Source organism: Bradyrhizobium sp. AS23.2, assembly GCF_001908185.1.
In the GTDB taxonomy this organism is placed as follows: domain Bacteria; phylum Pseudomonadota; class Alphaproteobacteria; order Rhizobiales; family Xanthobacteraceae; genus Bradyrhizobium.
On sequence record NZ_LGHM01000042.1, the window covers coordinates 1 to 87,878 of the forward strand.

80 protein-coding genes, 4 pseudogenes and 1 riboswitch are annotated in these 87,878 nt (G+C 63.0%); of the genes and pseudogenes, 26 read left to right on the plus strand and 58 right to left on the minus strand.

From position 1 onward, the window contains the following. Positions 1–160: pseudogene (locus AC630_RS43595) on the plus strand (IS3 family transposase); the annotation flags it as partial. Positions 161–681: 521 nt separating this feature from the next. Here AC630_RS43595 and AC630_RS09255 read toward each other — a convergent pair. Next, positions 682–1,869, minus strand: coding sequence for a 6-phosphofructokinase (locus AC630_RS09255; protein ID WP_083636167.1), 1,188 nt, complete (start codon positions 1,867–1,869; stop codon positions 682–684). Between the two features lie 66 nt (positions 1,870–1,935). Next, positions 1,936–3,081: a fructose-1,6-bisphosphatase gene (locus AC630_RS09260; RefSeq protein WP_074118168.1), complete on the minus strand. Its 1,146-nt coding sequence runs from the start codon at positions 3,079–3,081 to the stop codon at positions 1,936–1,938. 476 nt (positions 3,082–3,557) lie between these two features. Between AC630_RS09260 and AC630_RS09265 the strand changes: the two genes are divergently transcribed. Further along, positions 3,558–4,007, plus strand: coding sequence for a YbhB/YbcL family Raf kinase inhibitor-like protein (locus AC630_RS09265; protein WP_074118277.1), 450 nt, complete (start codon positions 3,558–3,560; stop codon positions 4,005–4,007). Positions 4,008–4,117: 110 nt separating this feature from the next. On the opposite strand, the gene AC630_RS09270 is transcribed toward AC630_RS09265, so the two are convergent. Beyond that, on the minus strand, positions 4,118–4,315 hold the full coding sequence (locus tag AC630_RS09270) for a hypothetical protein (protein ID WP_074118169.1): 198 nt from the start codon (positions 4,313–4,315) through the stop codon (positions 4,118–4,120). 557 nt (positions 4,316–4,872) lie between these two features. On the opposite strand from AC630_RS09270, the gene AC630_RS09275 reads away from it, so the two are divergent. From AC630_RS09275 to AC630_RS09290, 4 genes are all read left to right on the plus strand, one after another. Beyond that, on the plus strand, positions 4,873–6,114 hold the full coding sequence (locus tag AC630_RS09275; RefSeq protein WP_245330317.1) for an ABC transporter substrate-binding protein: 1,242 nt from the start codon (positions 4,873–4,875) through the stop codon (positions 6,112–6,114). Positions 6,115–6,216: 102 nt separating this feature from the next. Continuing rightward, positions 6,217–7,161 (plus strand): carbohydrate ABC transporter permease, encoded by a 945-nt coding sequence (locus AC630_RS09280; RefSeq protein ID WP_074118174.1) that lies wholly within the window; start codon positions 6,217–6,219, stop codon positions 7,159–7,161. 3 nt (positions 7,162–7,164) lie between these two features. Then, entirely contained in the window at positions 7,165–8,016 is an 852-nt protein-coding gene (locus tag AC630_RS09285) for a carbohydrate ABC transporter permease (protein WP_074118176.1), read from the plus strand. A gap of 3 nt (positions 8,017–8,019) precedes the next feature. Next, positions 8,020–9,114, plus strand: coding sequence for an ABC transporter ATP-binding protein (locus tag AC630_RS09290; RefSeq protein WP_074118177.1), 1,095 nt, complete (start codon positions 8,020–8,022; stop codon positions 9,112–9,114). A 6-nt stretch (positions 9,115–9,120) separates the two neighbouring features. Here AC630_RS09290 and AC630_RS09295 read toward each other — a convergent pair whose 3' ends face one another. Beyond that, positions 9,121–9,606 carry an adenosine-specific kinase gene (locus tag AC630_RS09295; RefSeq protein WP_074118179.1) on the minus strand — a complete coding sequence of 162 codons (486 nt, stop codon included), beginning with the start codon at positions 9,604–9,606 and terminating at the stop codon, positions 9,121–9,123. 270 nt (positions 9,607–9,876) lie between these two features. Between AC630_RS09295 and pdhA the strand changes: the two genes are divergently transcribed. The 5 genes from pdhA to AC630_RS47765 all read left to right on the plus strand — a co-directional run bounded on the left by pdhA (position 9,877) and on the right by AC630_RS47765 (position 13,900). Next, complete coding sequence (pdhA, locus tag AC630_RS09300; RefSeq protein WP_074118181.1) at positions 9,877–10,941, plus strand: pyruvate dehydrogenase (acetyl-transferring) E1 component subunit alpha; 1,065 nt, start codon at positions 9,877–9,879, stop codon at positions 10,939–10,941. Further along, a complete protein-coding gene (locus tag AC630_RS09305; protein ID WP_074118279.1) occupies positions 10,934–11,914 on the plus strand; it encodes an alpha-ketoacid dehydrogenase subunit beta in 981 nt (326 codons plus the stop codon). The genes pdhA and AC630_RS09305 overlap by 8 nt, the downstream gene beginning before the upstream one ends. Before the next feature lie 20 nt (positions 11,915–11,934). Further along, the gene (locus AC630_RS09310; protein ID WP_074118182.1) at positions 11,935–13,035 is read left to right on the plus strand and encodes a dihydrolipoamide acetyltransferase family protein; all 1,101 of its coding nucleotides are present in this window, start codon (positions 11,935–11,937) and stop codon (positions 13,033–13,035) included. A 246-nt stretch (positions 13,036–13,281) separates the two neighbouring features. Continuing rightward, the gene (locus AC630_RS09315; RefSeq protein ID WP_074118280.1) at positions 13,282–13,566 is read left to right on the plus strand and encodes a GYD domain-containing protein; all 285 of its coding nucleotides are present in this window, start codon (positions 13,282–13,284) and stop codon (positions 13,564–13,566) included. A gap of 211 nt (positions 13,567–13,777) precedes the next feature. Next, positions 13,778–13,900 (plus strand): hypothetical protein, encoded by a 123-nt coding sequence (locus AC630_RS47765; protein ID WP_283808403.1) that lies wholly within the window; start codon positions 13,778–13,780, stop codon positions 13,898–13,900. A 39-nt stretch (positions 13,901–13,939) separates the two neighbouring features. Here AC630_RS47765 and AC630_RS09320 read toward each other — a convergent pair whose 3' ends face one another. From AC630_RS09320 to AC630_RS09365, 10 genes are all read right to left on the minus strand, one after another. Continuing rightward, positions 13,940–14,935, minus strand: a complete 996-nt coding sequence (locus AC630_RS09320; RefSeq protein ID WP_074118184.1) for a formate dehydrogenase subunit gamma — start codon at positions 14,933–14,935, stop codon at positions 13,940–13,942. Between the two features lie 42 nt (positions 14,936–14,977). After that, entirely contained in the window at positions 14,978–15,574 is a 597-nt protein-coding gene (gene fdh3B / locus AC630_RS09325; protein WP_035983358.1) for a formate dehydrogenase FDH3 subunit beta, read from the minus strand. Between the two features lie 12 nt (positions 15,575–15,586). Further along, positions 15,587–18,535, minus strand: a complete 2,949-nt coding sequence (locus AC630_RS45330; RefSeq protein WP_074118282.1) for a formate dehydrogenase subunit alpha — start codon at positions 18,533–18,535, stop codon at positions 15,587–15,589. Positions 18,536–18,546: 11 nt separating this feature from the next. Continuing rightward, the gene (locus tag AC630_RS09335) at positions 18,547–18,756 is read right to left on the minus strand and encodes a twin-arginine translocation signal domain-containing protein (RefSeq protein WP_074118186.1); all 210 of its coding nucleotides are present in this window, start codon (positions 18,754–18,756) and stop codon (positions 18,547–18,549) included. A gap of 28 nt (positions 18,757–18,784) precedes the next feature. Next, positions 18,785–19,564, minus strand: coding sequence for a Cro/CI family transcriptional regulator (locus AC630_RS09340; protein ID WP_074118188.1), 780 nt, complete (start codon positions 19,562–19,564; stop codon positions 18,785–18,787). 123 nt (positions 19,565–19,687) lie between these two features. Further along, the gene (locus AC630_RS09345; RefSeq protein ID WP_074118190.1) at positions 19,688–20,350 is read right to left on the minus strand and encodes a DUF3306 domain-containing protein; all 663 of its coding nucleotides are present in this window, start codon (positions 20,348–20,350) and stop codon (positions 19,688–19,690) included. Beyond that, positions 20,347–20,862, minus strand: a complete 516-nt coding sequence (locus AC630_RS09350) for a DUF3305 domain-containing protein (RefSeq protein WP_074118191.1) — start codon at positions 20,860–20,862, stop codon at positions 20,347–20,349. Before AC630_RS09350 ends, AC630_RS09345 begins: the two co-directional genes overlap by 4 nt. Then, on the minus strand, positions 20,859–21,866 hold the full coding sequence (locus tag AC630_RS09355; protein WP_074118193.1) for a DUF6352 family protein: 1,008 nt from the start codon (positions 21,864–21,866) through the stop codon (positions 20,859–20,861). The genes AC630_RS09350 and AC630_RS09355 overlap by 4 nt, the downstream gene beginning before the upstream one ends. Further along, positions 21,863–22,402: a DUF6505 family protein gene (locus AC630_RS09360; protein ID WP_074118195.1), complete on the minus strand. Its 540-nt coding sequence runs from the start codon at positions 22,400–22,402 to the stop codon at positions 21,863–21,865. Before AC630_RS09360 ends, AC630_RS09355 begins: the two co-directional genes overlap by 4 nt. After that, the gene (locus tag AC630_RS09365; RefSeq protein ID WP_074118285.1) at positions 22,399–23,106 is read right to left on the minus strand and encodes a biotin/lipoate--protein ligase family protein; all 708 of its coding nucleotides are present in this window, start codon (positions 23,104–23,106) and stop codon (positions 22,399–22,401) included. Before AC630_RS09365 ends, AC630_RS09360 begins: the two co-directional genes overlap by 4 nt. A gap of 211 nt (positions 23,107–23,317) precedes the next feature. Between AC630_RS09365 and AC630_RS09370 the strand changes: the two genes are divergently transcribed. Continuing rightward, positions 23,318–25,288, plus strand: coding sequence for a 4Fe-4S binding protein (locus AC630_RS09370; RefSeq protein ID WP_074118283.1), 1,971 nt, complete (start codon positions 23,318–23,320; stop codon positions 25,286–25,288). A 145-nt stretch (positions 25,289–25,433) separates the two neighbouring features. On the opposite strand, the gene AC630_RS09375 is transcribed toward AC630_RS09370, so the two are convergent. From AC630_RS09375 to AC630_RS09420, 9 genes are all read right to left on the minus strand, one after another. Further along, positions 25,434–26,732, minus strand: a complete 1,299-nt coding sequence (locus tag AC630_RS09375) for a c-type cytochrome (RefSeq protein WP_074118197.1) — start codon at positions 26,730–26,732, stop codon at positions 25,434–25,436. A 550-nt stretch (positions 26,733–27,282) separates the two neighbouring features. Further along, positions 27,283–27,495, minus strand: a complete 213-nt coding sequence (locus AC630_RS09385; protein ID WP_074118200.1) for a hypothetical protein — start codon at positions 27,493–27,495, stop codon at positions 27,283–27,285. 269 nt (positions 27,496–27,764) lie between these two features. Then, entirely contained in the window at positions 27,765–28,241 is a 477-nt protein-coding gene (locus AC630_RS09390; RefSeq protein WP_074118202.1) for a hypothetical protein, read from the minus strand. Next, on the minus strand, positions 28,225–29,142 hold the full coding sequence (locus AC630_RS09395; RefSeq protein ID WP_074118204.1) for a DUF2950 domain-containing protein: 918 nt from the start codon (positions 29,140–29,142) through the stop codon (positions 28,225–28,227). Before AC630_RS09395 ends, AC630_RS09390 begins: the two co-directional genes overlap by 17 nt. Then, positions 29,139–30,839, minus strand: a complete 1,701-nt coding sequence (locus AC630_RS09400; protein ID WP_074118287.1) for a DUF3300 domain-containing protein — start codon at positions 30,837–30,839, stop codon at positions 29,139–29,141. Before AC630_RS09400 ends, AC630_RS09395 begins: the two co-directional genes overlap by 4 nt. Before the next feature lie 287 nt (positions 30,840–31,126). Continuing rightward, entirely contained in the window at positions 31,127–33,028 is a 1,902-nt protein-coding gene (locus tag AC630_RS09405) for a sensor histidine kinase (RefSeq protein ID WP_074118206.1), read from the minus strand. Positions 33,029–33,115: 87 nt separating this feature from the next. Then, positions 33,116–33,478 (minus strand): hypothetical protein, encoded by a 363-nt coding sequence (locus tag AC630_RS09410; RefSeq protein WP_245330320.1) that lies wholly within the window; start codon positions 33,476–33,478, stop codon positions 33,116–33,118. 60 nt (positions 33,479–33,538) lie between these two features. After that, on the minus strand, positions 33,539–34,771 hold the full coding sequence (locus tag AC630_RS09415; RefSeq protein ID WP_074118208.1) for an HlyD family secretion protein: 1,233 nt from the start codon (positions 34,769–34,771) through the stop codon (positions 33,539–33,541). Then, positions 34,764–35,219: a hypothetical protein gene (locus tag AC630_RS09420; protein ID WP_245330321.1), complete on the minus strand. Its 456-nt coding sequence runs from the start codon at positions 35,217–35,219 to the stop codon at positions 34,764–34,766. Before AC630_RS09420 ends, AC630_RS09415 begins: the two co-directional genes overlap by 8 nt. A 155-nt stretch (positions 35,220–35,374) precedes the next feature. Between AC630_RS09420 and AC630_RS09425 the strand changes: the two genes are divergently transcribed. Continuing rightward, entirely contained in the window at positions 35,375–35,830 is a 456-nt protein-coding gene (locus AC630_RS09425; RefSeq protein ID WP_074118210.1) for a hypothetical protein, read from the plus strand. A 25-nt stretch (positions 35,831–35,855) separates the two neighbouring features. Continuing rightward, on the plus strand, positions 35,856–36,656 hold the full coding sequence (ppk2, locus tag AC630_RS09430) for a polyphosphate kinase 2 (RefSeq protein WP_074118213.1): 801 nt from the start codon (positions 35,856–35,858) through the stop codon (positions 36,654–36,656). Positions 36,657–36,700: 44 nt separating this feature from the next. On the opposite strand, the gene AC630_RS09435 is transcribed toward ppk2, so the two are convergent. The 5 genes from AC630_RS09435 to AC630_RS09455 form a co-directional block, all read right to left on the minus strand. Continuing rightward, a complete protein-coding gene (locus AC630_RS09435) occupies positions 36,701–37,135 on the minus strand; it encodes a hypothetical protein (protein WP_074118215.1) in 435 nt (144 codons plus the stop codon). 31 nt (positions 37,136–37,166) lie between these two features. After that, the gene (locus AC630_RS46195; RefSeq protein WP_208866988.1) at positions 37,167–37,571 is read right to left on the minus strand and encodes a hypothetical protein; all 405 of its coding nucleotides are present in this window, start codon (positions 37,569–37,571) and stop codon (positions 37,167–37,169) included. Positions 37,572–37,590: 19 nt separating this feature from the next. Continuing rightward, positions 37,591–40,344, minus strand: coding sequence for a decarboxylase (locus AC630_RS09445; RefSeq protein WP_074118218.1), 2,754 nt, complete (start codon positions 40,342–40,344; stop codon positions 37,591–37,593). A gap of 143 nt (positions 40,345–40,487) precedes the next feature. Next, positions 40,488–42,191 carry a SulP family inorganic anion transporter gene (locus AC630_RS09450; RefSeq protein ID WP_074118220.1) on the minus strand — a complete coding sequence of 568 codons (1,704 nt, stop codon included), beginning with the start codon at positions 42,189–42,191 and terminating at the stop codon, positions 40,488–40,490. Then, positions 42,188–42,478, minus strand: coding sequence for a YoaK family protein (locus AC630_RS09455; RefSeq protein ID WP_083636168.1), 291 nt, complete (start codon positions 42,476–42,478; stop codon positions 42,188–42,190). Before AC630_RS09455 ends, AC630_RS09450 begins: the two co-directional genes overlap by 4 nt. Before the next feature lie 130 nt (positions 42,479–42,608). Between AC630_RS09455 and AC630_RS09460 the strand changes: the two genes are divergently transcribed. Continuing rightward, entirely contained in the window at positions 42,609–43,193 is a 585-nt protein-coding gene (locus AC630_RS09460) for an invasion associated locus B family protein (protein ID WP_074118222.1), read from the plus strand. Positions 43,194–43,202: 9 nt separating this feature from the next. Here AC630_RS09460 and AC630_RS09465 read toward each other — a convergent pair whose 3' ends face one another. Continuing rightward, on the minus strand, positions 43,203–43,667 hold the full coding sequence (locus AC630_RS09465; RefSeq protein ID WP_083636170.1) for a response regulator transcription factor: 465 nt from the start codon (positions 43,665–43,667) through the stop codon (positions 43,203–43,205). Between the two features lie 96 nt (positions 43,668–43,763). After that, positions 43,764–44,387 (minus strand): response regulator transcription factor, encoded by a 624-nt coding sequence (locus AC630_RS09470; protein WP_074118223.1) that lies wholly within the window; start codon positions 44,385–44,387, stop codon positions 43,764–43,766. A gap of 309 nt (positions 44,388–44,696) precedes the next feature. Between AC630_RS09470 and AC630_RS09475 the strand changes: the two genes are divergently transcribed. Next, the gene (locus AC630_RS09475; RefSeq protein ID WP_074118225.1) at positions 44,697–45,380 is read left to right on the plus strand and encodes a helix-turn-helix domain-containing protein; all 684 of its coding nucleotides are present in this window, start codon (positions 44,697–44,699) and stop codon (positions 45,378–45,380) included. A gap of 15 nt (positions 45,381–45,395) precedes the next feature. On the opposite strand, the gene AC630_RS09480 is transcribed toward AC630_RS09475, so the two are convergent. The 6 genes from AC630_RS09480 to AC630_RS09505 form a co-directional block, all read right to left on the minus strand. Further along, positions 45,396–46,082, minus strand: a complete 687-nt coding sequence (locus AC630_RS09480; protein ID WP_083636171.1) for a MarC family protein — start codon at positions 46,080–46,082, stop codon at positions 45,396–45,398. Positions 46,083–46,214: 132 nt separating this feature from the next. After that, the gene (locus AC630_RS09485; RefSeq protein ID WP_074118227.1) at positions 46,215–46,700 is read right to left on the minus strand and encodes a potassium channel family protein; all 486 of its coding nucleotides are present in this window, start codon (positions 46,698–46,700) and stop codon (positions 46,215–46,217) included. Positions 46,701–46,738: 38 nt separating this feature from the next. After that, on the minus strand, positions 46,739–47,878 hold the full coding sequence (locus tag AC630_RS09490) for an acetate kinase (protein ID WP_074118229.1): 1,140 nt from the start codon (positions 47,876–47,878) through the stop codon (positions 46,739–46,741). 197 nt (positions 47,879–48,075) lie between these two features. Beyond that, entirely contained in the window at positions 48,076–49,164 is a 1,089-nt protein-coding gene (locus AC630_RS09495; RefSeq protein WP_074118232.1) for an AI-2E family transporter, read from the minus strand. Between the two features lie 174 nt (positions 49,165–49,338). Beyond that, on the minus strand, positions 49,339–50,364 hold the full coding sequence (locus AC630_RS09500; protein WP_083636169.1) for a glycoside hydrolase family 5 protein: 1,026 nt from the start codon (positions 50,362–50,364) through the stop codon (positions 49,339–49,341). A 20-nt stretch (positions 50,365–50,384) separates the two neighbouring features. Continuing rightward, on the minus strand, positions 50,385–51,671 hold the full coding sequence (locus AC630_RS09505; RefSeq protein ID WP_074118235.1) for an O-antigen ligase family protein: 1,287 nt from the start codon (positions 51,669–51,671) through the stop codon (positions 50,385–50,387). A 212-nt stretch (positions 51,672–51,883) separates the two neighbouring features. On the opposite strand from AC630_RS09505, the gene AC630_RS09510 reads away from it, so the two are divergent. Continuing rightward, the gene (locus AC630_RS09510; RefSeq protein WP_074118237.1) at positions 51,884–53,230 is read left to right on the plus strand and encodes a lipopolysaccharide biosynthesis protein; all 1,347 of its coding nucleotides are present in this window, start codon (positions 51,884–51,886) and stop codon (positions 53,228–53,230) included. A 156-nt stretch (positions 53,231–53,386) separates the two neighbouring features. Here the strand turns inward: AC630_RS09510 and AC630_RS09515 are convergent, their stop codons facing one another. Beyond that, positions 53,387–55,483 (minus strand): GumC family protein, encoded by a 2,097-nt coding sequence (locus AC630_RS09515; protein ID WP_074118239.1) that lies wholly within the window; start codon positions 55,481–55,483, stop codon positions 53,387–53,389. Positions 55,484–55,767: 284 nt separating this feature from the next. Here AC630_RS09515 and AC630_RS09520 point away from each other — a divergent pair. Next, positions 55,768–56,944: pseudogene (locus AC630_RS09520) on the plus strand (glycosyltransferase family 4 protein). A gap of 29 nt (positions 56,945–56,973) precedes the next feature. Then, positions 56,974–58,509, plus strand: a complete 1,536-nt coding sequence (locus tag AC630_RS09525; protein ID WP_074118295.1) for a glucosamine inositolphosphorylceramide transferase family protein — start codon at positions 56,974–56,976, stop codon at positions 58,507–58,509. 64 nt (positions 58,510–58,573) lie between these two features. Here the strand turns inward: AC630_RS09525 and AC630_RS09530 are convergent, their stop codons facing one another. Continuing rightward, positions 58,574–58,816: a LysR substrate-binding domain-containing protein gene (locus AC630_RS09530; protein ID WP_349538276.1), complete on the minus strand. Its 243-nt coding sequence runs from the start codon at positions 58,814–58,816 to the stop codon at positions 58,574–58,576. On the opposite strand from AC630_RS09530, the gene AC630_RS09535 reads away from it, so the two are divergent. The 5 genes from AC630_RS09535 to AC630_RS09555 all read left to right on the plus strand — a co-directional run bounded on the left by AC630_RS09535 (position 58,736) and on the right by AC630_RS09555 (position 63,932). Continuing rightward, positions 58,736–59,026 (plus strand): Dabb family protein, encoded by a 291-nt coding sequence (locus AC630_RS09535; protein ID WP_074118297.1) that lies wholly within the window; start codon positions 58,736–58,738, stop codon positions 59,024–59,026. The genes AC630_RS09530 and AC630_RS09535 overlap by 81 nt on opposite strands. Continuing rightward, positions 59,023–60,102, plus strand: a complete 1,080-nt coding sequence (locus AC630_RS09540; RefSeq protein ID WP_074118240.1) for a maleylacetate reductase — start codon at positions 59,023–59,025, stop codon at positions 60,100–60,102. The genes AC630_RS09535 and AC630_RS09540 overlap by 4 nt, the downstream gene beginning before the upstream one ends. Before the next feature lie 144 nt (positions 60,103–60,246). After that, entirely contained in the window at positions 60,247–60,534 is a 288-nt protein-coding gene (locus tag AC630_RS09545; protein ID WP_074118299.1) for a YciI family protein, read from the plus strand. Between the two features lie 413 nt (positions 60,535–60,947). After that, a complete protein-coding gene (locus AC630_RS09550; RefSeq protein WP_074118242.1) occupies positions 60,948–62,690 on the plus strand; it encodes a class I adenylate-forming enzyme family protein in 1,743 nt (580 codons plus the stop codon). Between the two features lie 33 nt (positions 62,691–62,723). Further along, entirely contained in the window at positions 62,724–63,932 is a 1,209-nt protein-coding gene (locus AC630_RS09555) for an ABC transporter substrate-binding protein (RefSeq protein ID WP_074118245.1), read from the plus strand. 29 nt (positions 63,933–63,961) lie between these two features. On the opposite strand, the gene AC630_RS47770 is transcribed toward AC630_RS09555, so the two are convergent. The 9 genes and pseudogenes from AC630_RS47770 to AC630_RS45335 form a co-directional block, all read right to left on the minus strand. Next, positions 63,962–65,941, minus strand: a complete 1,980-nt coding sequence (locus AC630_RS47770) for an ABC transporter ATP-binding protein (RefSeq protein WP_208866989.1) — start codon at positions 65,939–65,941, stop codon at positions 63,962–63,964. A gap of 19 nt (positions 65,942–65,960) precedes the next feature. Continuing rightward, the gene (locus AC630_RS09570; protein ID WP_074118248.1) at positions 65,961–66,884 is read right to left on the minus strand and encodes an ABC transporter permease; all 924 of its coding nucleotides are present in this window, start codon (positions 66,882–66,884) and stop codon (positions 65,961–65,963) included. After that, on the minus strand, positions 66,881–67,822 hold the full coding sequence (locus AC630_RS09575) for an ABC transporter permease (RefSeq protein WP_074118249.1): 942 nt from the start codon (positions 67,820–67,822) through the stop codon (positions 66,881–66,883). The genes AC630_RS09570 and AC630_RS09575 overlap by 4 nt, the downstream gene beginning before the upstream one ends. A gap of 17 nt (positions 67,823–67,839) precedes the next feature. Continuing rightward, positions 67,840–69,444: an ABC transporter substrate-binding protein gene (locus tag AC630_RS09580; RefSeq protein ID WP_074118251.1), complete on the minus strand. Its 1,605-nt coding sequence runs from the start codon at positions 69,442–69,444 to the stop codon at positions 67,840–67,842. 577 nt (positions 69,445–70,021) lie between these two features. Beyond that, positions 70,022–71,473: pseudogene (locus tag AC630_RS09585) on the minus strand (NAD-dependent succinate-semialdehyde dehydrogenase). Positions 71,474–71,628: 155 nt separating this feature from the next. Further along, the gene (gene hydA, locus AC630_RS09590; RefSeq protein WP_074118301.1) at positions 71,629–73,038 is read right to left on the minus strand and encodes a dihydropyrimidinase; all 1,410 of its coding nucleotides are present in this window, start codon (positions 73,036–73,038) and stop codon (positions 71,629–71,631) included. An 11-nt stretch (positions 73,039–73,049) separates the two neighbouring features. Continuing rightward, positions 73,050–73,790, minus strand: a complete 741-nt coding sequence (locus tag AC630_RS09595; RefSeq protein ID WP_074118252.1) for a maleate cis-trans isomerase family protein — start codon at positions 73,788–73,790, stop codon at positions 73,050–73,052. Positions 73,791–73,892: 102 nt separating this feature from the next. Next, complete coding sequence (locus tag AC630_RS09600; RefSeq protein WP_074118254.1) at positions 73,893–75,326, minus strand: PepSY domain-containing protein; 1,434 nt, start codon at positions 75,324–75,326, stop codon at positions 73,893–73,895. A 12-nt stretch (positions 75,327–75,338) separates the two neighbouring features. Next, positions 75,339–77,702 carry a TonB-dependent receptor gene (locus tag AC630_RS45335; protein ID WP_074118256.1) on the minus strand — a complete coding sequence of 788 codons (2,364 nt, stop codon included), beginning with the start codon at positions 77,700–77,702 and terminating at the stop codon, positions 75,339–75,341. Positions 77,703–77,818: 116 nt separating this feature from the next. After that, a riboswitch (cobalamin riboswitch) is annotated at positions 77,819–78,020 on the minus strand. A 72-nt stretch (positions 78,021–78,092) separates the two neighbouring features. Between AC630_RS45335 and AC630_RS09610 the strand changes: the two genes are divergently transcribed. Next, positions 78,093–78,665 carry a histidine phosphatase family protein gene (locus tag AC630_RS09610; protein ID WP_074118302.1) on the plus strand — a complete coding sequence of 191 codons (573 nt, stop codon included), beginning with the start codon at positions 78,093–78,095 and terminating at the stop codon, positions 78,663–78,665. Between the two features lie 6 nt (positions 78,666–78,671). Here the strand turns inward: AC630_RS09610 and cobT are convergent, their stop codons facing one another. From cobT to cbiT, 7 genes are read right to left on the minus strand one after another with little or no spacing between them, the layout of a single operon-like run. Then, positions 78,672–79,724 carry a nicotinate-nucleotide--dimethylbenzimidazole phosphoribosyltransferase gene (gene cobT / locus AC630_RS09615; RefSeq protein WP_074118257.1) on the minus strand — a complete coding sequence of 351 codons (1,053 nt, stop codon included), beginning with the start codon at positions 79,722–79,724 and terminating at the stop codon, positions 78,672–78,674. A 15-nt stretch (positions 79,725–79,739) separates the two neighbouring features. Further along, positions 79,740–80,489: a precorrin-6A synthase (deacetylating) gene (gene cobF, locus AC630_RS09620; RefSeq protein ID WP_074118259.1), complete on the minus strand. Its 750-nt coding sequence runs from the start codon at positions 80,487–80,489 to the stop codon at positions 79,740–79,742. Further along, positions 80,486–81,217, minus strand: coding sequence for a uroporphyrinogen-III C-methyltransferase (cobA, locus tag AC630_RS09625; RefSeq protein ID WP_074118261.1), 732 nt, complete (start codon positions 81,215–81,217; stop codon positions 80,486–80,488). Before cobA ends, cobF begins: the two co-directional genes overlap by 4 nt. Continuing rightward, positions 81,214–82,524, minus strand: a complete 1,311-nt coding sequence (locus AC630_RS09630) for a cobyrinic acid a,c-diamide synthase CobB (RefSeq protein ID WP_074118262.1) — start codon at positions 82,522–82,524, stop codon at positions 81,214–81,216. Before AC630_RS09630 ends, cobA begins: the two co-directional genes overlap by 4 nt. Further along, the gene (cobM, locus tag AC630_RS09635) at positions 82,524–83,306 is read right to left on the minus strand and encodes a precorrin-4 C(11)-methyltransferase (protein ID WP_074118264.1); all 783 of its coding nucleotides are present in this window, start codon (positions 83,304–83,306) and stop codon (positions 82,524–82,526) included. The genes AC630_RS09630 and cobM overlap by 1 nt, the downstream gene beginning before the upstream one ends. Continuing rightward, positions 83,303–83,671, minus strand: a complete 369-nt coding sequence (locus AC630_RS09640) for a cobalamin biosynthesis protein (RefSeq protein ID WP_074118266.1) — start codon at positions 83,669–83,671, stop codon at positions 83,303–83,305. Before AC630_RS09640 ends, cobM begins: the two co-directional genes overlap by 4 nt. Next, complete coding sequence (gene cbiT, locus AC630_RS09645) at positions 83,668–84,849, minus strand: precorrin-6Y C5,15-methyltransferase (decarboxylating) subunit CbiT (RefSeq protein WP_074118268.1); 1,182 nt, start codon at positions 84,847–84,849, stop codon at positions 83,668–83,670. Before cbiT ends, AC630_RS09640 begins: the two co-directional genes overlap by 4 nt. Here cbiT and AC630_RS09650 point away from each other — a divergent pair. Next, positions 84,848–85,594, plus strand: coding sequence for a cobalt-precorrin-6A reductase (locus AC630_RS09650; protein ID WP_074118270.1), 747 nt, complete (start codon positions 84,848–84,850; stop codon positions 85,592–85,594). The two genes, cbiT and AC630_RS09650, sit on opposite strands and share 2 nt — an antisense overlap. Here the strand turns inward: AC630_RS09650 and cobJ are convergent. The 4 genes and pseudogenes from cobJ to AC630_RS09670 form a co-directional block, all read right to left on the minus strand. Further along, positions 85,570–86,304: a precorrin-3B C(17)-methyltransferase gene (cobJ, locus tag AC630_RS09655; RefSeq protein WP_074118272.1), complete on the minus strand. Its 735-nt coding sequence runs from the start codon at positions 86,302–86,304 to the stop codon at positions 85,570–85,572. The genes AC630_RS09650 and cobJ overlap by 25 nt on opposite strands. Then, complete coding sequence (locus AC630_RS09660) at positions 86,301–87,032, minus strand: precorrin-2 C(20)-methyltransferase (RefSeq protein WP_074118273.1); 732 nt, start codon at positions 87,030–87,032, stop codon at positions 86,301–86,303. Before AC630_RS09660 ends, cobJ begins: the two co-directional genes overlap by 4 nt. 2 nt (positions 87,033–87,034) lie before the next feature. After that, positions 87,035–87,664 carry a precorrin-8X methylmutase gene (locus tag AC630_RS09665; protein WP_074118275.1) on the minus strand — a complete coding sequence of 210 codons (630 nt, stop codon included), beginning with the start codon at positions 87,662–87,664 and terminating at the stop codon, positions 87,035–87,037. Next, positions 87,664–87,878: pseudogene (locus AC630_RS09670) on the minus strand (precorrin-3B synthase); the annotation flags it as partial. The pseudogene AC630_RS09670 and the gene AC630_RS09665, both read right to left, overlap by 1 nt.

Consider the following 87,878-nt stretch of genomic DNA (forward strand, 5'->3'; position numbering starts at 1 on the left):
CGAGCACTACAATCACGCCCGCTTCCATGAGAGCATCGACAACCTCACGCCCGCCGACGTCTACTTCGGCAGAGCCGAGACAATCCTGGCCGAACGTCAGCGCATCAAGCACGACACCATCGCAATTCGTCGCTTGCAGCATCGACTGCAGGCCGCTTAAACTCTAACCCCTGATGAGCCAGAGCCTCCCTTCGCAGCCCGCCTAATCAGTCTCAAATCATCTGACGACGAACAAAGTCACTACATCTCGGATAGACACGACCACGCGACTGGCCCACGAGAGGTCTGTTGGTTTCAAAGTCAGCTCGATGTGGTTTGCCACGAAAGAGAATCTATCGACGATGTTCGGCACGCGCGCCTCCGCCATCTATAGGCTGAAGGCCTGTGGTCATTGCCACGAGAAACCATTCGAAAGATGCGCGTCACGCTTGATACCGAATGTCCCAGATTCGCTCATTGTCAATTTTTTGCACCTCACGGTGCACACGTCGTGCACTCGCCGCCCTCTAACCGTTTGAAAAAACCTGAACAGTCGCTCCAATCCATCATGGGGGCGGTAGAGAACGGCCGCGCTAACCCCTCGCCCGCAATCCCGAGCGTTTTGAAGAAAACGGTATTGCTGGATCCTTGAGGATAACAGTGCAAACGCGTAACCGGCTATCGGGATTCTCACCTGCCGCCCTATGACGCGCGGTTGAGAAAGATCGGCAGCCCGAGCTTGTTGGCGTAGGTGGGGCGGTAGCGCTCCGTGTTGTAGGTGCCGGCGACGTCCAGTTTGCGCGGCCCGAGCTTGGCGTCGGGGATGGGCACGAGTTCGTAGCGGCCTTCTACCAGCGCCGACATGAGGCCGGTCTTGCCTTCCAACATGGCATCGTAGGCCATGTTACCGAACGTCAGGGCCACAAGCTTGTCGATGAAGTCCGGGTCGCCCGATCGCAAATCGTAAGTGAGATCAGAGGTGATCGTCTCCTCGCCGGCGCGCCGCTTGATCTCGTCGGCAAGCGATTCCGCTACATTGGCCTTCCTGCGGTGACCGTAGGCGTCAGGCTCGCCATACTCCTGCAGCTTGTAGCCTTCCCATTCGGCCCCTTCACTGAGCACGACCAGCGCGTAGTTGCTTGGGTTGCCGCGCTTGTCCTCGAGGAGCAACTGGATCAGCTTGTCGAGGTCGACCTTGTACTCCGGTATGACGCATCGTATCGAGGTCGCGTACGCGGTGTAGAGTGCCGTAAATCCGGAATCACGGCCAAAGACGCGGAAAATGCCAATTCGCTCATGCGAGCCGACGGTCGTGCGTTGCCGCTGGATGGCATCGCTGGCGCGGGTGATCGCGGTCGAGAAGCCGATGCAGTACTCGGTGTTGCGTACGTCGTTGTCCATCGTCTTTGGGATGGCGATGATCTTGACGCCGAGTTCGTTGAGCTTGGCCGCATAACTGAGCGTGTCGTCGCCGCCGATGGCAATCAGGTGTTCGATACCCAGTCCCGAAAGGTTCTCCAGCACCTGGCCGGTGAGGTCCCATGTCTTTTGCGCGATGCCGTCCTTGGTGCTCAGGGAGACTGGAACACCCCTGTCGACGAGATGATCGGGCAGCTTTTTTATCTTGGACGGGTTGAGACGGCTCGAGTGTAGCACGGTGCCGCCACGCCGATCGATGGTGCGAGTGTTCTCACGGTTCAGCGGGACGACGTAGTGGGACCTGCTGTTAGGATCCTCGACGTTCAAGTGCGTGAGGGCCTCCCAACCACGGCGCAGACCGACGACCTCGATGTCGTCCTCACTGCCGCGGTAAGTCACGCTCTTGATGACTGCATTGAGGCCGGCAACGTCGCCGCCGCCCGTGAGTATGCCGATGCGTTTCCGCGCCACAGCGCCTAGCTCCATCAATTAGATGCACGGTGAATGCGACCACCGGGTTCAGATTGGAGGCGGTCGTTACTCGGCTGCTTCCGGTTTGCGCTCCTCGCGCAGCCGAAAACGCTCCAGAAGTGTGGATACGGTATCCCGGAAGCCTCCATACTCCAGTTCGGAATAGGGCAGCATCGCTGCACCAGACCACCCTTGACTGCGCATCTCGAGGGCCTTGCGCTGGGCGCGCTGGCGGACCTCGTCCCACGCCGGGTTATCAAAGAAGTCGGTATAGGACTCGGAAAAGCGGCCTTCCTTGTCGATCGAAAAGCCGACGCAAGAAACGATTGGCAGGCAATACATCCCTGTCACGGGTGTATTAAGTGGCACGGGCATGAGCGGCATCACGTGCGAGCCGCGCGCATCTCCGCCCACGAAGTGTGCTTTCGCGAAGGGCGAGATGATTTCCTCGGGCGCCGGGAATATCCCCTGGTTTCTGAGGATAGCGACAGGATCGTCCTTCCCGGTGTACTTGCCTGCGATCGTGTGAAGACGCTGCGCCGAAACAGCTGCAGCGACCTCGTCATGGGTCCGGGAAATGATGCGATCGATGCCAAAGCGCTCGTTGTCGCGGAGCAGCGCGGCAATATGGTAGCTGTCCGCAGGCGCGTCGAGTTCGATCACGCTGTCGCCGGTCGTGTTGTCCATGTCGATAATATCGAAACGGAATCCCCTGATCATCGGGGGCAGCATCAGTCCGGCGCAGTACATTGGATCAGCAAAGGCAAGGTAGAGTGGCAGGTTGTAAGCGCCGGGGCCGCATTTGTCGGCGGCGAACACCATAAAGGACTCCGCGGGTCTTGGACCCGAGAGGCTGTGGTCGAAGCTGAGCTCGGCAACACCCGGGCCGGCACCGCGAATGTTTCCGGAGGGTGCATCTGCGAGAAGATCCTGGCCCGCGCCGTAGAGACCGGACGTCTTCGCAACCGAAGTGGCGGCGAGAAACGCCTTCCAAGCGAATTGATGGACCTCGGGGCTGCCTTCGCCCCGCGTATGCGTCATGATGATCGCGATGTCGTCGCCGGTGTGGCAAATGAAGCCGTCGATCAATAGACCTTTGCAGATCGCTTTCGCGACCTCGCCCTCGACGGCCGCCATCATGCGTGAAGACGGTTTCGTGTGTCCGCCGACGGAGCCAATGTCAGCCTTGATGACTGAAAGGGTGAGTTTCATGAGCATTCCCCCGCGCTACTCAGCGCCTCGGCCTCGGCGCTCGTCACGCCGGGGCACGGCGCTGCTGGTTCGGGGAACGCCTGTGGCCTCGATAGGTTCCACAGATCCGGTCCTTGCTTGAAAAGCTCATCCGACTGCCGGGGTCAGCCAGCATCCGCAGCTGCTCTCCGATATGGCGTGGAGAGAAGTGAAACGGCTCGACTGCGCGCACAATGGCTGTTCGCGCAATTTCTCCAGCAGCCGTGGTCGTGAAACGAGCCGGCCTCGCGAGTGCATCGTCTGTCCCAGCGAACGCCACCTCTTGGGGGCCAATCTACCGCAGTGCGGTTCGCACCCGCCAAAATCGAGCTATACTGCCGTGATCGCCAGCGGGCTCTACCGATCCAGCGTGGTCCCCCCCCCGCGCCCGGAGGACTCATCAAGCCCGAGCCCAGCGGGCCTACGCCTAGGTCTCCTGCAACCTGATGGAGGGAGCCATGAAACTCGTTTCAAGCGCGTTCGCCGATGGAGCGCAAATTCCGAGACGGTTCACTTGCGATGGAGAAGACCTTTCGCCACCTCTGAAATGGTCCGATGCACCAAGTGGAACGAAGAGTTTTGTCTTGCTGTGCGACGACCCAGATGCGCCCGCCGGCACGTGGCACCATTGGGCGGCTTACGATCTTCCGCCAGTTTTAATGGAGTCTGCGGAGGGGGCCGCGCGGAACAAGAATGTGAAGCAGGCGGTCAACGATTTTCGGAAGGTAGGCTACGGCGGCCCGTGTCCACCCCCGGGCCACGGGCCTCATCACTATCACTTCCGGCTGCTTGCCCTCTCGACCGACCACCTTCAGGCCAAGGCTAACGCCTCCTGTCGCGAAATTGAGCGAGAGGCGCGCAAGTCCCTAATCGCGGAAGCGATCCTCGTCGGCTGGTATGAGAGATAGCGACCGCTGGCGGCGCTCAGGCCGTCTCCGACGATTCAGCTGTCATCTGCCCAGCCATTTGCCGCGCTTCCAGTTACCTCCGGCGCGGCACAGCGCCAACCAATGGAATGCTAGGTCATTTTCTTGTTCTGCATCGCGTCATGCGGGTGACGACGGTCACCACGGCGATTCGACTTGCGAACATACGTGATGAGCGCCTCGGGGTTCTCAAGCTTCATCTTGAGAGCTGCGAGCAGTGCGTCCTCAGCCTCGATCGTGAGCGCCTTGGTACGCTTCGCGAGTTTCAGCCCGACCGTGTAGGTAATCATGGCAATTTCCCTGATCCGAGTTCTAACGATACCTCAAGCGGCGCTTGCCTGAAACAGCAAGCGACCGCGACGATTGAGGACGTGTTGCCCGACAAACAGATAGGCGGTTTTGGGAATAGTTGTTGCCACATTCATCGGTTCGCCCCCTCGATCGCGGTTGCGAGAGGCCAGGAGATAGCTGCTTCGACATCATCAAAAGGGCAGCGTCGCGCAGCCATGCTGGTCTTGTTGCATTGCGGCGGAGGCCAAGACGCGCGCCTTCGTCTTCGTTTCGACCGACTCGATCTTTGGCTTCTGCCCTTCGCTCCTTCGACCGGCAGAGAGCGTCCCTGGAAATGGTGCCCGCCGCCCCCTGCTACGCCGACAAAAGGATTAGCGGCACATTGAATAGCAACTTCTTCACGCCCAAATCTTTATGGAGTTCCAAGAGAGGAGAATTCAGCACAAAATAATAGGGAGGACATACCATGACGCGCATAAGTCGGCGTGAGCTTCTTAGGCTTTCCGGCGGCGGTGCACTTGCGGCAAGGGCCGGAGGAATAGCGTCGATCGTTGCCATGAAGCAGGCCCCAGCCTACGCCCAGTCCACCACCCTCCACTGGTTGCGATGGAACGATTTCGTCCCAGCCTCCGACGCCCTTCTCCTGAAGGAGATTGTGCCGGAATGCGAGAAGGCACTCGGCATCAAGCTCGTGATCGAAATGATCAACGGCAACGACATCCAGGCCCGCACCACCTCTGCGATCCAATCCGGCTCCGGCCCGGACATCATTTGCGCTCTCAACAACTGGCCCCAGCTCTACCCCGAGAGCGTTGTCGACGTCAGCGACGTCGCCGAGGAGATCGGCAAGGCCCAGGGGGGCTACTACGATGAATCGAAGGTCGTTGCCAACGACGGCAAGAAATGGCTCGCCCTTCCCTGGTGCATTGTCGGAGCCCTATTGGCCTACCGCAAGTCATGGTTCGAGGAGGCCGGCTATCCCGCCGGCAAGTTCCCGCAAGACTGGGAGCAGTATCGCGCTGCAGGCAAGGAGCTCAAGGCAAAGGCGCGTCCGATGGGCCAGACACTCGGCCACACCTTCGGTGACGCGCCAACCTACGCCTATCCCTACATGTGGTCGTTCGGCGGCAAGGAATTGCTGGCCGATGGCAAGACCGTCGTGCTGAACAGCAAGGAGACGGTCGAGTCGGTCAAGTTCATGGCGGGTTTCTGGAAGGACGCCTATGATGAAGGCGGGCTCGCCTGGGACGATTCCAGCAACAACCGCGCGTTCCTCGCGGGCACTTGCAGCTGCACGCTGAACGGCGCCTCGATCTATCTCGAGGCCAAGCGCAAGCCAGAGGTCTACATGACCGAGAAGGGCACGCCGCTTTGGCAGGATATTCTGCACGCGCCCCTGCCGAAGGGCGCGGCGGGTCAGTTCGGCTATCACCTGCCGATGTCGAATATGCTGCTCGCTTATTCCAGCAATCAGAAGGCGGCCAAGGAGTTCCTGCGTTGGATCACTTCGAAGGAGGTCTACCAGAAATGGTTCGACACCCAGCAGGGCTATACAGTTGGTGCAACGACGATCTGGGAGAAGGACAAGCTGTGGGACAAAGACCCGGTCATGCTGCCCTTCCGAACCGCGGCACGCGCCGGCCGCTTCCCCGGCTACGAGGGACCGGCTGACCGGCACGCCGCCGAGGTGCTGAGCAAGTACATCATCATCGACATGTATGCGAAGGCGGTGCAGGGAATGCCGGCCGACGAGGCCGTGAAGTGGGCGCATGAAGAGGTCGCGAAGATCCACGCCTAGAACCTGTCCCCGTGCGAAGGCGGAGCCGCACGATCTTGCCTAGCGGCCGGACGGAAAAAAGAGGGCGGGAGCGAACCGGCCGCGGTCGAGAGAGGACCCGAAATGGCCGTCAGCGAGGTCGCAACGACTTCGGACACTTACACGGCCTCCGTGCGCCGGTGGCCGATCACGCGTCTTCTCGAGGACGAGCGCTGGCTTTCGTTCGTCCTACTGCTGCCGACGCTGGTGCTGCTCAGCCTCTTCATCGCCTACCCGTTCGTCAAAGGCGTGGAGTTATCGGTGACAGACGCCAAAGTCGGTGTACCCGGCAATTTTGTCGGGATGCAGAACTTCGCTGCGCTGCTGAATGACAGCATCTTCCGGATCGCGGTGTGGAACACGATCGTCTATACGGCGGTGACGACGGTCTTCAAGCTCGCTTTTGGCCTTTGGCTCGCGCTTCTCCTCAATCGTAACTTCAAGGGAAAAGCCTTTACGCGCGCCTTCATCCTGCTGCCGTTCATCATCCCAACGGTGCTCTCGACCTTCGCATGGAAGTGGATGTTCGATCCCACTTTCAGCGTAATCAACTGGACACTCTTCAGGCTCGGCCTCATCACGAGCCGGATCAATTGGCTGGGTGATCCGAACCTGGCGCTGATCTCCGTGATCATCGTCAACATCTGGCGCGGCGTGCCGTTTTACGCGATCAGCCTGCTGGCTGGCCTGCAGACGATCAATCCGGAGTTGCAGGATGCCGCGGCAATCGACGGCGCAAGGCCCTGGCAACGTTTCTGGTATGTGACGTGGCCGCTGCTCCTGCCGGTCACGATGGTGGTGGTTCTGTTCTCGGTCATCCAGACCTTTGCCGATTTTCAGCTCGTCTATGTGCTGACTGGCGGCGGGCCCGCCAACGCCACCCAGCTCTTCGCGACCTATGCCTACCAGATCGGCGTCGGCACCGGGCTGTTAAGCCAGGGCGCGGCGATCTCGCTCGCCATGTTCCCGGTGCTGCTCGTCGTCGTGATCGTGCAGCTCCTTTACATCCGCAGGGTGGAGACCCTTTGAGCCATGATCGAAGGTGCAAAATGGCGGCGCTGGGTATTCTTCTACATCCCGTTGAGCGCCTTTGTCTTCACGCTGCTGTTTCCGTTCTACTGGATGCTGGTCACCGCGGTGCGGCCGGACAGCGAGCTATACCGCCCCTGGAGTGCGCCGAACTACGCTCCGTTCTGGACCGCGCATCCGACCCTCGATCACATCACCTATCTGCTGCAGGAGACGTTGTTCAGCACCTGGATGCTCAACACCCTCTTCATCTCGATCACTGCGACACTGATCTCGCTGTTCTGCGGGATCTTTGCCGGATACGCGCTCTCGCGCCTCAAATTCCGGTTCGCCGGCATGCTCGGGACCGGCATTTTCATTACCTATCTCGTGCCGCAAACGCTGCTCTTCATTCCACTCGCCGACGTCGTGCGCAACTTTCACCTCGGCGATACGCCGTGGGCGCTGATTCTGACCTATCCGACATTCCTGATTCCATTCTGCACCTGGCTCTTGATGGGTTACTTCAAGGCGATCCCGCGGGAGCTCGAGGAATGCGCCCGCATCGACGGCGCCGCCCGCTGGCAGGCAATGCTCTACATCATCTTCCCGATCGCCGTACCCGGAATCCTCTCGGCTGGGATCTTCGCGTTCACGCTGTCGTGGAACGAGTTCATCTATGCTCTGGTCTTCCTGTCCTCCCCCGCGCAGAAGACCGTTTCGGTCGGCGTCACGTCGGAGCTGATCCGCGGTGATGTTTTCTACTGGGGCTCGCTGATGGCAGGCGCCCTTCTGGGGTCTATACCGGTCGCCTTCGTCTACTCCTTCTTCGTCGAGCACTACGTCGCTGGTCTCACGGGAGCCGTCAAAGGGTGAACCATGGCGCGGGTCGAGATACGCAATTTGAACAAGACGTTTGACGGGGTCCACGCCGTCAAAGACGTGAACCTCGATATCAACGACAAGGAGTTCGTGGTTCTCGTTGGTCCTTCGGGCTGTGGCAAGACCACGACGCTGCGCATGGTGGCCGGACTTGAAACCATCTCCTCGGGCGAAGTCCTGATCGGCGACAAGGTCGTCAATGAGCTACCGCCGATGGATCGCGACATCGCCATGGTGTTTCAGAACTATGCCCTCTACCCGCATATGAATGTCTACGACAACATGGCGTTTGGCCTGAAGATGCGCCGGTTCGGTCGCGCAGAGATTGACGCACGCGTGCGGGCTGCAGCAGAGATCCTTGGCATCCAGGCGCAGTTGCAGCGCAAGCCGCGGCAGCTCTCTGGCGGCCAGCGGCAGCGCGTCGCCTTGGGCCGGGCCATCGTCCGGCATCCGAAGGTGTTCCTGTTCGACGAGCCGCTGTCGAACCTCGACGCCAAGCTACGCGTCCAGATGCGGGTGGAGATCAAGAAGATTCACGCCCGCCTCGGCACCACCGCCATCTACGTGACCCACGATCAGGTCGAAGCGATGACACTCGGCGATCGCGTCGTCGTCATGAAGGATGGTGTCGTTCAGCAGGTCGGCGAGCCGCTCGAGCTCTACAATGCGCCCGCCAACCGCTTCGTTGCGGGCTTCATCGGATCGCCAGCGATGAATTTCGCGACGGTGACGATCGCCGCTGACGCGGACGGCTTCCTGTGGGCCAGCAACGAAGGCATCCACATCAAACTGCCGGCCGAGGTTGCTGGCCGGCTTCGTAAGCATGTGGGAGAAAGCGTCACACTTGGAATCCGCCCGGAGGACCTGCGCGCGGCCACCAGCAGCGACGCAACAGATCTCGTCGTCGATGTCATGGTCGAGGTCGTCGAGAAGCTCGGTTCTGAGATTCTCCTCGATGTGAAAGTCGGCCCTAGCACGATGGTGGCCGCCGTAGAGCCGACCGTCGGGGCGAAAGTCCGTGACCGGCTTCGCCTCGCGCTAAATCCCGACCGCCTGTACTTCTTCGACGGTGCGTCGCAAGCGGCGATCTGACGGCCACTACAGCTTGTAGCCGATCTTGCGCAACAGGTCTTTCCGCCACGCAATGTCGGCGTCGGTTTCGACACCCAGCGGCGAGGCGCCGTCCACCACGCCGAGCACGCCGCGGCCCTGCTCGGTCTGGGCGACGATCACCTGGGTCGGGTTGGCAGTCGCACAATAGATGCGGCAGACCTCTGGCACCGCGCGCACCGTAGCCAGCACGTTGACGGGAAAGAATCCGTCGCCGAGGAAGATCAGGAAAGTGTGGCCGGCACCGATGGCCAATGCGTTGTCACGTGCGAGGACGAGAGCAGCTTCGTCATTGCCCGACCAGCGCACCAGCCGCTTGCCGGAGGCCTCGCAAAAGGCCAACCCGAAGCGAATGCCCGGAACCGCGCCGACCAGCGCCTCGTGAAGGTCTTCCACGGTCTTGATGAAATGCGACTGGCCGAAGATGAAGTTGGCGGCATCCGGCTTGACGATGGGTACCACGGCAAGTTCCATGGCTGCGCTCCTGTAAGGTGAGCTGCGCAATCCATGGTAGGCCGTCGGAAGGCGATTGCAAGTCGAACGACGCGGCGTCCAAGAAATCCAGTGCCACCGAGCACGATTGCGGTGCGATCGCTCGCGATGCAGCAAAGCCAAACGCACGCCAGAGCGTCTCCGCCACGGTATTGCAAAGCGCGCGCGCAAGCACCAAGTCATGCACTGTGGGAGGCAGCGTCGCTCGGGAGTAAGGGCGTGGCCAGTAACAGGGCAAATCAAGAGCTCCCCGTGATCGCGCGCTTCGAAGTGCGCCACCGCAATTACCTCGCGCCCGACGGCTCGATCAACCGTCCACTTCCCGCCTTTGCCTCCGACGCGAGGCTACTCGTTGCGCTTTATCGGTCCATGATGCTCCTGCGACTGTTTGACCGAAAGGCCGTCGCATTGCAGCGCACGGGCCGGCTTGGAACGTATGCCGTTTCGCTCGGCCAGGAAGCGGTATCGGTGGGGATTGCCAGTGCGATGCAGGAGGAAGACGTACTGCTTCCCTCCTATCGCGACAATGGCGCGCTGATCTGGCGTGGCGTCAAGCTGGAGGAGATCCTGCTGTTCTGGGGCGGGGACGAGCGGGGCAACGACTTCTCGGGACCGGTGCATGATTTCCCATTCTGCGTCCCCGTCGGATCCCAGGCGCCACATGCCGCCGGCGTGGCCTATGCGTTCAAGCTGCGCAAGGAGCCGCGTGTCGCGGTGTGCATCTTCGGCGACGGTGCCACCTCGAAGGGCGATGTTTACGAGGCGATGAATTTCGCCGGCGTGCACCGACTGCCGGTCGTGTTCGTCGCCACCAACAATCGATGGGCAATATCGGTACCGTTACGACTGCAGACTGCTTGCGAAACGCTGGCTCAGAAGGCAGTCGCCGCCGGATTCACAGGCGAGCAGGTCGATGGCAACGATGTGCTGGCCATGCGCGCGGCGGCTGAAGAGGCCATTACGGCGGCCCGCGACGGCAAGGGCCCCCGCTTCATCGAGGCGGTCACCTACCGACTCGGCGATCATACGACCTCCGATGATGCATCGCGTTACCGTTCGACTGACGAAGTCCAGGCCTGTTGGAAAGAGGAGCCGATCGCACGCTTGAGAAGCTATCTCGTCGGCCAAAAACTGTGGAGCAAAGCAGACGAGGAGCAGCTCGCTGCCGAGTGCAATGAGCGCGTCGAGGCGGCGGTCGAGCGCTATCTGGCCACCCCGCCGCGCCCGCCCGAAACCATGTTCGATCATCTCTATGCGAACCTGCCGGAGGCCTATGCCGCGCAACGCCATGAGCTTGCGGGAGAGCGCGATGCCTGAGATGACCTTGGTCGAGGCCCTCAATCTGGCGCTCGCACGGGCGATGGCGGATGATCCAAGCGTGGTCGTGCTTGGCGAAGACGTCGGCTTGAATGGCGGCGTCTTCCGCGCAACTGTCGGCCTAGAGAAGCGCTTTGGATCCGAGCGCGTGCTCGATACGCCGCTTGCTGAACTCCTCATCAGCGGGCTCTGCGTCGGCATGGCGGCGCAGGGACTGAAACCGGTCGGAGAGATCCAGTTTATGGGATTTATCTATCCCTGCCTCGATCAGCTGGTGAACCACGCATCTCGAATGCGCAACCGTACGCAGGGACGGCTCACCTGTCCAATGGTCCTGCGCGCTCCGCATGGGGCCGGCATTCGCGCGCCCGAGCATCACTCCGAAAGCACAGAGGCGATGCTCGCTCATATTCCTGGCCTGCGTGTCGTTATGCCTTCATCGCCGGAAAGCGCATATGGACTTCTCCTCGCCGCGATCCGCGATCCCGATCCGGTCGTGTTTCTGGAGCCAACGCGCCTCTACCGTGCGGCGAAAGGCGAAGTGGAGGACAACGGCGAAGCCCTGCCGCTGGATCATGCCTTCGTGCTGAGGGAGGGGCGCGATATCACGATGATCAGTTGGGGCGCGGCGCTGAAGGAAACCGCTGCTGCCGCCGATGCACTCTCTGCCGAAGGCATTCTTGCCGAAGTCGTCGATCTTGCCACGCTCAAACCCTATGACGAAGAGACCATCCTGAGTTCGGTCGCAAAGACCGGGCGCTGCCTCATTGTGCACGAGGCGGCGCGCACAGGCGGCTTCGGAGCCGAAATCGCCGCTACTGTCGCGGAACACGGCCTCAGCTCGCTACTTGCGCCCGTGACACGCGTCACCGGCTACGACACGATCATACCGATGGCTCGCCTCGAGCAGCACTATATGCCGTCGGTCGAACGCATCGTGACCGCCGGGCGCAAGATGTGTCAGTTCAGCTAAATCGCAACGGACTCTGTCCCATGCACCGGTTCGCGCTGCCAGATCTGGGAGAAGGTCTCGAGGAGGCGGAGATCGTCACCTGGTATGTGAACGAAGGCGATCACGTCGTCACCGATCAACCGTTGCTTTCCGTCGAAACCGACAAGGCGGTTGTCGAGATACCCTCACCGTCAAGTGGACGCATCGCGCACCTCTTTGGCGCCAAGGGAGATCTCGTGAAGGTCGGAACGCCGCTGGTGGAGTTTGCCGAAGGCGTCGAGCAGGATACCGGCACAATTGTCGGCGAGTTGCGCAGCGGCGAACAGCCACCGGAAGCCGGAATGCCTTCCGCGCGGCCGGCCGGTCTGGAACCTCAGGTATTCCCCGCGGTGCGCGCACTTGCACGCAAGCTCAACGTCGCTCTTGAATTCGTCGAGGGCACGGGACCGGGCGGCACTATCACGCGCGCCGACGTCGAGCGCGCTGCGAGGAGCACGTCCCAAACCGGCCCCGCCGAGCCGCTCCGCGGCATGCGGCGCTCGATGGCCCAACGCATGATGGCAGCCCATTCCGAGATCGCCGCCGCCACCGTCACCGATGAAGCCGATATCAACGATTGGCGGCCGGGCGAGGACATAACAATCCGCCTGGCTCAAGCCATCGCTGCCGCCTGCAAGGCAGAGCCCGCACTCAATGCCTGGTATGATTCCCGCACTCGGGAGCGGCGTCTGATCGAGCGCGTCGATCTCGGCATCGCCGTCGATACCGAGGGAGGCCTGATCGTTCCTGTGTTGCGCAATGTTGCCGAGCGGAACGTATCGGACCTGCGCGCAGGCCTGGAGCGGCTGCGCGCCGACGCCATTGCGCGCTCGATACCTCCGGAAGAATTGCGCGGCGCAACCATTACGCTGTCGAATTTCGGTATGATCGGTGGCCGCTTTGCCAATCTGATCATCGTGCCGCCGCAAGCGGCTATCATAGGCGCCGGCCGGATTTCCGAGCGGGTGGTCGCCCATCGAGGCCAGCCTGCAGTGCGGCGCGTGCTGCCGTTGTCGCTCACTTTTGACCATCGCGTGGTGACGGGTGGCGAAGCCGCCCGCTTCCTGGTCGCACTCAAGCAGGACCTTGAGCGGACTTCGTGAGCCGGAAGGATATCCGGATCACTCGCACGATGTCTGAACGATCCGTATTCGAAGTGAAGGAACAAGCTTGACGCGCGTGCTGGCACGCGGCGGCGGCCTAGCGCATCACTTCCGACGGGGCGCGGCTCGCTTCAAGCGACCGGTTACACAACTCCGTGACGCGGAACGGCGTAGGCGTGGCTCGCCAGCCGACGTATAATTGCGTTGTCCTTCGCGCTAGACCATCAACGTACGGTGGAGGTGGCCATGAAATATGTATTGCTCGGAAACCTGAGCCCGGAGTGGGCAAAGAAGCAGTCGGACCGGGTCGGCAAGGCCAAGGCAAAGCTCGACAAGCTGGGCATCAAGATCGAATCAATCCACTACACGCAAGGCCACTACGATTTCGTCGACGTTGTCGATGCCCCGAAGCCGGAGGCGGTCCTCGCGTTTTCCGTCTGGTACTCCACCCACGGTTTGGGGCGGATCCAGAGCATGCCGGCCTTCGAGCCAAAGACCTTCGAAGCTGCGGTCAAGGACGCATCGGACTAAGTGCCCAGACAGAAGGTGAACCATGCTCACGACCAAACGAACGTTGCCGGCTACGCCCCCTTGGCCGCGGGTGGCTCCGGCAGGCTCGCGCGTCGTGAATCAAAATTGCGAAGGCGGGCCTTTGCCCCTCACCGGCAAAGGATAACGCTGTTCGCGACGAGCTGTCTTCTGTAGACTCTCACGGCGTCCCGATCTCTTTCGGAGAACTGCAATGAGAGCTTTCTTGCTCGCCTGCGTCGTCGCCATCGTCGCGGCGGTTGCCTGGGCCGAGGTTTTGAACCTCGTGCAGGAGCCGGTCCAACAAGCCTTTGCAACAACGGGCGTGCGGCTTTAATAGCGAGCGCGCTTTGAACGCCCGAGACCGTGCGTTCCCCTACTCCGCCGCACTGGCTGAGGGCTGGGGTCGCGCGCTGGTACGTGCATTTTGCTCTTCAAGCCACAGCGCGTGATGTTCCCTGGCCCAGTTGACATCGACGGTGCCACTGCCCATTGCCTCGAACGCGCCTTCCATGCCGATCGTGCCGATATAGATGTGCGCCAGCATCGCGGCGATAAACAGCATCGCCACGATGGAGTGCACGATCTGGGCAAGCTGCATCCCTTCGATACCTGACAGGTAGAACGGGAACATCAGCGCATATCCGGTCGCTGCGACCAGACCTCCGCCGATAACCACGATCCAATAGATCGCCTTCTGGCCAGCGTTAAAACGATAGGCCCGTGGATGATCGTGACCCACGAGACCGCCACCGCGCTTGATCCAATCGACATCCACCTTGTTCGGGATGTTACCCGCTATCCACATCAGGAAGATCAGAACGACCCCAATGGTGAACGGGAAGCTCAGAAAGTTGTGCGCATACTTGGCCCACTGCGACCAATCAGAAAACGCCTCGTGGCCGATCAAGGGCAGGAGCAACGGACGGCCGAAGGTGATATTCAAACCGGAAATCGCGAGAACGATGAAGCAGGTCGCAGTCATCCAATGCACGAAACGCTCGAATGAAGTGAAACGTACGATGGTTCGGCCGGAACGACCGCTCTCCAGTCGCACCATGCCGCGGCTGAGATAGAAGATGATCAGCACCGCGAGCATGCCAAGAATGGTGATGCCGCCGATCCAGCGCAGCGTCAGGTCTCGAAACTCGCGCCATTCGCGGCCCGCCGGCTGGATAAGGATGCCGGACCGCTGGTCGGGAATGCTGACCCGCCCCTGGATGCGATCGAATTCCTGCAGGAGCTGCTGCTCCTTCACGGAGCTGGCGGTCGGATTGATCTGCTGTGCACCGCATGGTCCGGCCATGGAGATGACCAGCAGGAAAGCCAACGCACCGAGGGTGAGGCGGATGAATCGTGCAAAAGAGGCCATGAATTCCTCCCGGTTTTACGCGATCGCTGGCGATCTCGCCTCCTACGACTCGATCGTCTCGCGATAGGCGGTCTTCCAGCCCCAGGCGCCAGAGCCGTAGCCGCGCTTCATCACGCGCTCCTTGTAGATCTGGGCAATGATTTCACCGTCGCCGGCGAGCAGCGACTTGGTCGAACACATCTCGGCGCATAGCGGCAGCTTGCCCTCGGCAAGACGGTTCGCACCGTATTTCTCGTACTCCTCCTTGCTGCCGTCGGCCTCGGGCCCTCCGGCGCAGAACGTGCACTTGTCCATCTTGCCGCGCGAACCGAAATTGCCGACCTTCGGATATTGCGGCGCGCCAAACGGACAGGCGTAGAAGCAATAGCCGCAGCCGATACACAGGTCCTTAGAATGAAGCACGACGCCGTCAGCCGTCGTGTAAATGCAATTCACCGGGCAGACCGCCGCGCATGGGGCGTCGGTGCAGTGCATGCAGGCCATGGACACCGAACGCTCGCCAGGTTTGCCGTCATTGATGGTGACGACGCGACGCCGGTTGATTCCCCAGGGCACTTCGTGCTCGTTCTTGCAGGCCGTGACGCAGGCGTTGCATTCGATGCAACGGTCGGCGTCGCAGAGGAATTTCATGCGTGCCATGGTCGTTGCTCCTTATGCCGCTGCGATCTGGCAGAGAGTGACTTTGGGCTCCTGCATGCCAGTCGCCGGATCGTACCCGTAGGTGGTGATCGTGTTCGCGCTTTCACCGAGCACGATCGGATCGGTGCCCTTCGGATAGTTGTCACGGAGATCCCGGCCTGCATACCAGCCGCCGAAGTGGAAGGGCATCCAGGCGACGCCCTTGCCGACGCGCTCGGTAACGAGCGCCTTCATCCTGGCCTTGGAATTGCTCTCGGCGCCCGTCACCCAGACCCAGCCGCCGTCCTTGATGCCGCGGTCGGCGGCATCGCCAGGGTTGATCTCGATGAACATGTCCTGCTGCAGTTCGGCAAGCCACGGATTGGTGCGCGTCTCTTCGCCGCCGCCCTCATATTCGACAAGACGACCCGAGGAGAGGACGAGCGGGAATTGCTTCGCGATGCCCTTCTCGACCGCCGCCTTCTGCACGGAGAAACCGATGTTGGGCATGCGGAACTGCTTGGCGTCCGGCAGTGTCGGATATTTCGAGACCAGATCCACGCGTGGCGTGTAGATCGGTTCGCGGTGCACGGGAATTGGATCCGGTAGTCCGAATGCATTCATGCGCGCCTTGCCGTTGCCGTAAGGAACGCAGCCGTGCATCAGCGCCACCCGCTGGATGCCGCCCGACAGGTCGAGCGACCAAGACACCGCATCGGGATTGGCGGGATTGACCCGGTTGATCGTAGCCATTTCCTCTGCCGTCAGATCGGTGTCCCAGCCGAGCTTCTTCAAACTCGCGAGCGTGAACTCCGGATAGCCGTCCTGGATTGCCGACCCCTTGGAATAGGATCCGTCTGCAAGCAGGCTGACCTTCCGCGTCGTACCATCAGGAAGCTTCTCCTCGCGCTCGAGCCCGAAGCGCGGTCTGAACGTACCACCGCCATCCATCACGTGGAGATTGGTGTTGTAGAGCAGCGGCGTGCCGGGATGGCGCACTTCGGGCTTACCCCAGCAGGGCCAAGGCAGGCCGTAATAGTCGCCGCCGACTTCCGGATCGTCCTTGGGCGCACGCATGCTCAGAAAGTCGAACTTGGCCTGGTTCTTCATGTGCGCCTTGAGGCGCTCGGGCGATTGGCCGCAGTAACCGGTCGACCAGCTGCCGCGGTTCATCTCGCGCAGGATATCCTCGGCCTCCGGCAAATCGTTTTCCACTTTGATGTTCTTGAACATCTTGTCGGCGAAGCCGAACTTCTTCGCCATCAGATAGGTGACTTCGAGGTCATCCTTCGATTCGAACACCGGCTTGACGATCTGCTCGCCCCATTGCAGCGAGCGGTTCGAGGCGACGCGCGAACCCTTGCATTCGAATTGCGTGCTGACCGGGAGAATGTAGAGGCCATCCCTGCGTCCCGCCTCCACCGCGAGCGAAGCCCAGGTGGTCGGATGCGGGTCGGCGATCACGAGCAGCTCGAGCGCCTTCAGCCCCTTCAGGGATTCGGGGATGCGCGTGATGCTGTTGCTGGCGTGTCCCTGCACGAACACGGCTCGCACATTGTCCTTCTGCGCGACCTGATCCTTGGGCAGTGTCACCGCTTCGAACCAGCGGGTGAGCGGGATGCCTGGGGTTTCCATGATCTGCTTGGAGTCGAAGCGCGACTGCAGGAACTCGTAGTCCACTTCCCAAACCCGCGCCCAATGCTTCCAGGCGCCCTCAGCGAGGCCGTAGTAGAATGGCAGCGTGACGATATCGAGCCCGACGTCAGTCGCGCCTTGCACATTGTCATGGCCGCGGAAGATGTTGGCGCCCGTGCCGGGCGCACCGACGTTGCCTGTCAGCAGCAGCGCGATGCAACTCGCCCGCACGTTGGCCGTGCCGACGGTCTTCTGGGTCTGTCCCATGGCCCAGATCAGTGTTGCCGGCTTCTCGGTGGCAAGCATCTTCGCGACGCGCTTGAGCTGCTCGCCGGGAACGCCGCTGACGCGCTCGACCTCTTCCGGATTCCACTTCTCCACTTCCTTGCGGAGATCATCGAAACCGTAGACACGCTGCTTGATGAACTCCTTGTCCTCCCACCCGTTCTGGAGGATGTGCCACATCATGCCGTAGAGGACCGGGATATCAGTACCGGGCCGCATGCGCACATATTCGGTAGCATGGGCCGCGGTACGCGTCAGGCGCGGATCAATGACGACAAAGTTGGCCTTTTGAAGCTCCTTGCCCTCGAGCAGATGCTGAAGCGATACCGGGTGCGCCTCGGCTGGATTGCCGCCCATGATGATCTGGGTCTTGGCATTGCGAATGTCGTTGAAGCTGTTGGTCATCGCACCGTAGCCCCAGGTGTTGGCCACGCCCGTGACGGTTGTCGAATGGCAGATGCGTGCTTGATGGTCGGTGTTGTTGGTGCCCCAGAATGCGCCGAGTTTACGGAACAGATAGGAGCCCTCATTCGTCATTTTGGCCGATCCGAGCCAGTAAACCGAATCCGGCCCCGACTTCTGGCGAATTTCGAGCAGCTTGTCGCCGATCTCGTTGATCGCCGTGTCCCATGAGACGCGCGTCCACTGTCCGCCAACCAGCTTCATCGGATAGCGGAGCCGGCGTTCGCTGTGCACGAGCTCGCGCACGGACGCGCCCTTGGCACAATGCGATCCACGATTGATCGGGGACTCCCAGCTCGGCTCCTGGCCGATCCAAACCCCGTTCAGAACCTCCGCGGTCACGGTGCATCCGACCGCGCAATGCGTGCAAATGCTCTTGCGAACGGTCGCCCCAGATGTGAGGGGACCTGCAGCTGCAGCTTTCGCCTTGCGTACGCCGGCAAGCGGCAGCGTGCCTAACGCAGCCAGCGCGCCACCGGCAAGGCCCGATCGGCGCAGGAATGTGCGACGGTCGAGATCATTGGTTTGCCCGGACATGCCTGCCGCAATTGATCCGCGTGAAGCGATTTGGGAACGCTGTTGTGTTCTCTTGATCAGCACGGCCGCCTCCCTCAACTGGGATAACGATTGACGCGGTAATAGGTTTTCACATGTTCAGTTTCCTTGTAGCGCGCCTTGCGTTTCTCCTGGTCGGTCTCGCTGTCGGCTTGCGCCGGCGTCATCAAGGGTGTTGCCAGCGTCACTCCCGCGCCGACCGTGCCGATGCCGACCTTGCGAAGGAAGTCGCGTCGGCCGGCTGTCGATTTCTTCTCGTCTCTCATCGCATCTCTCCCGGACCAGCGGCGCCGGTCAGTTGGCGAAGGTGAAAGCCTCGGATTCTATTGCCAGAAACACTCGTCCAAGCATCCCGACCGACCGGTAGAATTTCGCGTTTTCCGCCTTCTCCAGATCGGCAAACAAGCGCCCCATCCAGTGGGACACATGTTTGTCGAAGAAGGCGCGCTGCGCTTCCGGCGATACGTGGAAGCGCGCAGCTGCAAGACCCGCCATGATTTCGCACAGCGTCGCCGCGTGATCCTCGGGCTCACAATTGCTCTCGACCCGCTCGATGCCGAGTGCGGCGAGATCATCTCGCAAACGGGACAATGGGCGTTCGTTGAGAAATCCTGTCAGGTAATAGGAGGCGTAAGGCAGCAATTCACCACGGCCGAGACCGACGAACAAATCGAAATATTCTCGCTCGACCTCGCCTGCGACCGCAATCGATGCAGCATCTGCAAGGGCCGCGTGGGCGCCACCAAGCGCCGTCGTATCACCGTTCAATTGCGCGATTTGTTCGAGCAATGCAGCCGATGGCGCCGACGAGAGCAAGGTTGCGAGCAGCGCGTATTCCTGTGCGCGTCCGCCATCGATCGGATCAACCACGTTGTCCGTCACAGTAGGCTCGCTATAGAGATCGGGACGAAGCACCATGCGCAACACGCCAGTTGCGCGTTCGACCGCAATCACACGCTGCGCGGGCACCCGGTTCCAGTTCGACACCGAGGGTTGGGCAATACCGATTTTTCGGGCAAGCTCGGCAACGCCGCCTGCCGCATCGATGGCACGTTCAAGGCCCGCATCGCGCACGCTGCCCTCCCATCCTAGGAGCCAAGCGCTTGATTTGCGTTTGCATACGAGAAAAGATTACGGCGCGGGTCGGGAGCGGTCAACTAACAGCCATAGCTTGAGGCTATCCCATTTAGTCGCAGTCTAGCGAGGCAACGCTCCGCCATGTGTGCGGCGCGGAAGAGGAGTCTCTTCAGTCGCATCACTCGCGGCTGCGGGTTGCGATGCAGCAGAATTTGACGGCAACTCTCGGGCTGCGGACTCGTCGAACAGTCGAGGTTTCGTGATCGCCTTCGCTGGATCTGATAGTTGAGTGACACGGGCGTCGGCGGAAGCCGACTGTGCAGCGTCTTGGGCACGCTCTGCCGGCGCATTGGGAACCGTCTCAGCGGCCTCCGCGACGCCACCCACAATGCGGCGGACGAGTGCGTCAACCTGTTCAGCGGAATAGTCAAGCGGACCGAAACCAGCCATCGCGTTCGGATCATTGAAGTCCCAGGCGTTTTCCGCCAATCCCACGAAATCACGGATAGCAGGATCGGCGCTCCAGGCACGACGAAGCGCCGCCCGGCACAACTCCTGCGGAATGCCTTGGCGCAGAAAAGCCGTGACATCTGTAGCAGCATCAATCGAACCAATGGGGGGCAAGTTCGAAAGTTCCATCTCAGGCGCGCCCCGCTCTGCCGCGGCAGGCTCTGACGTCGCCGTTCCAACCGCCTCGGCAGTTTTTTCTGACGCCGGTTCAGCGCGACCGGCCGCCTCCTGCTTACGACGCGACCAGCGCGCCAAAAACCGCTCGTCGCTCATTCGTGCCCACCTTCGTGGTGACGCCGCGCGAGCGCCTCCGGATTGGCACGGCCCCGCTCGCGCTTGACGAACTCCACCTCGACGTGGTGCTCGGCAATGAAGTTTTCAATCGCCCGATGCAGCGCCTCAGGCATTGGAACGGCTTCGACCAGATTGGCGCCTGCCTCCGTGAATGCCTCCCCCTCTGCTGGATCCGCCGTGACGGCGCCGACCGCATAGGGCCAGGTGCCCTCGGAAGGGATCAATACGACCCAGATACTGGGAGCCCCCGTGGCAAGATTGTCGCGATAGCGCGCTGTTTCCGAACGATAGAGATCGACCGTCGCACTCCCCGCGTAAAAGAGCGTCGTTCCCTCCTCCTCCCGTATGATGGTCCACGGCGTCATCTCCGGCTCATCCGGCAGCACTCCGATGCCACGCCAGACAAAATCGATCCATGGGGAATCCGCTCGCCGGCGCTCGACCACGACACCGACCGGAATACGCAACAGCGGCAGAGCGGCGGGGCTCACGTAGCAGCCTCCAGATGTTTGATCGGCAGTCCCGTCAACAGATTTTGCGGCTTCATCCGCACTAGCCGATCGGAGGTCATTGCAAGGATCAGGTAGACCGGCTCGCGCCCTGCGGCATCGACGACCAGACCGGCATCGGCGAAAGTCACACGGAACAACGCAAGCACGCGTGCCATTGTTCGGTCATCGAGCGTCTCTCCATGCCAAAGCCAGTCACCTATTCGCGTGCCGTCAGCATCGAGTCCAACATACCAGGTGAGCTCCGCATCGCGCAGGCCGGTGAGCGGTTCAATAACGACGTCAACTCCGAGCAAATGTGAAATCCAGCGCCTCATGGCCCCTGCCAGTTCAGTCGGCCCCCGCGTTCCGACGCTGAAATCGAGCGCAAGATCGAACCGATCGCTGCGCCTCCAGTAGCTGTCGGCATTAGCCTCGCTTAATACGTCAAGCTCGGCGCTGGTCGCGCCCCCCAACAAGGATATCAGCGACAACACCGGCGTCGGGCTTTCCCAGCGGCCAACTTCCTCGTCTCCCAACAGCAGCGAATGTTCGTGCGGCACTATACGCTGTGGCCGAAAGAACAATTCGGATGCGCGCAGCACGAACGGGTCCTCACAGCCATCAAGCGCGTTTCGCAGGATCACCTGCACCAGTTGGTTCACAAATAGCGGCGGCAAGTTGATGGATCCCGAACGAACCAGTGCAAGGTACGCCGCTTCCAGCGTAGGCTCACGCATGAGGAGCTGGCGAAATGCCAGCACGAATTGCCAGTTCTCTCGTGCATCCGCATCGGCAATCGCGGCCACCTCCTCTGCAGCGACTATCCGGCGCGGGTCTACGAGCAGTTGCTGGTGCAGCCTGCGTTCGACCACGCATGCATTGTCTGGCGGCATCAGCTCCGGACGTGCCAAATAGGCCTTCAAGAACTCATCCGTGACCACGAGCCCGCCGCCCGCGTTGTGATCGAGCAGGTGATAGCCGCAGGCGGTCCAAAACTCCTTCATCGGCGCCACTGCTCCTCACTCACCTTCGCGGGGTTGAGCGTGCTGTCGGTCTCGGCGTCATCCTCCACTTCCATGAACGAGAACGCCTTGCCATGACGCTGACCCTCGCGCAGTTGCAATCTGCGGAATGACTCGCGGATCTCGCCATCGCTCGCGGCACGGTGGACCGCGATCAGCGCGCTGAGGGGATGCGTGCAGAGCGATTGCGCAAAGGCAACCTCCTCTTCTGCGGCAAGTCGCGCAGCAGCGAGATCCGGAGCCCCGAACCGTTCGACCAGCTGCCTTGCAAGGAGCTCTACCACCGCCCGCCGATCGTCCTCGGTGGCGCGGACGATTTGCACCAACGTCGACCAGCCCCAGGACCGCACTCCGAGAAAGCCGCTGCGGAACGCCGAACGATCCTTGCCGATCAGCTTCGCCGGATCGCGATCGCAAAAGCGGAACGCGCCCGACACCGCCCAATCGCCCGGCTCCGCCGGCACGTCGAACACGAACGTATCGGAGGGGTCGAGCGCGATGGTGCGCAGGAGCTTCACAGACGCGGTCCTCCAAGCTTCGGATCGAGCCACGAGGGCAACAGCAAGCTCTTCCTCAAATCGTGCCGGTCGGTCCTGTCTGTCCCGATCCGGCGTTCCAGAAGATCACCGTTGTCGGCGATCACACGAGAGGTATTCCGCTCGCGCACCAGCCTATTCAGGAAATCGCGTGCAATGCCGTCGAAACCATCGGTCTGCCAGGCGTCGAGCGCGCGCATCAGATGCCGCGCAAAGCCTTCCGTCACCTGAACAGCGCCTGCCTCGCCAAAGCCCTCCTGATCCAGTGCGGAAGCAAGCGGATACAGGCCGGCTTCCCGGTCGGTCATCGCAACTGTCCGGATCATGGCGCCGAATACCAGCCAGCGCGGAGGCTCACCTTCTTTCGCGGATGAGGGCCAGCCAAGCTGCCCGCCACCAACGAGACCACCGTCAACACGGATTGCACCCGGCCAGTCGATCGTGATCTCCTTGTTCGGCGGCGCATAGGCACGCAAGGCGTCGGTGAGTGCCACCATTCCCGCATAGAAAGCGCGGCGCGCGGTGCGCAAGGACTCCCCGGGCTCAAGCACAACCGCGAACTCGGCGAGATCGAACCGTCCCACATAGGTCAGCGTACCTGCCCCGCTCTCTTCTGCAATCTCCATGGCGCGGGCGAAGGCGTCACGACTTTCGCGCAGCCTCACCAGCGTGAACGGCGGAGGCAGATTGATCGGCTCCGAGACCGACGAGCGGGTGAGGGCTGTTGATGTCAGTCTGACCTCCAGCTTCCATTTCGCCACGCGCGAGAATAACTTAATCGAGCAGAGGAGGCGACGCGAGTCCGCTCAATATCGTTCCCTGACCTCTTCGGGAGGTAGATGATTGCGTATGACCGATCCCCCGAAAACGATCCTGATCTGCTCGTGCGAGGACACGATGCGCCTCGATACGGCCGCCCTTAGGCGAGGATGCCGCAAGAGCGAGATCGCCGAGTTCCGCCAGCTTTGTCGGGCCGAGCTTGATCATTTTCGCAACGCCACGAAGGCGGAAGGCTCCCTCATCGTCGGCTGCACGCAGGAGGCACCGCTGTTTGGCGACGAGGCGAAGGAACGTTCCGGAAAGCTGGAATTCGTCAATCTTCGCGAGACGGCGGGCTGGTCGGTGGATGGGGCCAGGGCAGGTCCCAAAATGGCAGCGCTGCTCGCATCTGCGTCCGAGATTGCGCCTGCCTTCCCATTTGTCACCCTATCGAGCGAAGGTGTAATCCTGATCTACGGCCGCGACGAAGCTGCGGTCGAAGCCGGTCGACTGCTTGCAGATCATCTCGACGTGACGGTCATGCTCACAAAGCCGGCGCAGCTGATCCCCCCGGCAACGACATCTTTTCCGATCGTCCAGGGAACGGTCCGCAACGCCAAGGGCCATTTGGGGACGTTCGAGCTTGCAATCGACGATTACGCTTTGCCCCGCCCCTCCTCGCGCGACACACTGGTCTTCGAGGCTCCCCGCAGCGGCCTGACCTCGCGCTGCGACATCGTCCTTGATCTTTCCGGCGGGGCGCCGCTTTTCCCCGCTCACGACTTGCGCGACGGTTATCTCCGGGCAGATCCGCGAGATCCGCCGGCTATGCTGCGCGCAGTACTCAAGGCCCGCGACCTTGTCGGCAGCTTCGACAAACCGAAATACGTCAATTTCACCGCAGATATCTGCGTCCATTCGCGCTCGAAGCAGACGGGCTGCCACCGCTGCATCGATCTTTGTCCGACCGGGGCAATCACCCCGGACGGCGATCACGTCAAGATCAACGCGGAGGTCTGCGGCGGGTGTGGCCTATGTGCCGCGGTCTGCCCGACAGGCGCAGCCTCCTATGCTCTGCCGCCGGCGGATACGTTGCTGCACAAATTGCGCGCCATGCTGCTGACCTATCGGGAAGCCGGTGGTGCGAATGCCATTGTACTGTTTCACGATGACCAACATGGCACTGCGCTGATCGACGCGCTTGCTCGTCACGGCGATGGGCTTCCGGCCAATGTACTACCGTTCGCAGTCAATGAGGTGACGCAGATTGGCCTGGAAGCCGTCGCGGCATCTTTTGCCTATGGCGCGGCGGCGATCCGCCTTCTTCTGCGGGCAAAGCCGCTGCATGACCTTACCGGTCTCTCTCAGATGATCGCGATGGCCAATACGATTGTTACCGGGCTCGGACTTTCCGGCCAGCGCGTTTCAGCCATCGAAACGGACGATCCGGATGTTCTGGCGGAGGTGCTGCGGGCGATCGAGCCCGCACCGGCCGTGCAGATTCCCGCAACCTTCAAAACAGTCGGCAAGCGGCGCGACCTGCTTCGCTTCGCTCTTCACGAACTGCACCGCGTCGCACCTGCGCCGACCAACGTGATCGCTCTGCCTGAAGGCGCACCGCTCGGAACGATCAGCGTCAATGTGGATGGGTGCACCCTGTGCCTCTCCTGCGTCTCGGTCTGTCCCACCGGCGCCCTTCGCGACGATCCCGAACGGCCCGTGCTCAAATTCGTCGAAGACGCCTGCGTGCAGTGCGGATTATGCCAAAGCGCCTGCCCGGAAAAGGTGATTACACTGAAGCCGCAGATCGATTTCGGTGCAGCCAGAGCGGCCGCCCGGATCATCAAGGAAGAAGAGCCGGCGCTTTGCATCCGCTGCAGCAAGCCCTTCGGCGTGAAAAGCACGATCGACAAGATTGCCGCAAAGCTCGAAGGACGCCACTGGATGTTTCCGGTAGGCGACAAGCGACTGGACGTGGTCAGAATGTGTGCGGATTGCCGCGTCATCGCCATGAGCGAGCAAGAGTTCGATCCGTTCAAGGGCGTTCCGGAGCGAACGCCGCCGCGTACAACCGACGATTATTTGCGCCAACGGGAAACCAAGGACTAGAACGCGGACTCTCGAAAGCAGCTATTCAACGAACCATCCAAATATGGACATCACATCTTCACTCAAGGACCATCCGAACTTGACGGATCTTCCGGTCGAGCAACGGCCGGGGTTTTAGATCCGCGCCGCCGATTGACGCAAAGAGTTATTTCGACGTCGCGCGTCCCAGAAAATCCGTGAGCGCCTTGCGATCCTCCGCCGATCCGATCCGCTGGTCCGGCATTTTTGTGCCGGGCGTGTAGGCGTTTGGACCGAGTTCGAACAATTTCGATACGGTTTCAGGCGTCCAGACGATGTTCATCCCTTTCAGGGCGTCGGAGAAGCGATAGCCAGGCAGGGACGCGATCCTGCGGCCGTACAAGCCAGCAAGCGTGGGGCCGGCGCGTTGCACGTCCTTCTCGGACAGGGTGTGACAGGCAACGCACGCCCTGAACACCTCGGCGCCGTGATCTCCTGCATAGGCGGCAAGCGGATCGCGCGGCGCGGCTTGCAACGATGAGCCCTTGGGCTCGCCAGTCAGCGCATTCCAGCGTCGGATTTTGCCGTCAGCGCCGCCCGTCAGCAATGCTGCGCTATCAGGCAAGAACGCGACCGCCCACACCGGCGAACCTGGATCGACCAGCGTTCGCGCGATGCTTCGCGCCTTTCGGTCGATGATCGCCACGCCACCGCCAATTCCTGCAGCAGCGACCGACGTGCCGTCTGGAGATATCCCCAGCGCGACGATCGGCGTCTGGCCGGCCTGAACCTCGCCGCTTTCCTGGCCCTCCGACGTCAGGAAGCGTAGTTTCCCGTCGGCACCACCCGTTACGATCTCGCCATCCGGAGCCACCGCCACGACGTTGAGGGGCGAGGCCAGTGTCGTGACACTTGGGGCGCCCCCCACCAACCGCCAGATCCTCAGCTCACAATCGTAACCCACGCTCACCAGCGATCGACCATCCAGTGTGAATGCGACGCCGTTGACGTTCTGCACATGCCCTTCCAGCACCTGCTGCGCGCCGTCGCCAAGCGACCAGACGCGAACCGTATGGTCCCAGGAGGCAGAGGCCAGTCTTGCACCATCCGGCGAGACAGCAAGCGAAACGATCGGCGCGGTATGGCCCTCGAAAACCCGATCCGGCTGCTGCCGGCCGACCGTCCAGATCGCTACCTTCGCATCCGCACCAGCGGTCACCATTTGCCCATCCTTCAGGAAGGCAACCGCGTTCACCGCATCAGAGTGAAATCGAAGGACCTGCTCAGCGGCTTCGGTCTTGAGCGACCACCGGATGGCGGCGGTATCGAAGCTACCCGACAGAACGCTGTTGCCATCCCTGGACACCACAATCGCCCGCACGGGTCCACCGTGACCTGTCAATTGCGCCTGCACGGGCGATGAATGGATCGCCAGCAAGGCGGCAACGATGTGGAGACTGGTGCTGAGACTCGGGACCCAATTCATCTGTGGTTTACAGTAGATCCGGCCGGTTACCGGCGCTCATGCGGGATATCTGCGTTCTTTCGGTCGCGTCAACGATTGAAGCCGCTGTTCGGTTTCCGTGCTGCGCACGCATGACAGAAAGCGCCCGCTACTCAATGCCGCAGTGGCTGCTCTCAGCTTGAACCGGATCTAGCCTGATCCTATCTCCGATTGAAGTGTCGAGGGCGACGTCATGCAAATACGACCTAAGACGTATCTGCATTTCATCTCGATGTGGCGATCACTTCGCGATGCGATACCGCCACACGATGAGGCCGCGCCCGCCAAAGCGTCACGATCCCTGATCTATACCTCGGTCGTGCTGGCGCTTCTCCTGACGATTCTGGAGATAGACGCTCATCGAAGCGAACTGCAATCGCTTGGTCTTATGGGGAGCGGCTATCCCATCCAAGCTGTTTTTCTGAGCCCATAGCCCTCGCCGCTCGACCAGGCTACCGATCGACCTCGAAGGCTCTTTGAGACACGGACTTTTTGCGCGCCCTGGCTGAAGGTCTGGTGCGCGACCCTGTGCTTAGCGCTTTGCTTCCCTCGGAAAGACCAATGACCGATCATCAAAGTCCTCGACCGGCAACCTGTCGGAGTTCCCCGGCATGTCTTGCAATGTCGCCGCGCTTGATGCTCCAGCGCGCCCAATTGTCGAGATCGATTCTGATCGCGGGATGCCGGTCACAGCAGCGAGCAGACCAGCGGCGGCAATCAAGAGAGCAATAGCCAGAGGCTTCATGTGAAATCTCCTGGGCGGCCGAAATACAGGAAGCTCGCTGCAATCTGATTACTGCGAAGCGCGACGTGGGCGTGTGAACCGCCTCACACCACGTGGGATTCTTCCGCTAGCGCTTTGTCAAGTTCCCGATTTGGAACAGCGAGGGACGATAAGGCTTGTAGCCGGCTCGAGGCATCGCGAAACAACACAGGATTCGCGCACCTAGGTAACGAGCACGATCAAACGCGACCAAAACGCGATGTGATCACCGGAGCCGGCCATTATCGACATCATCTGAAGGCAATCGCGATCTGGCTAATGTTGGCCGCAAGCTCCATTCCCGCCTTCGGACCCTGAAGCACGATGGTGACGCCCTTCTCGTTGCGGAGTTGAACGCCGTTGACGCCGCCGACTAGCGCAAAGCCTCCGCCAACCGAGCTGTAGGTGCCAGCGAAGTCACTGACCTCGCTTATGCCCGAGGCCCAGCCGTCGAGCCGGGCAACGGTAGCTCCCACCGTGATGCCGAAGCTTATGCCGGTGATCTTGAAGGGATAGTTCTTGCCGCGGTAGGTGAGCACGCCGCTGCCGCCGCCACCGCCGATCAGAAGGCCGGCCTTGACGATCTTGGCGTGGACATGGCCGGCGGCCTGCGCAAAGGATGGCGTGACTGGCGTCGCGAACGCCAGCGCCAGCGCCATTAAGAGGATCACGATCGGCCGGGACGCGCGCAGGTACGACGCCCCAGCCTGTTCACGGTTTTGCGGCATCAACCTTCTTCCAGGTCTGGTCGGGATCGAACAGCGTGGTGCGCTCGGCGATGAACTCCGTGCGCTGGCCGAGATCCTTCTGGTAGACGTCGCCGGCATGGTTGACCAGGAAGGTCATGACGCCGGAATTGCCGTACTCCGCGGGCCAGGCGATCAGGGCGAAGCCGCCGATCATCTTGCCCTTGACGACATAGTTGAGCGCGCCGCCGGGCGCATCCGGGCCCTGCCCTTTGAGGATATGGAAGTAGTAGCCGTGATAGGGCGTAGGCCCGACATCGCCTCCGCGATAGCCCTCCTTCGAGGCCTCGGCCGCCAGCGCACCGAGCGGGCTCGGATCGCTGTCGTCGCGCCAGAACAGGCCGTCCTTCTTGCCGGGCGACGAGACGATGCGTTGTGCATAGACGCCGGCGCCCTCGCCCCGGTCCTTGTCGGCATATTCGTTCTGCGCATCCACATAGGCGAGCGCGGTCTGGATCGCATCGAGCTCGTTGCGGCCGATGCGACGGCGGAGCACCTCGATCCGTCCCTCGGCCGTGTCGAACTCCCAGCCAGTCTTGGTGTTGACCAGCGGGATCGGGAACGGGAAATCGTCCGGTCCCAGCATCAGGGTCGCAGTCTTGTTGCCCTCCGCCTTGATGCCGTGCTTGACGTCATACATCGACGTGAATCGCTGGCGTATATCGTTGTCGGCGATCTCGTCGCCGGAGGAGACGATGTCCTCGGCGTCCCTGCCGAGCACCTTTAGGATGTCGCCCGGGCCGCTCTTGACCGCCGCGGCGAGCGCGGCCGCTGCATCCTCCGGTGTCTTGTAGGACACCTGTGCCTGTGACGCCGATCCCATGAGCGCCAGCGCCATCATCCCCGGCACGACCGCGCGGCGGAACAATTTCAAGCCGGTCATGGCGTCACCTCCGCAGGGATCTTCGCGCCGCCCGCGAGCCAGTCGCGGTAGGTGCGGAAAGTCAGTCCGAGCTTTTCATAGTAGACACGCAAGTAACCATCGCTGCCGCGGGTCACAGCGTCAGGCATCACCCGCTCGACCTCCTGCGCCATGACGCCGACATAGGCCTTGTCGCTGCCGATGTAGCTGAAGCGATAGTAGCCAAGGCCGTTGGCGAGATGGCCGAGCAGGACGATGTCATGCTTCAACGCGATATCGGAGCGCCGGCCACCGCCGCCGCCGCGGCCGCCTCCACCGCCTCCGCCACGGAAGCCGCCGCCACCACCGCCACGCATCGCCATTCCGCCACCGCCGCCGCGCCCGGCCATGCTCGGTCCGCCGCCGCGCGGCATGCTCGCCATGCTGGATCGTCCGCGCGCGGATGCTGCGGCCGCCGACCGGCCGGAGGAGACGTTCATTGCGCCGCCGCGATTGCCACCGCCACGGTTGGCATTGGCGGCACGATTGCCGCCGCTACCGGCGCGGTTCGCCGCCTTTGCGCGATCGCCGCCGCCCTTGGCACGGTCACCGCCACCCTTGGCACGATCTCCGGCGCCAGCCCGATCGCCGCCGCCGGGCCGATCGCCACGATTGCCCGCACGGTCGCCCGCGCGATCTCCGGCACCAGCACGGTCACCTGGGCCACGATTACCGGCGCGATCGCCCGCCCGGTCTCCCGCGCCTTGACCGGGACGCAGCACCTGGTTGCCGTCACGGCCGCGGAAGTCCATCCGGTCCGAAGCGCCGGCCTTGATATTGTTGTTGCCGAAACGCTGCTGAACGTTGACGTTATTATAGCGCACGCCCTGGCGATGCGCCGGATTGTGCTGCCAGCCTGTATTGATGTTGGCAGTACGATGATTGACGTAGACATTGCGGTTGCCCCAGTTGCAGCCGCCGCCCCAGTAGTTGCCCCAGCGTCCGATGGCCCAGGCGGTGCCGAAGGCGATACCAGCGGCAACCACGCCCGCGCCGATATAGGACGGATAGCCCCAATAATACGGCGGATACTCCGCATAGGGCCAGGAGCCGTAGACCGTCGCCGGATCGTAATAGGGCACGTACATCGCCGCGGGATCGGCCTGCTGAATGACAACGACCTGCTTGCCTTCCTCGGTCTGGACGCTGACCTTTTGCTGCTTGGTCGTGACCAGCTTCTTGTTGTCATAGGCCTTGTTGCGCAGGCGCTGGATCGCATCCATCACGTCAGGCTGCTGCGCAAGAAAGGCGTCGCCGAGCTTCTTGGTCCAATCAAGCTGGTCGCTCATCATGGTCAGAACATCAGCGGTGCTGGCGAGCGCCTTGACACTGTCATCCCAGCCTTGCTTGTCGACCTCCGCCTTCAGCGCATCGCCCTTCAGGGTCTTGCGCTCCTTCAGCCAGCGGTCGGCCTGCACCACTTCCAGCGGATAGGTCGAGGCGGCCAGCACGTTGGCAAGGAGCTCGTCGGGATAGAGCGCGATCGGCGCGACCAGCGCCTCGAGCTGCTCGGGCTTCAAAAGCTCGGCAGCCGGCGCCGGCGGGTTAGCCGGCTGCGCCTGCGTACTTGGTGTCACAGGCGCGCCAGGGGCCGCCGGCGTGGTGGCCTGCGCCATCGCTGCGGCGGGGATCGCCAGCAGCAGCGCAAGCGCCATCAGGGTCTTGCCGCAGCGAAACATCACAACCTCCCAAAGCTTTCCGTCCGCGACCATCGGGCCGGACCATGGGCGTTTGTTGATCGAGATCAACGAAACGCACTCGCCGCCTCTGCTGCAGCGCGCGGACGAGGTGTCGTTCGATCAGTTCAGCTTCCATCATCAGCCGGCCGGGAACGCAGCCGGTGCAATCAACCAGCGACATGAACTCGCGGCGTCTCATGGCTACCCACGCCCCCCAGTCATCACGCAACCGCGAAAAGGAAGAGTCTCGCCACGCGGAGATTCGATCAAAATCAAGACACCTGCTGTCAGCGGATGATCGGGAGCCGTATCGTGAACAGCGCGCCACCCGCGGGCTGGTACGACGCGGCAATCGTGCCGTGATGGGCCTCGATGATGGTTTTGGCGATCGCGAGCCCCATGCCCATTCCTTCGGGCTTGGTCGTGAAGAACGGATTGAAGACGTTTGCGAGATCGGAAGCGTCAATCCCGGGTCCAGTATCGGCGACCCTGATCTCGGCCTGATTGCCGGCGCGCATGGTCGAGACGCTGACCTCTCGTTTCCCGGTGTCCGCGTCGGAGATCGCATCCATCGCATTAATGATCAGGTTGAGAACGACCTGCTGAATCTGGACCGGATCGCCCCTGACGTGGAGATCGGCCAGAACCGGCATGTAGGTCAACGTAATCCGGCGTCCATCGGCGACGGCTGTCACCAGGCCGATCGCTTCGCGCACCGTGTCGTTGAGCTCGATGTCCTGGATTTCAAACGGCGTCTTCTTCAGGACGCTGCGCAGCCTTCGGATCACCTCGCTCGCGCGCTGATCGTCGCGCCTGATGTCGGCGAGAATCTGCCGGATCTCGTTGATGTCGGGCGAAGTGGCCTTCAGCATGAGCTCCGCCGTTTCGGCGTTGGTCAGGATGGACCCGAGCGGCTGGTTCAATTCGTGAGCGATCGACGTCGTCAGCTCGCCGACGGCCGAATAGCGGTTGACGTGAGCGAGTTCGGCCAGGCGCTGGCGCGACTCGATCTCGGCGATCTGGCGGCGGCGGCGCTCATGCAGCAGACCGCTGATCAGGCCCGCCTGCACCAGGATCACGGCCGCGATCAGCAGCATCTGCCAGCGATAGATTTCCCAGAGGGGCGGTTCGCGAAACACGACTTCGCTGCCCGGCGGCAAGCGGCTCTCGCTGATGCCCCAGCGCTGCAACTCGCGCCAATCATATTTCGGCGGCGCAAATCCGATCGGATCGTATTTGACGTTGGCCGGCTTCTCGCCGCCGAGGATGCGGATGGCGGCGCTGACGGTCTTGGCGCTGGTTTCGGCGACCGAATGCATGGGGCCGCCGACGGTGCTGCCGCCGAAGAACGGCTCCTGGTAAGAGAAGATCGGCGCGTTCGCGACCGCATGCAGACTGCGGAGCGCAATGTCGCCCTCGTGGACGACGCCGGAGGCATCGACCGACATGAGGCCCCAGAACAACATGGTGTGCGGCGGAAGCGTCGATGCGCGCTTCAATATCTCGTCGAATGAAAGGTCGGAGTACCAGGTGAGAGCGACCCGGCCTTCCAGCGGCTCGAGTTCCCGTTTCATCTCATCGATCCAGAATTTTTCATGGGGTGATGCGCCGATCACGACGGCGATCGCCTTGGTGTCCGGCAGGACCTGCAGAATGTTCTCGAAGGCTGCCAGGAAATCACTGCGGACCGCCACGACGACGTCGTTGTCAGTGAGGTCGAAGCGGCTCACCAGCCGCTGCTCGACCGCGGTCAGCACCATCGGCGTGTTGGGAAAGAGCTTGCCCCGATATCGTTGCGCGAACCGCGCGGCAGGCGCGCCGACGCTCAGCACGATGTCAGGCAGTCCACCCTGGTAAAGTGAAGCCAGATATTCGACGAAGGGCGCTTCCGGGCCCGGACCATTGGAGCGCGCAGAGATCAGCGTATGTTCCTGAATGTCGACCGGCCATGGCGATCGCCGTTCGAGCTCAACCTTGATGCTTCGCGCATACTCGCTCCAGGGCCGGAACTCGCTCCCGAAGGAATGCAGCATCAGCACCCGTTTGGGCTGGCTGCGTGCGGTCGCGGCCGGCTCGGCGGCACTCATTGATCTGGGCAGCGGGCAGGCAGCGAGCAACAAGCCAAGACAAAGCAGCACGGCCCTTGCCGGCCACAATTTGACTGACGCAATGGTCACGCGCCCGCTCATCTTCCTCCGGCAGCTTCGACGGCCGCTCTCGGGGCAATTCTAGCTGGAATTGCGCAGCTCCGACAGCCCGCTGAGTGGCAGCGTCCCTCAGCAACGCGTCATCACCCTGCCGTAGGCATCCACGACCTGCACGCAGGACGATTCGTAATGGGCGCCTGCCGCGCCCGCGGCGACGCCGGCTCCGACAACTGCCCGCCGCGTCGTCCGCCGGGCGACACCGGCATAGCTCATCGGCGTTAGCGGCCGGCCGATCACGGCCTGGGCTTCGGAGGCAAAGCCACCGCGAACGAGGCTTGTGCCGTTCCTGGACAGGCCGGCGCAGACGAAGATATCGTTACTTTGCCGGGCAGCAGTGGTAGCGGATTTCATATCTTCCATGCCAGGGACATCGCTGGCCCATGCACCGTCGAGGTCGAGCGCATTGGCGCGAACGGTCAATGACGTAAGCATTACTGCGCTGAGTGCGATCGCATTCAGTGAGCCGATCGCGTCAACCCCTCCCTCTCGCGCTCAATGTCCGCTCAACACAAGTGTCTTGATCGGCAGCAGCAACGCCTGAATGCGCAGCAGCAGCGCATGCACGAGGCCGACACCGTCGACGACGTGAAGCGCAATCGCACGGCCGGTGCTGGTGTCTGCGGCAGAAATTTCCTCGTGATTGCTGGTATACGCGTTCACGATGCAGCTGCTTCCCGGCGTAACGCCCTCGAGCCCGTTCTTGTAGAGCGGTTCGAGAAACACGAGGATGGTGCCGGGCCTTGCAGCGTTCTGTGCTTCGACCAGTTGCTGTCCGGCCTGGAACTGTCCGGCGGCGATGTAGTCCTGCACCGTGGTGATGATCATCGGAATGATCACCCACGGACGTGAGTTACAAGCCGCTTCGGCCACCATGCCTTTCTTCAGCACGCCGGCCTCGATCTGGCCGAAGCCAGCCTGGAGCGCGGTTCGGCCCGCCCCTTCCGGAATAAGCACGCCAGCAGGTCGCATCAACTGGTTGACGACATCTCCGACGCGAATCAGGAACTGCTCGACGCGACCGTCGACACCAGCCCGCACGATGGTCTTGTCGAGGTCGACCTGGGCTTGATCGAGGGCGGCCTGGGCGCTCGCCTTCTGGGCCGGCAGCAGCGTCGAGACCTGCAAGGCCGCCGTTTCCTTTGCCGCGGTGGCGGCATCGATCCCCGCCTGGCGCTGGTCGACCAGCACACGGAGCTTATCGATGTCACGTTGCGGCACGATGCCGGGGTTGCGGCTCTGGAGCTCACTCTTGACGTCGAGCTCGTCCTTGGCCTGCTGGTAATTGGCCTTGGCTTCCTGGATCTGAGCTTCCGCCTTGACCACGTCGGACTGCGCGCTCGTCATCGCGGCATCAACTTCGGCGACCTTGCGCTTCGCGGTCTCAAAGGCGGCTTGCTGCTTGGAGCTGTCCAGCGTGAACAGCACATCGCCCTTCCTCACCGGCTGGCTGAACCCGACCTTCACCTCCGCGACCCGCCCCGACCCTTCCGGCAGGATCGGCACGGTCCGGAAATAGAGCGTCGCAGAGTCCGTCGACGGATGGAAATAGAAGATCATCGTGATCAGCGAAACCGTGAGCATCAGGCATCCGGTGATGCCCCATCTCAGTTCGTACCACACCGAGAAGAACGTAATCTCCTTGCCGATCCGCTTGCCCTGGACGTAGCGACGGTAGAGGTAGTCGGGGACGATGGTGAGGAGCGAGCAGAACATCAGCTCAAACATGGCTGCGCTCCTTCTCCTTGGCGGAACCTGGTTTTTCCCCGGGCGGTGGTTCGGTCTCGCTGGCAACCTGGGCTGCACCGTTCGTGCCGTCGGCTCCGCCCGGCGCCGCGCCGGCAATTCTCTCGACGGAATCCGCAATGCTGCGGAGCGGAGTTCCGAAGTCCGGTATGTCAATCAGCGCAAGCAAGAGGCCCGCGACCCAGAAGATATGCATGTGCGTAAAGAGCGAGATCAGGCCGAGCACGGCGACGAACTCGAATTGAAGCTTTTGCGACTTGTGCGCCATCCGCTCCGGAAGACTGTGCAGTTTCCAATAGAGGGTACCGACCCATAGTACGGTCCCGACCAGGAAAATGCCCATGACGACCATGAGCGTATCTGTTCCACTTCCCGGCGCGAGATAGAAAGGCAGGTGATGCGGGGCCAATGGATGAAGCTGCTCGTTCAACGTTCACTCTCCAGAAGGACTAAACTCGACGCGGATCGGCAAACAAAGGCGCTCCCCAATACGGACCTGCTTGATTTGGATCAAAGGTGGGCCCGGGGCTGCTCCTAGCCTTTCACGGATGCGGAGCCGGAACAAGCGAGCAGGAGACGCAAGTCATGTCCAGCAACATCGACGATCTCATCCCAAACGCCGCGAAGATTCGCAAGGAAGCCGCCCTCAAGGAGGCCGAGAAAGCCGACGAATACGTCCGCCTCGCCGCCGCCGCCGAGGCCGAGAAGCACGCGCTGATTGAGCGCCTGAGCAAGCCTTCCGGCAAAAGCGAGGAGGAGAAGATCAAGCTCGCCTCCACCATCATCCAGCGTGCGGTGCGAAACGGCCTGACCGAGGTGCTGGTCTATCGCTTCCCCAACTCGCTCTGCACGGACAAGGGACGCGCCATCAATCAGATGGAAAAGGGCTGGGAAAACACGCTGACCGGGATCCCCAGGGAGATCTTCCAGCTCTGGACCGACTATCTGAAACCGCGAGGTTATCGCATCGCCTACCAGGTCATCGATTTCCCGGGCGGCGTGCCTGGCGATATCGGCGTGACCATTTCCTGGGACGAGTGACGAACGCAGCAGCGAAGGGGCAGGCATGGCCAAGGACGAACCCGCGGAGCGGATGAAGCGGAAGGACTACGAGAAAGAACTTCAAAAGCTCCAGGTCGAGCTATGCCACCTTCAGGAATGGGTGAGGGCAGAGAAGCTGAAGGTGATCATCATCTTCGAAGGCCGCGACGCCGCCGGCAAGGGGGGCACGATCAAGGCCCTGACTGAAAAAGTGAGCCCGCGGGTATTCCGGGTCTGCGCCCTGCCCGCGCCCTCCGACCGGCAGAAATCCCAGCTATTCATGCAACGCTATATCGAACAATTCCCCGCCGGCGGAGAAATCGTGATCTTCGACCGCAGTTGGTACAACCGCGCCGGCGTTGAATATGTCATGGGATTCTGCTCTCCCGCCGAGCACAAGCGTTTCCTGCAATTGTGTCCGTTGGTGGAAGAATTTGCCGTGGACGCAGGCATCATCCTGATCAAGCTGTGGCTGGAGGTCGGGATGGAGGAGCAGGAGCTCCGCTTCAAGGCACGTATCGAGGACCCGCTGCGGCAATGGAAGCTGAGTCCGATGGACACCGAGTCGTTCGGGCGCTGGTACGATTACTCGCGGGCGCGCGACATGATGTTCGAGGCGACCGACACGAAACATGCGCCGTGGCGACTGATCCGCTCCGACGACAAGCGGCGAGCGCGGCTCAACGCCATCTCGCACATCCTGCGGACGATCCCTTACAAGAAGATCGCGCGGAAAACGGTCAAGCTGCCGAAACGATCCCGCAAGGGACGCTACAACGACCAAGCGAGCCTGCGCGCGATGAACTTCGTCGAGGAACGATACTGAAGCAAGTCAGGCCACGCGCCGAGCGCGGCCTGATGTGCTTGCGTTCACTTCAACCGGATGGTGACGCCACCGACCGCAGCCGATACTTCCGCGCCGACCTTCGGTCCGCTGAGCTGGAGGATCACGCCATTGCTGTTCTGCAGCTGCACGGCGCCGGCGCCCGCGGCAACCGCACCGCCTGCGCCGCCCGCCGCATAAGAGCCTTCGATCGACTGCGGCCCTCTCAGATTGATAGCGCGACCGACCAGCTTGGTCGTCGAAGCTCCCACCGTGAACCCGACGCTCATGCCCGAGACGGTGAAGGGATATCTTTTGCCGTGGTAGACGAGAACGCCCTCCCCGCCGCCGACGCCGACAATGAAGCCGCCCTTGGTGAAGACGACGGCGACCTGGCCGGTATCGGCATGCGATGGCGTGGCGAAGCCGGTAAATGCCGCGAGCGTGGCAACCAGGACGGCACCGGTGGCAAATTTCCTCATGACGTTCTTTCCCCTTTCGTTATGGCGCCTGCTATTGCGCCAGCAGCATTGCGAAGTTGCCGAAGATGGTAAGCAGGATGCCCAAGACGGCGTAGCCGACCGGGAATCCGATCCAGGGCACGGAGCTCCGGATTTCGACTGCGGCCTCACGGCAAGGGCCGGAATGCGACCGCGCACCGGCAACGCCGCCCATCAGCACCGCCGGGTTGATCTTGAAGACGTGGAAGCCGATCGCCCAGACGATGAATGGCGGGATCGTGCGAGCTTCACGCCATAGGTCGATGACCATACCGACAGGCTCGCGCCGACCACGATGGCACCGGCGACCATGCCGAGGCGGTAACCCTTGATACTGCCCCGTCCGATCCAGACCGCCAGGCCGACGACGAAGAACAGCAGCAGGATACGGCTGCAGGAAGGTGAAAAACGCCTTCATGTTCGCCCCCCTTGGCGACTTATGACGCGGCCTTGAGCTTCGGCTGCGCGCCGGGCTTGGCCCGCCCGAGCTTCGCCAAGGCTTCCGTGCGCACGAGCTTCAACCCCTCCTTGGCATCGTAGCCATGGATTTCCTTCACGTCGAGCTTGCGCATGAAGTCGATGGTCTCCTGCGTGATGACCTGGCCGGGCACCATGATCGGGAAGCCCGGCGGATACGGGATCACGAAATTGGCGGAGACGAGCTCGGGACCCGCCTTCAGCCGGCGGTCAATCTCGGGATCGTTGAGGCGGATGTGTTCGCAGCCTGCCACGTCGTAGGCGGCATAGAAGCCGGCGCGGATGTCGCCTTCGTTGGTCTTCTTGCCCGCATCGCCACGGAAGCTCGGGTGGAAATGCGAGAAGTTCGGCAAGTCGGGCACGTCCTTCATCAGGCTCGTCACCCGCGACTCGAACGTCTTCTTCGCGTTGGCGCCCCCCTGAGCCAGACCACGATCGACCTCGCCTGCAATCTCTGCCAACACGCGGACCAGATGCGCGACGTCACTGCGGGTGTTGTTGATGTTGGACTGGATCAGCACCGAGTTGCGCGAGGTCTTGTTGACCTGGATGTCGTACTCATTGGCCAGAATGCCCTTGAACTGGGTGCCGTCATAACCGGCCATGCCGCACACCAGCGTCATGCGGGTCGGGTCGAGGCAAAACTCGTCCTCGTCGAGGCTCTTGAGCGTATTCACCCAGTTGACGCCGGCCGAGAGATAGTCGGTGAAGCCGCTTTGGCGATATTGCGCGGGCACCATGACATCGGCGCCAAGAATGCGGAAGTATCTCGAGATCAGCGGATTGTTGTTGACCGCATGGCGGATGGCGAGCGCGATCTCCATCGCGTTGGCGACGAGACCGTAACCTTCCAGCTCCATCTGCCGCCGCGAGATATCGAGGCTGGCGATGATCTGCTGGTTCGGGCTGGTGGAAGCGTGCGTGAACACGGCCTCCTTGAACTGCTGCTCGACCGTGTGGAATTCGACGTCCTTCACCGAGAGCATGGAGCCCTGCCGGAGTGCCGACATCGACTTGTGAGTCGAGTTCGTTTGGTAGACGCGCAGGCGGATCTGCCGCGGGTCGGGAACGAGCCGGGTCTTGAGCAGAACCTCGTCCGACGGATTCTTGCCGAGCTCGGCTTGCTGCTTCTCATAGGCCGCGACCGACTTGGGATCGTGCATCCACGCCTCGATCTCGTTGGCGGCGCCCATCGCGGTGCGCCGGCGGAGGAACGGCGAAAAGCGCGCGAAGCCGAACCAGGCCTCGTCCCACAGGAAGATCAGGTCCGACTTGATTGCGAGACATTCCTCCATGACCCGGCGGGTGTTGTAGATGTGGCCGTCGAAGGTGCAGTTGGTGAGGTCCAGCATCTTGACGCGGTCGAGCCGGCCGTCGGCCTTGGCGCTCAGGAGCGCCTGCTTGATCGTCTTCAGCGGCACCGCGCCGTACATCGAATATTCCGTCAACGGAAAGGCTTCGACATAGAGCGGCTGGGCACCGGCCAGCACCATGCCGTAATGGTGCGACTTGTGGCAGTTGCGGTCGACGATTGCGATGTCGCCCGGCGCCAGCAGCGCTTGCACCGCCATCTTGTTCGAGGTCGAGGTGCCGTTGGTGACGAAGAAGACGCGGTCGGCGCCCAGCGCCCTCGCCGCCTTGTCCTGCGCCTTTTTGATGTTGCCGGTCGGCTCCAAGAGGCTGTCGAGGCCGCCGGTGGTCGCGCTGCTCTCGGCCAGGAACAGGTTCGGGCCGTAGAATTCGCCCATGTCGCGGATCCAGTCGGACTTGAAGATGGATTTGCCGCGGGCGATCGGCAGCGCATGGAACGTCCCGATCGGACGCTGCGCGTATTTCTTGAGATTGTCGAAGAACGGAGTGTCGTACCGATCCTGAATGCCCTCGAGGATCGACAGGTGCAGTTCCAATAGCTCCTCGACCGAATAGAAAATGCGGCGGACGACATTGGCCTCGGGATTGCCGGCCAACTCCTCGACGTCGCGGTTCGATATCATGTAGAGATCGAGCTCGGGACGGACCCGCTCGATGATCTGCGCAAGCCGCAGCGCGGACGCGTCGGATTCGTCGTTGAGGCCGGCCGCCGCCGTGATCGAGCGCAGCACCGGTGCATTATGGCGCGAACGCAGGCCAAATCCCTCGTTGATGACGACCGCCGCAATGTTCGGATTGAGCATCGTGGCGCAGAAGGCATCTTCGAGGCTGCCGACGATGACAGGCTCATAGATGAAGGCATCCACCGGACGCCGCAGCTTCCGCCATTCGGCGGCGAGCGCCGGCCATTGGCTGGGTGCCACGCCGGTGACGATCAGGGTCTCGAAATAGGGCCGCCGCGCCGTATGCGCGCCGAAGGTCGGCGGCACCAGTTCGGGCACATCGCCATTGCCGTCATCCTTCGCGCTCCAGTCGCCGGCATGCTGGCGGAAAGATCGCGTGGCCAGGGCTTGGGTGATCCGGTTCGCAAGCGCAAGTGAGATCGCCCCGTCGTCCGCGGCCGCAGCTTCCCGCAGCGCCGCCATCAGTTGCAGACCGGGATAACCGTGAAACTCCTCCGTGACCGAGAGATCGGCGAGCGCCGCGTCGTAGACCGCGCGGTTGCCTGTCCGCGCCCAGGACTTTGCGGCCTCCACCAGATCGCGCCAGTCGTCCGCCCGTCCTCCGGGACCGGAGAAAAACTGGTCGATACGCTTCTGCGCGGGCTTGGTGTCCTTGGACATGCGTCTCTCCCGATCCTCTGGGAAACAGGTGATGCGGGATCGTGAGTGCGGCGCTGAACCCTCCATTGATCCAAGTCAACGGTCGCGCGCATTCTGACGAACCGGTTGGCCGCTGCGAGACCTTCGCGTTGCAACGGGCGAGATCACGCCGTTCGCTGAGCCGGATCGGCCTGATCGTGACCGAGAACGCTGTCGAGCGACCGCAGCCATTGGCCGCTATCGGTCTTCTCCGCAAGCCCCTCGGCGCGCAAGAGGTCGCGGAGCTGCGCATGCGCGCCGACGATGCAGAAGGTGACTTCGCGGGAGGCGAGCTCGTCGTGGAGATCATGCAGCATGCGCGCGCCGGCGAGATCGATATAGGGCGACGCCGAGAGGTCGCAGGCCACCAGGCGGATACCCGGCGACCTCCGGAGCGCGATCAGGACGGTTTCCAGGATCGTTTCGGCATTGATGTAGAGCAGCGAGGCTTCCGGGCGAAAGGCGATGATTCCGACCAGCGGCTCGACATCGTCATGCCGCGCACTGTCCGAATAGCGGCCGCTGCCGGGCAAACGGCCGAGAAACGCGACGTTCGGCTGCGAGGCCCGCGCCAGCAGCAGGAAGATCGACGCGATCGACGCCAGCAGGACTCCCTGGAGAATGCCGAGCAGCAGCACGGAGACCAGGGCAATCGCCGCCGCGTAGAAATCGATCCGGCTGACCTGCCACATCCGTAGCAGCGAGCGGACATCGACCAGCTTGTAGACGGCGGCAAAGACAATGGCCGCGAGCACCGCCTTGGGCAGATTGGTGAGCAGCCCCGTGAAGAACAGAAGGCACAGCCCGAGTGCCACAGAGCAGATCACTAGAGACAGCGGCGTGCGCGCACCAGCGCTGTCATTGACGGCCGATTGTGACAGGCCGCCGGCGACGGGATAGCCATGGCCAAGGGCTGCTGCGAGGTTCGCCGCGCCCAGCCCCAGGAATTCCTGCCGGACGTCGAGCGCATAGCCGTGCTTCGCGGCGAAGCTACGGGCTGCCGAAACACCTTCTATATAGGCCAGCAGAACACAACCGGCGGCGAGCGGAAAGAGGTCGTCGAATTCCAGCAGCCCAAATGTCGGCATCCCCAGCGCCGGCAAGCCCTCCGGTATCTTCCCGGTAACGGGAACACCGAGCGCCGGAAAGCCGAGCACCGTCGCCACCACTATTGCCAGCGCCACGATGGTGATGCCGACCGGTTTACCCGGTAAAAGCCGCTCGCCAAGCAAGAGCAACAACAGCGCGACTGCGCCGATGGCCAGCACGAGCGTGTCGATGTGGCCGAGTTGCCCTGTCAGCTTGATGGCACGATCGAAGAAATTGTGGCCGCCGCCGGCAACGCCGAGCAGGCTCGGCAATTGGCTCATGATGATGGTGAGGCCGGCGCCGGCCTTGAAGCCGACCAGGATGCTGTCGCTGACGAGACGGACAAGCACGCTTAGCTTGAACAGCCAGGCGATGAAGCAGAGCACCGCCACAGCGAAGGCCGCAAGGCTTGCGATCTGCGCATAACGCACCGCGTCGCCGCCGGCGAGCGCCCCTACGGTCGCGGCAATCATCAGGGAGATCGCCGAGGTCGGGCCGATCGCAAGCTGCCGCGACGCTCCGAGCAAGGCATAGCCGATGCCGCCGAGCATGTAGCCGTAGACGCCGACCTGCGGCGGCAGACCGGCGAGCGCGGCATAGGCGAGCGAGACCGGGATGGCGTAGGCGGCGAGAGTGACGCCGGCGACGGCGTCAGAGGGAAGCCACTCGCGCCGATAGGCTGCAAGCCAGCCGGCCGGCGGGAAGAAACGTGACCAAGCCGGGCTGGAGGGCGAGTTCATTGGACCACCTCGCGGTGCGGCGAGGTGGCACGCCACAGCCATGCGGTCACCACGATGCCAAGTGCAAAGGCGACAAGCGGCAGCACGAAATGAAACGCCTGGGCGCAGTCGCCAGAGGTCGCATAGACCCAGAGCAGGATCAGGTTGGCGGTCTGGGCATTCGTCATTCCGCCGTGGATGATCAAGGTATAGGCGTCGATATAGCCGCCGGCGAAGGCGAGCAGCAGAACGATCTCGACCGTTTCATCGCGACGGATCAAACCGGCCGCGACGTCCAGAGTACTCATGTCGCCAATACGGGCTGTTGCAAACTCTTCATCATGTCATAGGCGTCGCCTTGTCCCCGCTGAGGCTTGATCTGGATCAAGCAATCTCCCCAGGCTGTCAATCAAATCGCCACGCTTCGGAGACGCCACCATGCCTCGACCCCTCAGTTCTCTCTCTGGTCTGCTGATCGGCGCAATCATCGTGACCGCGACATATCCCGGCTTCGCCGCACCAAAGGCCGCGCAGTCCGACAAGCCGGCGAAAGTCGCGACGCGTGGTCAGCGCGAGGCCCAGGACGTCACCTATGGCGATTGGCAAAAGCTCTGCTTCAAGGCCGCCGCTGCGCCGATGCTGTGCCGAACGTCGATTACCGGCAAATTCCCGACCGGCCAGACAGCCATCCGCGTGGACCTCATCGAACGGGAGGGCACCACGACGGCAAGGCTTCAACTCTTCCTGCCGGTCGGCATGTACCTGCAACAGCCAGCCAAGTTGGCCGTCGATCAGGGCAGCCCCGTCCGCATCCCCTATAGCTGGTGCCTGGCCAATGCCTGCATCGCGGCCGACGTCGCGCCCGCGGCGATCGTGAAGGAGATGGATTCGGGAAAGACGCTGGCGCTCGAGCTCGTCGATTCAAATCTTCTGGCGCTGACGACATCGGTGCCGCTGGCGCAGTTCGCATCGGTTCACAAGGGCGCTCCGGCCAAGACCCTAGAGCAATACGTTGACGAATGAGCCGTGGCCCTACCCGGCGGACGCGCTCGTGACCGACTCGATGAGGGACTGAGCCGAGAACGGCTTCGTCAGGTAAGCAACGCAGCCTGATGCGATCGCGGCGGCGCGGTTCGCCGCACTATCGTTGCCCGTGATGTAGATCACCGGCACGGTGACACCCTCCTCCGCCAGCTTCCGGCGCAAATCGATGCCGGATTCTCCGTCGAGATTGATGTCGAGGACGATACAGCTCGCCTTGTCGAATCCGCCGTGATCGAGCAAGGCGCTCGCAGAATCGAACAGCGTTACGACGAAACCGTGCTCGCGGAGTAATCTATACATGCTCGTCCGGATGGACGGATCGTCATCGACGACGAAGACGGACGGGCGCGTCGGCAAGGTGAAGGCCTTTCGGGACGGGACCAACTGCGACAGTGCAGTAGCCGTATTTGGTACGCGCGATTTGCCCTCCTTGTGTAAGGCAAAACGCCACATCCTCAGCACATGCATGGCAGCACCGCACCAACGAGTTGCATATTGTTCCTTGGGACAGTCACACAGCGGGAACCGCGCCGTGTGATGGCTGAGCAATTAATGGCCGTTCGTATCGAGCATTCCGAGGCGCTCCGCGATCGAAACGAGTTCGGCAAGCGAATGGACCTGCATCTTTTCTATGACCTGGTGGCGGTGCGCCTTCACGGTGCGCTCGGTCGTTCCAAGTTCATGCGCAATCTGTTTGTTGATCTTGCCGCGCACGATGAGGTCGAACACCTGCCGCTCACGGTGCGTCAGCGTGGCAAGGTGGGTGCGAAACGTCTCGAGCCTGCCGCGTTGCGCGCGCGTGGCGTTCTGGTGCACCATCGCACGCTCAATCGCGTCGAGCAGAAGCTCCGAGGATACCGGCTTGGTCAGGAAATCTTCCGCACCGGCCTTGATCGCCCGAACCGTGGTCGGCGTATCGGCGTGCCCGGTAAGAAATATGATCGGGAGCGTCGAGCCCTGCTCGATCAGTCGGCTCTGCAAATCCGGACCGCTCAGACCCGGAATCCGGACGTCGAGCAATATGCATCCTGGCTGATCGTCATCCGGCGAGGCATCCAGCAGGTCGTGCGCCGAGGCATAGGTCGCGACCTGGTAGCCGGCGAGTTTCAACCGGCGCTCAATCGCCGTCCGGAAAGACATATCGTCGTCGACCACGTGAATCAGTCCGCGCACTCTTCACCCCTTGTCAGAGTTATCGCGAAGACATGAAGTTCCCCAATCTCGGGGCATGTCGTCAAGTCGTTCAAAGATTAAAAACACCCGGCTTCCCATCGGGATGAAATTCCAACAACCGCACTCCCTTTCTCATCCTGCGCAACAAGCGCCCCCGGTGTCCCTTGGTACAATGGACCTTGGGACAATGGATTGAAATACCGCCTTGGTCAAAAATAACCTTTGGCGGGAGTGGGATAGCGCGCGCATCTCCTGCTATGAGATATCTGACCTGACGGACCAATTCGGCGATGAGCTGAGGAGTTGGCCATGTTCGTTCGCATCGCTACGGATTCTGCACTGCGTCCCAATTCCCTGCGTGACCTCGGCATGACCAGCGCTTCAAATGCGCTCGTCAGTTTAAGCGAATTTTCCTACAAGAAGGGTACCGAGATTTATGGCGAGAAAGAGCCCGCCGAATATGTCTACCAGGTCAAGTCTGGTGCAGTGCGAAGCTACAAGCTGCTCTCGGATGGCCGCAGGCAGATCGGCGCATTTCACCTCATCGGCGACATCTTCGGGCTGGAGAACGGCAGCGAGCACCGCTTCACGACCGAGGCAATCGTCGACACCACGGTGCGCCTGGTCAGGCGACAAAGCCTCGAAACGGTGGCTCAAAGCGATGCCATGGTGGCCAGAAACTTGCTGAGCATGACCACGAACAACCTCCAGCACGCGGAGGATCACATGCTGCTGCTCGGCCGGAAGACCTCGCTGGAGAGGGTCGCAGCGTTCCTGCTGGAGATGGACAAGCGATTGACGGCGTCCGGCGTCATGGCGCTGCCGATGTCGCGGCGCGATATCGCCGACTATCTCGGCCTGACGCTGGAAACAGTGTCCCGCGCCCTGTCGCGCCTGCATGAACTCAGGGTCCTCGGCTTCATCGGGAACACCCAGCGGCAGATCGTGCTCCTCGACCGGCACCAGCTCGCAAGCCTCGATCTGCAATCCTAATCCGATCCCACGCCATTAAACAGCGCGCGATACACCATCCAGAATGGATCGCGCGACCTCGGATGCTCCGGTAATGATGATCTGGACGCCGATGCAGAGCAGCAGGAATGCTGACAGTTTTGTCACCACGCTGGTGCCCTCCTCCCCGAACAGGCGGGCCATCGCGCTCGATTTCCGATAGGCGTGGTAGATCGCCGCGGTCACGGCAAGCGCGACAAGAAGCGAGACGACCGACGATTCGAACATCGCGTCCAGGCTGTCCGAGCGTCTTATTCCGATCGCGATAGCGGTCGCGATCGTTCCCGGCCCCGTCGTGAGCGGAATTGCCAAAGGGAAGAATGCCATACGTTTTATTGTCGCTGGGTCGGCCGGCAACGCTGCATGGTTCTCCGGCGCATGTACCGGCGCATGAAGCATTGACCAGCCCGTTGCCGCGACCACGAGGCCGCCGGCAATCCGGAGTGCCGGAATGGTTACGCCGAAGAAGTTCAGGATCTGACTGCCGAGGAAAAGAGACACCAGGATAACCGCGAAGGCATATCCGGAAACCCGTAAAGCCAGGCCTGCACGCTCTTCCTCGGAGAGGCCTCTCGTCCTGTCGAGGAAAATGAACGCCAACCCGTAAGGATTGATGATCGCGAACAGCGCGCCGAAGCCGAACAGAAAATCGGCGACCCACCGGGACGTCACGAATTCAGGCATTTGGCTCCTGCGGCGCAGCATGGCACACACTGCACATCACACTGTCTCCATCGGATGCTAGCCTTCGATCCATGTCGAATGAGATCGCGTTTCGTATCGCAGTGATCATGTTTGGGATGCTGCCGGTAGCGTTCACGGCGATGGCCCTTTTCCTGGGATGAACTCGCTTTCTCTGCTCAGGTCTGGCGCGTCGGTCAGACCGAGATAATCGAGCGTCTTGCGCAGAACCTCGAACAGGATCGCGGCCGACCAGCCGAACAGCAGGACGCCGTTCATGGCGGTCATAGGACCGATAAGCCGCCATGCGGGGACCGGTGTGATATCGCCATAGCCCAGCGTGGTGTAGTTGACGAAGGCGAAATAGAGCAGATCGCTGTCGGGCGCTGCGGTAACCTGGACGATGTCGTACGTCCAGGCCCACACCGCGGTCTCCAGCGTATGCGCGACCATCAGCACCGCGGCCGTCGCCATCATCACCCCCATCAAGTGCAATCTTGGGCGCTCCGTCTTTCGAAGCCCGGCGCTGCGGGCGATCCAGATGGCGACGATCGTCACCAGCGCGTGGATGCCGATATTGATCACGCTGACCAGCGCGCCGACAAGAAATTGAAGCAGCATAAGGATCGACAAGCCTCTTTCTGCCTTTTCGGATCTACTTATTGTGACGAAGGCCGGTTCAACAACAGCGCCAAGGTGTGCCGCGCGATCGCCAATTCATCGTCGGACGGGAGCACGTAGATGGGAATGCGACTCTCACGGCGAGAGATCACCCGTGCGTGTTGCACATTCGCGCTCTCATCCAATACCGCACCGAGCCAGCCCAGCCTCTCGGCGATACACGCGCGGATAGTGGCCGAGCTTTCGCCTATCGCTCCGGTAAACACGAAAGCATCGAGTCCTTCGAGCGCCGCGGCAAGCAGGCCGGCGTTGAGACCGGCCCGATAGGCCAGCCGCTCGACAGCCCCGCTTGCCAGAAACGCACCGCTCGCATCCGGTTCAGGTGCGTCTGCATAGGCGTCGGAGAGTCCGCTTCGCATCTCGCTCCCGGACGTCAGGAAGACCGCGGTACCGGGATCGATCTCGTCCGACATCGGCGCGCCAAACGCATAGAATGCGCTTGTGCTCTCGACGCTGCGACCGTCCCTCAGCGCACACATCGAACTGCTGTTGTCGAGGCGCGCAATAATCACACGGCCTTTCGCGACCTCAGGCGCGACAAGTGACAGCGTTCGCGCAATCGACTCGTAGGACAGGCCGTGAAATCCCCAGCGCGCAATGCTTTCGCCACCGGGCCGATGCGGATTGGCCCTCCCCTCGCTCACCGCCGGCCTGGCCAGATGAAACGCGGTATCGAAGCAGGCAACCTGCGGCAATGCAGGATAATTGGCCAGTATCGTGCGGATTGGCACGAGATTGTGCGGCTGACGCTGCGGCGCGAATGCAATCATCCGCTCCAGATCTGCCATCACTGCGTCGTCGACTATGACCGGCCGGACGTAGTCCGTCCCTCCCTGCACGACGCGATGTCCTACCGCCAGCGGGCGTATCCCCAACTCGTCCCGCAACCACGTATCGACCACCGCGAACGCCGCCGGCACATCTCCGACGTCGTCATTGCGGTAGGCCCGGTGCGCCAATGGATCCCCATTTGCCCCGCTCGCCTTGAGGCGCGGGAAAGAGCCGAGGCCATCGAGCCGTCCCTTGATTTGCCGCTCGAGCCTCCCCTCTCCCTGCACAGCGAAAAGCTGGAAGTTCACTCCCCCCGCGTTCGCATCTATAGCAAGGATCGAATCCATGGCAGTCAGTCGACGATCTCAGGAGCTGGCATGGCAGCCCCCGGCGTGCGCCAGCATGTGCAGCTATCTCGCGACGCTTGGTTGGCCATCGACATGTCCGTGGGTCTCAGCTCGCCTTTGCGTACTCAAGGCGCACGGCAATGCAGAGGATTGACTTAGGTCAAAGGTCCGGCGCGGGTGGAGCCCACCGGCAACTGTCAGCGCCCTTCCGGCCGATTCGCGGTCGCATCGCGGTCGGTCCGGACCCAGGCCGCCGCCAGCTCCCAGGCAACGGACAGTATGATCGGTCCTATGAACAGACCGATGATCCCGTGTGCGATCGTTCCACCGATCACCCCAATCAGGATGACGAGCGTCGGCGTGGTCAGGCCGCGCCCCATGACGAGCGGTTTCAGGATGTTGTCGAGCAGCCCGACGATGACGAGGAACACGGTGAGCAGCAGCGCCGTGGTCACATCCTTGTCCATCCAGATCCAGATGATGACGGGAATGAGCACGAGGGCCGCACCAAGTTGCACGATCGACAGCAGCAGAACGATGACGGCTAGCAAACCCGCGCTCGGAATGGCAGCAAGTTTGAAGCCGATGCCGGCCAGCAATGCCTGGATGATCGCGACCCCGATCACGCCCTGCGATACCGCCCGAATGGTCGCGCCGGCGAGCTCGAGAAAATGCTCGCTCTGCTCCGGCACGACGCGGATCAGGAAGCCACGGACCGCATCGACGAGCTGCGGCCCGTACGGAAAGAGGAAGCCGGCTACGAGCACCGACAGCAGAAACTGGAGCGTGCCGACGCCGGCGCTGCCGGCAAATGACAGCATCATCCCGGCAAGCGGCTTGAGGTAGGGCGTCACCTCGCGCAACACAGCGCGCACGTTGGTGTAGGCCAGATTCCAGAGGTCGTAGAGCTGGGGACCGATCAATGGCCAGCCCTTGATCTGCTCAGGCGCGGCCTGAAGCGCGAGATCGCCGGCGCTGATCTGGCTCGCAATGTCCTTGATCCCCTCGACCGCGCTGAGACCGAGCCAGGCGGCGGGGCCAATGACGATGCCCAGCATGATCAGCGTCAGAATGGTCGCGGCGGCACGGGGTCGGCCGCCGAGGCGTTTGGCGAGCCAGCTGAACACTGGATAGAACGCGACCGCCAGCACCGCGCTCCAGGTCAGGATCGGCACGAACGGCTCGATGATAAGGAAGGTCCATAGGATCAGCAGCGCCAGCAATCCAAGCCGGATCACGAACTGGACGACGTCATCGGTGGACAGAAGGTGGCGAAGTGTCTTCAAGGCCTGTTGCCCGGATTTGAAGGCGGCATGTGCGCAGAGGCTAAGGTCGGGTCTCGCGCCGCAGGCTTGATCCAGATCAAGCTGATGAAATCCGTCTTCCGCCTGACCGACCGCCGCCGGTATGGATCGCCGCTCTTCGGCCCTACCGTCCCTGGAAGCGGCGCAGGCTGCGCTTCAATGCGGCGGCGGGATCAGGGCACGCAGGATGTCCGGCTTCCAGGCCTGACGGGCGCTGTCGAAGGCCGCGAAATCATGGTCGAACTGCCAATAGGCCCATGACCAGCCAAGTCTGTCGGCGCTTCTCGCCACGAACGACAGGTATCTCACGCGACTATCGGACGGAGCACGCTCGTACACCCCGAATTCGCCGAGATAAATGGGGCGCTTCTCTCTCTCCGCCCAAAGACGCATTTTCTTGAAATCAAAGGCGGTCTTGGCTTCGTCATCCGCACTGCCCCAATCCAGCGGCCCGATCCTGGAAAACGTTCGAGACCACGGCGCGCCTTGATGCGTAAATCGTATCGGCGCGTAATAGTGAAACGTAACGATGAGGTTCCTGTCGTCGGCGGGCAGGACCAGCTCGTCAACCGGGATATCATCCGTGTTGAGAACAGCGGCAATCACCGGACGCTCGCGGTTGGTGCGGCGGATGATGCCAAGGCATTCATTGAGGAGAGAGTTCCAGCGGGCGGACGTCATCTGCCCCCCAGGCTCATTCAAGACTTCAAAGACAAGCGCGGGGTATTTCCCGGCGTAGCGCTCGGCGATCTGGCGCCAGAATGCCTTGAGCTTCTCGGCGCATCCGGAAACATCGCTTTGACAGACATGGGTGTTGTGTTCGTCAACGATGGGAATGAGGTTCCTCGCGAGAACCGCTTCGATGACACCGTCAAGCCGCCTCAGCACGATCTCATCCAGGACGTTCCCGGAGCCCATGAACTTGAAGCCGAAGAAATTGATCCTGACGTGCGAAAATCCGGCCTTTTTGATCGCCGCCAGGTTGTCCAGACGGAACGGCGCGTTCTGGCCGCCTTCCCAGATTCCATCATAGCCGAGAATGTTGATCCCGCGGCCCAATCTCGCCGCATCGCGGGAAGCGTCCTGCTCGGCGCCATGGGCCTGGGAAAAGAGCGATGCGAATAAAAAGGCCGTGGCTGCAAGATTGAGGCTTCTCGGCCAACGCGCGCGGATAGCGGTCATCCTGCTTCCATTCGTAAAAGCTAAAAATCTGTCTGCGGCACCGGACGGCACGTCGCGAAGAAAAGCGAGACAAGGAGCACCGACGTGAACATCGTCGAACGAAGGAACGTCGTCTCCGTGAAATTGGTTTGAAAGCTGAGGACGACAAATCCGATGATGAGGGCGCAGTGCGACCGATTGATCGATTGGGCGGCAATCAGATGGAGAACCTTGTTCGAAAACAGGAGGACGCTCGCGGCAAAAAGTGTGCACCCCAGAAATCCCGTCTCCATGAGGATCGCGATGTAGCCGCTGTGATAATTATCGAGCACCCAGCCATGGTTCTGTTCGAAATAGTCGTAGATCGACGGGACCGTCCAGAAACCGTTGATCCCAAAACCGAGCAACGGCGCGTCGTCGAAATGGCTTATAGCGTACTGCCAGATGAAGGTTCGCTCGGTGAAATCGATGGACGCATCGCCGACATGGATGGCATCGTATCCCGTCACATAGAAATAGAGGATCAGGAGGCCGGCCAGAGTGCACATGACGAACGGCAGGACCGCATAGATCCTCATGCAACGGACCGACCACATCGAGGTCACGAGCAGTGCACAGGCTGCCAGGGCAACAGCACCGGCACCTCGCGATTCCGACGCGAGGACACACGTTGACGCAAGGAGGAACGTCACGAGGAAAGCCGGCCACCCCTGCTCCCTCATCTTCAGGTAGCAGGCAAAGAACATCAGGTACGCGCCGACGAAACCAAGCGTCTGCTTTGATTCATAAACGCCTTGCCATTGACCATTATGCATCCAGCTATGGTCTATCCCGATATCGGGCACGGCCAACGCACAGAAAGCCGATGCGGCAACCAATATGAAAAGCCCGAGAGCTGTGGCCCTCACGACCTCGTCGATGTCGATCCGCGTGATCAGGCAGAATGCGCCAAAGGTCGTCATCGCAAGCGCCGCGCTCTTCATGATCGCTGCGGCACTAAGGCTGGTCCAGAACACGGAGATGACCGCGAACGTGTAGAACGCGACCAGCGCGGTCAAATCCGGATTGAACTGCAACCGCAGACGCGGGCGCACGAATGCGCTTGCATAGATGAGGACGCTCCACATCAGGAGCGCAACGGCCTGTTGCAGAAAGGTCAGCTCCGTCGGCAGCAGCGCGGTGTTGAATGTGCCCATCGATGCGACCACGTTGAAAGTGATCGAACAGCTGATAGCGGACTTGGCAATCTTCTCAACGCCAACGCTGCGCGTCTTCCAGATCGCGCTCGCGAGTGCCCCGGAATCCACCTCGGTCTGCAGGCTGGCCATGAGTTGACCATCCTTAAGCGCGGTTAATTATTTGCTATCGCGGGTTGATCTCCACTCCCCACCCCTTACACGACCGCCCGGATTTTAAGAACTTGGTAACGGTACGAGCCTCGCTCGAGACGGAGACCGCGCATTAACACTCGCGATTTCCTGGCATGCTAGGCTGTCGCCGCTATCGCAACGCGTATTTTCGGGGGGCGCCCGTATCTTCGATGATCGAGTCCATTGTTCAGTTTTTGCGGCGTGACATCACGCGCGGTGTCGTCGGGACCATCCTTCTCAAGGTTGGCAGCGGCGCGTTCGCATTTGCGTTGTTCTCGCTGGCGGCACGAACCATGTCGCCTGATGGATTTGGCATCTTTGCGACCTGGCTTTCGGTTGCCCAGATGGCAGCGGTCGTGGGACTGGTCGGCCAGGAATCGCTTCTGGTGCGATTCCTGAACGAGTATCGCGTGGGAGATCAACCCGACCTCACGAAGGGTGTGCTGCTATCGAGCTTGAGGATTTCTTCCATCGCGATGCTGATTGCGATCGGCTCGATCGCGATCGTGGCGGATATGAGGGGCGACGAGTGGCTGCTGATCCTCGCGGTGTCAGTCTACACTGCCGTGAATGCGGGGCTGATGCTCGGCAGTCAGGTCGCACGGTCGCTGGTCAGCATCCTGATGGGGGAAGGAAACAGGGAGCTCTTCTGGCGGGTCGCCGTCGTCCTGTTTCTGCTCGCCGTTTTATCCGGTCACCGACAGCTCGATCCCGCCGAATTGATCGCCGTGATGACGATCGCGATGTCGGTGGGCCTGGTCGCGCAGATCGTTGCGATTGCGCGAGCCCTGCCGGACTTCCGCGGCACGGCGGCGCGCTCCGAGACGTCCCGCTGGAGATCGAGTTCGCTTCATTTCTGGGTCGCGTCTATCCTCGAAGCCGCAAACCAGTATTTCGACATCATTCTGGTCTACTGGATGCTGGATCCGGCAACCGCCGGAATCTATTTCGCCGCTTCGCGCCTCGCCAATATCTTCGCCATGGTGTCGGCCGCACTGTACAGTTTCGGCGCACGCCGGCTTCCATCGCTGTACTTCAGCAAGAACCACCAGGAATTCGGGCGGACGTTGCAGCTCATGGCGGAAGTAACGGCGCTGTGCGTGGTCAGCGGACTTCTCCTGATCTGGATTGGCGGCCCCTATCTTCTCAAGCTGTTCGGGCCTCATTTCGCCGCGCAGCACTGGGTCCTGATCGTGCTTGGAGTCGGAACGGCCTTCCAGGCGGCGGGAGGTCCATCTGCGGCGATATTGCAGCTCACGGGCCATGAGCGTGAGTATGTCCCCGTCGTTGCCGCAAACGTTGCGTTGCGGCTGGTCGGATTTCTCGTCCTGATTCCCTGGCTCGGCGTGCTTGGTGCGGCGATCTCGGCGACTGTGTCGCTGGCGCTCGCGACCATCGCCCTCAACATTCTCTGCCGCCGGCGAACCGGGGTCGATCCTTCAATTCTTGTGCTTTTGCGCTTCCCGTCATCGAAGCGCGGCGCCTATGCGGTCCGTGGCGCCGACTCGGGCGACTAGAGCATGATTCGGAAAAGTGTGAAGCGGTTTTCCGAAAAGATCATGCTCAAACAATAACCTAAAGCGCGATGACGATTCATCCCAATCTCATCGCGCTTTAGGCGTCGTTTCGATCGCGGCAATCGCACGGTCCGGTGGTGCGTTGCCGAATGACCGTCAACCGACCAGGCCCAACACGTCGCCCTGACGACGAGACGCCGACGCGTCGGCCGGCACACGATTGACGACGAGCCCGGTCGGCACGGCGCCGAACCGGGAGAGCGCGGCCGTCGCCCTGCGCATCGCCGCTGACTCGACTGCGTCTTCGCAGGCCACCAGAATGACCAGGTCGGCGTGAGCGGCCAAAGCCGCCGCCTCCGGCTGCAAGGCCAGAGAGGTTGCATGGACGACGATCAGATCGAACTCCGAACGAATATCGTCCGTGGGCGACGACCCGGGCCCCTTGCCGGCGCCCAGAAGCAAGTCGACGCCGCCAAAGCTCGCCGTGGTCGTACCGTCCGCCTGCCCCTTGGCCGTTCCGGCCTCGGCGCCGCCGAGGTCCGGCTGCACCTGGATCAGGACACTCAGCTTCCCCTTGTTCACCGCCCACCGGTTCAGCGACCGCGCAACGGTATTTCCGCCGGCCCGCTTCCCGACCGACATCACGAGCGCGACCTTGCCGCGGGGTTCGGGCAATTGCTCCAGCCTGTCAATCAGTGGGCGCAGATGAGGACCGAGATCCAGTTGAGCCGTCGCGGACACTGGACCTTGCCAGATGTTTCGGGTGACCTCGCCAGGCATTAGATCGGGAATGCGCGCCCACACGGGCGGACGTGACCACGCCCCGGGCTTACGCGGAGCCGGATCGGGTTCACGAACCTCCTGAACGGGTTTATCCGATCCACGTCCCGTGGCGGCGACGACTGCCGTCGATGTCAGCAGCGAGCCGATCGCCAGAGCGGCGAGCAGTAAAGGCAAAGGCGGAAGGGTCGATCGAAGCGGCGGAATGGCAGGCGAAGCAATCTTGGTCTGAGAGCTCTGCAAGAGGCGCTGCTCGTTCGTCGTTTTGGACCGCGAGAGGAACTGCTCGTAGATGTTCCTGTTGGCCTCGGCGTCACGCTGCAGCTCCTGGAGCCGGACCAGCGCTTGACCGTCGATCAGGAGCTGCGATTCAGCAGCCTTCATCTGGCCTTCCAGCGCCTTCTGCTGATCGCGCTGCGCCTCATATTCCGACTTCGCGGTTTCGATGCCCTTCGACCGTTCAACCTCGATCTGCCTGTTCAGATCGTTCAGCTGGCTGTACGACATCACGAGGTCGGGATGACGATCGCCGAACACCGCCCGCTTCTGCGCGATCTGATCGTTGAGTGCCGACCGCAGGGCACGCAGAGCGTTCAGCAGATCCTGCTTGGCAGGGCCTTCGACCTTGCCTTTCAGGTCGCGCTGCGCCTGCTCGTAGCGGGCCTTCGCCTCTTCGGTCCGGGCGCGCGCAGCGGCAACCTGCTGCGACAGCTCGGTCACACGCAATTGCTGCGTCGTGGCATCCTTGCCGGCGTTGACGATCCTGTGCTCGAGCTTGAATGTGGCAACGGCGTCTTCCGACGCCCTCAATCTGTCGTTCAATGTCTTGAGCCGGCCGCTGAGCCAGTCGGCGGCCTCGTCAGTCGCCTCGGTGCGCATGCGCCCCTGACTAGCGACGAACGCCTCGGCTATTGCGTTTGCATAGTAAGCAGCCCGCTCCGGCCGGTTTGAGGTGAAGCGGATGGCGATGACATAAGTGAGTCCGCGACGCGAAATCTCGAGACGGTTGCGGAATCGCTCGAGCAGGCGCGTGGAATCCGTGTGCCCTCCGGAAATGTCCTCGTCATCCTGAACTTTGAGCTGCTCGATCAGCGGCTTGAGAAAGCCGTCGGACTTCGCCACTTCAACCAGGCTCTGCAGCGCGGCGCTATCCTGCCCTATGCCCGGCAGCACGTCCTGCTCCGTGGTCACGCGTTGCTCGCGCGGATCGACGACGACCAGCGCCGTCGCTGCAAATCGAACCGGGAGCATCAGGAGGACAACGGCGCCGAGGGCGAAGATCGCGAGAGCGAGCGTCAGGATGCGACGGGCGTTTTCCCGGAAGAAGGAAAGTGCACCCGCGGCAGTGAGCACGCCGCCAAAGCGTGCGCCGGCTTCGCGAGCCTCACCGTTCGACGAATTCCGGGTCCGCCACGACGCGGAGACACCGTTCGATCCGGAACTGGTCGGGTCTGCGCGGCGACCGAACGTCATGGACTTTACTCGGATTCAACTGGCGAACACTGTTCAGTGGCCTGCCCTAACGTAAATATCTATGGTTAATCGGCGGTTACCCACTTTTCACGCGACCATGACCAATTGGTTAACGGTCTCGCGTGACTCCGTCCGGGAACCACTTGAAAAATCGTGTGAACCATACCCGTCCGACAGGTCGCGCATTAACTCCGTTCATTGCTAATCGGTGTCCGCTCGATACGCGCATGATAGGTACGTCGTTAAGAAGGTGAAGATTTCGTTTCTTTAGTGGGTCGGGGTCCGTGCTCCATTACCAGCCGAACAAGGAATTGGGTGAGACGACCGCGACAGCAGCCCCGCGGCTAAACAGCAGCGAGCGAAAGCTGCGCGTCCTTCTCGTACAGACCCAGGCCGAGAACGCGGGCGCACAGGAGATATCCAGGCTGCTCGGTGCCGGTCTGACGGCGCGCGGCCATCGCGTCACCAATCTGTTCTTCTTCCGCAAATCGGATTCATTCGATGAGCCCCCCCGATACGCTCTATTGCGCGTCGAGCCGGCCGGGCAATCCGCTCGCGCTGCTGCGGATGCTGTGGACGCTCGGCCATCATATCAGGACCACCCGGCCCGACGCCGTTCTGACCTTTCAGCACTTCGGCAACGTCATCGGCGCAGGCGTGTCGCGCCTCGTCAGCCGCGCGCCTGTGATCGCCAACCAGGTTTCCTCCGCGATGTCGATGAGCTTGCCGGTTCGCACCGCCGACATCGTCATGGGCAGCCTCGGCTTCTTCGACCGCATAACGCTCAATTCGAAAGACATGCAGCGCGAATATTCGCGCTACCCCGCGGCCTATCGGTCGCGGATGGTGCATGTCCCACACGGCTTTGATGACAAAGCACTCACTCTGTCGAAGGAAGCTGCGCGACAGAATTTCAATCTGCCGCCGGACCGTATATTGCTCGGCTGCGCAGCAAGGCTGCACCCGCACAAGCGGCTTGATGCGGCGATACGTCTGTTGCCGGATGAACCGTCCTGGCACCTTGCACTGGCCGGCCAGGGCGCCGACGAAGCGCGGTTGAGGCTGCTGGCAGACGATTTGAAGGTGTCAGACAGATTGCATCTGCTCGGCGAAATCGCGCCGCGCCAGATGGCCGATTTTCTCGCCTGTCTGGACGTGTTCGTCTTTCCGACGCAAGCCGAGACCTTCGGCCTCGCCGCGGTCGAGGCCGCGAACGCCGGCGTTCCCTCCGTCGTCACGGATCTTCCCGTGCTGCGCGAGGTGTTGTCCTTTGAAGGAAAGCCCACTGCACTCTTCGTCGATGCTTCAGATCATGCGAAGCTGTCGGCTGCCGTCTCCCGACTCCTGACCGACCAAACGCTGAGCGCCGAACTGCGCCAAAACGCCAAAGGCCTGAGGTTGCGCTATTCGGTAGATGCGATGGTGGAGGAATACGTTCAAATCCTCAACCAGGTCATTTGATTCGATGCGCTCGAATGGATTGGCTCGACATGATCATCGAGTTTCGCTGCGAACGTGACTATGCGCGGCGCTGGATGCGCCGCGAGACGCTCTCGATCGACGGCCGGGACGTTCCGGTTCAAATCGCGTGGACGGCAACGACAGAGTTACGGCCCGCGGGTCTCGATGCGCTGTTCGAACTCGAGCGTGTGGTGTTGCACAAGGGCAAACCCAGCGGCGCCGGCAGGCTGAAGATCACTCCGGAACGGACTGAGGCTGGCGCCGGCACGGCCGATGTGATCGTCGATTTCACGGGCGCGGCGCGGGATCCGAACTGTTCGGCCCGGCTGTATCTCCGCCCGCTGTTCAATGGAGCTACGGGCGAAAACGCCGCACTCGCCGCCATTCTCGCCGGCGACCTGCCGGTCATCGAAATCGTCAACGAGGTCGACGGTGCCGTTCTCGATCGCGGCCATCCTTCCGGAGAGATCGCGGCCGGCTTGAGCGGTGCGCTCGAAACGGTCATGGCGCGAACCCTGACCATGGTGGCGGCAATCCTGTCGGGAAGACCGCGCATCCTGCCGCAACTGGCGCGTGCCGCCACCGACGCCATGCGCCGGAGACCTGTCGGCTACGTCGCGCGCGGTCTCGCCGTATCGATCGCCAAGGAGATCTATCGCCTCTGCTGCTATGCCCCGCATTGGCATGTCGGATGGCGCTTCACCGAGAACGCAGGCGTCTGGCAGACCGGAGATCTCTCCGGGCCAGGCTGGACCATCCTTGGAGATCCCGGACACCGCTTCTACGCCGATCCCTTCCCCATCACATGGCAGGGGCGAACATTTGTCTTCTTCGAAGATCTCGATCACCGGATCGGAAAAGGAATCATTTCGGCGATCGAGTTCGGTGACACCGGGCCAGTCGGAGACGTCGTGCCCGTGCTCGAGGAGCCATGGCATCTGTCCTATCCGTTTCTGATTGAGCACGATGGCGAGTTGTGGATGATCCCGGAGAGTTCGCTCCATGGGGATGTCGCTCTCTACAAATGCGTTCGGTTTCCGGACAAATGGGAGCGGCATGCGACGCTGCTTTCAGGCCTCGAACTGGCCGATGTGACGATCACACGGCATAACGGGCTGAACTATCTGTTCGGAGCCTGGCGCGACGGAACCGGCGGCTATTCGGATTCGCTTGCGATCTACTACGCCGACCACCTTCTCGGGCCCTGGTTGCCTCATGCCAGCAACCCGGTTCTGATCGATCGCGCCAGCGTGCGACCGGCGGGGAATTTCGTCACCATCAATGACAAATTGTGGCGACCAGTCCAGGATTGCGCCAAGGGATACGGTGCAGCGCTCGGGCTGGCGGAAATTGTTGAACTGTCGCCGACGACATTCAAGCAGATCGTCCCCCATTCCCTTCGACCCGGACCGGCATGGCCTGGCAGGAAGCTGCACACATTGAACCGCTGCGGCCGGCTCGAGGTGATCGACGGATCACGAATTCAACCCAAGACCCGCGCCTTCGCAAGTCAAGCTCGATCGACCATCGCGCCTTCGCGGACCTACTCAGGCTCGGCGCATTGATCGACCAGCTCGTCCCTCACCTGCTCGCTCATGGCAGTCGGAATTCCCGAGCGTCTGTCGACTACTACGTCGCGTCCATCCAGATCCCTGGTTCTGAATGCTCGCGGATGTAGCTGACCAGGAAGTCGGAAAAGACCCTGATCTTGGCGGGCAGCCCGGCGCGGTTCTGATAGGCGACGTTCATGGTGCGCAGAGGCAGCTCCCAGTCCATCAGGACCGGAACGAGATTGCCGGCCGCAATGTCGCTCTGAACGATGCAGAGCGGCTGGATGAGAATACCGAGACCTGCCAGCGCCGCGCCGCGGATGACCTGGCCGTCATTGCTCTCGAGCGCGGCCTTGACGTCAGTGATGTCGACTGCGCCTGCGACATCGTGCTATTCTCCGAATTCACCGACCACGCCGCCCTTGCGGCCTACGCCGCTCATCTCGAACATCTGCGCGTGCGCGAGGCACTTGGCGACTTGCGGATCGGACGCTTCCAGGTCGATTATCCCATCAGAGAGACCGGCGCATGATCGGTTCGTTCACCTTTGAAAACCTGCCCTGCCGCGTCGTGTTCGGCAGCGGAACATTGGCTAACGCCAAGGCCGAGGTCGAGCGGCTCGGCGGCAAGCGTGCGCTGGTGCTAACAACGCCGCAGCAGGAGGCGCAAGGCAAGAGCTTGGGGACAGCGCTCGGCCCGCTCTATGCCGGAGTGTTCCCCGGCGCCACCATGCATACGCCGGTCGAGGTCACGGAGCGGGCGCTCGCGGCGATGAAGGCGTGCGATGCCGACTGCGTCGTGTCACTCGGCGGCGGATCGACCACCGGCCTCGGCAAGGCGCTGGCGCTCCGCACCGGCGTCAACCAGCTCTGCATTCCCACCACCTATGCCGGTTCGGAGATGACACCGATCCTCGGCCAGACCGAGAACGGACTGAAGACCACGGTGCGCGATGCGGCGGTGCTGCCGGAGACGGTGATCTACGACGTCGATCTCACCTTGACGCTGCCGGCGAGTCTGGCCGCGACATCCGGCATCAACGCGATCGCCCATGCGGTCGAGGCACTCTACGCGCGCGACACCAATCCTGTGACATCGCTGATGGCGGAGGAAGGCATCCGCGCGTTGGCCCGCGCCCTGCCCGCCATTGCCGCCAAGAGCGACGATCGCGAGGCCCGCACCGAAGCGCTCTATGGCGCCTGGCTTTGCGGCGTCTGCCTCGGCACCGTCGGCATGGCGCTGCATCACAAGCTCTGCCACACGCTCGGCGGCACATTCGATCTGCCGCACGCCGAGACCCACACCATCGTGCTGCCGCATGCACTGGCCTACAACGCGCCGGCGGTGCCGGAGGCGATGGCGCGCATCTCGCGCGCAATCGGCGCTGTCGATGCGTCGCAGGGACTTTACGATCTCGCGAAACGGCTGGGTGCGAAGGTGGCGTTGCGTGATGTCGGCATGCCCGAGAGCGGCATCGACAAGGCGGCCGATCTTGCTGTCACCAATGCCTATTGGAACCCGCGCCCGCTTGAGCGCAACGCCATCCGCGACCTGATCGCGCACGCCTGGGCCGGCGAGCGGCCGGACGCCACCAAAGCGGCGGCGTGAAGCGATGCGGCGCACGCTGATCAAATCCGCCACCGTCATGATGCGATCGGCGATCTTCGCGCCGGCGATATGCTGGTCGAAGGCAACCACATCGTCGACGCCGGACGACCGCCCCTGCAGCCGTCCCAAGAAAACGGAGGCACCATGCTGTTCGCCATTCACGCCCTCGACCGCACCGGCGCGCTGCCGACCCGGCTCGCCAATTACGACGCGCACAAGACCTTCCTGAGCGACACCTCACGCTTCGGCGTCAAGATCGTGATGTCGGGGCCGCTCGTCTCCGACGATGGCCAGAACATGATCGGCAGCCTGTTCCTCATCGAAGCGCCAGGGCGTAGCGAAGTCGAAGCCTTCAACCACGCCGACCCGTTTGCCGCGGCCGGGATCTGGGAGAAGGTCACGATCACGGGCTTCCTGCGCCGCCAGGGCTGAGAGTGGCCAAACTAAAAACGCGAAAACAACCCCATGCAAAGTAGAATGAGGTTGTTTCTACATGCAAATTTACGTCGCTGATTGGCTTTGACACGTCGGGCAAAACAGGAGCAGAATACCACCATCACCCGACTGTCACCCCTGCCCCACTCACCCTCCAGACCTGGTGCAAACACAAACGCTGGCGCGCTTCCGCGTTCACTAGCTGCTGTTTGCATATCACCCCTCCTGCATTGGTGACAGCTCACCAGCAGGTCAACGCAAGTCAGACTCTCAGAGATCACCCAAGCTTTTGAGGCGTGGCGCTTTCGAGGATTGCGCCACGCCAACAATGCTTGGTGCACAGAATAAGCCGTGTTCAGCGGAGAAGAGCGCATGCCGCCACTCGTCGTCCTGCCTGGCAGGTTGCTCCCATGACAGGCGAGCGACGCGACTGGCCGGCGGTCTCGCTCGACGAGACCTACCGCATACTGACTGCGCCAGGCGCGCCGTTCGAGATGGAGACGATCAGCGTCGCTGGACGTCCTGTCCGGGCCTACAAGAGAGCGCACCGGGATCTCCGCTCGATCTTTGAAGCCAGCAAGGCATGGGGCGAGCGTACCTTCATCGTCTTCGAGAACGAACGCCTTTCCTTTCGAGAACATTACCGCGCCGCGTCCGCGCTTGCATGGCGGCTGGCAGATGATTACGGCGTGAAGAAGGGAGACCGCGTGGCGATCGCCATGCGGAATTTCCCGGAATGGCCCATCGCTTTTTGGGCGGCAACGGTCATCGGCGCGATTGCGGTGCCGCTCAATGCCTGGGGAACGGCGGACGATCTCGCCTACGGACTTCGCGATTCCGGCGCAATCGTTGCCATCGTCGATGGTGAGCGCCTGGCGCGTCTGAAGTCGCTCCCCTCAGACGATTCCTCCGTCCCTCTCATCGCGGTTCGCACATCACCGGGCATCCGCGGCGAAACGATCGCGCTGGAGGATTTGATCGGCCCGCCGTCGCATTACGACGCCCTGCCGGACCGACCGCCACCGGATCGCAACATCCAGCCCGACGATGACGCGACCATTCTCTACACCTCAGGCACGACCGGCCGTTCCAAGGGCGCGCTGGGAACCCATCGCAACATCATGTGCAACCTAGTGAACATCACGTTCACGGGCGCCCGCGCTGCGATCCGCCGCGGCGACCCTCTGCCCGCACCGCCGGACGTGCAGAAAGCGGTTCTGCTTCCGGTGCCGTTCTTCCACGTCACGGGGTGCCACTCGATCATGATCCCGGCATTGGCGAACGGCTCGAAGGTCGTTCTCATGTACAAATGGAATGCCGAAACGGCGCTCGAGCTGATCGAGCGCGAGCGCATCAACGGCATGTCCGGCGTGCCATCAATGACGTGGCAATTGCTGGAATCGCCGGACTTCGAACGGCGAGACGTCTCGAGCCTCGAAGGCCTGTCCTACGGCGGCGCCGCTGCATCGCCGGAGCTTACCCGGAAGATCGCCGCGCTATTCCCGGGCAAGTTCGGGGGCACAGGCTATGGCGCCACCGAGACGTCCTCAGTCTCGACGTCGAACGGTGCAGAGGATTACCTCGCGCGGCCCGATTCCGTCGGGCCGGCCGTTCCCGGATGCGACCTCCGGGTGATCGACGACGCGGGAAATCCGCTACCTGTCGGCGCGATCGGCGAGCTCGAAATCTACGGCGCGAATGTCGTGAAGGGGTACTGGAACAATCCGCAGGCAACCGCGGCCGCATTCCGCGACGGGTGGTACCGCACCGGCGACATCGTTCGGATGGACGCGGAGGGCTTCGTCTATCTGCTCGATCGCGCCAAGGACATGCTGATACGCGGGGGCGAGAACATCTATTGCTCAGAGATCGAGGACGCCCTGCTCGCGCATCCAGACATTCTCGAAGCCGCCATCGTCGGCATTCCCGATCGTGTGCTCGGTGAGCTCGTCGGAGCCGTCGTTCGCGCCAGGGCTGGAACACGCCTGATCCAGGAACAAGTGATCGAGCATCTGCGCCCAAGGCTCGCCGCTTTCAAGCTGCCGGTCCATGTCGATATCCGCATCGAGGAACTGCCGCGCACCGCGAGCGGCAAGATCGTCAAGAGGCAGCTCCGCGAAGAACTCGCCGCAAAGGCAAGTGCACCTGGCTGACGGTAAAAAGCAAAACATAATCGGGAGGTTGAAATGAAAAGACTCTTGTCGGCAATGGCGGTCTTATCGGCCGGGCTCCTCTTCGCGACCGGCGCAATTGCCGCCGAAAAGAAGTACGACGAGGGCGCCTCGGATGCCGAGGTCAAGATCGGCCAGACCATGCCTTATAGCGGCCCCCTGTCGATTCACGGGATCCAGGGGCGCACCGAGGTCGCCTATTTTCGGATGCTCAACGAGGAAAAAGGCGGCATTAATGGCCGCAAGATCAACCTGATCTCGCTCGATGACGCGTTCTCGCCTCCCAAGACCGTCGAACAGACCCGCAAGCTGGTCGAGAGCGACGGCGTGCTCGCTCTGTTCGGCTCGTCCGGAACCGCAGCGCAATCGGCTGTACAGAAATATCTCAACAGCAAGGGCGTGCCGCAACTGCTGGTCTCGACAGGCGCGAACAAGTGGAATCAGCCCAAGGCTTTCAAATGGTCGACGCCGGCGTTCCATCTCTACGGCACCGAAGGCGAGATCCTCGCAAAGTACCTTTTGTCCGTGAAGCCGGACGCGAAGGTCGCGATCCTCATGCAGAACGACGATTTCGGCCGTGACTATGTGTCCGGCTTCAAGAAGGGGCTCGGCGACAAGGCGTCCACCATGATCGTCAAGGAGGTCACGTACGAGCTGACCGATCCCACGATGGATTCGCAAGTAGCGCAGCTCAAATCATCCGGGGCCGACGTGTTCTTCAACGTCTCGCTCGGCAAGGCCGCCTCGCAATCGATGAAGAAGGCCTACGAGCTCGACTGGAAGCCGTTGCAATTGGTCGTCAGCCCGTCCGTCGGCCGGCAGTTCCTGGAGGCAGCCGGATTCGATGCCGTCACCGGCATCATTGCGGCAACACCTTATAAGCAGGTTTCGAGCCCCAAATGGGCCGAAGATGCTGATGTCGTCGCCTATCAGGCGTTCATGAAGAAGTATCTTCCCAACGAAGACCCCAAGAACGAGATCGGGTTTGCCGTCTATTCATTCGCCTACATCATGGGGAAGATCATCGAGGCCTGCGGAGACAATCTGACGCGGGAGAACCTGCTGTACCAGGCCACGCATTTGAACAACGTTCCGGCCCCCTCGCTGCTGCCCGGCACCACCTACAATACGACGCCGGACAACTACGTTCCGTTCAAACGCCTGGTCGTGCAGAAGTTCGACGGCCAGGACTGGGTCCAGGTCACGGCCGTGACCGTCGAGTAGTGATGGATTAATGCGTTAGACGGCGACGGCTATCCGGCCGTCGCTGTCGCACCGTCTTCAAGGTGACAGGCTACCCACTGCTCGGGTCCGATCCCGCGAAGCGTCGGCTCCTCCGTCCGGCAACGGTCGAAGGCGAACGGACAGCGGGTGTGGAAGCGGCATCCGCTCGGAGGAGTGATCGGGCTGGGCACGTCGCCGCCGAGGATGATCGGATTGCGCTGGGCGCCGGGCTCGGGCAGCGGCACCGCGGAGAGCAGCGCCCTGGTGTAGGGATGCTTTGGCGCGGCAAAGATCTCGCGGCGCGGCGCCACCTCGACGATCTTGCCGAGATACATCACCGCGACGCGATGGGTCATGTGCTCGACGATTGCCAGATCATGGCTGATGAATAGCAGCGCGAGGCCGAATTCGCGCTGGAGATCCTGGAGCAGATTGACGATCTGCGCCTTGACCGAAACGTCGAGCGCCGACACCGCCTCGTCGCAGACGATCAGTTCGGGCTCGGCCGCGAGCGCCCGTGCGATCCCGATGCGCTGGCGCTGGCCCCCGGAGAATTCGTGCGGCCGGCGGTTCAGCGCCTCGCGCGGCAGGCGGACGGTATCCATCAGGGCCGTGACGCGCGTTTCGAGATCGGCTGACGATTTGGCGAGGCCAAAATTCCGGATCGGCTCGGCCAGGATGTCGCGCACGCGCATGCGCGGATTGAGGCTCGAGAACGGATCCTGGAACACCACCTGCATGCGGCGGCGCAACTGCCGCATTGTGCTCGGCGCGGCGTCGTCGATCCGCTGGCCGTCGAGAATGACCTGCCCTGCGGTGATGTCGATCAGGCGCAAAATCGCCCGGCCAACCGTCGACTTGCCGCAGCCGGACTCGCCGACCAGCGACAGCGTCTCGCCGCGCGCGATCTCGAACGACACACCGTCCACCGCATAGACCCATTCGGACTTGCGGCCGAACAGGCCGGTCTTGACCGGAAAGTGCTTCTTGAGGTCGTTGACCTGGAGCAGCGGAGGGCTCATGCCGCGACGGCCCCCTTGGCGGCATAGTGGCAGGCGGCGACGTGACGGGGGGCCCTTCTCTTCGAGCCCCGGCGCATATTGCCGGCAGAGATCTGTCGCGAGCGAGCAACGCCCGGCAAAGACGCAGCCGGTGATCGGCTTCCTGAGGTCAGGCACCTGCCCCGGAATCTCGGCGAGCCGCTTCACCTTGCCGGATAGCGACGAGCCGAGCCGCGGCACCGCACCAAGCAGGCCCTGCGTATAGGGATGACGCGGGAAACGGAACAATTCGGCCACCGGCGCCTCCTCGACCTTGCGGCCGGCATACATCACCATCACGCGTTCGGCGATTTCGGCGACGACACCGAGATCGTGGGTGATCAGGATGATCGCGGCCCCCACCCTGCGCTTCAGGTCCAGCATCAGCTTCAGGATCTGCGCCTGGATCGTCACGTCGAGCGCGGTGGTCGGCTCGTCCGCGATCAGCAGCTTCGGATTGCAGGCGAGCGCGATCGCGATCATCACGCGCTGGCGCATGCCGCCGGAGAGCTGGTGCGGATATTCGCGCACGCGCCGCTTCGGCTCGGGAATGCCGACCAGCGTCAGCATCTCGATGGCGCGCACCTCGGCGGCCTGCTTGTCCAGACCCTGATGCATCATCAGCGTCTCGCGGATCTGGCGGCCGACGGTCAGCACCGGGTTCAGGCTCGTCATCGGCTCCTGAAAAATCATCGAGATGTCGTTGCCGCGGATGGCGCGCATCTCGCGATCGGACAGTTGCAGCAGATCCCTTCCCGCAAAGCGGATGACGCCGGCGATCTTGCCCGGCGGCTCCGGGATCAGCCGCATCAGCGACATCGAGGTCACCGACTTGCCGCAGCCGGACTCGCCGACGATGGCGAGCGTCTCACCTTCGTCGACATGGAAGGATACGCCGTCGACCGCGCGGTTGATGCCGCCGGCCGTGCGGAAGTGGGTCTGCAGATTCTCGACTTCAAGCAACGCCATCGCGGTCGGCCCCGTAACGCTAGAGACGCTTGGCCATGCGCGGATCGAGCGCATCGCGGAGGCCGTCGCCGAGCAGGTTCACCGCGAGCACGGTGACGGACAGGAACGCCGCCGGGAAGAACACGATGTAGGGCTTGACCTGCCACAGCGCGCGACCCTCGGCCATGATGTTGCCCCAGGACGGAATGGTGGGTGGCGTGCCCGCGCCGATGAAGGACAGGATCGCCTCCGTGATCATGGCGCTGGCGCAAATGTAAGTTGCCTGCACCAGCATGGGCGCGAGCGTGTTGGGCAGGATGTGGCGCAAAATGATCATCGGCGTGCGCGTGCCGCAGGCGACCGCTGCATCCACGTAAGGCTGCTCGCGCAGCGACAGCACGACGCTTCGGACCAGCCGCGAGACGCGCGGGATCTCGGCGATGGTGATGGCGAGGATGACGTTGCCGACGCTGCCGCGCGTCAATGCCATCAGCGCGATCGCCAGCAGGATCGGCGGGATCGACATCAAGCCGTCCATGAAGCGCATCAGGATGCCGTCGGCCCAGCGGATGAAGCCCGAGACCATGCCGATGGCGAGACCCGCGGCCGACGCGAATATCGCAACTGATAGTCCGACCGTGAGCGAGACCCGCGCGCCATAGAGCACGCGCGAATAGATGTCGCGGCCGAGCACATCGGTTCCGAACCAGAAATCGGCCGACGGCGCGCGGGTACGCTTGGCGGGCGCGAGCGCGGTCGGATCGACCGTGCCGAGATAAGGCGCGAAGATCGCGATCAGAATGAGCGTCAGTAGCAGCGCTCCGCCGATCGCGACCGTGGGATGGCCGCGCAACAGGCCGACAATGCCGCGCCTGATCTTCACCGGCTGCAACAGCTCGGGCAGTTGCGGCGCGACGACGAGGCCGGCCGGCAGCGCTTGCGGATTGACGGTCGTATCGGTCAATAGCGGATCCTCGGGTCAACGAGCGTATAGATGACGTCGATCATCAGATTGACGAGGACGTAAACGAAGCTGAACAGCAGCACGATGCCCTGGATGACGGGATAGTCGCGGCGCAGGATTGCGTCGATCGTGAGCCGGCCCAGACCTGGGATCGCGAACACGCTCTCGGTCACGACCGCGCCGCCGATCAGGAGCGCGATGCCGATCCCGATCACGGTCACGATCGGCACCGCCGCGTTCTTCAGCGCGTGAATGAACAGGATGCCGCCCTGCCCGAGGCCCTTGGCCCGTGCGGTGCGGATATAGTCCTGTTGCAGCACTTCGAGCATGGCGGCGCGGGTGATGCGCGCGACCAGCGCGATATAGACGCAGCCGAGCGCGATCGCCGGCAGGATCAGATTCTCCAGCCACGGCCAGAAGCCCTCGTTAAGCGACGTATAGCCCTGCACCGGCAGCCATTCGAGCTCGAGCGCGAAGATGTAGGCGAGCATGTAGCCGACGACGAAGACCGGCAGCGAGAAGCCGAACACGGCGAAGCCCATGATGACGCGGTCGATCAGGCTGCCGGCCTTCCACGCAGCCACCACGCCGAGCGGCACCGCAACCACGATCGTGAGCAGCAGGGTGACGATCATCAGCGACAGCGTCGGCCCAAGCCGCTGCCCGATCATCGTCGAGACCGGCAGATTGGTGAAGATCGAGGTGCCGAGATCGCCGTGCAGGATACGCCAGACCCAGCTGCCGAACTGGATCAGGAACGGGCGGTCGAGGCCGAGGCTCTGGCGGATGCGCTCCACATCCTCCGGGCTTGCCTGGTCACCCGCGATCACCACGGCGGGATCACCCGGCGCGATGTAGAGCAGGCTGAACACGAACAGCGCGACGATGGCCATCACCGGCAAGGTCGCGACGATGCGACGGAGGATGTAAGAAAGCATCTGGCCTCAGCGCAGCGTCATGCGGATTTCGCCACGCCCCAGAAGAACGGCAGCGGCCCCTTGGTGATGCCGGAGACGTTCTTGCGCCAAGCCGTGTAGCCCAGGAAGAAACCGGTCGGTGCGTAGACGACGTCATCGAGTGCCGCCTTGTTGAGGCGGCCGACCGCGGCCTTCTCCTCGTCGAGGTTCTTGGCGTCGAACCAGGCCGTGACCTCCTTCTCGGTGCCGGGGCTGGTGGGCCAACCGAACCATGCCTTGTCACCATTGGCGCGAATGGCGGTGTAGGAGGCGGGCGTGATGCAATCGGCGCCGGCATGCCAGCTGTGGAACATGTTCCAGCCGCCCTGCCCCGGCGGCGTTTTCGCCGCACGGCGGGAGCCGACCGTGCCCCAATCGGTGGCAACGAAGTCGACATTCATGCCGAGCTTCTTCAGGAGGTCGGCAGTGACGTCGCCCTGCGCCTTGGTGATCGGCTGATCCTGCGCCACGAGGCACGTGACCGGCTGGCCGGAATAGCCGCTCTCGGCGAGCAGCTTCTTGGCGGCATCGAAATCGCGCTTGCTCTTGAGGATCTCGCCACCCATCTCGCTGTAGAGCGGCGTATCGGGCGTGAAGAAGCCCGGCAGCGGCTTCCACAGCGCGGTGTCGTCGCCGACGATCGCGCGCATATAGTCTTCCTGGCTGAGCGCCATCAGCACCGCACGCCGTGCCCGCACGTCGTTGAACGGCGCAAACAGATGGTTCATGCGGAACGAGCCGATATTGCCGAGGGGATCGCCGATATCGACATTGATGTTCTTGTTCTTCTTCAACACGGGCACAAGATCGGCGATCGGATTCTCCCACCAGTCGACCTCACCGTTCTGCAGAGCTGCGGCGGCGGTCGCCGGATCCGGCATCACGATCCATTCGACGCGATCGATCAGCATCCGCTTGCCGCCCGCAAGCCACGACGCCTTCTCCTGCCGCGGCACGTAGTCGGCGAACTTCTCGAACACGGACTTGGCGCCGGGGACCCATTCACTCTTGGCGAATTTCATCGGCCCGGAGCCGACATACTCGGTGATCTGCTTGAACGGATCGGTCTTCGCGATGCGTTCGGGCATGATGAAGGAGCACGGCGCGTTGTTCTTGGCGAGCGCGTAGAGCATTTTCGGGAAGGGCTGCTTCAAAACCCATTTGAAGATGCGATCGTCAACAGCGGTCAGTTCCTGCTGGATCGCAATGATCATCAGGCCCATCGGATCGCGCGCGGCCCAGCGCGACAGGCTCGCGACGACGTCCTTGCTCAGCACCGGCTCGCCATCATGGAACTTGAGTCCCGGCCGCAGCTTGAACGTCCAGGTCTTGCCGTCGTCAGTGGTCTCCTCGGACTCGACCATCTGACGCTGCGGCTGAAGCTGCGCATCGATGCCGTAGAGCGTGTCCCAGACCAGCGCTGCGGCATTGCGCACGACATACTGCGTGCCCCAGATCGGATCGAAATTGGCGAGATTGGCCTGGGGCACAAAACGCAGGGTGCGCGCAGCCGCGCCTTGCGCGATCGCCGGGGCCGAGAGGCCGCCGGTCAATGCCAGACCGCCCGCGCCGGCCAGTCCCTTCAATACGGTCCTGCGATCCATGACGTCCTCCAGTATTGCCGTGATGCTGGCCTTCGTTGGCCAAGAGCAGGTGAAACCAGAGCCCTTTGGCCTGCAAATGGTATGCCACCAGCCGCGCCTTCGCTAGCGGGATATCAGCGCTGTTTGGCCGGTCGAGGCCTCTAAAGGCGGCCGTCATTGCGCTGCACGATGGTGCAGTCGCGGGGCTCGCGCTCGGCGTTAGGATCGTGGCTGACGGTGGGAAGCCGGATGTCGCTTTCGCGGCGCGTTTATCCGCGAGAAGGATCGACGAACTGAGGGAAGTACACTGGTGCTTCTATCTCGTCATTGCGAGCCAACGGGTCCGCGCAAAGCGCGGCCCGATGACAGGCTTCGCGAAGCAATCCAGATTCTTTTCACGGAGACAGTCTGGATTGCTTCGCTGCGCTCGCAATGACGGAGTACCCACTCCCGCGTCGCAGACGCTGCAACGCGAAGCGATGTGGGTTAACCCTGCGACTGCGCGAAGTGCAGTCCGCTCGGCGTAACCCACCTCTTTGCTTTCAGTACGGGAGAAAGGGTGGGTTACGCCTTGTGACCAACCCACCCTGCACGCCTCTTACGCGCTCGCCTGGGTCACGAACTTGGTGTTGAGGTAACCCTCGATCGCCTCGAGGCCGCCTTCGGAGCCATAGCCGGAATCCTTGATGCCGCCGAACGGCACTTCCGGCAGCGCGAGGCCGTGGTGGTTGATCGACACCATGCCGCTCTCGATGTCGGCGCCGATCGCCTGCATCGTCTTGGTCGAGGTCGTATAGGCATAGGCCGCAAGGCCGTAAGGCAGACGGTTCGCCTCGGCCACCACCTCGTCATAGCTGCGGAAGGACGTGATCGGTGCAACAGGTCCGAACGGCTCCTCGTTCATGATCCGCGCATCGCGCGGCACGTCGGTCAGCACCGTCGGCTCGAAGAAGAAGCCTTCATTGCCGATGCGCTTGCCGCCAGCCTGCACCTTGGCGCCGCGCTGGACCGCATCGGAGACGAGGCCTTCCATGGCGTCGACGCGGCGCGGGTTCGCCAGCGGACCCATGCGCGTGTCCTTGTCGAGGCCGTTGCCGACCTTGAGGCTCTTGGCCGCGGCGACGAACTTGTCGACGAAGGGCGCGTAGACGCTCTCATGCACCAGGAAGCGCGTCGGCGAGACGCAGACCTGGCCGGCATTGCGGAACTTGTTGGCCGAAAGGATCTTGGCGGCGTTATCGAGGTCGGCGTCCGCGAACACGATCGCCGGCGCATGGCCGCCGAGCTCCATGGTGACGCGCTTCATGTGCAGGCCGGCAAGCGCGGCCAGATGCTTGCCGACGGCGGTCGAGCCGGTGAAGCTGATCTTGCGAATGATCGGATGCGGAATGAGATATTCCGACACCTCAGCCGGCACGCCGAACACCAGTTGGACGACGCCGGGGGGGAATGCCCGCGTCGGCATAGGCGCGCACCAGCTCCATGCAGCTCGCCGGCGTTTCTTCCGGTCCCTTGACGATGATCGAGCACCCTGCAGCAAGCGCGGCCGAGATCTTGCGTACCGCCTGGTTGATCGGGAAATTCCAGGGCGTGAACGCAGCGACCGGGCCGACCGGCTCCTTGGTCACGAGCTGGGAGACATTGCCCATCCGTGGCGGCACGATGCGGCCATAGGCGCGGCGAGCTTCTTCCGAGAACCAGTCGATGAGGTCGCCGGCCAGCATGTCTCGCCCTGGGCTTCCACGACCGGCTTGCCCTGCTCCATCGTCATGACAGGCGCGATCTCGGCGGCGCGCGAACGGATGATGTCCGCGGCCTTCCGCATCAGCTTGTAGCGGTCGAAGGGCGACGTCTTGCGCCAGACTTCGAAGCCGGCCTTGGCCGCTTCGAGCGCCCGGTCGAGATCCTGGCGCGAGGCGTGCGGGGTCTTGCCGATCGGCTGGCCGGTCGCGGGGTTGAGGATGTCCTCCGACTTGCCGGAAGTGCCGTCGGTCCACTCGCCGGCGATGAACATTTGAACTTTCGGGTACATCCCTGCTGTCTCCTGCATGATTTCACGGCGGCAGGATTGGCGCCCGCCGCCTAATAAGTGGGCGCAGAGCTACACTGAAAGGCAGCCGGCGAAAAGGGATCAGTGATGCCCTGACATCGCGAGGTGGCATGCGCAAGAGGCGGCCTGGCGTCCCCCCCTGCATCATGTCGCTGTCACACCAGGCTCGATTTGCCGCGGCTCAGCACCTCGCCCGCACCCTTGTCGCCGACGAGCCTGCCATGCTCGTACACCACCCGGCCCCGCGCAATGGTGGTGACGGGCCAGCCGATGACGTCGAATCCTTCCCAGGGCGTGTAGTCCGAGCCGTGGTGCAGATCGGCCTGCCGGATCGGCTTCGTCAGCTTCGGGTCCCACAGTGCGATGTCGGCATCGAAGCCGACGCCGATCGAGCCCTTGCGTGGATAAAGGCCGTAGATCCGCGCATGGTTGGTCGCGGTCAGCTCGACGAACTTTTGCAGCGTGATCCGTCCTTTTGAGACGCCTTCGGAAAACAGGATCGGCAGCCGCGTCTCGACGCCGGGGATGCCGTTCGGCACCCAGCGGAACGAGGTGCGGGAATTCGGCGTCAGCTTGCCCTTGGGATCGTCGTAGCGGAACGGGCAATGGTCGGACGAGAAAGTCTGGAACACGCCGGTCGTGATCCCCTCCCAGATCGCCTGCTGGCTCTCGGCATCGCGCGGCGGCGGCGAGCAGACATATTTCGCGCCGCTCATGTCCATGTTCAGGCCCTTCATGTCGTCGGCCGTCAGCGTGATGTATTGCGGGCAGGTCTCCGCATGTACCGGCAATCCGCGCTGCTGGGCCCAGCGCACCTGCTCCATCGCCTCGCGCCCGGAGACATGCACGATCATGATGGGGACACCGACGATTTCAGCATGGCTGATGGCGCGGTGCGTCGCCTCGCGTTCGACGGCCTGGGGACGCGAGACGCCGTGATAGTAGGGTGCGATGTGGCCTTCGCGCTCAAGCCTGGTGGTGAGGAAGCGGATCGCGTCATAGCCTTCGCAATGGACCATCACCAGCGCCTCCTCGCGGCGCGCCACATCGAAGACCTCGAGCAGCTGCTTGTCGCTGAGCACGAGGTCGTCATAGGTCATGAACACCTTGAACGAGGTGTAGCCGTCCTTGACCAGCGCCGGCAGCTCCTGACCGAGCACGACCGCGGTCGGATCGGAGATGATGAGATGGAAAGCTGTATCGATGTAGCACTCGCCTTCGGCGAGCTTGCGGTAGTTCTCGACGCAGGTCCGCAGCGAGGAGCCCTTCTCCTGGAGCGCAAAGGGCAGCACCATGGTGTTGCCGCCGGCGGCGGCCGCGCGCGTCGCTGACGCAAAATCGTCGGCCATGACCACGGCGGGGCCGGACGCTTGCGAGATGTGAACGTGGCTGTCGATACCGCCGGGCAGCGCGAGCAGACCCGTCGCGTCGATCTCGCGCGCTGCGCCTTCAATACTGTCGGCAATGCTGACGATGCGGCCGTCGCGAATGCCGATATCGGCGCGAAACTCGTCGCTGGCCGTCACGATGGTGCCGCCGCGAATGGCAAGATCGAGCTGCGTCACATGAGTCTCCGTCACTTGATGACTGCTGATATCTGGAAGATGCGGCCCCAATCGGTGAGAGCGCTGATGTCGCCGCCGGCGAGCTCCAGCGTCCGCCACAGCGTGACCGCGACCGAGTCGAGCACCGTGATGTCCAGTTCCCGTTCGAGCGAGGCTGCAAGCGCGGCGCCGTCGAGATTGGTGCAGAGGATGACGACGGCACCGGCGCCTTCGGCCGCGACCGCCCGGATCATGCCGGCGATCGTCGCCGATGTGACCTCGCCGAAGGAGAAATTGTCGCGGAGCCCGAGATGCCGCTCCGCGTGCGGCGCGATCCCCTCCTCGGCCCAGACGCCAGCGATCCGCCGCTGCACGTCGTCCGTATAGGGCGAGACGAGACCGACACGCTTGGCGCCGAGGGCGCGGACGGCATCGATGCAGGCAAGCGTCGACGTCGTCGCCGGCACGCCTGTGCGCGCCGTGATCGCTTCGCAAAGGCTCTTGTCCCGGCCGATGCCGAGCCAGCTTGCCGAAGTGCCATTCCAGGCGATGGCGTCGACCTTGGCATCCGCCAGCAGGTCCGCCGCGGGCAGCATCACCGACGCATCGAACTGGTTCAGCGCCGCGGCGTGGAGCGCAATCTCGGTGACACGGAAGCGCGAGAAATGCGCGGTAACGCCATCTGCTCCAGCCAGCATGGCGTTGGTGACGGGCTCGAGCACTGAATTCGAGGACGGCGTGATCATGCCGAGGCGCTTGCGCTTGGTAGACATCGATCGCGATCGCTCCGTTGCGGCGGAGCGTATCTTCAGCGCCCCATCGCGCCTGCGCAACCCGCAATTTGCATGCTGCATACAATTTGTTCGATGTGCATTTCAGATTGCAAAGGCTGACCGCAAGCGACGCCAGCCGACCGCGATCCCTGTGACGGAGAACACCAGGCCCAGCGCGCAGAGCCCGACGATCAGCACATCACGCAGACGCGGGCGCGCCATGAGGACTGGAAAATCGAGCGTGTGCAGGGCGCTGTAGGACCAGCGATAGGCCCGCCGCGACGCATCCAGCCGTTGCAGCACGTTGCCATCAGCGCCGTCAATGTCGAACCACAGGTCGCCGCATCGGGAGCGATAGACCGGCGCACCCGAAACGGCGGATTGCGCGGGATAGTCGTCATCATTGGCAAGAATGGACGGTGCGCCGCAGCCCGTGGCGAGGCGCGTCGTCAATTCCTGAACTTCGCGCGCGCTCAAGACTCCCGTTTGCCCATCACGGGACGCATCCCCTGCCCTGATCAATGTCTGGCGCCCAAGATCGACCCGATCGCGTCGATAGATGGTGCCGATAAAAGCGAACCATTCGACCTCACGGGCCGACGACGATATCGGCTGCCGATCGAGCGACGAGGCCGCCGTCCAATCCGGCGCGGCGTTCGTCACGCTGGCTTCGGCCGGGCTCAGCTGCCCGCGCGAGAACAGCCGCCCGTGGTCCATGGAGAGCCAGCCGCTGAAGATCCAGGTCAGCACGAAAACCGTCGCCGCAAGACCAATGAGATGATGCAAAGCGTGCCAGCCTCGGTAGGGTGAACCGATCAACCACCCTCGCCGCCTGATCCGCACAAAGCCAAGCACCGCGCCGAGCAAAGCTGCGATCGAGGCCAGCAGCGACAACGTCCAGACCACGCGGTCCCACAGCGCCCAGTTGCTTCTTAGAACCGTCGGATAGATCCAGTGCAGCACACTCCCGGCGAGGTTCCATCCGCGCTCGCTTCGCGTCGTGTCAAGAATCACCTCTCCAGTAAGGGATGAGACATAGACCTCTGTCCCCGCGGCATCGCCGAGGGCGACGCGAAACAGCGGCCTATGGCGATCAAGGCCGTTCGGCACGCTCCATTGATCGTAGTCCGACCGCGCGACGATCGCAGCCCGAGCGGCATCGAGCCCACGCTCGCGGGCGTGATCCCGCGCAATGGCGAGCGCGCCATCGGGAGATGTCACCGATGCATCCCGTCCGTCGGATGCGCGAACCGCGCGTGCGCGCGATGGCCCCGAGACGATATAGACCGGTCCGTCGCTCCGTCGGGCCAGACGAACCCGCGTGGCATCCGCGATCTCGCTCGCGGCCACGGCTTCGACGACTGCGATCCTCACCTGCGTGCGATCCAGCGGCGCGAGGCCGGCAAAACGCTCCGCTTCCGTCAATGACGGAAACGGAACGAAGTGCATCACGATTCCGCTCGCGAACCACATCGCGAACAGGAGGCAGAATGCGATCCCGAGCCAGCGATGCAACAGGACGATCGCGCCCATCATGCGTTCAGCGCCCTACCATTTGAACGCCGCCGAGATCTCGTAGGTGCGTGGCACGCCGAGCAGTATCTGATCGGGATAGAACGGATCGCCCCAGATCGCGTAACGCTTGTCGGTGATGTTGCGAACGCGGAAGGTCAGGCGAGCCTGGTCGACCGCGTTGAATACCGTCCTGGGGATGTCGACGAAGGCATAGACGTCGGCCACGGTGTAGGCGTTCATCGTGACCGTATTTGCGTCGGTGTTGTAACGGTCGCCGACATGGCGGCCGACGATTCCGAGCTCCACCGGCCAGGGTGTGAAGAAGCGATACGAGGCCCCGGCATTCGCCACGATGCGCGGCACGTTCGGCGGCGTATTGCCGGAGAACGATCCGCCAGCGAAATTGTAGTCGGCATAGCGCGCATCGACATAGGCGATGTTGCCCCAGAGACGCAACGGCTCGATCGGGCGTACGGCCGCCGCAAGCTCCACGCCCTTGGACTCCTGCCGTCCGGCGATGTTGAGCTGCATGCCGCCGGCCGCGGCATAGACATTCTTTCGCTCGATATCGTAGGCCGAGAATGACCACCCTGCCCTGTTATCCCAGAACAGGTGCTTGACGCCGGTCTCATAGGTGCGCGAGGTCGTGAGGTCGAGCGGCTGGGTCGGTCCGAGCAGGAAGATGTTGTTGGCCGAGACATCCGCGCCGGTGGCGTACTGGCTGAAGAAGGTCAGGCCCGGAATGGCTTCCCAGGTGTAGCCGATGCGGCCCGTCATCGGCGCCCAATCTGTCGAGTACGGGAAGCCTGCCTTCTCCAGGCCGATCACGTTGGCCGAATTGCGGTCGAGCCCGATATGCTCGACGCGCAGGCCGCCGATCAGCGCGAAGCTGCGCGTCAACTTCAGCCGGTCCTCGAACGACAGCGCCTGGTTGTCGATACGTGCCGTCTGCTGCTGCGTCGTGAGCAAACCGTAATAGCCGCGCGCGGGATCGACCAGCGTGACGGAATCGTCGGGAAAATTGGCGGCGCCCGGCCTGACAAAATCGAGGTAGCTTGACGATACTGTCGTAACCAAACGGTTATCGAAGCCTGCGATGTCAGTATCCCACGTCAGGTCCGTGATATTGCCGACAAGGCGCTGGCTTTGCGCGACATAGAAGCGTTCCCGATCCACCATATTCGTCGTGGAGTTGAACGCCTCCACCTCGTTATTGAACCAGGTACGCTCTGCACCATAGGCATAGGCCTGGCTCTTGAGCGTCAGGTCAGGCGCGAGCTTCAGCTCAAAGCCGCCCCGCAGCCACACTTCCTGTGCCACGTTACGGTTATCCAGGACATTGTAATTGGTGTTGAAGGTGCGGTCGTCGATCGTGACCGGCCCGAGATTCGTTCCGTTGAAGTTCGAGACGTAGTTGCCGGAGACGATGCCGGTGGCCGCGTGCGAGCCGCTATAAGCGACCGGCACCAGCGGCGCGCCCCAATAGGCTTTCGAGCGGTCTTCCCGGTATTCGGTCGCGCCCCAGACCTTGAGACTGTTGGAAATGCGATAATTGAGCTGGCCGGAAACGTCGAACGTCTTGGTATTGGTGTCGTCGGCAAAGCCGTTGAGCGAGGAACGGCTGATGTCGAAGCGGTAGTCGAGGCCCTGCACATTGGTGCTGCCGCCGGAACCATAGTGGGCACGGAATGAGTTCAGCGAGTCCAAGGAGAAATCCGCCTCGTTCCGGATCGCCCCGGTGTGCGGCTGCTTCGTGACCAAGTTGATCGCGCCGCCGGCGGCACCTTCGCCTGACATCAGCGAGGCCGGACCTTTCACAAATTCCACGGCTTCGAGATTGGCCGTATCCGTGATCCGCGAAGTCATGTTCTGCGGGCCGATCTTGATGCCGTTGTAGAGCATGTTGATCTGGCTGTTGGTGAAGCCGCGCATCGAGAAGGCCGAGGGCTCGGCCGGATTGTCGCCGGATGTGACGCCCACCGCGCCCTGGGCCACCTCCGACACGGTGCGATAGCCCTGTTCGCGCATGGTTTCGGCCGAGATCACCTCGACGGTCGCGGGAATCTCCCGCACGGTCAGGCCGAGGCGCGAGGCGCTTACGGCCACAGCGTTGCTGTTGAGCGGCGTCTGTGTCTGCGTGGCTGCTGTCGGCGCGACAGGCTTTGGCGCGGCCGATGCGGTCGCTGGCCGGCGCGCTGCTGCGTGGCGTGCGCTCTGCGCGTCGCGGCCAGCCGGCTTGGCCTGCTTCCGCGGTTGGGCGGGCGTCACCTCAACCGGCGGCAGTGATTGGCGGGCCTGCTGCGCCAGCGCGGCAGGCATATCGGCGGCAACAAACGACGTGAGAGCGGTTGAGGCGAGCAGCAAGCGGCACGGTCGTACAAAACGAATGGAAAACACGGTTCGGGACCTCGGTATGACGTCAGTGGCACGTCACAGCGAACGAGGTCTCATCCCTGGCTTTTGAGGCCTTCCGATGAAGCCGAATGTCTGTACTCCCCGACCGACATCTTCGCGTGTGACCACGGCTGACGGCAGGTCTCCTGGCTCGCGGGTCGTGACCGCTTCGTCGCCTTCCCGGGACCGAGGACCCAGTGGCTCGTGACGAAGGATTCACCGCTTACAGTTGCGGGGGCAGCTACGGCATTGGGGACAACGTCCCCGCACCGCATTCCCTTTTCATTCCCTGATGGGGAAACCGTCAGGGCCATCTAGGATTACCATCGAGACGGAGTCAATGTACGTGTTGCGGCGTTATTGTCACAGCGACCAGCTTCCTTGGAGATGAGCATGGAAGGCGAGACCTTCGTCTGGCTGATACGGCATGCGCCTGTCGAAGGCGTTACGGGGACGATCCATGCGCCGGACGCGCCGGCCGATCTCGGCGATCGCGCACAACTGGACGCGCTGCGGCAGCGCCTGCCGCGGGATGCCGCGAGCTATGCCAGCCCGTCACGTCGCACGGTCGAGACGGCGCGCGCGCTGGGACTCGAGCCGGAGCTGGTCGGCGAATTCCGCGAGCAGGATTTTGGCAACTGGACCGGCCATCGCCATGACGAGCTCGCCGCGACCGGCGGCGAGACTTACGCGCAGTTCTGGAGCGATCCGGCGCGCGCGAGGCCGCCGGGTGGTGAAAGTTTCGAGGATCAGGTCGCGCGCGTGCGGCTGGGTCTGTCGCGGATCGGAGCCGGACCGGCGGCGCTCGTCGTGCATTCCGGCACCATCCGCGCTGCACTCTGCATCGCACTGGATCTGACGCCAGAAGCGGCCTTGCGCTTCGTGGTCGATCCGCTTTCGCTGACCCGGATCGATCGGCTCGCGACCGGCTGGCGCGTCGTCTCCGTCAATCAGCGCACAGCCTGAACCTGATCAGGCCGGACGATCCGGCACATTGGCCTGCGCAAACGTCGCCATGCCGTTGTGGAGGCTGCAGGCCGACCGCACCAGTGGCAGCGCGATGGCGGCGCCCGATCCCTCGCCGAGCCTGAGATCGAGGCTGATCAGCGGCTGCACGTTCAGCGCGCGCAGCACCAGCCGATGCCCCTGCTCCGCCGATTGATGCGAGGCCAGCAGGAACGGCTGGCACGACGGATTGAGGCGCACGGCTGCCAGCGCCGCCACCGACACGATGAAGCCGTCGATCAATACAGGGATGCGGCGCTGTGCGGCCGCGATGATCGCGCCGCAGATCGCCGCGATTTCGAGGCCACCGACGGCGCACAGGATCTTTTCGGGCGTCGCGCCCGCAACGCCATGGCGCGCTATCGCAGCATCGATCACGCGCGCCTTGTGCGCGCGGCCGGCTTCATCGACGCCGGTGCCACTGCCCGCGATCTCCTCGGCGCTCACGCCCAGCAGGCTCGCCGCAATTGCCGCCGAGGTCGTGGTGTTGCCGATGCCCATCTCACCGAAGATCAGGAGATCGGGCTGACCTGCGTCCGCCCGCACAACGGCGCGCTGGCCGGCCTCAAAGGCAAACGCCAGCTCCGCCGGTGTGAGCGCAGATTCGACACTGAAATCGCGCGTACCGCTGCGCGGCTTGTCAGTGACGATGCCCGCCATCTCCTCCTGCGCCAGCGTGCCGGCGTCGACGACCTCCAGGCTTGAGCCAAGCTCGCGCGCCAGCACCGAGATCGCGGCGCCGCCCGACGCGAAATTCGCCATCATCGCGATGGTCACGGCTTGCGGATAAGCCGACACGCCCTGTGCGACGATGCCGTGATCACCGGCGAAGATGACGATCGGCACCCGCGCGGCACGAGGCTGCTCGGTCGCTTGCAGGCCCGCAAGCTCGATCGCGAGCTGCTCGAGCCGGCCAAGCGCGCCAGCTGGCTTCGTCAGCTGCGCCTGCCGCGCGACCGCCGCCTCGCGGTGGATCGCGGAGATCTCAGGGCACTTCCGGTAAACCCATTCAGGGAGCATGATGCCTCGCTTGCCTCACGGCCTGCGCTTGAGAATGTAGCTGTCCATGATCCAGCCGTGCCGCTCGCGCGCCTCTTGCCGCACAGCGACGATGCGCGGGCCGGTCTCGGCAAGCGCGCCGGACATGACGATCTGGTCGGCCATGCCAAGATAGGCGCCCCACCAGATGTGGAGCCCCGCAGGATCGAGCGACTGGAATGCCGTGCCGCCGTCGAGCATCACCACGACGGTATCGACACCTTGTGGCCAGCCGCCCTCCCGCAGGCGGCGTCCGGTCGTAACCAGGAACGGCTCGCCAATGTCGTTGAGCGGCAGCGCATGCGCCGCGCACAGCGCCTGGATCGAGGTGATGCCGGGCACGACCTCGATCTTGGGCGAAGGATTTAGCCGCCGCGCGATGCGCAGCGAGGAGTCGTAGAGAGAGGGATCGCCCCAGATCAGCAGCGCAACCTTGCCGTCGCCTTCGAGGTGGCTGGCGATCGTCTGCGACCAGGTCACAGCGACGGCATCGTGCCAATCGTCCACGCCCTTGCGGTAATCCGCCTCGTCCGCATCGCGCACGGGAAGATCGAACTCGGCGATGCGCGTCTTGTCGCTGGTGAGCACATCCGCGCAGATCGTCCGGCGCAGGTCGGCAAGATCTGACTTTGCAGTCCCCTTGCGCGGGATCAGGACGAGATCAGCGTCGTTGATGGCGCGGATCGCGGCGCGCGTGAGCTGCTCGGGATCGCCGCAGCCGATGCCTATCAGGCAGAGCGTCATCACGACAGATAGTCCCCCGCGAGCGCACCGAACAGGATCACGGCGGCCGTGGAAGCGGCGCCGCCGCGCGCAAGCTGCTCGGCGAGCTCGGCAATCGTGGTGCGCACCAGCCGCTCGTCCGGCCGCCCGAGGGATTCGGCGAACAGCGCCGGCGTATCCGGAGCGAGGCCATGTTCGATCAATTTTGCGGCAAGCGCCGGGAAGGTGCGCCGGCCCATATAGACCACAGTCGTCGCCTCGGGATCAGCCAGCGCCGCCCAATTCAGGTTTGGCGGCAGCTCGCCCGTGACATCGGCCCCGGTCACGAATTGCACCCGGCGCGAGGTGTGGCGCCGGGTCAAGGGAATGCCGGCTTGCGCGGCGGCGACGCAGGCCGAGGTCACGCCGGGAATGATCTCGTAGCCGAAGCCGGCCTCGCGCAGCGTTTCGAGCTCCTCCTCGAGCCGGCCGAAAATGCCGGCGTCGCCCGACTTCAGCCGCACCACCCGCACGCCGGTCGCGGCATAGTCGACCAGGAGGCGGTTGACATGGTGCTGCTTGGTCGAGGGCCGCCCTGCCCGTTTCCCGACCGCGACGAGATTGGCGCCGGGCCGGGCGAGGTCGAGGATCGCGCCCGAAGCAAGGTCGTCATAGAGCACGACGTCTGCCTCGCGCAGCCGCGCGGCACCTTTGAGCGTGAGAAGCTCGGGGTCGCCAGGTCCGGCGGAGATGAAAGTAACAAAACCGCTCACCGGTCCTCCGCGATCAGATGGAAGAACGTGCCGGTGGCATGGCCACGCCGCGAGCCGGTCTCGGCGATGACGGCACCCGTTGCGTCGTGCACGACCGCCAGCGGCGTATCTGGCTGCGCGACGATCGTCGAATAATGGAATTCGTGGCCGCGCAGGCGCGCGCCCACGTGATGCCCGGGCATCGGCGCGGCGAGCGCGGCGAGACGATAGCCCAGATGCATGCGGCGCTTGGCAAAGCTCGTCTCCAGTCCGAGCAGGCCTGTCATCTCATGGCGAACACCATCGGCGTCGGTCAAGGCGGCCCCCAGCACCATATAGCCTCCGCATTCGCCGTGCACCGGTCGCGTTTCGGCGAAGGCAGTCAGGCCGCTGCGAAAGCGCGCATTGGCCGCGATCCTTCCGGCATGAAGCTCGGGATAGCCGCCGGGCAGCCAGCAGACATCGGCACTCGGATCAGGACCTTCATCGGCAAGCGGCGAGAATGTCGAGATCTCGGCGCCCGCCGCGCGCCAGGCTTCCAGCATGTGCGGATAAACGAACGAGAATGCCGCATCGCGGGCAAGCGCAATGCGCTGGCCGGGCGGCGTCACGTTGAGGCCGTTCGCGGCAGGTTGCGGCGACCAGGCGGCTGCCGACCGCAGCACCGCATCAAGATCGACATGCTCCGTGACGAACCGCGCCGCCTCGTCGATCAGCTTGCCGATCTCGGCCTGCTCCTCGGCCTGCACCAGGCCGAGATGTCGCTTCGGCAGGCTGATCTCAGCATGACGCGGCAATGCGCCGAACACGGCGATGCCGACATCCAGCAGCGCACGCCGCACGAGGTCTTCGTGGCGCGGGCTGGCGACGCGATTGAGCACGACGCCCGCAAGACGTACGCCGGCGCGGTAATCACGAAGGCCTGCGGCGATGGCAGCCGCCGTCTGCGCCTGTCCGGAGGGATCGATCACCAGCAGCACCGGCCAGCCCAGCATCTCCGCGATGTCGGCCGTGGCGCCGGTTCCGGAGACACCGCGCGTAGCGACACCGTCGAACAGACCCATCGAGCCCTCGGCGAGCACGACATCGGCGTCAGTGCCGCGGCTGACAAGATGCGCGATCGTCGCACGGTCCATGGCCCAGCTATCGACATTGACGGAAGCGCGTCCCGTGGCGGCAGCATGGAAGGCGGGATCGATGTAGTCGGGTCCGCTCTTGAAGCACTGCACGTTCAAGCCGCGATTGCGCCAGGCCCGCGCGAGCGCCAGCGTCAGCGTGGTCTTGCCGACGCCGGAAGCAGGCGCGGAGATGACGAGGCCTGCCGCCATCACGACACCTCCGGAAAGCGCGGCTCGGCTCCGACCGGCCGATAGCGGCGATCATAGTCGGCAGCATAGAGGCGGCTCTCGCCAAAATCCGACGAGCCAAGTGTCCTGCCGACCAGGATCAGCGCAGTACGCTCCATCTCGGTGCCAACGACAGCATCGAGCGTTGCAAGCGTCGCGCGGACGATGCGCTGGTCCGGCCAGCTCGCGCGCCAGACGATCGCAACCGGGCAGTCCGCGCCATAATGCGGTGTGAGATCGGCGACAACCTTGTCGAGCAGATGGATCGACAGATGGATAGCAAGCACCGCTCCGGTTGCAGCGAAGGCGGCGAGCTTCTCCCCCTCGGGCATCGCGCTGGCGCGGCCCGGCGTGCGCGTCAGCACCACTGTCTGGGCAAGGCCGGGCAGCGTCAACTCGGCCTCGAGCGCAGCCGCGGCGGCCGCGAAGGACGGGACGCCAGGCGTCACCGTATAGGGAATGCCGAGCGCGCGGAGGCGGCGGAGCTGCTCGCCCATCGCCGACCAGATCGAGAGATCGCCGGAATGCAGGCGGGCGATGTCTTTGCGCTCGGAGTGCGCGGCCGCCATCTCCGTGACGATCTCGTCGAGCGACAGCGGCGCGGTGTTGACGATCCGCGCGCCGGGCGGGCAATGCGCCAGCACGCCCTCGGGCACCAGCGAGCCGGCATAGAGGCAGACCGGACAGGCGGCGATCAGGTCACGACCGCGCAGCGTCAGCAGATCGGGAGCGCCCGGCCCTGCACCGATGAAATGCACAGTCATGCGCCGTCTCCTTCCGCGATCGCCGCGGTCGCAGTGCGATCCTGCGAGACCACCCGCGTTCCAATCAATCGCGCGCGAGGACCAGCTGCCGCGAGCGCCGCGGCTTCGGCGACCGATCCCGTTCCGAACTTTTCCGCAATGAGCGCCGACTGCGTCGGCGTGTCGATACCGGCCAGCATTTCGGCCGGAACAGCCCTGATCGGCACACCGCATTCGCGCGCGAGCTGCTTCAGCGCCTCTGCATCGGCCTTGTCGCTGACAGTCGCCAACGCCGCAAGGCCTTCGGAACCTCCAGTCGCCAAAAGCGCCTCGCGCAGCGAAGCCAGCGTGACATCCCGCTTGAATCCGAGTCCGGCAACCTTCATCGGACCACGCTCCATTGCACCACGGGCCGTGCCGCCTGCCAGGACCGGTAGCGGCCCAGCGGGGTAGCATGAGCGATCTCGGCCCGCATCAACTCGCCACCGTGGCGCTGATGCAGCTCGCCAAGCTGCGCTTCAGTCTCCAGCGTCACCGCATGCACGACGAGCCGCGTCCCCGGTGAAAGCCGCGACCAGATGGCATCAAACATCGCGATGTCGAGGCCGCCGCCGATGAAGACGGCATCCGGCGCTTCCAGTCTGGCAAGAGCTTCCGGCGCGTTCCCCGTGATGATTGTGATCCGATGCGACAGTCCGAACGCCGCCGCATTGCTGCGGATGTTCGCGGCGCGATCCTCACGTGTCTCGATGGCATTCGCCATCCCGCCGCACAGCGCCCATTCGATCGAGATCGACCCCGAGCCCGCGCCAATGTCCCACAGCCGTTCGCCGGGACGCGGCGCCAGCGCCGAGAGAGCGAGCGCGCGCACCGGCCGCTTGGTGATCTGGCCGTCATGGACGAAAAGATCGTCAGAAAGTCCCGAGCTGCGAGGAATGCCTTGCGCTCCCCTCGCCTCGACCGCCACCGCGACCAGGTTTCCAGCGAGATCACCTGCAAAGCTATCGGCGCGATGTTCCGCAATGCTTTCGCGCGGCCCGCCAAGCGCGGTGAGAGTCCAGAATACCGAGGCGCCCCATTCGCGCTCCGTCAGCCATTTCGCGAGATCACCGGCCGCCTTCGCGTCTCGCACGAGGCAAATGATGCGCGCATCTCGCGCCAGATGCGGCACGAGGCGCTCGAACGGCGCGGCGTGAAGCCCAAGGCATGCGACGGATTCGAGGCGCCAGCCGAGCCGTGCGGCGGCTAGCGAGAATGTCGACGGCGACGAATGCGCGGTCCACTCGCCGGCACAGAGTTTTTCGGCGAGGCTTGCGCCGGCGCCGTGCCAGAAGGGATCACCGGAAGCGAGGACCGCGGTTGGCCGGCCACGGCAGCTCAGCACGACGTTGGCATCGAACGGCACCGGCCACGGGCGACCGCGCCCGGTCACGCCGGCAAGCGCGAGATGGCGTTCGCCGCCGAAGACGGTTTCGGCATCGTCAAGCGCCTTTCGACTTGCCTCGGACAGCCCGGCAAGGCCATCTTCGCCGATACCGATGATGGTCAACCAGGGATCAGCCATGACACGCGCCCTTATTCTGGGCGGAACCGCCGATGCGAGCTTGCTCGCCGCGGAGTTCGCGCGCGCCGGGCTTGACGCCGTCTATTCCTATGGCGGCCGCACCCGTGCGCCTGCCGATCAGCCGCTGCCGACCCGCATCGGCGGCTTTGGCGGCGTGAGCGGGCTTGCCGACTACATCGGCTGCGAAGGCATCACGCATGTGATCGATGCGACGCACCCCTTCGCTGCCGAGATGAGCCGTAACGCCGTTGAAGCATGCGCGGAAACCGGTACGCCGCTGATCGCGCTCGAACGCGCTCCCTGGGCCGCGGCACCCGGCGACAACTGGATCGAAGTTGCTGACGTCAACGCCGCGGCGGCAGCGCTGCCCGAGGCGCCGGCAATAGTCTTCCTCGCCATCGGCCGTCAGCATATCGCGCCGTTCGTGGCGAAGCCGCAGCATACCTACACGCTGCGGTTCGTCGATCCGCCCGAAACGCCGCTGCCCTTCCCCGCAGATGTGATCGTGTCGCGCGGGCCGTTCACGCTTGACGGTGAGCTTGAGATGATGCGCACGCGCGGCATTACGTGGATCGTCGCCCGCAATTCCGGCGGCGACGGCGCGCGCGCAAAGGTCGACGCGGCCCGCATGCTCGGCTTGCCCGTGATCATGATCTCGCGGCCGCGACTGCCCGAACGGCTGCGGGTCGAGAGCGTGGCCGAGATCATGCAGTGGCTCGGTCATCGGACCTGCCTCGGCGCGTAGACCCAACGGCCGACACGGCGTGTCTGCGAGTTGCCGACGATCACCAGCGTGCGCATGTCGGCCATCTCGGGTGTCGCTTCGTTCAGCGCCACTGTCTCGATCCTCTCGTCAGCGGCACTGATCGCGCGCGCGAAGATCACGAGACGCTCGCCGCAACCGGACTCTTTCAACACCGCGAGCGCGCGGCCAAATCCTTCCGGCCGGCTCGCCGAACGGGGATTGTACATTGCAATCGCAAAATCGGCTTCCGCGGCCAGCCGCAGGCGTTTCTCGATCACCGCCCAGGGCTTGAGATTGTCGGAAAGGTTGATCGCGCAGAAGTCGTGGCCAAGCGGCGCGCCGGCCCGCGCGGCCGCCGCCAGCATCGCGGTGATGCCCGGCAGCACGCGGATCGGCAGCTCCCGCCATTGCGGCGCCTGTTCGAGCGCCTCGAACACGGCGGAGGCCATCGCGAAGACGCCGGGGTCGCCGGAGGAGACGACGACGACCTGTCCGCCTTCGGCGGCAAGCCGCAGGGCCTCGCTCGCGCGCTGCAGCTCTTCGCGATTGTCTGACGGATGCAGCTTGAGCCCCGGTCGCGGCGGCACGCGCGCAACGTATGGCGCGTATCCCAAAATGTCGGTCGCGGAGGCAAGCGCGGCGGAAACCTCCGGCGTCACCAGCGCATCACTGCCCGGCCCGAGGCCCGCGATGGTCAGCGTACCCGTCATTCGGCGGCGTCCAGATGCCGGCCCTTGCCGTGTACCAGCACGATCGCGAAATAAGGACAGTCGGCGGCATCGATATCGGCGAGGCGCACGACGCGCTCGCCCGGCATGGTGCCGCGCTCGACCAGCCAGGCGTCATCCAGCCGGCCGGCGGATGCGAGCGCGCGGCGTACTTTCGCGAGATTGCGCCCGGTCTTCATGATGACGAGCGCATCGGAGTCGCGCATACGCCGTTCGAGCTCGTCCTCGCTCAGCGTGCCCATCAGCACCGTCGTCACGTCGTCGCCCAGCGCTATCGGCTCGCCGACGCCATTCCAGCAGCCGACCATGCCGGGAATGCCGGCGATGACCTCGATCTCGATACGCCCCTGCAGGCGCGCGTGCAGATGCATGAAGGAGCCGTAGAAGTAAGGATCGCCCTCGCACAGCACGACGACGTCGACCGCGCGCGCCAGCCGCGCCAGACGCTCGGCCCATTCATCGTAGAAACCGGCCAGCAGCTGGACGTATTCAGGGCTGTCGAAGGCGATCTCCGTCGTAACAGGATATTCCATGGGATATTCGGTGACGTCGGCGGCTAACATGCCCTCGACGATGCGCCGCGCCTGACCCGGCCTGCCCTTCTTGCGGAAGTAGGCGACATGCTTTGCACCGCGCACCGTCCGGTCCGCGCGCACGCTCATCAGGTCGGGATCACCGGGGCCGAGACCGCAACAGATAATGCGTCCCATTTCTATTCGCTCCGGCTCGCCAGAGCGTTCACGGCGGCGACCGTGATCGCGGAGCCGCCGAGGCGGCCCTCGACCGTCAGCGCCGGCACCGGCGGATCGGCCATCAGCGCGGCCTTGGATTCCGCCGCGCCGACGAAGCCGACGGGACAGCCGATGATGGCTGCGGGCCGCGGGCAGTCCCGGTCCTCCAGCATGTTGAGGAGATGAAACAGCGCGGTCGGCGCGTTGCCGATCGCGACGATCGCGCCATCGAGATGCGGCCGCCATAGCTCCAGCGCCGCAGCCGAGCGCGTGTTGCGCATAGATTGCGCGAGCGCAGGAACGGCCGCGTCGCCAAGCGTGCAGATGACGGCATTGGCCGCGGGAAGTCTCGCGCGCGTGATTCCTTCGGAGACCATGCGCGCGTCGCACAGGATCGGCGCGCCCTTCTTCAAGGCCGCACGCGCAGCGGTCGCCATCCCCGGCGTGAAGCGGATATGCGCCTCCAGGCCGACCATGCCGGCGGCGTGGATCATTCGCACCACGACCTGCTCCTCGTCCGGCGTGAAGCGAGCAAGATCCGCCTCGGCCCGGATGGTCGCAAAGGATTGCCGGTAGATCGCCGCGCCATCGGTTTCATAAAGAAGCGGCATCAATTCCCTCCGACCAGAATAGAGGGATCGCTGACGATGTCGGCGCCGTTCAACCCGCGCAGGATCGGCTCATCGCGCGTCGTGCCGTCGCGGACGAGATCGAAGCCGGCGCTGGTCGCCACCAGCGTCACCGCCGAGGCGCCGGAACGGGCGCAGCCCTTGGCGCAGCCGGAGACGTGAAGCCGTGTATCGGCCGCGATGCGCGGCGCGAGCG

Coding starts and splice junctions, on each gene's coding strand:
- AC630_RS09610 (WP_074118302.1), top strand. CDS start 78,093: ATGGAAGGCGAGACCTTCGTCTGGCTGATACGGCATGCGCCTGTCGAA.
- AC630_RS09400 (WP_074118287.1), bottom strand. CDS start 30,839: ATGTTTCGCTGCGGCAAGACCCTGATGGCGCTTGCGCTGCTGCTGGCG.
- AC630_RS09475 (WP_074118225.1), top strand. CDS start 44,697: ATGTTCGTTCGCATCGCTACGGATTCTGCACTGCGTCCCAATTCCCTG.
- AC630_RS09580 (WP_074118251.1), bottom strand. CDS start 69,444: ATGGATCGCAGGACCGTATTGAAGGGACTGGCCGGCGCGGGCGGTCTG.
- AC630_RS09295 (WP_074118179.1), bottom strand. CDS start 9,606: ATGGAACTTGCCGTGGTACCCATCGTCAAGCCGGATGCCGCCAACTTC.
- AC630_RS09525 (WP_074118295.1), top strand. CDS start 56,974: ATGATCATCGAGTTTCGCTGCGAACGTGACTATGCGCGGCGCTGGATG.
- AC630_RS09465 (WP_083636170.1), bottom strand. CDS start 43,667: ATGTGGCGTTTTGCCTTACACAAGGAGGGCAAATCGCGCGTACCAAAT.
- AC630_RS09450 (WP_074118220.1), bottom strand. CDS start 42,191: ATGAACTCGCCCTCCAGCCCGGCTTGGTCACGTTTCTTCCCGCCGGCC.
- cobM (WP_074118264.1), bottom strand. CDS start 83,306: ATGACTGTGCATTTCATCGGTGCAGGGCCGGGCGCTCCCGATCTGCTG.
- AC630_RS09650 (WP_074118270.1), top strand. CDS start 84,848: ATGACACGCGCCCTTATTCTGGGCGGAACCGCCGATGCGAGCTTGCTC.
- AC630_RS09435 (WP_074118215.1), bottom strand. CDS start 37,135: ATGAGGAAATTTGCCACCGGTGCCGTCCTGGTTGCCACGCTCGCGGCA.
- AC630_RS47770 (WP_208866989.1), bottom strand. CDS start 65,941: ATGGCGTTGCTTGAAGTCGAGAATCTGCAGACCCACTTCCGCACGGCC.
- AC630_RS09480 (WP_083636171.1), bottom strand. CDS start 46,082: ATGCCTGAATTCGTGACGTCCCGGTGGGTCGCCGATTTTCTGTTCGGC.
- AC630_RS09485 (WP_074118227.1), bottom strand. CDS start 46,700: ATGCTGCTTCAATTTCTTGTCGGCGCGCTGGTCAGCGTGATCAATATC.
- AC630_RS09490 (WP_074118229.1), bottom strand. CDS start 47,878: ATGGATTCGATCCTTGCTATAGATGCGAACGCGGGGGGAGTGAACTTC.
- AC630_RS09405 (WP_074118206.1), bottom strand. CDS start 33,028: ATGAGCGGGCGCGTGACCATTGCGTCAGTCAAATTGTGGCCGGCAAGG.
- AC630_RS09600 (WP_074118254.1), bottom strand. CDS start 75,326: ATGATGGGCGCGATCGTCCTGTTGCATCGCTGGCTCGGGATCGCATTC.
- AC630_RS09555 (WP_074118245.1), top strand. CDS start 62,724: ATGAAAAGACTCTTGTCGGCAATGGCGGTCTTATCGGCCGGGCTCCTC.
- AC630_RS09290 (WP_074118177.1), top strand. CDS start 8,020: ATGGCGCGGGTCGAGATACGCAATTTGAACAAGACGTTTGACGGGGTC.
- AC630_RS09505 (WP_074118235.1), bottom strand. CDS start 51,671: ATGGCCAGCCTGCAGACCGAGGTGGATTCCGGGGCACTCGCGAGCGCG.
- AC630_RS09315 (WP_074118280.1), top strand. CDS start 13,282: ATGAAATATGTATTGCTCGGAAACCTGAGCCCGGAGTGGGCAAAGAAG.
- AC630_RS09575 (WP_074118249.1), bottom strand. CDS start 67,822: ATGCTTTCTTACATCCTCCGTCGCATCGTCGCGACCTTGCCGGTGATG.
- fdh3B (WP_035983358.1), bottom strand. CDS start 15,574: ATGGCACGCATGAAATTCCTCTGCGACGCCGACCGTTGCATCGAATGC.
- AC630_RS09515 (WP_074118239.1), bottom strand. CDS start 55,483: ATGACGTTCGGTCGCCGCGCAGACCCGACCAGTTCCGGATCGAACGGT.
- AC630_RS09305 (WP_074118279.1), top strand. CDS start 10,934: ATGCCTGAGATGACCTTGGTCGAGGCCCTCAATCTGGCGCTCGCACGG.
- AC630_RS09445 (WP_074118218.1), bottom strand. CDS start 40,344: ATGTCCAAGGACACCAAGCCCGCGCAGAAGCGTATCGACCAGTTTTTC.
- AC630_RS09540 (WP_074118240.1), top strand. CDS start 59,023: ATGATCGGTTCGTTCACCTTTGAAAACCTGCCCTGCCGCGTCGTGTTC.
- AC630_RS09410 (WP_245330320.1), bottom strand. CDS start 33,478: ATGCTTACGTCATTGACCGTTCGCGCCAATGCGCTCGACCTCGACGGT.
- cobT (WP_074118257.1), bottom strand. CDS start 79,724: ATGCTCCCTGAATGGGTTTACCGGAAGTGCCCTGAGATCTCCGCGATC.
- AC630_RS09595 (WP_074118252.1), bottom strand. CDS start 73,790: ATGTCTACCAAGCGCAAGCGCCTCGGCATGATCACGCCGTCCTCGAAT.
- AC630_RS09660 (WP_074118273.1), bottom strand. CDS start 87,032: ATGGGACGCATTATCTGTTGCGGTCTCGGCCCCGGTGATCCCGACCTG.
- AC630_RS09500 (WP_083636169.1), bottom strand. CDS start 50,364: ATGACCGCTATCCGCGCGCGTTGGCCGAGAAGCCTCAATCTTGCAGCC.
- cobJ (WP_074118272.1), bottom strand. CDS start 86,304: ATGACGGGTACGCTGACCATCGCGGGCCTCGGGCCGGGCAGTGATGCG.
- AC630_RS09370 (WP_074118283.1), top strand. CDS start 23,318: ATGCGCCTCGATACGGCCGCCCTTAGGCGAGGATGCCGCAAGAGCGAG.
- AC630_RS09355 (WP_074118193.1), bottom strand. CDS start 21,866: ATGAAGGAGTTTTGGACCGCCTGCGGCTATCACCTGCTCGATCACAAC.
- AC630_RS09640 (WP_074118266.1), bottom strand. CDS start 83,671: ATGAAGGTTGCCGGACTCGGATTCAAGCGGGATGTCACGCTGGCTTCG.
- AC630_RS09545 (WP_074118299.1), top strand. CDS start 60,247: ATGCTGTTCGCCATTCACGCCCTCGACCGCACCGGCGCGCTGCCGACC.
- AC630_RS09455 (WP_083636168.1), bottom strand. CDS start 42,478: ATGAGTACTCTGGACGTCGCGGCCGGTTTGATCCGTCGCGATGAAACG.
- AC630_RS09320 (WP_074118184.1), bottom strand. CDS start 14,935: ATGGCCTCTTTTGCACGATTCATCCGCCTCACCCTCGGTGCGTTGGCT.
- AC630_RS09415 (WP_074118208.1), bottom strand. CDS start 34,771: ATGTTTGAGCTGATGTTCTGCTCGCTCCTCACCATCGTCCCCGACTAC.
- AC630_RS09665 (WP_074118275.1), bottom strand. CDS start 87,664: ATGCCGCTTCTTTATGAAACCGATGGCGCGGCGATCTACCGGCAATCC.
- AC630_RS09510 (WP_074118237.1), top strand. CDS start 51,884: ATGATCGAGTCCATTGTTCAGTTTTTGCGGCGTGACATCACGCGCGGT.
- AC630_RS09630 (WP_074118262.1), bottom strand. CDS start 82,524: ATGGCGGCAGGCCTCGTCATCTCCGCGCCTGCTTCCGGCGTCGGCAAG.
- AC630_RS09550 (WP_074118242.1), top strand. CDS start 60,948: ATGACAGGCGAGCGACGCGACTGGCCGGCGGTCTCGCTCGACGAGACC.
- AC630_RS09335 (WP_074118186.1), bottom strand. CDS start 18,756: ATGAGAGACGAGAAGAAATCGACAGCCGGCCGACGCGACTTCCTTCGC.
- AC630_RS09285 (WP_074118176.1), top strand. CDS start 7,165: ATGATCGAAGGTGCAAAATGGCGGCGCTGGGTATTCTTCTACATCCCG.
- AC630_RS09375 (WP_074118197.1), bottom strand. CDS start 26,732: ATGAATTGGGTCCCGAGTCTCAGCACCAGTCTCCACATCGTTGCCGCC.
- AC630_RS09265 (WP_074118277.1), top strand. CDS start 3,558: ATGAAACTCGTTTCAAGCGCGTTCGCCGATGGAGCGCAAATTCCGAGA.
- AC630_RS09310 (WP_074118182.1), top strand. CDS start 11,935: ATGCACCGGTTCGCGCTGCCAGATCTGGGAGAAGGTCTCGAGGAGGCG.
- cbiT (WP_074118268.1), bottom strand. CDS start 84,849: ATGGCTGATCCCTGGTTGACCATCATCGGTATCGGCGAAGATGGCCTT.
- AC630_RS09395 (WP_074118204.1), bottom strand. CDS start 29,142: ATGACCGGCTTGAAATTGTTCCGCCGCGCGGTCGTGCCGGGGATGATG.
- AC630_RS09280 (WP_074118174.1), top strand. CDS start 6,217: ATGGCCGTCAGCGAGGTCGCAACGACTTCGGACACTTACACGGCCTCC.
- ppk2 (WP_074118213.1), top strand. CDS start 35,856: ATGGCCAAGGACGAACCCGCGGAGCGGATGAAGCGGAAGGACTACGAG.
- AC630_RS09390 (WP_074118202.1), bottom strand. CDS start 28,241: ATGCCGCAAAACCGTGAACAGGCTGGGGCGTCGTACCTGCGCGCGTCC.
- AC630_RS09275 (WP_245330317.1), top strand. CDS start 4,873: ATGAAGCAGGCCCCAGCCTACGCCCAGTCCACCACCCTCCACTGGTTG.
- AC630_RS09270 (WP_074118169.1), bottom strand. CDS start 4,315: ATGATTACCTACACGGTCGGGCTGAAACTCGCGAAGCGTACCAAGGCG.
- AC630_RS46195 (WP_208866988.1), bottom strand. CDS start 37,571: ATGAAGGCGTTTTTCACCTTCCTGCAGCCGTATCCTGCTGCTGTTCTT.
- AC630_RS09345 (WP_074118190.1), bottom strand. CDS start 20,350: ATGAGCGACGAGCGGTTTTTGGCGCGCTGGTCGCGTCGTAAGCAGGAG.
- AC630_RS47765 (WP_283808403.1), top strand. CDS start 13,778: ATGAGAGCTTTCTTGCTCGCCTGCGTCGTCGCCATCGTCGCGGCGGTT.
- AC630_RS09460 (WP_074118222.1), top strand. CDS start 42,609: ATGCCTCGACCCCTCAGTTCTCTCTCTGGTCTGCTGATCGGCGCAATC.
- AC630_RS09425 (WP_074118210.1), top strand. CDS start 35,375: ATGTCCAGCAACATCGACGATCTCATCCCAAACGCCGCGAAGATTCGC.
- AC630_RS09385 (WP_074118200.1), bottom strand. CDS start 27,495: ATGAAGCCTCTGGCTATTGCTCTCTTGATTGCCGCCGCTGGTCTGCTC.
- AC630_RS09260 (WP_074118168.1), bottom strand. CDS start 3,081: ATGAAACTCACCCTTTCAGTCATCAAGGCTGACATTGGCTCCGTCGGC.